Origin of the sequence: Streptomyces sp. NPDC086835, assembly GCF_044745705.1 — a bacterium.
Classification (GTDB): Bacteria; Actinomycetota; Actinomycetes; order Streptomycetales; family Streptomycetaceae; genus Streptomyces.
Map to the genome: position 1 here is coordinate 286,215 of NZ_JBIVAU010000009.1, position 101,278 is coordinate 387,492.

At 71.7% G+C, this 101,278-nt stretch carries 104 protein-coding genes, 6 pseudogenes and 1 riboswitch; of the genes and pseudogenes, 55 read left to right on the forward strand and 55 right to left on the reverse strand.

Annotation, left to right across the window (positions count from 1 at the left end; genetic code table 11):
- The 4 genes and pseudogenes from ACIPJI_RS27360 to ACIPJI_RS27375 form a co-directional block, all read right to left on the reverse strand.
- Positions 1-247: pseudogene (locus ACIPJI_RS27360) on the reverse strand (hypothetical protein); the annotation flags it as partial.
- Between the two features lie 658 nt (positions 248-905).
- Positions 906-1,310, reverse strand: a complete 405-nt coding sequence (locus ACIPJI_RS27365) for a ChaB family protein (protein ID WP_356620353.1) — start codon at positions 1,308-1,310, stop codon at positions 906-908.
- 176 nt (positions 1,311-1,486) lie between these two features.
- Entirely contained in the window at positions 1,487-1,825 is a 339-nt protein-coding gene (locus tag ACIPJI_RS27370; protein WP_356620504.1) for a GNAT family N-acetyltransferase, read from the reverse strand.
- 24 nt (positions 1,826-1,849) lie between these two features.
- A pseudogene (locus ACIPJI_RS27375) lies at positions 1,850-2,818 on the reverse strand (pirin family protein); the annotation flags it as partial.
- Between the two features lie 97 nt (positions 2,819-2,915).
- Here ACIPJI_RS27375 and ACIPJI_RS27380 point away from each other — a divergent pair.
- The 3 genes from ACIPJI_RS27380 to ACIPJI_RS27390 all read left to right on the forward strand — a co-directional run bounded on the left by ACIPJI_RS27380 (position 2,916) and on the right by ACIPJI_RS27390 (position 5,652).
- Positions 2,916-3,407: a carboxymuconolactone decarboxylase family protein gene (locus ACIPJI_RS27380; RefSeq protein WP_356620503.1), complete on the forward strand. Its 492-nt coding sequence runs from the start codon at positions 2,916-2,918 to the stop codon at positions 3,405-3,407.
- 325 nt (positions 3,408-3,732) lie between these two features.
- Positions 3,733-4,470: a 1-acyl-sn-glycerol-3-phosphate acyltransferase gene (locus ACIPJI_RS27385; protein ID WP_307705160.1), complete on the forward strand. Its 738-nt coding sequence runs from the start codon at positions 3,733-3,735 to the stop codon at positions 4,468-4,470.
- A gap of 132 nt (positions 4,471-4,602) precedes the next feature.
- The gene (locus ACIPJI_RS27390) at positions 4,603-5,652 is read left to right on the forward strand and encodes an NAD-dependent epimerase/dehydratase family protein (RefSeq protein WP_402249442.1); all 1,050 of its coding nucleotides are present in this window, start codon (positions 4,603-4,605) and stop codon (positions 5,650-5,652) included.
- Positions 5,653-5,726: 74 nt separating this feature from the next.
- On the opposite strand, the gene ACIPJI_RS27395 is transcribed toward ACIPJI_RS27390, so the two are convergent.
- From ACIPJI_RS27395 to ACIPJI_RS27425, 7 genes are all read right to left on the reverse strand, one after another.
- Entirely contained in the window at positions 5,727-6,470 is a 744-nt protein-coding gene (locus tag ACIPJI_RS27395; protein WP_402249444.1) for an urease accessory protein UreD, read from the reverse strand.
- A gap of 7 nt (positions 6,471-6,477) precedes the next feature.
- Positions 6,478-7,155, reverse strand: coding sequence for an urease accessory protein UreG (ureG, locus tag ACIPJI_RS27400; RefSeq protein ID WP_402249446.1), 678 nt, complete (start codon positions 7,153-7,155; stop codon positions 6,478-6,480).
- Positions 7,156-7,201: 46 nt separating this feature from the next.
- Positions 7,202-8,017, reverse strand: coding sequence for an urease accessory protein UreF (locus ACIPJI_RS27405; protein WP_402249448.1), 816 nt, complete (start codon positions 8,015-8,017; stop codon positions 7,202-7,204).
- Positions 8,017-9,738: an urease subunit alpha gene (locus tag ACIPJI_RS27410; protein ID WP_356620347.1), complete on the reverse strand. Its 1,722-nt coding sequence runs from the start codon at positions 9,736-9,738 to the stop codon at positions 8,017-8,019. The genes ACIPJI_RS27405 and ACIPJI_RS27410 overlap by 1 nt, the downstream gene beginning before the upstream one ends.
- A complete protein-coding gene (locus tag ACIPJI_RS27415) occupies positions 9,731-10,042 on the reverse strand; it encodes an urease subunit beta (RefSeq protein ID WP_307705166.1) in 312 nt (103 codons plus the stop codon). The genes ACIPJI_RS27410 and ACIPJI_RS27415 overlap by 8 nt, the downstream gene beginning before the upstream one ends.
- 12 nt (positions 10,043-10,054) lie before the next feature.
- On the reverse strand, positions 10,055-10,357 hold the full coding sequence (locus ACIPJI_RS27420; protein WP_005320342.1) for an urease subunit gamma: 303 nt from the start codon (positions 10,355-10,357) through the stop codon (positions 10,055-10,057).
- Positions 10,358-10,493: 136 nt separating this feature from the next.
- Positions 10,494-11,114, reverse strand: coding sequence for a TetR/AcrR family transcriptional regulator (locus tag ACIPJI_RS27425; protein ID WP_307705167.1), 621 nt, complete (start codon positions 11,112-11,114; stop codon positions 10,494-10,496).
- 102 nt (positions 11,115-11,216) lie between these two features.
- On the opposite strand from ACIPJI_RS27425, the gene ACIPJI_RS27430 reads away from it, so the two are divergent.
- Complete coding sequence (locus ACIPJI_RS27430; protein WP_402249451.1) at positions 11,217-12,200, forward strand: ABC transporter permease; 984 nt, start codon at positions 11,217-11,219, stop codon at positions 12,198-12,200.
- A gap of 158 nt (positions 12,201-12,358) precedes the next feature.
- Here ACIPJI_RS27430 and ACIPJI_RS27435 read toward each other — a convergent pair whose 3' ends face one another.
- Complete coding sequence (locus ACIPJI_RS27435) at positions 12,359-12,649, reverse strand: type II toxin-antitoxin system Phd/YefM family antitoxin (protein WP_307705169.1); 291 nt, start codon at positions 12,647-12,649, stop codon at positions 12,359-12,361.
- Positions 12,650-12,734: 85 nt separating this feature from the next.
- On the opposite strand from ACIPJI_RS27435, the gene ACIPJI_RS27440 reads away from it, so the two are divergent.
- From ACIPJI_RS27440 to ACIPJI_RS27450, 3 genes are all read left to right on the forward strand, one after another.
- Entirely contained in the window at positions 12,735-13,370 is a 636-nt protein-coding gene (locus ACIPJI_RS27440) for an ATP-dependent Clp protease proteolytic subunit (protein WP_307705170.1), read from the forward strand.
- A gap of 7 nt (positions 13,371-13,377) precedes the next feature.
- On the forward strand, positions 13,378-13,686 hold the full coding sequence (locus ACIPJI_RS27445) for a hypothetical protein (RefSeq protein WP_307705171.1): 309 nt from the start codon (positions 13,378-13,380) through the stop codon (positions 13,684-13,686).
- 316 nt (positions 13,687-14,002) lie between these two features.
- Positions 14,003-14,185, forward strand: a riboswitch (cyclic di-AMP (ydaO/yuaA leader).
- A 3-nt stretch (positions 14,186-14,188) separates the two neighbouring features.
- Positions 14,189-14,665, forward strand: a complete 477-nt coding sequence (locus tag ACIPJI_RS27450) for a C40 family peptidase (protein WP_307705172.1) — start codon at positions 14,189-14,191, stop codon at positions 14,663-14,665.
- Between the two features lie 33 nt (positions 14,666-14,698).
- On the opposite strand, the gene ACIPJI_RS27455 is transcribed toward ACIPJI_RS27450, so the two are convergent.
- The gene (locus ACIPJI_RS27455; protein WP_402249454.1) at positions 14,699-15,328 is read right to left on the reverse strand and encodes a LysE family translocator; all 630 of its coding nucleotides are present in this window, start codon (positions 15,326-15,328) and stop codon (positions 14,699-14,701) included.
- An 83-nt stretch (positions 15,329-15,411) separates the two neighbouring features.
- Between ACIPJI_RS27455 and ACIPJI_RS27460 the strand changes: the two genes are divergently transcribed.
- The gene (locus ACIPJI_RS27460; protein ID WP_402249456.1) at positions 15,412-16,356 is read left to right on the forward strand and encodes a LysR family transcriptional regulator; all 945 of its coding nucleotides are present in this window, start codon (positions 15,412-15,414) and stop codon (positions 16,354-16,356) included.
- A 35-nt stretch (positions 16,357-16,391) separates the two neighbouring features.
- Here the strand turns inward: ACIPJI_RS27460 and ACIPJI_RS27465 are convergent, their stop codons facing one another.
- Positions 16,392-16,823 (reverse strand): ATP-binding protein, encoded by a 432-nt coding sequence (locus ACIPJI_RS27465; RefSeq protein ID WP_307705175.1) that lies wholly within the window; start codon positions 16,821-16,823, stop codon positions 16,392-16,394.
- Positions 16,824-17,045: 222 nt separating this feature from the next.
- A complete protein-coding gene (locus tag ACIPJI_RS27470) occupies positions 17,046-18,191 on the reverse strand; it encodes an 8-amino-7-oxononanoate synthase (RefSeq protein WP_307705176.1) in 1,146 nt (381 codons plus the stop codon).
- 146 nt (positions 18,192-18,337) lie between these two features.
- On the opposite strand from ACIPJI_RS27470, the gene bioB reads away from it, so the two are divergent.
- The 5 genes from bioB to ACIPJI_RS27495 all read left to right on the forward strand — a co-directional run bounded on the left by bioB (position 18,338) and on the right by ACIPJI_RS27495 (position 22,673).
- Positions 18,338-19,516 (forward strand): biotin synthase BioB, encoded by a 1,179-nt coding sequence (gene bioB, locus ACIPJI_RS27475; RefSeq protein ID WP_356620343.1) that lies wholly within the window; start codon positions 18,338-18,340, stop codon positions 19,514-19,516.
- Positions 19,509-20,798, forward strand: a complete 1,290-nt coding sequence (locus ACIPJI_RS27480; RefSeq protein ID WP_402249459.1) for an adenosylmethionine--8-amino-7-oxononanoate transaminase — start codon at positions 19,509-19,511, stop codon at positions 20,796-20,798. Before bioB ends, ACIPJI_RS27480 begins: the two co-directional genes overlap by 8 nt.
- A 61-nt stretch (positions 20,799-20,859) precedes the next feature.
- Positions 20,860-21,573 carry a dethiobiotin synthase gene (gene bioD, locus ACIPJI_RS27485; protein WP_356620341.1) on the forward strand — a complete coding sequence of 238 codons (714 nt, stop codon included), beginning with the start codon at positions 20,860-20,862 and terminating at the stop codon, positions 21,571-21,573.
- A gap of 5 nt (positions 21,574-21,578) precedes the next feature.
- Positions 21,579-21,932 (forward strand): VOC family protein, encoded by a 354-nt coding sequence (locus ACIPJI_RS27490; protein WP_402249461.1) that lies wholly within the window; start codon positions 21,579-21,581, stop codon positions 21,930-21,932.
- A 57-nt stretch (positions 21,933-21,989) separates the two neighbouring features.
- Positions 21,990-22,673: a class I SAM-dependent methyltransferase gene (locus ACIPJI_RS27495; RefSeq protein WP_402249463.1), complete on the forward strand. Its 684-nt coding sequence runs from the start codon at positions 21,990-21,992 to the stop codon at positions 22,671-22,673.
- Between the two features lie 95 nt (positions 22,674-22,768).
- Here the strand turns inward: ACIPJI_RS27495 and ACIPJI_RS27500 are convergent, their stop codons facing one another.
- Both ACIPJI_RS27500 and ACIPJI_RS27505 read right to left on the reverse strand, forming a co-directional pair.
- Entirely contained in the window at positions 22,769-23,140 is a 372-nt protein-coding gene (locus ACIPJI_RS27500) for a fic family toxin-antitoxin system, toxin component (RefSeq protein ID WP_307705182.1), read from the reverse strand.
- The gene (locus tag ACIPJI_RS27505) at positions 23,137-23,352 is read right to left on the reverse strand and encodes a hypothetical protein (RefSeq protein WP_005320324.1); all 216 of its coding nucleotides are present in this window, start codon (positions 23,350-23,352) and stop codon (positions 23,137-23,139) included. Before ACIPJI_RS27505 ends, ACIPJI_RS27500 begins: the two co-directional genes overlap by 4 nt.
- A gap of 220 nt (positions 23,353-23,572) precedes the next feature.
- Between ACIPJI_RS27505 and ACIPJI_RS27510 the strand changes: the two genes are divergently transcribed.
- The 3 genes from ACIPJI_RS27510 (at position 23,573) to ACIPJI_RS27520 (ending at position 26,513) form a co-directional block, all read left to right on the forward strand.
- Positions 23,573-23,995: a GNAT family N-acetyltransferase gene (locus tag ACIPJI_RS27510; RefSeq protein ID WP_356620338.1), complete on the forward strand. Its 423-nt coding sequence runs from the start codon at positions 23,573-23,575 to the stop codon at positions 23,993-23,995.
- Positions 23,996-24,156: 161 nt separating this feature from the next.
- The gene (locus ACIPJI_RS27515; RefSeq protein ID WP_402249465.1) at positions 24,157-25,503 is read left to right on the forward strand and encodes a hemolysin family protein; all 1,347 of its coding nucleotides are present in this window, start codon (positions 24,157-24,159) and stop codon (positions 25,501-25,503) included.
- Entirely contained in the window at positions 25,500-26,513 is a 1,014-nt protein-coding gene (locus ACIPJI_RS27520; RefSeq protein WP_307705185.1) for a hemolysin family protein, read from the forward strand. The genes ACIPJI_RS27515 and ACIPJI_RS27520 overlap by 4 nt, the downstream gene beginning before the upstream one ends.
- A gap of 311 nt (positions 26,514-26,824) precedes the next feature.
- On the opposite strand, the gene ACIPJI_RS27525 is transcribed toward ACIPJI_RS27520, so the two are convergent.
- Positions 26,825-27,829 carry a maleylpyruvate isomerase family mycothiol-dependent enzyme gene (locus ACIPJI_RS27525; RefSeq protein ID WP_402249467.1) on the reverse strand — a complete coding sequence of 335 codons (1,005 nt, stop codon included), beginning with the start codon at positions 27,827-27,829 and terminating at the stop codon, positions 26,825-26,827.
- A 60-nt stretch (positions 27,830-27,889) separates the two neighbouring features.
- Here ACIPJI_RS27525 and ACIPJI_RS27530 point away from each other — a divergent pair, with 60 nt between their 5' ends.
- The 5 genes from ACIPJI_RS27530 to ACIPJI_RS27550 all read left to right on the forward strand — a co-directional run bounded on the left by ACIPJI_RS27530 (position 27,890) and on the right by ACIPJI_RS27550 (position 33,433).
- Complete coding sequence (locus tag ACIPJI_RS27530; protein WP_402249468.1) at positions 27,890-28,684, forward strand: SGNH/GDSL hydrolase family protein; 795 nt, start codon at positions 27,890-27,892, stop codon at positions 28,682-28,684.
- Positions 28,685-28,754: 70 nt separating this feature from the next.
- On the forward strand, positions 28,755-30,197 hold the full coding sequence (gene purB, locus ACIPJI_RS27535; protein WP_356620333.1) for an adenylosuccinate lyase: 1,443 nt from the start codon (positions 28,755-28,757) through the stop codon (positions 30,195-30,197).
- Positions 30,194-30,742 carry a G/U mismatch-specific DNA glycosylase gene (gene mug / locus ACIPJI_RS27540; protein ID WP_402249558.1) on the forward strand — a complete coding sequence of 183 codons (549 nt, stop codon included), beginning with the start codon at positions 30,194-30,196 and terminating at the stop codon, positions 30,740-30,742. The genes purB and mug overlap by 4 nt, the downstream gene beginning before the upstream one ends.
- A gap of 296 nt (positions 30,743-31,038) precedes the next feature.
- Complete coding sequence (locus ACIPJI_RS27545) at positions 31,039-31,704, forward strand: lytic polysaccharide monooxygenase (protein ID WP_402249471.1); 666 nt, start codon at positions 31,039-31,041, stop codon at positions 31,702-31,704.
- Positions 31,705-31,867: 163 nt separating this feature from the next.
- Positions 31,868-33,433, forward strand: a complete 1,566-nt coding sequence (locus ACIPJI_RS27550) for a PQQ-dependent sugar dehydrogenase (RefSeq protein WP_402249473.1) — start codon at positions 31,868-31,870, stop codon at positions 33,431-33,433.
- A 54-nt stretch (positions 33,434-33,487) separates the two neighbouring features.
- Here ACIPJI_RS27550 and ACIPJI_RS27555 read toward each other — a convergent pair whose 3' ends face one another.
- The gene (locus ACIPJI_RS27555) at positions 33,488-33,925 is read right to left on the reverse strand and encodes a hypothetical protein (protein ID WP_356620328.1); all 438 of its coding nucleotides are present in this window, start codon (positions 33,923-33,925) and stop codon (positions 33,488-33,490) included.
- Positions 33,926-34,064: 139 nt separating this feature from the next.
- Between ACIPJI_RS27555 and ACIPJI_RS27560 the strand changes: the two genes are divergently transcribed.
- Positions 34,065-35,222 (forward strand): ROK family transcriptional regulator, encoded by a 1,158-nt coding sequence (locus tag ACIPJI_RS27560; RefSeq protein WP_356620326.1) that lies wholly within the window; start codon positions 34,065-34,067, stop codon positions 35,220-35,222.
- 115 nt (positions 35,223-35,337) lie between these two features.
- On the opposite strand, the gene ACIPJI_RS27565 is transcribed toward ACIPJI_RS27560, so the two are convergent.
- The gene (locus ACIPJI_RS27565) at positions 35,338-36,102 is read right to left on the reverse strand and encodes a GntR family transcriptional regulator (RefSeq protein ID WP_307710272.1); all 765 of its coding nucleotides are present in this window, start codon (positions 36,100-36,102) and stop codon (positions 35,338-35,340) included.
- Positions 36,103-36,351: 249 nt separating this feature from the next.
- Positions 36,352-37,245: an RNA polymerase sigma-70 factor gene (locus ACIPJI_RS27570; protein ID WP_356620323.1), complete on the reverse strand. Its 894-nt coding sequence runs from the start codon at positions 37,243-37,245 to the stop codon at positions 36,352-36,354.
- A gap of 237 nt (positions 37,246-37,482) precedes the next feature.
- Between ACIPJI_RS27570 and ACIPJI_RS27575 the strand changes: the two genes are divergently transcribed.
- From ACIPJI_RS27575 to ACIPJI_RS27590, 4 genes are all read left to right on the forward strand, one after another.
- Positions 37,483-38,313 carry an alpha/beta fold hydrolase gene (locus ACIPJI_RS27575; RefSeq protein WP_307705191.1) on the forward strand — a complete coding sequence of 277 codons (831 nt, stop codon included), beginning with the start codon at positions 37,483-37,485 and terminating at the stop codon, positions 38,311-38,313.
- Positions 38,314-38,533: 220 nt separating this feature from the next.
- Positions 38,534-38,911 (forward strand): hypothetical protein, encoded by a 378-nt coding sequence (locus ACIPJI_RS27580; protein ID WP_402249475.1) that lies wholly within the window; start codon positions 38,534-38,536, stop codon positions 38,909-38,911.
- A gap of 120 nt (positions 38,912-39,031) precedes the next feature.
- Positions 39,032-40,615 carry an alkaline phosphatase D family protein gene (locus ACIPJI_RS27585; RefSeq protein WP_402249477.1) on the forward strand — a complete coding sequence of 528 codons (1,584 nt, stop codon included), beginning with the start codon at positions 39,032-39,034 and terminating at the stop codon, positions 40,613-40,615.
- Between the two features lie 183 nt (positions 40,616-40,798).
- Complete coding sequence (locus ACIPJI_RS27590; RefSeq protein WP_356620318.1) at positions 40,799-42,211, forward strand: GNAT family N-acetyltransferase; 1,413 nt, start codon at positions 40,799-40,801, stop codon at positions 42,209-42,211.
- Here the strand turns inward: ACIPJI_RS27590 and ACIPJI_RS27595 are convergent.
- On the reverse strand, positions 42,120-43,346 hold the full coding sequence (locus ACIPJI_RS27595; protein ID WP_356620316.1) for a PLP-dependent transferase: 1,227 nt from the start codon (positions 43,344-43,346) through the stop codon (positions 42,120-42,122). The genes ACIPJI_RS27590 and ACIPJI_RS27595 overlap by 92 nt on opposite strands.
- Before the next feature lie 59 nt (positions 43,347-43,405).
- Between ACIPJI_RS27595 and ACIPJI_RS27600 the strand changes: the two genes are divergently transcribed.
- Complete coding sequence (locus ACIPJI_RS27600) at positions 43,406-43,894, forward strand: Lrp/AsnC family transcriptional regulator (protein ID WP_307705196.1); 489 nt, start codon at positions 43,406-43,408, stop codon at positions 43,892-43,894.
- Positions 43,895-43,973: 79 nt separating this feature from the next.
- Positions 43,974-45,662 carry a DUF885 domain-containing protein gene (locus ACIPJI_RS27605; protein WP_356620313.1) on the forward strand — a complete coding sequence of 563 codons (1,689 nt, stop codon included), beginning with the start codon at positions 43,974-43,976 and terminating at the stop codon, positions 45,660-45,662.
- A 281-nt stretch (positions 45,663-45,943) separates the two neighbouring features.
- Here the strand turns inward: ACIPJI_RS27605 and ACIPJI_RS27610 are convergent, their stop codons facing one another.
- The gene (locus ACIPJI_RS27610) at positions 45,944-46,795 is read right to left on the reverse strand and encodes an SDR family oxidoreductase (RefSeq protein ID WP_402249480.1); all 852 of its coding nucleotides are present in this window, start codon (positions 46,793-46,795) and stop codon (positions 45,944-45,946) included.
- A 109-nt stretch (positions 46,796-46,904) separates the two neighbouring features.
- Between ACIPJI_RS27610 and ACIPJI_RS27615 the strand changes: the two genes are divergently transcribed.
- On the forward strand, positions 46,905-47,687 hold the full coding sequence (locus ACIPJI_RS27615) for an ATP-grasp domain-containing protein (RefSeq protein ID WP_402249482.1): 783 nt from the start codon (positions 46,905-46,907) through the stop codon (positions 47,685-47,687).
- A 115-nt stretch (positions 47,688-47,802) separates the two neighbouring features.
- Here ACIPJI_RS27615 and ACIPJI_RS27620 read toward each other — a convergent pair whose 3' ends face one another.
- Positions 47,803-48,303, reverse strand: a complete 501-nt coding sequence (locus ACIPJI_RS27620; protein ID WP_356620307.1) for a rhodanese-like domain-containing protein — start codon at positions 48,301-48,303, stop codon at positions 47,803-47,805.
- A 94-nt stretch (positions 48,304-48,397) separates the two neighbouring features.
- Between ACIPJI_RS27620 and ACIPJI_RS27625 the strand changes: the two genes are divergently transcribed.
- Positions 48,398-48,844 (forward strand): Lrp/AsnC family transcriptional regulator, encoded by a 447-nt coding sequence (locus ACIPJI_RS27625; RefSeq protein ID WP_307705199.1) that lies wholly within the window; start codon positions 48,398-48,400, stop codon positions 48,842-48,844.
- On the opposite strand, the gene ACIPJI_RS27630 is transcribed toward ACIPJI_RS27625, so the two are convergent.
- The 3 genes from ACIPJI_RS27630 to ACIPJI_RS27640 are packed head-to-tail and all read right to left on the reverse strand — an operon-like array spanning position 48,834 to position 53,746.
- Entirely contained in the window at positions 48,834-51,914 is a 3,081-nt protein-coding gene (locus ACIPJI_RS27630; RefSeq protein WP_402249483.1) for an AAA family ATPase, read from the reverse strand. The two genes, ACIPJI_RS27625 and ACIPJI_RS27630, sit on opposite strands and share 11 nt — an antisense overlap.
- Positions 51,911-53,077: an exonuclease SbcCD subunit D gene (locus ACIPJI_RS27635; protein ID WP_402249485.1), complete on the reverse strand. Its 1,167-nt coding sequence runs from the start codon at positions 53,075-53,077 to the stop codon at positions 51,911-51,913. Before ACIPJI_RS27635 ends, ACIPJI_RS27630 begins: the two co-directional genes overlap by 4 nt.
- A 42-nt stretch (positions 53,078-53,119) precedes the next feature.
- Entirely contained in the window at positions 53,120-53,746 is a 627-nt protein-coding gene (locus ACIPJI_RS27640; RefSeq protein WP_356620301.1) for a YigZ family protein, read from the reverse strand.
- Positions 53,747-53,822: 76 nt separating this feature from the next.
- Between ACIPJI_RS27640 and ACIPJI_RS27645 the strand changes: the two genes are divergently transcribed.
- On the forward strand, positions 53,823-54,230 hold the full coding sequence (locus ACIPJI_RS27645) for a CoA-binding protein (protein WP_307705203.1): 408 nt from the start codon (positions 53,823-53,825) through the stop codon (positions 54,228-54,230).
- A 46-nt stretch (positions 54,231-54,276) separates the two neighbouring features.
- Here the strand turns inward: ACIPJI_RS27645 and ACIPJI_RS27650 are convergent, their stop codons facing one another.
- Both ACIPJI_RS27650 and ACIPJI_RS27655 read right to left on the reverse strand, forming a co-directional pair.
- The gene (locus tag ACIPJI_RS27650) at positions 54,277-54,831 is read right to left on the reverse strand and encodes a YbaK/EbsC family protein (RefSeq protein WP_402249487.1); all 555 of its coding nucleotides are present in this window, start codon (positions 54,829-54,831) and stop codon (positions 54,277-54,279) included.
- Between the two features lie 44 nt (positions 54,832-54,875).
- Positions 54,876-55,448 carry a helix-turn-helix domain-containing protein gene (locus ACIPJI_RS27655; RefSeq protein ID WP_307705205.1) on the reverse strand — a complete coding sequence of 191 codons (573 nt, stop codon included), beginning with the start codon at positions 55,446-55,448 and terminating at the stop codon, positions 54,876-54,878.
- A 93-nt stretch (positions 55,449-55,541) separates the two neighbouring features.
- On the opposite strand from ACIPJI_RS27655, the gene ACIPJI_RS27660 reads away from it, so the two are divergent.
- Positions 55,542-56,408 (forward strand): DMT family transporter, encoded by an 867-nt coding sequence (locus ACIPJI_RS27660; RefSeq protein ID WP_159694179.1) that lies wholly within the window; start codon positions 55,542-55,544, stop codon positions 56,406-56,408.
- On the opposite strand, the gene ACIPJI_RS27665 is transcribed toward ACIPJI_RS27660, so the two are convergent.
- A complete protein-coding gene (locus ACIPJI_RS27665; RefSeq protein WP_307705207.1) occupies positions 56,409-57,257 on the reverse strand; it encodes an acyltransferase in 849 nt (282 codons plus the stop codon).
- Positions 57,258-57,633: 376 nt separating this feature from the next.
- Between ACIPJI_RS27665 and ACIPJI_RS27670 the strand changes: the two genes are divergently transcribed.
- From ACIPJI_RS27670 to ACIPJI_RS27690, 5 genes are all read left to right on the forward strand, one after another.
- Complete coding sequence (locus ACIPJI_RS27670; protein WP_402249490.1) at positions 57,634-59,559, forward strand: ATP-binding protein; 1,926 nt, start codon at positions 57,634-57,636, stop codon at positions 59,557-59,559.
- A 114-nt stretch (positions 59,560-59,673) separates the two neighbouring features.
- Positions 59,674-60,093: a roadblock/LC7 domain-containing protein gene (locus ACIPJI_RS27675; RefSeq protein WP_307705209.1), complete on the forward strand. Its 420-nt coding sequence runs from the start codon at positions 59,674-59,676 to the stop codon at positions 60,091-60,093.
- Entirely contained in the window at positions 60,090-60,449 is a 360-nt protein-coding gene (locus ACIPJI_RS27680) for a DUF742 domain-containing protein (RefSeq protein ID WP_307705210.1), read from the forward strand. Before ACIPJI_RS27675 ends, ACIPJI_RS27680 begins: the two co-directional genes overlap by 4 nt.
- Positions 60,430-61,047, forward strand: a complete 618-nt coding sequence (locus ACIPJI_RS27685) for a GTP-binding protein (protein ID WP_402249492.1) — start codon at positions 60,430-60,432, stop codon at positions 61,045-61,047. Before ACIPJI_RS27680 ends, ACIPJI_RS27685 begins: the two co-directional genes overlap by 20 nt.
- Positions 61,044-62,339: a cytochrome P450 gene (locus tag ACIPJI_RS27690; protein WP_402249494.1), complete on the forward strand. Its 1,296-nt coding sequence runs from the start codon at positions 61,044-61,046 to the stop codon at positions 62,337-62,339. The genes ACIPJI_RS27685 and ACIPJI_RS27690 overlap by 4 nt, the downstream gene beginning before the upstream one ends.
- Positions 62,340-62,390: 51 nt before the next feature.
- On the opposite strand, the gene ACIPJI_RS27695 is transcribed toward ACIPJI_RS27690, so the two are convergent.
- Both ACIPJI_RS27695 and ACIPJI_RS27700 read right to left on the reverse strand, forming a co-directional pair.
- Positions 62,391-63,377 (reverse strand): SMP-30/gluconolactonase/LRE family protein, encoded by a 987-nt coding sequence (locus ACIPJI_RS27695; RefSeq protein ID WP_402249496.1) that lies wholly within the window; start codon positions 63,375-63,377, stop codon positions 62,391-62,393.
- Positions 63,378-63,533: 156 nt separating this feature from the next.
- Positions 63,534-64,760, reverse strand: a complete 1,227-nt coding sequence (locus ACIPJI_RS27700; RefSeq protein WP_402249498.1) for a cytochrome P450 — start codon at positions 64,758-64,760, stop codon at positions 63,534-63,536.
- A gap of 190 nt (positions 64,761-64,950) precedes the next feature.
- Here ACIPJI_RS27700 and ACIPJI_RS27705 point away from each other — a divergent pair, with 190 nt between their 5' ends.
- Positions 64,951-65,481, forward strand: a complete 531-nt coding sequence (locus ACIPJI_RS27705; RefSeq protein WP_402249500.1) for a gamma carbonic anhydrase family protein — start codon at positions 64,951-64,953, stop codon at positions 65,479-65,481.
- 20 nt (positions 65,482-65,501) lie between these two features.
- Here the strand turns inward: ACIPJI_RS27705 and ACIPJI_RS27710 are convergent.
- Together ACIPJI_RS27710 and ACIPJI_RS27715 are read right to left on the reverse strand one after the other, a co-directional pair.
- Positions 65,502-65,675: pseudogene (locus tag ACIPJI_RS27710) on the reverse strand (DedA family protein); the annotation flags it as partial.
- Positions 65,676-65,779: 104 nt separating this feature from the next.
- On the reverse strand, positions 65,780-66,232 hold the full coding sequence (locus ACIPJI_RS27715) for a DUF4442 domain-containing protein (protein ID WP_189470077.1): 453 nt from the start codon (positions 66,230-66,232) through the stop codon (positions 65,780-65,782).
- Between the two features lie 92 nt (positions 66,233-66,324).
- Between ACIPJI_RS27715 and ACIPJI_RS27720 the strand changes: the two genes are divergently transcribed.
- Together ACIPJI_RS27720 and ACIPJI_RS27725 are read left to right on the forward strand one after the other, a co-directional pair.
- The gene (locus ACIPJI_RS27720) at positions 66,325-67,356 is read left to right on the forward strand and encodes a hypothetical protein (protein ID WP_356620285.1); all 1,032 of its coding nucleotides are present in this window, start codon (positions 66,325-66,327) and stop codon (positions 67,354-67,356) included.
- A 77-nt stretch (positions 67,357-67,433) separates the two neighbouring features.
- Positions 67,434-68,741, forward strand: a complete 1,308-nt coding sequence (locus ACIPJI_RS27725) for an MFS transporter (RefSeq protein WP_402249502.1) — start codon at positions 67,434-67,436, stop codon at positions 68,739-68,741.
- A gap of 285 nt (positions 68,742-69,026) precedes the next feature.
- Here the strand turns inward: ACIPJI_RS27725 and ACIPJI_RS27730 are convergent, their stop codons facing one another.
- The 3 genes from ACIPJI_RS27730 to ACIPJI_RS27740 all read right to left on the reverse strand — a co-directional run bounded on the left by ACIPJI_RS27730 (position 69,027) and on the right by ACIPJI_RS27740 (position 72,114).
- Positions 69,027-69,872 (reverse strand): fused MFS/spermidine synthase, encoded by an 846-nt coding sequence (locus ACIPJI_RS27730; protein WP_356620281.1) that lies wholly within the window; start codon positions 69,870-69,872, stop codon positions 69,027-69,029.
- Positions 69,873-69,902: 30 nt separating this feature from the next.
- On the reverse strand, positions 69,903-71,072 hold the full coding sequence (tuf, locus tag ACIPJI_RS27735; protein WP_356620279.1) for an elongation factor Tu: 1,170 nt from the start codon (positions 71,070-71,072) through the stop codon (positions 69,903-69,905).
- A 343-nt stretch (positions 71,073-71,415) separates the two neighbouring features.
- Positions 71,416-72,114, reverse strand: a complete 699-nt coding sequence (locus tag ACIPJI_RS27740) for a DNA alkylation repair protein (protein WP_402249504.1) — start codon at positions 72,112-72,114, stop codon at positions 71,416-71,418.
- Between the two features lie 49 nt (positions 72,115-72,163).
- On the opposite strand from ACIPJI_RS27740, the gene ACIPJI_RS27745 reads away from it, so the two are divergent.
- The 4 genes from ACIPJI_RS27745 (at position 72,164) to ACIPJI_RS27760 (ending at position 75,548) form a co-directional block, all read left to right on the forward strand.
- The gene (locus tag ACIPJI_RS27745) at positions 72,164-72,934 is read left to right on the forward strand and encodes a TVP38/TMEM64 family protein (RefSeq protein WP_402249506.1); all 771 of its coding nucleotides are present in this window, start codon (positions 72,164-72,166) and stop codon (positions 72,932-72,934) included.
- 240 nt (positions 72,935-73,174) lie between these two features.
- A complete protein-coding gene (locus ACIPJI_RS27750; RefSeq protein WP_356620273.1) occupies positions 73,175-74,050 on the forward strand; it encodes an undecaprenyl-diphosphate phosphatase in 876 nt (291 codons plus the stop codon).
- Between the two features lie 54 nt (positions 74,051-74,104).
- Positions 74,105-74,284, forward strand: a complete 180-nt coding sequence (locus ACIPJI_RS27755; RefSeq protein ID WP_005320253.1) for a hypothetical protein — start codon at positions 74,105-74,107, stop codon at positions 74,282-74,284.
- 100 nt (positions 74,285-74,384) lie between these two features.
- On the forward strand, positions 74,385-75,548 hold the full coding sequence (locus ACIPJI_RS27760; protein WP_402249508.1) for a methyltransferase: 1,164 nt from the start codon (positions 74,385-74,387) through the stop codon (positions 75,546-75,548).
- A 3-nt stretch (positions 75,549-75,551) separates the two neighbouring features.
- Here ACIPJI_RS27760 and ACIPJI_RS27765 read toward each other — a convergent pair whose 3' ends face one another.
- Complete coding sequence (locus tag ACIPJI_RS27765) at positions 75,552-76,175, reverse strand: flavin reductase family protein (RefSeq protein ID WP_402249510.1); 624 nt, start codon at positions 76,173-76,175, stop codon at positions 75,552-75,554.
- An 89-nt stretch (positions 76,176-76,264) separates the two neighbouring features.
- Here ACIPJI_RS27765 and ACIPJI_RS27770 point away from each other — a divergent pair, with 89 nt between their 5' ends.
- Positions 76,265-76,723, forward strand: coding sequence for a nuclear transport factor 2 family protein (locus ACIPJI_RS27770; RefSeq protein ID WP_356620266.1), 459 nt, complete (start codon positions 76,265-76,267; stop codon positions 76,721-76,723).
- A 209-nt stretch (positions 76,724-76,932) separates the two neighbouring features.
- Complete coding sequence (gene lnt, locus ACIPJI_RS27775) at positions 76,933-78,567, forward strand: apolipoprotein N-acyltransferase (protein ID WP_402249512.1); 1,635 nt, start codon at positions 76,933-76,935, stop codon at positions 78,565-78,567.
- On the opposite strand, the gene ACIPJI_RS27780 is transcribed toward lnt, so the two are convergent.
- Both ACIPJI_RS27780 and ACIPJI_RS27785 read right to left on the reverse strand, forming a co-directional pair.
- A complete protein-coding gene (locus ACIPJI_RS27780) occupies positions 78,491-79,396 on the reverse strand; it encodes a Gfo/Idh/MocA family oxidoreductase (RefSeq protein ID WP_356620262.1) in 906 nt (301 codons plus the stop codon). The two genes, lnt and ACIPJI_RS27780, sit on opposite strands and share 77 nt — an antisense overlap.
- Positions 79,397-79,424: 28 nt before the next feature.
- Positions 79,425-80,675: an FAD-dependent monooxygenase gene (locus ACIPJI_RS27785; RefSeq protein WP_402249514.1), complete on the reverse strand. Its 1,251-nt coding sequence runs from the start codon at positions 80,673-80,675 to the stop codon at positions 79,425-79,427.
- Positions 80,676-80,758: 83 nt separating this feature from the next.
- On the opposite strand from ACIPJI_RS27785, the gene ACIPJI_RS27790 reads away from it, so the two are divergent.
- A complete protein-coding gene (locus tag ACIPJI_RS27790; RefSeq protein ID WP_402249516.1) occupies positions 80,759-81,373 on the forward strand; it encodes a TetR/AcrR family transcriptional regulator in 615 nt (204 codons plus the stop codon).
- A gap of 31 nt (positions 81,374-81,404) precedes the next feature.
- The gene (locus tag ACIPJI_RS27795; protein ID WP_373465250.1) at positions 81,405-81,926 is read left to right on the forward strand and encodes a DinB family protein; all 522 of its coding nucleotides are present in this window, start codon (positions 81,405-81,407) and stop codon (positions 81,924-81,926) included.
- 22 nt (positions 81,927-81,948) lie between these two features.
- Here ACIPJI_RS27795 and ACIPJI_RS27800 read toward each other — a convergent pair whose 3' ends face one another.
- The 11 genes from ACIPJI_RS27800 to ACIPJI_RS27850 all read right to left on the reverse strand — a co-directional run bounded on the left by ACIPJI_RS27800 (position 81,949) and on the right by ACIPJI_RS27850 (position 91,947).
- Entirely contained in the window at positions 81,949-82,419 is a 471-nt protein-coding gene (locus ACIPJI_RS27800; RefSeq protein ID WP_307705232.1) for a hypothetical protein, read from the reverse strand.
- 117 nt (positions 82,420-82,536) lie between these two features.
- Positions 82,537-83,220, reverse strand: coding sequence for a uracil-DNA glycosylase (locus tag ACIPJI_RS27805; protein WP_356620256.1), 684 nt, complete (start codon positions 83,218-83,220; stop codon positions 82,537-82,539).
- Positions 83,221-83,299: 79 nt separating this feature from the next.
- Positions 83,300-84,874: an ABC transporter substrate-binding protein gene (locus ACIPJI_RS27810; protein ID WP_356620254.1), complete on the reverse strand. Its 1,575-nt coding sequence runs from the start codon at positions 84,872-84,874 to the stop codon at positions 83,300-83,302.
- A 127-nt stretch (positions 84,875-85,001) separates the two neighbouring features.
- Entirely contained in the window at positions 85,002-85,781 is a 780-nt protein-coding gene (locus tag ACIPJI_RS27815) for an SDR family oxidoreductase (RefSeq protein WP_402249519.1), read from the reverse strand.
- Between the two features lie 17 nt (positions 85,782-85,798).
- Entirely contained in the window at positions 85,799-86,560 is a 762-nt protein-coding gene (gene fabG / locus ACIPJI_RS27820; RefSeq protein ID WP_189470121.1) for a 3-oxoacyl-ACP reductase FabG, read from the reverse strand.
- A 168-nt stretch (positions 86,561-86,728) separates the two neighbouring features.
- A complete protein-coding gene (locus ACIPJI_RS27825) occupies positions 86,729-87,112 on the reverse strand; it encodes a DUF3037 domain-containing protein (RefSeq protein ID WP_356620251.1) in 384 nt (127 codons plus the stop codon).
- The gene (locus tag ACIPJI_RS27830) at positions 87,109-87,975 is read right to left on the reverse strand and encodes a HipA family kinase (RefSeq protein ID WP_402249522.1); all 867 of its coding nucleotides are present in this window, start codon (positions 87,973-87,975) and stop codon (positions 87,109-87,111) included. The genes ACIPJI_RS27825 and ACIPJI_RS27830 overlap by 4 nt, the downstream gene beginning before the upstream one ends.
- A 216-nt stretch (positions 87,976-88,191) precedes the next feature.
- Positions 88,192-89,628 carry an MFS transporter gene (locus ACIPJI_RS27835; RefSeq protein WP_402249524.1) on the reverse strand — a complete coding sequence of 479 codons (1,437 nt, stop codon included), beginning with the start codon at positions 89,626-89,628 and terminating at the stop codon, positions 88,192-88,194.
- Positions 89,629-89,856: 228 nt separating this feature from the next.
- The gene (locus ACIPJI_RS27840; protein ID WP_402249526.1) at positions 89,857-90,339 is read right to left on the reverse strand and encodes an ArsI/CadI family heavy metal resistance metalloenzyme; all 483 of its coding nucleotides are present in this window, start codon (positions 90,337-90,339) and stop codon (positions 89,857-89,859) included.
- Positions 90,340-90,372: 33 nt separating this feature from the next.
- Positions 90,373-91,734: an NAD(P)-binding domain-containing protein gene (locus tag ACIPJI_RS27845; RefSeq protein ID WP_402249527.1), complete on the reverse strand. Its 1,362-nt coding sequence runs from the start codon at positions 91,732-91,734 to the stop codon at positions 90,373-90,375.
- A gap of 42 nt (positions 91,735-91,776) precedes the next feature.
- Positions 91,777-91,947 (reverse strand): hypothetical protein, encoded by a 171-nt coding sequence (locus tag ACIPJI_RS27850; protein WP_402249529.1) that lies wholly within the window; start codon positions 91,945-91,947, stop codon positions 91,777-91,779.
- A 74-nt stretch (positions 91,948-92,021) separates the two neighbouring features.
- On the opposite strand from ACIPJI_RS27850, the gene ACIPJI_RS27855 reads away from it, so the two are divergent.
- Positions 92,022-92,387: an ArsR/SmtB family transcription factor gene (locus ACIPJI_RS27855; RefSeq protein ID WP_402249531.1), complete on the forward strand. Its 366-nt coding sequence runs from the start codon at positions 92,022-92,024 to the stop codon at positions 92,385-92,387.
- 21 nt (positions 92,388-92,408) lie between these two features.
- Here ACIPJI_RS27855 and ACIPJI_RS27860 read toward each other — a convergent pair whose 3' ends face one another.
- Complete coding sequence (locus ACIPJI_RS27860) at positions 92,409-92,726, reverse strand: helix-turn-helix transcriptional regulator (protein ID WP_307705284.1); 318 nt, start codon at positions 92,724-92,726, stop codon at positions 92,409-92,411.
- Between the two features lie 63 nt (positions 92,727-92,789).
- Here ACIPJI_RS27860 and ACIPJI_RS27865 point away from each other — a divergent pair, with 63 nt between their 5' ends.
- The gene (locus ACIPJI_RS27865; protein WP_402249533.1) at positions 92,790-93,956 is read left to right on the forward strand and encodes a flavin-containing monooxygenase; all 1,167 of its coding nucleotides are present in this window, start codon (positions 92,790-92,792) and stop codon (positions 93,954-93,956) included.
- Here ACIPJI_RS27865 and ACIPJI_RS27870 read toward each other — a convergent pair.
- Positions 93,914-94,372, reverse strand: coding sequence for a nuclear transport factor 2 family protein (locus ACIPJI_RS27870; RefSeq protein WP_402249536.1), 459 nt, complete (start codon positions 94,370-94,372; stop codon positions 93,914-93,916). The genes ACIPJI_RS27865 and ACIPJI_RS27870 overlap by 43 nt on opposite strands.
- A gap of 217 nt (positions 94,373-94,589) precedes the next feature.
- Between ACIPJI_RS27870 and ACIPJI_RS27875 the strand changes: the two genes are divergently transcribed.
- The gene (locus ACIPJI_RS27875) at positions 94,590-95,747 is read left to right on the forward strand and encodes a hypothetical protein (RefSeq protein ID WP_402249537.1); all 1,158 of its coding nucleotides are present in this window, start codon (positions 94,590-94,592) and stop codon (positions 95,745-95,747) included.
- 247 nt (positions 95,748-95,994) lie between these two features.
- Here the strand turns inward: ACIPJI_RS27875 and ACIPJI_RS27880 are convergent, their stop codons facing one another.
- On the reverse strand, positions 95,995-96,963 hold the full coding sequence (locus ACIPJI_RS27880) for a Ku protein (protein ID WP_402249539.1): 969 nt from the start codon (positions 96,961-96,963) through the stop codon (positions 95,995-95,997).
- A 194-nt stretch (positions 96,964-97,157) separates the two neighbouring features.
- On the opposite strand from ACIPJI_RS27880, the gene ACIPJI_RS27885 reads away from it, so the two are divergent.
- The 3 genes and pseudogenes from ACIPJI_RS27885 (at position 97,158) to ACIPJI_RS27895 (ending at position 99,808) form a co-directional block, all read left to right on the forward strand.
- A complete protein-coding gene (locus ACIPJI_RS27885) occupies positions 97,158-97,991 on the forward strand; it encodes a hypothetical protein (RefSeq protein WP_356620232.1) in 834 nt (277 codons plus the stop codon).
- A gap of 111 nt (positions 97,992-98,102) precedes the next feature.
- Positions 98,103-98,866 (forward strand): annotated as a pseudogene (locus ACIPJI_RS27890) (IS5 family transposase).
- Positions 98,867-98,932: 66 nt separating this feature from the next.
- Positions 98,933-99,808: pseudogene (locus ACIPJI_RS27895) on the forward strand (IS5 family transposase).
- A 142-nt stretch (positions 99,809-99,950) separates the two neighbouring features.
- Here ACIPJI_RS27895 and ACIPJI_RS27900 read toward each other — a convergent pair.
- Positions 99,951-100,751: an alpha/beta fold hydrolase gene (locus ACIPJI_RS27900; protein ID WP_402249541.1), complete on the reverse strand. Its 801-nt coding sequence runs from the start codon at positions 100,749-100,751 to the stop codon at positions 99,951-99,953.
- A gap of 334 nt (positions 100,752-101,085) precedes the next feature.
- Between ACIPJI_RS27900 and ACIPJI_RS27905 the strand changes: the two are divergent.
- Positions 101,086-101,278: pseudogene (locus ACIPJI_RS27905) on the forward strand (IS701 family transposase); the annotation flags it as partial.

Sequence of the window (101,278 nt, forward strand, 5' to 3'; positions counted from 1 at the left end):
CACCGGTGTGCACGCCACCGTGCGGCTTGTCACCCTTGTCGTGGTCCTTGCCGTAGTCCTTGTCCTTCTCCTCGGACTTGTCCTTGTCCTTGTCCTCGTCCTTGTCGGACTTCCAGTTGTGCTCGCTGCTGTACGACGAGTCGTCCTTGTCCGAGTCGACGAAGGCCAGGGCGTAGGCGCCGGGCGCGGCGATGGCGAGTGCGGCCGTGGCTGTGGCCGAGGCAATGAGAATGCGGGCAGAGCGCATTGCGAGGTCCTTTCGTCGCGGCTGCGTCAGCTGACAGTCCGTCGGCTCGTCGGTCCACAGCGGCGACATGCTCAACCGTCAAGGCGATGCGCCGTCCTCACCACTCGGGTTGGTGCTTGCGTGGACGGGTGTCCCTCATTCAGATCTATGGCGGCCGGGCGCGCGGACGTCTGCGGCGTGCAGCCGTCCGTATCGCGGGTGCGGCGGAGGAGGCCCGCCGACAGCCGGCCGGAACGGCATCAGAGAGGTCCGTGGCGCCCGGGCGGCAGCCGGCCGGCGTTTACTCCCGAGGACGCATAACCGCTGATCAGGGGGCACTCGGCGGTGAGGAAGTGACTGCGGTGCCTGAGCCAGGGAGCAAGAAGTACAACGAGCGGCGTGCCCGCCTGAGGAAGGACGCCGAGAGTCAGGGCGTCTCCGACCAGGAGGCCCGCCGGCCACACAGCCTGTCGCCGAGCCACCCGCCCCGCCGCAGTACGCCGCCTGACCGACGTGCGGGAACCGAAGAACCAGGACCCGGCGCAGCCCCGCTGAGACGCGAGGCCCCGACCGTAGGAGCCCTCGTCCGGTCGGACGAGGGCTCCTACGGTCGGGTGGCGCCTTTGGCCGGTCGGGTGGCGCCTCCGGCACGTGGCGTCGCCGCGTGCGCGGCTCGCGTTCAGCCGGAGCGGGCGCGACGCGTGCTCGAACGGTTCGCCTTCTGAACCGCCTCGATCAGCTCGGACTTCGTCATGTGGGAGCGGCCGCCGATGTCGAGCCGCTTGGCGAGGTCGTACAGGTGCTGCTTCGTGGCCTGCTCGTCGACGCCTTCGGCGCTGGGGGCCGGCTGCTGCCTGGGCGTTGCGGCCCGTGGGTCCGAGGGTCCCTTGCGCCCCTTCTCCTTGCGTTCCCAGTGGTCGGCGACCTTCTCGTACTTGTGCTTCAGGGCGCTGAACGCGACACGGTGTGCCCGCTCCCCTTCGCCGTACTGCTCGACCGCTGAGTCATGTGCCTTGATCCAGGTGCGCTGAGCGTCCTTGGGAGAGCGTTCCAGTGTGGACGGAAGCTCTTCGCGTCCTGGCATGGCCATCACCTCCTGGATGCCGTGCACGACGCGTTCCCACCTCTTACGGGTCGAAACGGCCCGTGCGCCGGCGCGGCAGGGCCCCCACGTGCCTGGTCGACGCACGTACGCGCCGCTGTAGGGGACTTGGGCGCGGCAGGGGGCCGGCCCGTGGACCCCTGCCGGCGGACACGGCTTCAGTGGAGCTCGCCGTCGAGCCACTGAAGCACCTCGGGCGTCACGGGGTCGGAGATGTCCGCGAACCCGTCGTGCTTCTCCAGGTACTTCTTGACGTACGGGCAGACAGGCACGATGCGCTTGTGCGCGGCACGGACGTCCTCCAGGGCGTCGTGCACGAGCCGGGACGCCAGGCCCTGTCCGGAGAACGCCTCGTCGATCTTGGTGTGGTAGAAGACCCGCTGGTCGCCGCGGTCACGGTAGGCCGTGAACCCGGCGATCCTTCCGTCGACCTGGATCTCGTAGCGGTGCTCCGCCGGAACGTGGCGGACGGTGGGCACGGCGGTCTGATCCGTCATGGCGTTTCCTTTGGCCGGCGGGGCGGGGTTCTTCCGTGGGGAGATGATCGCGTTGGGAAGTGCGGGGGCCGGAAGGCGGTGTCCGTCGTAGCCCTCGACCCGGCCGAAGCGGTCCGACTCGTTCTGCCACTCCTCGCGTGCCTTGACGATGTCGTCGTGGGTGCGGCCGATGAAGTTCCACCACATGACGATCTCCTCAGGGAACGGCGGCCCGCCCAGCAGCATCAGCCGTGCTGTGCCGGGTGCCTCGTTCGTGAGGGTGAGCGTGCTCTGGCCAGGGCCGGCGTAGCCGAGCTCGGTGGGCCGCAGAGTCGTCCCCTCCATACGGACGTCGCCGGTGTCGACGAGAACGCCGTGCTCGAAGTCCGGGTCGATGCCGAGGGTCACGGTGGCGCCCGGAGCCACCGACAGTTCGGCCCCGAGCAGGGGCGTGAAGGTGCGCACCGGGGACGTGACGCCGGCGAGCGAACCCAGGAAGACGCGGGCCTCGCCGCCGTCCAGCGGAACGGCGTCCGGTACGTGGTGCTGGAAGTCCCGCTCGGCGTTCCGGTGCTGCTCGGGCAGCGCCACCCACAGCTGGACACCGTGCAACCGCGTGGTCCCGGGCGTCGACACCTCCGAGTGGCTGATCCCGTATCCGCCTGTCATGAGGTTCAGCTCGCCCGGCCGCACCAAGGCGTGACTGCCCAGGCTGTCGCGGTGTTCGATCTCGCCGGTGAAGAGCCAGCTCACCGTCTGGAGACCGGTGTGCGGGTGGGGAGCGACGTCCATGCCGCCGGTCTCGGCGACGTCGTCGGGGCCGTAGTGGTCGGCGAAGCACCATGCGCCGATGAGTGTGCGGGCCCGCTGGGGCAGGGTGCGCCGTACCGTCATGGCGCGTGGGCCGCCGAGCGGGACGCTCCGCGCGGTGAGGACTTCGATGTCGGGTCGGGACGCGCCGTCCGCCCGGGCTCCACAGGCCAACTCGGCAGGGTGCACTTCCGTATTGCTCACCGCGAGTCCTCCCTCGTAAGAAAGTTTCGTTTTCAACATTGATCATGATAGGACGGGCAGCGAGCGATCGCGCGACCAAGGAGTGCACGTGGCAGAAATGTCAGCAGCGGAGACCGGCGGACGGATCTTCATCGACAGACAGAGCCCGGACGCCTACCGCGCGCTGACCGCCACGGCCGAGGCGGTCAAGAACGTCGCGGCCGAGTCGGGGCTCGACCGGATCCTCGTCGAGCTGATCAATATCAGAGTCTCCCAGCTCAACGCCTGCGCGTACTGCCTCAGCCTGCACACCAGGAAGGCCCTGCGCGCCGGCGAGACCACACAGCGGCTGGGCGTGCTGGCGGCCTGGCGCGACACCGCGCTGTTCAGCCCCCGGGAGCGGGCGGCGCTCGCCCTGTCGGAGGCCACCACCCGTCCGGCGGACATCGGCGCGCAGGACGCGGCGTACGCCGAGGCCCGGGCCGCACTGTCGGACGACGAGATCTCCGCCGCGATCTGGGTGGCGATCACCATGAACGCGTTCAACCGCGTCTCCGTGATGAGCAAGCACCCGGTGCGCCGCGATCCGGCTCCATCGCCTCGGGACTGACGCCGGTCAGGGTGGTGACCCCCGCCCCGTCGCCGGGCGGTCCGGCAGGCCACCTGGCGGCCGCGCCGACCGGAAGCGACGCATGTCCATTCTGGGACGCGGGGTATCGGGCTACGATCGATCGCCGGAGAACGCAGGCCGATCCCCATCCAGCGGCCCAGCGGTCTGACGCCCCATCATGCAAGGGAGCAAGGAGTCAGCATGAGTCCGATCAGACCCGATCACGGTCGACCGCGCCCACAGTGCGACTGAGGCCGCGGGTGCGGGCCGTGAGCCGGCAGAACACGGCCTCAGGGCCGAACCGGGGAGAGTTGGGAGAGACGCCGTGTTCTATTACGTACTGAAATACGTGCTCATCGGGCCGCTGCTGCGGTTGCTCTTCCGGCCGCGGATCGAGGGGCTGGAGCACATCCCCGCCGAGGGCGCGGCGATCGTCGCGGGCAATCATCTGTCGTTCTCCGACCACTTTCTGATGCCTGCGATCATCAAGCGGCGCATCACGTTCCTCGCCAAGGCGGAGTACTTCACCGGGCCCGGCCTCAAGGGCCGGCTGACCGCCGCGTTCTTCCGCAGCGCCGGGCAGATCCCGGTCGACCGGTCCGGCAAGGAGGCCGGGCAGGCCGCCATCCGGGAAGGGCTCGGGGTGCTGAACAAAGGCGAGTTGCTGGGCATCTACCCCGAGGGCACGCGCTCGCACGACGGCCGGCTCTACAAGGGCAAGGTCGGGGTCGCCGTCATGGCGCTCAAGGCCGGGGTGCCCGTGGTGCCTTGCGCGATGGTGGGGACGTTCGAGATCCAGCCGCCCGGACAGGTGATCCCGAAGGTCAAGCGGGTCACGGTCCGTTTCGGCGAACCGCTGGACTTCTCGCGGTACGCCGGCATGGAGAACGAGAAGGCGGCGATCCGCGCGGTCACCGACGAGATCATGTACGCGATCCTCGAACTCTCCGGACAGGAGTACGTCGACCGCTACGCCGCCGAGGTCAAGGCCGAACAGCAGGAACAGCAGGAACAGGAGCAGGGCGGCAGCAAGCCGAAGAGGCTTCCCCGGCGCCGCTCCTGACCCACCCCCGCGAACCGTCGGCTGCGAACCTTCGGCTGCTGAACCCCGGCTGCGGGGCGCAGATGCGAACCGCGGATCTGCGCTCCGCTAATTTCCCGGCCGCCACCCCGCCCCGCGCCTAGCGTGCCTGTCATGAGCCGAGGAAACGCGTTCGTGCTGGGCGCTTCAGGACAGATGGGACGGGCGGCGGTGGCCGCCCTGGTCGCGGACGGATGGGAGGTCCGGGCGGCCTCCAGGGGCGGTGTCGTGGACGAGGGCTGGCCCGACACGGTGCGGGCGGTGCGGGTGGACCGGGAGGACGACGCGGCCCTCGCCGAGGCCGTCGGGGAGGGCTGTGACGTCCTCGTCGACATGGTCGCCTTCGGCCGTGGGCACGCCCGCCAGCTGAGGTCGATGTCGGACCGGGTCGGGTCGGCCGTCGTCATCTCGAGCGGCGCGGTCTACGAGGACGACCGAGGACGCAGCTTCGACACCCAGGACCGGCCCGACGGCTTTCCCCGATACCCGGTGCCGATTCCGGAGGCCCAGAGCACCGTGGCCGCCGGGGAGTCGACGTACGGCACGCGGAAGGTGGCGCTGGAGCAGGAGCTGCTGGCCGCCGGTGACGAGCTGCCCGTGACGCTGCTGCGGGCGGGCGCCGTCCACGGGCCGCACTGCCGCACCCCGCGTGAGCTGTACTTCGTCAAGCGGGCACTGGACGGCCGCCAGGTGCGGGTGCTGGCGTACGGCGGTCTCAGCAGGTTCCATCCCGTCCATGTGTCCAACGTGGCGGAACTGGTCCGGCTGTCGGCCCGCCGGCCCGGCTCGCGGGTGCTGAACGCGGGTGACCCGGACGCGCCCACCGTGGCAGAGATCGGCGACGCGATCGACGCGGTGCTCGGCCGGCGGACCGAGACCGTCCTCGTCGACGGGCCGCCGCCGTCGCCGTCGGTGGGCGAGACACCGTGGTCCGGTGCGCATCCGGTCGTGTACGACATGAGTGCCGCGGAGGACGAGTTGGGCTATCGCGCGGTGACCGGCTACGCGCAGTCCCTGCCGGCGACCCTGGAGTGGCTCGCGGCGCGCCTGCACGGCAAGGAGTGGACCGAGGCGTTCCCCAAGATGGCCGCGAACTACGGGAAGGACGCCTTGTTCGACTACGCGGCGGAGGACGCCTGGCTGGCCGAGCACCGGGCCGGCTGACCGCGGGCACCGTGGCGGGCCGAGTCACGCCGGTGCTCCGCTCCCCCGCGCAGCACACCAGCGGGCGGCCTGCGTCACGGGCTGCCGAGCAGGTGCCGCAGAGCGCCGTCGAGCACGCGCCGCAGAGCGAGGGCGTCCACCGCGAGCGCGGTCACCAGTGCGGCCGGTCCGGCGAGCGGGGTGAGCGCCGCGGTGGGACCCAGGGACACCGGCTCCGGCGGCTTGTCCTCGTACGCCGGGTCGACGACGAGGAGTTGGCCGGCCGCCCGGTGGCCGGCGAGCACGGCGGGCCCGTCCCAGCCGCCGGGAGCGCCGGGGCCGCAGGAGAACCCGGTGTCCAGCAGCGGGCGGCCGGCGCGGTGGACGGTGAGCCGGGTCGTGAGGGTGCCCGGCTGCTCACCGTACCGGCCGAGGATCTGTTCCTCCCGCAGCACCAGCCGTGCCGTGGCGGCGAGCCGGACGCGGGTGCGCATCCGCAGGTCGCTCCCGTGCGAGGAGATCAACTGTTGCGGCATCCAGTGCAGTTCGGCGTCTTCTCCGACCTCCAGCGTGGTGTCGTACCGGGCGTGCCGCCGTTCGGCGCCGGGCAGGGCGATGGTCGCTGCGGCCGAGTCGACGGTGAGGCGGGCGCCCTCGCGTACCTCGGCCTCGAGGGCGAGCCGGTCACCGCCGAGGGGTGCGCTCATGGCGCCGACGAGGGTCACCCGCAGACGTGGTCCGGTGGAGCGGGTGCGGCGCAGCGCCAGCGGCCCGTCGCTCGTGAGGACGGGCAGGCCCGTGCGGTCGGCGACGATCCGGGCAGTCGCGTGGACGCTCATCCGGGACTCATCCGGTCCACGCGGCGAGCTGCGCGCGCACCCAGTCGGCGACCGGCGCGATGCCGTCCGGTTCGCGCAGCGAGGTGAAGACGACGGGGAGTTCGCCGCGCTGCGCCTCGGCGTCGCGCGCCATCCGGCCGAGGTCGGAGCCGACGTACGGGGCGAGGTCGGTCTTGTTGACGACGAGGAGGTCGGCCGTGGTCACGCCGGGGCCGCCCTTGCGCGGGATGTCGTCGCCGCCGGCGACGTCGATGACGAAGACCTGCGCGTCCACGAGGCCCTTGGAGAACGTGGCCGTGAGATTGTCGCCGCCCGATTCGACGAGGATCAGGTCGAGGGGGCCGACGCTGTCCTCGAGGTCCTCCACGGCCTCAAGATTGGCGGAGATGTCGTCGCGGATCGCCGTGTGCGGGCAGGCTCCGGTCTCCACGGCCTGGATGCGCTCCGGCGGCAGCACCGCGTTGCGGAGCAGGAACTCGGCGTCCTCACGGGTGTAGATGTCGTTGGTGACGACCGCGATGGACAGCGTGTCGCGGAGCGCGGCGCACAGGGCGGCGACCGTGGCGGTCTTCCCTGAGCCGACCGGCCCGCCGAGGCCGATCCGCAGCGCTCGGCGGCTGCCGTCGGGGCGGGTGGCGTCCGCGCCGACGGCGGTCGGCGACTCGTGCTGGTGACCGATGTGCATGGCTGCGGCTCCTTGGTACGTACGGAAATCCGGAAGGCGGAGTGGGTCAGGAGGCGAAGAGACGGACGGGCCAGGCCGCGTGCTGCTCCGCCCAGATGTCGAGCAGCGGTGCGGAGGCGGCGGGCAGGTCGTCGACGCCCCGGCGGGCCAGGCCGGCGGCGCGGGCGGCGACCTGGTCCATCTCGGGGGCGAGACGGGCGAGGACGGCGGTCGCGCGGAACGGGTCGAGGGACAGCAGCCGTACGGCGGCGGTGGCGGCGCCGCCGACCGCCTCGTACGCGGCGCAGTGCGCGGCGTCCTCGGGTCCGAGGCCCGCCGCGCGGGCGGCGGTGCCGAGGACCACCGGCTGGTGCGCCCCGCGCGGGAACGCCGAGGCCAGCGCGTCGAGTCCGGGAGCCGGCCACGCGGCCCGCGCGGCGCGCATCAGCTGGCGGCCGAGCTTGCGCGAGGTGGCGCGCAGTGCGGGCGACGGCGTGCGGGCGTCCGCCGCCGCGTCGAGCGCGACGGGGTCGTGGCCGAACGCCGCCGCGGCGGCGAGCCCCGCGGCGGTGAGCCCCGCGGTGTGCAGCCGCCCCCGGCAGAACGCGGCGAGATCGTCGGCGTCACGGACCTGTCCCGCCTTCACCGCCGCCTCGACCCCGCCGGAGTGCGCGTGCCCTCCTGCGGGGAACCGCCCGTCACAGAGCACGAGCAGCGCGGCACGGACGGCGGCGGGCGCCTCCTGGCCGGCATCGGCCTCCGCCTGGTGGCAGGCGCCGGTGGCCGGCTCCTGGTGCCGGCCACCGGCGCCGGGCTCCTCGTGGCGGATGTCGACGGCCGGCTCGCCGTGGCCGACGTCCCTGTCGGTGTCCGGGGGGCGCATCAGAAGAGGAAGTACCGCTGTGCCATGGGCAGTTCCGCAGCCGGTGCCGGCTCGACCGCTTCCCCGTCGATCGTCACCGTGAAGGTGTCGGCGTCGACCTCCACCCGCGGCAGGGCGTCGTTCTCGCGCATGTCCGCCTTCGTCACCCGCCGGGTGCTCTTGATCGGCACGAACTTCTTGGCCAGGCCGAGTCGTTCGGGCAGGTCGTCCTCGATCGCCGTCTGTGCGACGAAGTTGAACGATCCCTTGGCCGCCGCGCGCCCGATCGCTCCGAACATCGGCCGTGGCATCACCGGCTGGGGCGTCGGGATCGAGGCGTTCGCGTCTCCCATCTGCGCGTACGCGATCTGGCCGCCCTTGATCACCAGCTGCGGCTTGACCCCGAAGAAGGCGGGGTCCCACAGCACGAGGTCGGCCAGTTTGCCGGTCTCGACCGAGCCGATCTCCCCGTCGAGGCCCTGGGCGACCGCGGGGTTGATCGTGTATTTGGCGACATAGCGACGTGCCCGGTGGTTGTCCGCGCGGCCGTCGCCGGGGAGCGCGCCGCGGCGCTTCTTCATGACGTGCGCGGTCTGCCACGTCCGCATCACCACTTCCCCGATGCGCCCCATCGCCTGCGAGTCGGAGGAGATGATCGAGATCGCTCCGAGGTCGTGCAGGATGTCCTCTGCCGCGATGGTGGACGGCCGGATCCGGGACTCGGCGAAGGCCAGATCCTCCGGGACGGCGGGGTTGAGATGGTGGCAGACCATCAGCATGTCGAGGTGCTCGTCGATGGTGTTGACGGTGTGCGGCCGGGTCGGGTTGGTCGAGCTGGGCAGCACATGGGGCTCGGAGACGACGGTGATGATGTCCGGGGCGTGCCCGCCGCCCGCGCCCTCTGTGTGGTACGCGTGGACGGTGCGGCCCGCGATGGCGGCGAGGGTGTCCCCGACGAACCCCGCCTCGTTCAAGGTGTCGGTGTGGAGGGCCAGTTGCACGCCGGTCTCGTCGCAGACCCGCAGGCACGCGTCGATGACCGACGGGGTGGCGCCCCAGTCCTCGTGGATCTTGAATCCGAGCGCGCCGCCACGCAGCTGGGAGTACATGGCGTCGCGGGAGACGGTGTTGCCCTTGCCGAGCAGGCCGATGTTGACCGGGAAGGCTTCCAGCGCCTCGAACATCCGGCCGAGGTGCCAAGGGCCGGGTGTGACCGTGGTGGCCTTGGTCCCCTCCGCCGGCCCGGTGCCGCCGCCGACGAGGGTGGTCACGCCGGTGGCGAGCGCCTGCTCGACGACGGTCGGCGAGATGAAGTGGACATGCGCGTCGATGGCTCCGGCGGTGACGATCTTCCCGTTGCCCGCGATGATCTCCGTCTCGGGACCGATGACGAGGTCGGGGTGGACGCCGTCCATGGTGTCGGGGTTACCGGCCTTGCCGACGCCGCTGATCCGGCCGTCCCGGATCCCGATGTCGGCCTTGACGACGCCCCAGTGGTCGAGGATGACCGCTCCGGTGATCACGGTGTCGGGCGCGCCGTCGGCGCGTGTCGTACGGGCCTGACCCATGGACTCGCGGATGACCTTGCCGCCGCCGAACACCGCCTCGTCACCGGCACGGCCGGGGCCGCCGCAGCGGTCGTCCTCGATCTCGACGAGCAGGTCCGTGTCGGCGAGCCGGACACGGTCGCCGGTGGTGGGGCCGAACAGGTCGGCGTACACGGCGCGGTGGAGTTCAGCCATCGAGAGGTCCTCCGGTCTCCCCGCGCAGCCCGGCGACGATCCGGCGACCGGTGATCGGCACGAGCTCGACATCGACCGGGATGCCGGGCTCGAAACGCACGGCGGTGCCCGCGGCGACGTCCAGCCGCTTGCCACGGGCGGCGGCGCGGTCGAACTCGAGGCCGGGGTTGGCCTCGGCGAAGTGGTAGTGGGAGCCGACCTGGACCGGACGGTCCGCGGCGTTGACGACGGTGAGGCGGCTGACCTCACGCCCCTCGTTGAGGAGGATCGGGCCGTCGCCGTGGAGGATCTCTCCGGGAATCATCGCCGCCGCCCCTCAGACGATCGGGTCGTGGACGGTGACGAGCTTGGTCCCGTCGGGGAAGGTGGCCTCCACCTGGACGTCGTGGATCATCTCGGGGATGCCGTCCATGACGTCGTCACGGGTGAGCACCTTGCGCCCGGACGCCATGAGTTCCGCGACGCTGCGGCCGTCGCGGGCGCCTTCGAGGATGTGCGAGGTGATGAGGGCGACGGATTCGGGGTGGTTGAGCTTCACCCCGCGCGCCCTGCGCTTCTCCGCCACGTCGGCGGCCACATGGATGAGAAGCCGTTCCTGCTCGTGCGGGGAGAGTTGCACGCGTCCACCTCACTGTCGTCCGGCCCTGTAGGTCCCTGGGCGTGAGGACCGTAACGCGCTGCGACACCCTGTTGACCTGTCCGCGGGCATCTCACGACCAGAGGTTGAACGTTAGGACGCGGATTTTTCCGGCGCGTTAACTGATCTTGGGATCCCGCATGGACATCAAAGCCCGCAGGCCCTCCTCGAGGACCTCGACACGCACGTCACCGAACAGCGCCTGCTGCGCGATGAACCCCTGGGCGGTGGCGATGAGGGTCCGCGCCACATGGTCGGCGTCGACGTCCGCCTCCATCTGCCCGTTCGCCCGATAGGCGTGCACGAGCTCCGCCCACGCCTGGCGCATGCCGTTGTAACCGGTGGCGAGGATCGCGGCGAGGCGCTCGTCGCGCAGGGTCTCGGTCCACGTCTGGACGACCAGCCGGGCGAAGGCCTGACGGTCGCCGCCGGGCACCTCCTCGACGAGCATGCGGCGCAGCACCCGCCCGAGGAGCACATCGGGTGTGGGCGGTGGCGTGGTCGCCGCGGCCTCCTGGAAGGCGGCGCGGATACTGCTGAACGCCTCGTCGGCGATGGCCGCGATCAGCTCGTCCTTGCCACGGAAGTAGCGGTACACCGCGCCGGCCGACAGGCCGCACTCGCGCAGGATGTCCTGCATCGATGTGGCGTGGAAACCGTTGCGGGAGACGCAGCGGGCAGCGCCGTCGAGGATCTGGCGGCGGCGGGCGTCGAGGTGCTGCTGGGATACACGTGCCATGGCCCAAAAGTAGAACGAACATTCCTTCTTGACAAGGATCGAAGGCGGCAGGACAGTGACCAAGAGATAAAACGAACGATCCTTCTCTATAAGGAGCTCCTCATGTCCGCTCTGCCGGCCCGCCGCATGATCGCGGTGATGGTCCTGGTCCCCGTCGTGGTGGCGCTGGCCCTGTGGGCCTTCGCCTGGCCGGCCGCCAGGACCGCCCCGCGCGAGCTGCCCGTCGGCGTCGCGGGGCCCGCTGCGGCGGTCACCCAGCTGGAGCGGGGTTTCGAGCAGCGCGAAGGCGCTTTCGACGTCCACCGCTACGACGACGAGGCCTCGGCCAGGGCCGCGGTCGAGGACCGGGTCGTATACGGAGCCGTCGTCGCGGGACCGGAAGGCACGAGACTGCTGACCGCTTCCGGAGCCGGCCCTGTCGTCGCCCAGCTCCTCCAGGAGGCCGTCACCGCTCAGGCCCCCGCCGGCACCCAGGTGCAGGTGACGGACGTGGCCCCGCTGCCCTCCGGGGACCCGCGGGGCACCGCGCCGGCGGCGAGCGCCCTGCCGCTGACCCTCGCGGGAGTCGCCGCGGGAGCGCTGGTGACGATGTCCGGGCTGCGCGGGACGCGGGCCGCCGCCACGCTCGTCGGCGCATCCGCGCTGGTGGGCGTCACCGCGACGGCGATCACCCACAGCTGGCTCGGCGTGCTCCAGGGCGACTGGTGGGCGGAGGCGGCCGCGCTGAGCCTGACGGTCGCCGCCCCCGGAGCGACCGTGGCCGGTTTCGCCGCGCTGCTGGGAACGCCCGGCATCGGCCTCGGCGCACTGCTGATGGTGCTGCTCGGCAATCCGTTCTCCGGCGCCGCTTCCGCGCCGGAGCTGCTTCCGGAGCCGGTGGGTGCGATCGGCCAGTGGCTGCCGCCGGGCGCCGGGGCGACACTGCTGCGCTCGGTCGCCTACTTCGACGGGCGCGGCGCCTCGGCACCGCTGCTGACGCTGTCGGTGTGGGCGGTGCTGGGCCTGGTCGCCGTGTTCGTGGGCGGCAGGCGCCGTGCCCCGGTCCTTACGGAAGAGGAGCGGCCCGCCCCCGTACCGGTCACCTGAGGCTGACGAACCGGCCGCGTGTCCCCGCAGTAGCGGACGGGGGCGCGCGGCCTTCGCATGTCCGGACGCGCCGGAGCGCCGGGCCGGCCGTCGGGCGTACGCGACCGGACCGGCCCTCGTGGCGGACCGGCGTCCCGGCGCCTCGGCCGGGCCTGCCGTTAAGGGCGGTCCCTCGGAGGGCGGTGCTCGGCCGCCAGTCCGAAGCGGCCGCGGTCGGGGGAAACGGAGGACGCCGTCCCGAAGGAGGACACGGAGCTGATGATCTGCTCCTCCGCCGCCTCCGGCGCCTCCGCCTCCTGCTCCAGCCGCTCCAGGTCCGCGGCGGAGACCAGCGCGACGAGCGGCTTCCCGTGCCGGGTCACCACCACTCGCTCGCCGCCGTAGACGACACGGTTGATCAGATCGGCGAGCTCGGCGCGAGCTTGCGTCACCGGAATTTCGTAGGCCATGCTCCCATTCTAACGGTCTGTACATCCTGTACATTCTTTACAGGGCCTGGAGCATCTCCACGGCCGCGACGACGAGAGGTGTGCCATGAACCGTCCGTCCGCCCGCTATGTCCTGCCGGAGCTCACGGAGCGCACGTCCTTCGGGACGCGCACGCTCGACCCGTACTCGAAGCTGATGGCCGAGCGGATCGTCTTCCTGGGGACCGCCGTCGACGACACGGCGGCGAACGACGTCATCGCACAGTTCCTGCACCTCGAGTACGAGGCTCCCGACCAGGACATCTGCCTGTACATCAACTCCCCCGGCGGATCGCTGAGCGCCATGTCCGCCATCTACGACACGATGCAGGTCGTCATGTGCGACGTGCAGACCACCTGCCTCGGCCAGGCCGCCTCCACGGCGGTCACCCTGCTCGCCGCGGGCACTCCCGGCAAGCGCATGGCACTGCCCGGCGCGCGGATCGTGATGCAGCAGCCCGCGTACGAGGAGCCGTTGCGCGGCCAGCCGTCCGATCTGGAGATCCACGCCGCCGAGTTGCTGCGACTGCGCGAGCAACTCGCCTCGATGCTGGTGCGCCACACGGGCAACGACCCGGACCGCATCGCGGCCGACCTGGAGCGGGACAAGATCTTCGACGCCACCGCGGCGAAGGAGTACGGCCTGATCGACCATGTCGTCACGAGCCGCAAGCTCTCGGCCGTGCCACCCACGGCGAGGTGAGCGCGGGATGCTGCCGCCCGAACTTCCGCCACTGCCGGCACTGACCCGCGCCGAGGCCGAGTTCGTCGACGCCTACCTCGAAGTCGTCGACCTGCTCGGCAGGATCAACCCCACCCGCACCACCCACACCTACGGAGCCCTGCGCGCCGCGCAGGCACTCGTCGGGCGGGCCGCCGCGCTCAAGGACGCCCTGACGCTCATGCACATCCGGGGCGAGAGCGAGGTGTACACGCACACCCTGACGGAGGCACTGCGCGTCCTGGACGGCGAGCGCAGGACCAATCGGCTGACCATCCCGCCCGTTTCCACGAGTTGACGGACGTTCCGGTGCCGCCCGCCGACACGGCGCGGCGGCGCCCGTACCCCGTTCGGTGGAGCTTTGCCCAAGTTGTCGCACGGCCTCGGACTTGCGTCGGCGGGACCACCGGTCTGGCGCAATCGGACGCTTCAACTGCTGGTACGAGACGGGTCCGGAGCGAGCGGGAAGGGGTCCGCCAGGCCTGCCCACCCGAAAGGTCCAGTCGTGATCAGCTTCACAAAAGCCGTTTCGGCTCGGAAATCGGACATCGGTGGGTAACGATCCGTGGGACGACAAGCCCCCGCCACCTCGACGGGGCGGTCCGGGCGGACGCTGAATCCTGCCGCCGCACCGGATGTCTGGTCGACGGAATTGCATCGGCAGGAGTGGAGGACCCAGCAGTACGGCGTGACCGGCGATCCCGGCCACGCCTTGGGGTGAAGCCGCTTCGGCGGCCGGGCGTCTTCGCCGTCCGAACCCGACAGGTCACCCTTCACAGGCGGCTGACGAAGGGTCGCGCATGACTGCGCAGATGCATCTCCCCCTCCTGCTCTCACGGGCGGGCACCGTATCGGCACTCACGATCGCCGCCGTCGGCGGCACACTCCTGGCCCCCGGCAGCGCTGTTGAAGCGCGGGCGATCAGTAGCCACGCGAGCAAGGCACTCAAGGTGGCCGCGTCGAAGAAGGGCTCGCCGTACCGGTTCGGCGCCACGGGCCCGTCCCGCTTCGACTGTTCAGGGCTGACGCTCTATTCGTACAAGAAAGCGGGCAAGAAGCTGCCCCGGACCGCACAGCAGCAGTACAACCGGACCCGCCACATCTCCGCCTCCCATCGACAACGCGGTGACCTGGTGTTCTTCCATGCCGGCGGTGCCGTCTACCACGTGGGGATCTACGCCGGGAACGGGAAGATCTGGCACTCCCCCAAGACGGGTGACGTGGTCCGGCTGGTCAAGATCTGGACGAAGAGCGTCAAGTACGGCCGCGTGCGCTGACGCGCCGCCAGGTCCTGCGGGACCTGGGTGGTGTCAGTGCGCCGTCGACCGGATCAGCAGTGCCGCGCCGAGCGTGGTCAGCGCGCCTCCAGAGACGCCTTCGACGGCGCGGGCGGTCCGCGGCCGGCGCAGCCACCGGCCGAGGCGGTCGACCAGCAGCGCCACCGCCGGGAACCAGAGCAGCGCCAGCAGCACGACCGTGCCGGCGAGCAGCAGCGTGCGCGGCAGTACGGCCGCGCCGTCGGGAACGAACTGCGGGAGCAGGCTCAGGAACAGCACCGGCGCCTTCGGGTTGAGGACGTTGGTGAGGAAACCCTGCCGCAGGCCGCGTCCGACGCCGTGCGAGGCGGCGTTCCGCGGATCTGCCGGCTCCGCCCGCGGGCGCAGTGCGGCGTGCAGCGAGCGGACCCCGAGATACAGCACATAGGCACCACCCGCTATCTGCAGTGTCCGGTAGAGGAGGGGGACCGTGGCGAGGACGGCGGCGAGTCCTCCCACGGCCAGCGCCGTATGGACGAGCAGCCCGCCGGCTACTCCCACCGCGCAGGCGACACCTGCCCGGCGTGAGACGACCGCGTTGCGTACGACGACGGTGAAATCCGCGCCGGGCACGGCGACCATGCCTGCGGCGACCCCGATGAAGGCGATGAGCTGTCCGTCCATGCGTCCCAGCGTGGACGCATGCAGGCCTTAACGTGTACTTGCGGTTTCTGCACGGCGGCCTGAAGCAACTCTTAAGGGGTGGCATGTACGACCCGACCCGGCTGGCGGCTCTCGTCGCCGTGGCGGACGCCGGTTCCATCACCCGTGCCGCCGCCAGGCTCGGATACACGGCCCCGGCGCTCTCGCAGCAGATCGCCAAGCTGGAGCGGGAGGCCGGGGCCGTCCTCCTCGTGCGCTCGCACCGCGGCGCACGGCTGACGGCGGCCGGCGAACTGCTCGCGGAGCATGCCCGCCGGGTGCTGGACGAGATGGACCGGGCGCGCCGTGAGCTGGCGGGGCTCACCGGCCTGGCCGGCGGCCGGCTGCGGGTCGGCACGTTCACGACGGTCGGGATCCATCTGCTGCCACCCGTGCTGAGCGCCTTCCGCCGCGCGCATCCGGACGTGGAACTCACCGTCGCCGAGTACGAGCCGCCCGGCGGGGTGGCGGCCGTGGCCACGGGCGAGGTCGACGTGGCGCTGACCCATGCCTATGAACCGGCCGAGCCGGCCGCCACGCCGCAGGGGGTGGTGGTGGAGGCCCTCCTGGTGGAGGAGTTGGTGCTCGTGACCGATCCGGGGCATGTACTCGCGGGCGGTTCCGGCCGGCTGCCCGTGGGCGAGCTGGCGGGCCGGCCACTGATCAGCAGCGCGCCGTCGCATCCGCCACGCAAGGGGGTGGAGCGCGCACTCGCGAGCGCCGGCGCCACACCCGCCGTGGTCTGCGAGTCGCCGGGGTACGCACTGGTGTGCGCGCTCGTCAGCGCGGGACTGGGGGTGGCCGTCGTGCCGGAGATGGTCGCCACGATGTCCTCGACGCCTTTGCGGGTACGGCAGTTGGAACCTGCGGCGTTCCGCAGGACGATCTCGGTGGCGCACCGGGGCGAGGAGTCGGGTCCGGCCGTGCGGTCGCTGCGGGCGCTGATGCGTGGCGCGTTCGCAAGGGCGGGCAGCCGGGCCGGGTCGGTCCGCGAAGCAGGGACTCTGTGAGCCGGGGGCCCTTCGAGCCAGGTTCCGCGGGAAGGTCAGCTCTGCACGGGAACGGACCAGGGCAGCGCGATCCAGACGGTCTTTCCGCCCTCCTGCGTGGGCGTGACGGACAGTCGGCCGCCGTACTCCGCGGTGAGCGTACGGATGATGACCATGCCGCGCCCGTTGTCCTGCCGGACGGCGGCGGGCAGCCGCTGCGGCCAGCGCGGATGGCTGTCGGTGACGCCGATGCACAACTGCTCGTCACGTTCGAGGCGCAGATCCACCGTGAACGTCGGGGACTGGCCGAAGGTGTGCTGGACGGAGTTGGTGGCGAGCTCGGAGACGATCAGTTTGACGGTGTCGACGGTCTCTGCGTCCGGCTCCAGCCCCCATTCGCACAGGACGTCCGTGACGTATCTCCGGGCGGCGGATACCGACGCCGGATCGCTCGGCAGAGTGGCGGATGCTTCTTGGTGGTCTGCCATGGCGGCGCTGTCCCTTTCCCACCGCGGCCGGGCTCCGACTCGTAGCGGATGAAAAGCGGGAACGGCCACGGATTACGCTTCTGCGTCAGACTGCCACTTATCGCCCGTCAGCGGCGCCGATCCACCGAGATACGTACATTTCTGTCGCTCGATGCGGTGAACTCTGCTACGACAGACCGTATTTACGGCCACCGCCGGGGCCCAGGAGGCGCCCCGGGCGGCTCAACTGGCGGGCGCGGTCCGGATGATCGTGGAGAGCGCCGTGTCGATCTGCCGGTCCGTGAGATCCGCCCTGGCGGTCAGCCGGATCCTGGAGATCCCGTCGGGTACGGACGGGGGCCGGAAGCAGCCGACGACGAGTCCGGCGGCCCGGCAGTCCGCCGCCCAGCGCAGCGCCGCGTCCGGGGACGGGGCCTGCACGGAGACCACCGCCGCGTCCGGGCGTGCCGAGGTCAGTCCGGCGTCGGTCAGCCCGCGGTGCAGCGTCGCCGCGACCTCGCGTGCCCGACCGGCGAGCCCGGGTTCGCCGCGCAGCACCCGCACGCTCGCGAGTGCCGCTCCGGCCGCCGCCGGGGCCAGGCCGGTGTCGAAGATGAACGTGCGCGCGGTGTTGATCAGGTGGTCGATGACGCGGGCGGGTCCGAGGACCGCACCGCCCTGGCTGCCCAGCGACTTGGAGAGCGTCAGCGAGGCGACGGTCCCGGCCTCGCCCGCGAGGCCGGCGGCGGCCAGGGCGCCGCGGCCGCCGTCGCCGAGGACGCCGAGCCCGTGCGCGTCGTCGACGAGGAGCCCGGCGCCGTGCTCACGGCAGACGTCGGCGAGGTCCCGCAGGGGTGCGGCGTCGCCGTCGACGGAGAAGACCGAGTCGGTGACCGCGAGGGCGCGCCGGCCCGGGTGGGCCTCGAGCGTCTTGCGTACGGCCTCGACGTCGCGGTGCGGGACGACCGCCGTCTCCGCACGGGAGAGCCGGCAGCCGTCGACGATGGAGGCGTGGTTGCCCGCGTCGGAGACGACAAGGGCGTCACGGCCGCTGAGCGCGGTGACCGCGGCGAGGTTCGCCGCGTAGCCGGAGGACAGGACGAGGGCGGCCTCGAAGCCGCAGAAGTCGGCGAGCTCACGCTCCAGTTCGGCGTGCAGTTCGGTGCTGCCGGTGACGAGCCGGGAACCGGTGGCCCCGGCGCCCCACCGGCGGGCGGCCCGCACGGCGCCTTCGGTGACCTCGGCGCGGCGGGTGAGGCCGAGATAGTCGTTGCTCGCCAGGTCGAGGAGGGCACTGTCGGCGGGGCGCGGCCAAAGGGTGCGGACCAGACCCGCCCGCTCACGGCGGCGCGACTCCTCGTCGATCCAGTCGAAAGGATTCCTCGGCATGGCGGTCCGGTCCTTTTTGTAGGCAGCGGACAGACCCTAGCGGGGCGGGCCCGGGTATCGGGTGTGGCCATGCACACACCTCAAATCGCGGGTGTTGTGGGCTTCCTCCTTGGCCGGGGCGTGTGCGGTAGGCCAGGATCGGCGCCATGGACCTGCTGAACACACTGGTGGAGAAGGGGCTGCGGCGCGAGCTGCCGACCCGCGAAGAGGCGCTCGCCGTGCTGGCGACCTCCGACGACGATGTGCTCGATGTGGTGGCCGCTGCCGGCAAGGTGCGCCGTCAGTGGTTCGGGCGGCGGGTGAAGCTCAACTATCTGGTCAACCTGAAATCCGGCCTGTGCCCGGAGGACTGCTCGTACTGCTCCCAGCGGCTCGGGTCGAAGGCGGAGATCCTCAAGTACACCTGGCTGAAGCCCGAGGAGGCCTCGGAGGCCGCGGCGGCCGGTGTGGCCGGCGGCGCCAAGCGGGTGTGCCTGGTCGCGAGCGGGCGCGGCCCGACCGACCGGGACGTGGACCGGGTGTCCAGGACCATCGAGGCGATCAAGGAGCAGAACGAGGGCGTCGAGGTGTGCGCGTGCCTCGGCCTGCTCTCCGACGGCCAGGCCGAGCGGCTGCGTGACGCGGGCGCCGACGCGTACAACCACAACCTGAACACGTCCGAGGGGACGTACGGGGACATCACGACCACGCACACCTACGCCGACCGCGTCGACACGGTGAACAAGGCGCACGCCGCCGGCCTGTCGGCCTGCTCCGGCCTGATCGCCGGCATGGGTGAGAGCGACGAGGACCTGGTGGACGTCGTCTTCGCGCTGCGGGAACTCGACCCCGACTCGGTGCCGGTGAACTTCCTGATCCCCTTCGAGGGGACGCCGCTCGCCAAGGAGTGGCACCTCACCCCGCAGCGGTGTCTGCGCATCCTCGCGATGACCCGGTTCGTCTGCCCGGACGTCGAGGTGCGACTGGCCGGCGGGCGCGAGGTGCATCTGCGTTCGATGCAGCCGCTCGCGCTGCACCTGGTCAACTCGATCTTCCTCGGCGACTACCTCACCAGTGAGGGCCAGGCGGGCAAGACCGACCTCGAGATGATCGCGGACGCCGGTTTCGAGGTGGAGGGCACGGACACCACGACGCTGCCCGAGCACCGTGCGGCCGGCGGCGGCTGTGGCTCGGTGTGCGGCGACGGCGACTCGGGAGGGTGCGCCTCGGAGGCGGCGGAGGCGGAGGCGACCGTGGCCCCGTCGGGTGAGCCGTCCGCGGCGCGTACGGATCTGGTGGCGGTGCGCCGCCGGGGAGCCGGGACGGACCTCGCGCCCAATGCCTGAGTTCGGCCCCGAAGAGCTCCGCGCGCTGGACCGTGCGCATGTCTGGCACCCGTACGGTCCGATGCCGGGCCGCAGCGACCCGCTGGTCGTCGAGTCCGCCTCCGGCGTGCGGCTGCGGCTCGCCGAAGAGGTGCACGGGCAGCGCGAGTTGGTCGACGGCATGTCCTCGTGGTGGTCGGCCGTCCACGGGTACAACCACCCGGTGCTGAACGAGGCGGCGACCGCCCAGCTGGGCCGGATGAGCCATGTGATGTTCGGCGGGCTCACCCATGAGCCCGCCGTGCGGCTCGCCGCCCGGCTGGTGGAGATCACCCCGGAGCCGCTGCGGCACGTCTTCCTCTGCGACTCGGGCTCCGTGTCCGTGGAGGTCGCGGTGAAGATGTGCCTCCAGTACTGGCGTTCGCTGGGGCACCCCGCCAAGCAGCGGCTGCTGACCTGGCGCGGCGGCTACCACGGCGACACGTGGCAGCCGATGTCGGTGTGCGACCCCAAGGGCGGGATGCACGAGCTGTGGCAGGGGGTGCTGCCCCGGCAGCTCTTCGCCGACGCGCCTCCCGCCGACTACGACGAGTCGTACGCGCGCGGTCTGCGGGAGCTGATCGCCCGGCACGCGGACGAACTGGCGGCCGTGATCGTCGAACCGGTCGTGCAGGGCGCGGGCGGCATGCGGTTCCACTCCCCCGAGTATCTGCGGGTGCTGCGACAGGCCTGCGACGACTACGGCGTACTGCTCGTGTTCGACGAGATCGCGACCGGGTTCGGGCGTACGGGCACGCTGTTCGCGGCCGGGCACGCGGACGTCGCACCGGACGTGATGTGCCTGGGCAAGGCGCTGACCGGCGGCTATCTGACGATGGCCGCGACGCTGTGCACCTCGAAGGTGGCCGAGGGCATCTCGCAGGGCGAGGTTCCGGTGCTCGCCCACGGACCCACGTTCATGGGCAACCCGCTGGCCTCCGCCGTCGCCTGCGCCTCGATCGACCTGCTGCTCGGGCAGGACTGGCAGCGGGAGGTCCGACGCCTGGAGACGGGTCTGCGCGACGGTCTCGCGGAGGCCGCGGACCTGCCCGGGGTGAAGGACGTCCGGGTGCTCGGCGGCATCGGCGTCGTACAGCTGGACCACGACGTCGACATGGCCGCGGCCACGGCGGCGGCCGTCCGGGAAGGGGTCTGGCTGAGGCCCTTCCGCGACCTCGTCTACACGATGCCGCCCTACGTGACGGACGACGAGGACCTCGCCCGCGTGTGCCGCGCGGTGCGTGCGGCGGCAGCGGCGGGCTGAGGCCGCCCCGGCCCGCCAGGGTCACGGCGGACATCGGAACGAACGAAGGACACACAAGCACATGGCAGTGATCGTGGTGACCGGCACCGGCACCGAGATCGGCAAGACCGTCGTCACGGCGGCGGTCGCCGCGGCGGCTCTGGCCCGGGGGCGGTCCGTGGCCGTCCTGAAGCCCGCGCAGACGGGGCTGGCGGCGGGCGAGGACGGCGACGTCGAGGTGGTGCGGCGGCTCGCCGGCGAGGTGACCTGTGCCGAACTCGCCCGTTTTCCCGAGCCGTTGGCGCCGGCCACCGCCGCCCGGCGGGCGGGGCTCGCACCCGTGCGGCCCAAGGACGTGGCGGAGGCCGCCGAGAAGCTGGCGGCCGAACACGACCTGGTGCTGGTGGAGGGCGCGGGCGGCCTGCTCGTACGGCTCGACGACGACGGGGCCACGCTGGCGGACGCGGCCGCCGAGCTGGGCGCGCCCGTGCTCGTGGTCACCCCGGCCGGCCTGGGCACGCTGAACATGACGGCGCTCACGGCGGAGGCTTTGCGCGCACGCGGCCTGGAGCAGTTGGGCGTGGTGGTCGGGAGCTGGCCCAAGACGCCCGACCTGGCGGCGCGCTGCAATCTGGCGGACCTTCCGGAAGCCGCGGGCGCACCGCTGCTCGGGGCCGTACCGGAGGGCGCCGGTGCGCTCGCTCCCGCCGACTTCAGGGCGCGGGCGGCGACGTGGCTGACACCGGCCCTCGGTGGCCGGTGGGATGCGGGGGCGTTCACCGCCGCCGTAGGCTGACGCTCATGCGCGCAAAGATCGACGAGCTCGTCTTCGACTGCCATGACCCCGCCCGGCTGGTGCGCTTCTGGGCCGCGCTCCTCGGCGGCGATCCGGTGGACCGCTCCGACGACTGGTCGTACATCGATCCGCCGGAGTTCGTGCGCGTCGCCTTCCAGCGGGTGCCGGAGGGCAAGACGGCCAAGAACCGCCTTCACCTGGACCTGGACGCCGGTGAGATCGACGCGGCCGCGGACGAGGCGGTCCGGCTGGGGGCGGAGCGGCTCGGGGCGATCGTGACCGACGACCACGGCCGTTTCGTCGTCATGCGTGACCCGGAGGGCAACGAATTCTGCTTCGTGGCGGGCACGGACGGCTGAGCCGCGCGCAGCGGGGGGAGAATGACGGAGACCGGCCCGTCTCCGAAGGAGGCCCTTATGGTCCCGCTTCCGCGCGGTACGAACGTCCCTCGGGACGCCGTCCACCATCCTCTCTTCGCCCGCTTCTACGCGAAGATGAGCGTGACGGCCGACCTGAAGGGCGGCATCGCCGCCTACCGGGCGGAGCTGCTGCGAGGGCTGTCCGGCCGGGTGATCGAGATCGGCGCGGGCAACGGTCTGAACTTCGCCCACTATCCGGCCACCGTCTCCGAAGTGGTGGCCATCGAACCGGAGCGCTCACTGCGGAAGCTGGCCACCGAGGCCGCCCTGCGCGCCGAGGTCCCGGTTGACGTGGCGCCCGGCGCGGCCGAGGCCTTGCCGGTCAAGAGCGAGGGCTTCGACGCGGCGGTCGCGTCGCTGGTGCTGCGCACCGTACGGGACCTGCCGAGGGCGCTGGCGGAGATCAGGAGGGTCCTGCGGCCCGGCGCCGAGCTGCGGTTCTTCGAGCACGGGCGGGCTGAGGGCCGCGGCATGGCCACCACCCAGCGGGTCCTGGACCGCACGGTGTGGCCGCTGCTGTTCGGCGGGTGCCACACGGCGCGGGACACGATCGCCGCGATCGAGGAGGCGGGCTTCGAGGTCGGGCCCTACCGGCGGTTCCGGGTGCCGGACCACGGACCGCAGCTGCCGACGTCGCCGTGCGTGCTGGGGGTCGCCCGTCGCCCGGTCACGGACGGGTAGCCGCCACGACGGCGCCTGGGCCTCGCCCCGGGAGCCCTCGGTCGCGCCGCCCCGGTCAGGGACGGGTCGCCACCCCGGTCAGGGAGCGGCACCGCTCACTCGCTCCAGCTCCGCAGTTCCTCCGCGATGCGCCCGATGTCCGCGCTGCCGTCCTTCACCAGGCGGGCCAGGTCACGTACCTGCGCGGGCGAGGTGACGACCTTCAGCCCGCAGGCGACGAGATAGCCGTAGGCGACGGCCGAGGCGAACATGGCGTTGGAACGCTCCAGCGCCGGAACGTGCAGCAGCAGTTGCAGCAGCGCGGCGGCGCGGGAGGCCGGGTCGCTGTAGACGGGGACGCCGAATATCTCCGCCTCGTGACGGCTGACGGCGGCGACGAGCGCGCCCCAGTCGGTGACCTGCGGGTCGCCGGGCATCTTGTGCTCGGCGACCATGAGCAGCCAGGCGAGGTCGATCCGCAGGCTCAACGCTTGTCGCCGAACTCCTCGGCGAAGACCGACTCGTACTGCTTCATGAAGTCGGCCGCCGCGTCGACGAAGGTGCGTCCCGCTTCGCCGGCGTCCTGTTTGACGAGCTCCTCGATGTAGCGGTTCACGCTCACGCCGCGTTGCATCGCCCGCTGCCGGGCGGTCTCCGCGGTGGACTCGTCCACGCGTACGTTCAACTGTGTCTTCGCCACACCTTGAAGCTAGCGCGAAGCTGCTAGCAGCGGCAAGGGCTGCCCGGCAAGCGTCGGCGGAAGTGCCGCGCCGCGAAGAACCACCGGCCCCGTCAGGACCAGGAGCCACCGGACCGTCGCGAACATGCGGCGCCACGACCGGGCCGCCCGCGCCTCCCGCCGTCTCACAGCGCGGAAAGACGGTGGCGGGGCCGGTGGCGGGCGTGCTTGGCTCGCAGCCATGACCGACCTGCGCATACGCAACGCCGCTCCCGACGAGGCCGAGGCCGTGCTGGCCTTCTGGAAGGAGGCCGCGGAGGGCACCAGCATCACGGACGACGTGGACGGCGTCACGCGGCTCATCGACAGGGACCCCGAGGCGCTCATCCTCGCCGAGTGGGACGGCGTGCTCGTGGGCTCCGTGATCGCCGGCTACGACGGCTGGCGCTGCTCCCTGTACCGGCTGGCCGTGCTGCCCTCCCACCGCCGGCGCGGCATCTCGACGGCCCTGCTCGCCGCGGCGGAGAAGCGGTTCGCCGCGGTGGGCGGCCGCCGCGGGGACGCGATGGTCCTCGAGGCCAACGAGCAGGCTCACCGGGCGTGGACGTCCGCCGGATACGTGCGCGAGGACCACTGGCGCCGCTGGGTCAAACCGTTCGCCTGACCTCCACCGCCCACCCCCGCCCCTTTGCCCGTCCTTTACCATGGGTGCACTGTCCACTTCCCGTACGAAAGGTGTGAGCGTCCGCCCATGGGCGAGCCTCCTAGTAGCCGACATCGCGCAAACCTTCTCCCCCTGCCGGATCATGGGATGGAGGTGAACCGATGACCGAAGTGCTTCTGCTCGCCGTGGCGGTACTGCTCTCCGTCGCGTGCGGAGCCTTCGTCGCGGCCGAGTTCTCGCTCACGACGGTCGAGCGCAGCGATCTCGAACGAGCAGCGGAGCGTGGTGAACGAGGCGCTGCCGGCGCGCTCAAGGCCGTACGCAGCCTCACGTTCCAGCTCTCCGGCGCACAGCTCGGCATCACCGTCACCAACCTGGTCGTCGGCATGCTCGCCGAGCCGTCGATCGCCGCGCTCATCCGCGGACCCGCCGAGGACCTCGGCCTCTCCCCTTCCGTGGCGTCGTCCGCCGCGCTGGTCATCGGCACGGCCCTGTCGACCGTCGTCCTGATGGTCGTCGGCGAGCTCGTCCCGAAGAACTGGGCCATCTCCTCCCCGCTCGCCGTCGCCAAGGTGGTCGCCACGCCGCAGCGGATCTTCACGGCCGCGTTCCGGCCCCTGATCTCCCATCTCAACAACACCGCCAACCGCATGGTGATGCGGCTGGGCATGGAGCCGACGGAGGAGCTCGCCTCCGCCCGCAGCCCCAAGGAGCTCGTCGCACTGGCCCGCCACTCGGCCAAGGAGGGCGCGCTCGAAGCGGACACCGCGGAACTGTTCGTCCGCACCCTCGGCCTCGGCGAACTCACCGCGGAGAACGTGATGACCCCCCGGGTCCAGGTCACGGCCCTCGAGGTGCAGGCCACGGCCGAGGACGTCGCCAACGCGACCCGCGCCACGGGCCTGTCCCGCTTCCCCGTCTACCGGGGCAACCTGGACACCGTCGTCGGCATCGCCCACATCAAGGACGTCCTGGCCGTGCCCGCGGAACACCGCCGGCGCCTGCGCGTCTCCGAACTGCTGCGGGAACCGGTCCTCGTGCCCGAGTCACTGACGGTCGACCGGCTGCTCGACCGGATCCAGGGCAGGTCCACCATGGCCGTCGTCATCGACGAGTACGGCGGCACGGCCGGTGTCGTGACGATGGAGGACATCGTGGAGGAGGTCGTCGGCGAGGTCCGCGACGAGCACGACCCGCACGAGACACCCGACCTGGCGCCCGCGGGCGAGGACGCCGACGGACGGCTCCTGTGGTCCGCCGACGGCGCCGCGCGCACCGACCAGCTGGCGGCCATCGGCCTCCGGGTGCCCGACGGTCCGTACGAGACGCTCGCCGGAGTCGTCGCCACCGAGCTGGGACGCATCCCGGCCGAAGGCGACCGCATCGACATGGACGGTTGGCGGCTCGACGTCGTCGACGCCTCCGGGCGGCGGGCGGCGCGAGTGCTGATGCACGCGCCACCTGCGACCGCGGAAACGGCCGACGAGATCCAGGAGGCGGGACGATGATCGCGATCCAGCTCTTCATCGGCTTCCTGACCCTGGTCGTCAACGCCTTCTTCGTCGGCGCGGAGTTCGCGCTGATCTCCGTCCGCCGCAGTCAGATCGAACCGGAGGCCCAGGCAGGCAACCGCCGGGCCCGCAGCGTCCTGTGGGGTCTGCAGCACGTCTCTGACCTGATGGCCGCCGCCCAGCTGGGCATCACGCTGTGCACGCTGGTCCTCGGCATCGTCGCCGAGCCGGCCATCGCGCACCTGCTCGAGCCTGTCTTCGACGCGATGGGCGTGCCGCACGGTGCGGTCCACCCGATCTCGTTCGTCATCGCCCTCTCGCTCGCGACGTACCTCCACATGCTGCTCGGCGAGATGGTGCCGAAGAACATCGCGCTGGCTGAACCGCTGCGCAGCGCGCTGTGGCTCGGCCCGCCGCTGGTGACGTTCGCACGTGCCCTCCGGCCGGTCATCTTCATGGTCAACGCCTTCGCCAACGGCCTGCTGAGGCTGTTGCGGGTCGAGACGAAGAACGAGGTCACCGCCACGTTCTCCGACGACGAACTGGCGAACCTGGTGCAGGACGCCGGCGAGGCCGGCCTGCTCGACGACCGCTCCGCGGAACGACTGCGGGACGCGCTCGAACTCGGCCGCCGGCCCGTGCGCGACGTGGTGATGCCCATCGAGCGCGTGGTGTACGCCCAGGCCGGTACGACGCCGGAACAGCTGGAGCGGCTCTCCGCGGAGTCGGGCTTCTCCCGCTTCCCGGTCGTGGACACGGGACGGCGCATCCTCGGCTACCTCCATGTGAAGGACGCCCTGGACGCGGCGCCCAGGAACGTGCCGTTCCCCGTGTCGGCGATGCGGCCGATCGCCCGGGTCCGGGCGACGACCCCGCTCGACGACGTCCTCACGGCGATGCGCCGGAGCCGTACGCACCTGGCGGCCGTCCTCGACGAGAACGGCCGGCCGGAGGGCCTGGTCACGATGGAGGACATCCTGCGGGAGCTGGTGGGCAAGCCGGGCTGACGGGCGGGGGCGGTCGCGCCGAGCGGTCGCGCCTGCGGCGGGCCGTTCCCCACCCCGCCCCTTCCCGCTGTACCCATATGCGGCTCCGCCACGTGGCGGGCAAGCCCCGGAGCCGTACCGCGCTCCGCGCGGTGCCCTCAATCGCCGGGCGCTCGCTCCGCGAAACCAGCCCGCCGGCAACTCCGGCCTCGCCGGAGGCACCTCCCACGGCCGCCAGGCCGGACGGGAGATTGACGGGCGGGGGCCCGGGGGCGGAGCCGCACGTCGATACAGCGGGAAGGCGCGGGCCGCAAAAGACGCCCGCGCGGCGGTTACATCGCCGTGGAGCCCAGCCACGCGTCCAGCACCGCGCCCCCACCCCGGACCGTGAAGCGGTCCTCGTCCGGCCGGCGGCGGCCGTAGACGAGGAGCAGGAGGTCGGCCACGTCCGCGGTCACCGTGACGTCGGCCGCCTCCGCGGTCGTTGTCCATGAGAAGCCCGCAGCGCCGAAGGTGATCGTCCAGGCCGCGCCGGTGTCCCGGGCGAGCAGTTGGACGGAGCCGCCGACCTGCGGCGCCAACTGCTCGATCATCCACGTGTAGCAGGGCAGGTTCTCGAGGAACTCCGCGATACCGTCCGCCGCCGTGCCCGGCTCGACGCGGGGTTCCTGCCCGAGGGCCAGTTGCGCGTCGGCGCAATGGATCACCGCCTCGAAGAGCAGCCGCCGTGGGTAGAAGGCGACCCGCTGGTCCGCGCCGTAGGACCACATGGGAAGGTCCGGGTCCACCGCGCGCAGGGTGCGCAGGGAGGACTCGGCGCCGCGGGCCATCCACTGCGGGTACGCCGACGGCTCGTCCGGCAGGTCGAGGGGCACTTCACGCGCCCAGACGCGCTCGGTGGCCCGGGTCCGCACGACGTGCTCCGCCCAGCGGTGCGTCGTGCCGTGGTGCTTGACCAGATCGGCCAGGGTCCATCCGGGGCAGGTGGGAACGGGCGTCGCCAGGTCTGCGTCACGTACCGCCGCTGTGAACTCGGCCACGACGTGCGCGATGGACTCGCAGTACCGCTCGTGCTGGTCGTCGTCGAGGCCGAAGCTGTCGGGAACCCGGAGCAGGCCGTCACGCCAGCCGCCCTCCGGGTGGCGTCCGGCCGCCGCGCGGACGCGTTCCGCGAGCTCGCGGCGGTCCGCGGGAGGAAGCCTGTCCAGCAGGAACGCGGTGGATTCGAGCCACTTCACCGCGGTGTCCGGGTCGAGCACGTCGTCGTCGCAGGTGTCGATCAGGGTCACCACTTCGGCCAGCGCCTCGGCCAGTGCGTTGAGCAGCGCGTCACTCACGAAAGCTCCCCTCCGGGTACGGAACCGACGGACCCTACCGCACGGTAGGATCGCTGCGCCATGGAGATCAGTGCCAACTACACCAGCTTTGTCGCGGTCGGCGACTCGTTCACGGAGGGCATGTCGGATCTGCTCCCCGACGGCTCCTACCGCGGCTGGGCGGACGTCCTCGCGGGCCGCATGGCGGCCCGCACCCCCGGCTTCCGCTACGCCAATCTCGCGGTGCGCGGCAAGCTGATCGGACAGATCGTCGCCGAGCAGGTCGATGTCGCCGCCTCGATGAACGCCGATGTGATCACCCTCGTCGGCGGACTCAACGACACCCTGCGGCCCAAGTGCGACATGGTGCGGGTGCGCGATCTTCTTGAGGAGGCGGTGGAGAAGCTCGCGCCGTCGTGCAGGCAGCTGGTGCTGATGCGCAGCCCCGGCCGCCAGGGCCCGGTGATGGAACGGTTCCGCCCGCGGATGGAGGAGCTGTTCGCCCATGTCGACTCGCTCGCCGCACGGCACGGCGCGCTCGTCGTCGACCTCTACGGCTCCCCGGCTCTCGGCGATCAGCGGATGTGGGACGTGGACCGGCTGCATCTGACGGCCGAGGGGCACCGCCGGGTCGCGGAGGCGGTCTGGCAGACGCTCGGCCTGGAGGCCGAGGACGACTGGCAGGCACCGCTGCCGCCGGCGCTCCGGTCGAGCTGGGCGGCACGGCGGGTCGCCGACGCGCAGTTCGCCCGCCGGCACCTGGGGCCGTGGATCGGACGGCGGCTGACCGGGCGGTCCTCCGGCGACGGCAGGCCCGCGAAGCGGCCCGACCTGCTGCCTTACGAGCCCTACCGGCCGCCGTCGGCCGGCGCCTGAGGCCCTCGTAGCAAGCTACAACCACGGGCGGGGCGCTGAGCTGCGCAAACCCACAGTAGAATCTGCACACGTGACTGCTGTGTCTGCGAAGCCTCGCATCCCCAATGTTCTTGCCGGCCGCTACGCCTCCGCGCAGCTCGCCGTGCTCTGGTCCCCCGAGCAGAAGGTGAAGCTGGAGCGTCAGCTCTGGCTGGCCGTGCTGCGCGCGCAGAAGGACCTCGGGATCGAGGTACCGGACGCCGCGCTGGCCGACTACGAGCGGGTGCTCGACCAGGTCGACCTGGCGTCGATCGCCGAGCGCGAGAAGGTGACCCGCCACGACGTGAAGGCCCGGATCGAGGAGTTCAACGCCCTCGCCGGCCACGAGCACGTCCACAAGGGCATGACCTCCCGTGACCTCACGGAGAACGTCGAGCAGCTGCAGGTCCGGCTGTCGCTGGAGCTGATGCGTGACCGTACGGTCGCGGTGCTCGCGCGCCTGGGCAAGCTCTCCGGCGAGTACGCGGAGCTGGTCATGGCCGGCCGCTCCCACAATGTCGCCGCCCAGGCCACCACGCTCGGCAAGCGGTTCGCGACGGCCGCCGACGAGCTGCTCGTCGCCTACGGGCGTCTCGAGGACCTGCTGGGCCGCTACCCGCTGCGCGGCATCAAGGGCCCCGTCGGCACCGCGCAGGACATGCTCGACCTGCTGGGCGGCGACGCCGCGAAGCTGGCCGAGCTGGAGCAGCGCATCGCCGCCCACCTGGGCTTCGGCCACGCGTTCACCTCGGTGGGCCAGGTCTACCCCCGTTCGCTGGACTACGACGTCGTGTCCGCTCTGGTGCAGCTGGCGGCGGCGCCTTCGTCGGTGGCCAAGACGATCCGCCTGATGGCCGGCCACGAGCTGGTCACCGAAGGTTTCAAGCCGGGCCAGGTCGGCTCGTCCGCGATGCCGCACAAGATGAACACCCGCTCCTGCGAGCGCGTCAACGGCCTGATGGTCATCCTGCGGGGCTACGCCTCGATGACCGGCGAGCTCGCCGGCGACCAGTGGAACGAGGGCGACGTGTCCTGCTCCGTGGTCCGCAGGGTGGCGCTGCCCGACGCGTTCTTCGCGCTCGACGGGCTGCTGGAGACGTTCCTGACGGTGCTCGACGAGTTCGGCGCGTTCCCGGCGGTCGTCGCCCGTGAGCTGGACCGCTACCTCCCCTTCCTCGCCACCACGAAGGTCCTCATGGGCGCGGTCCGTGCCGGTGTCGGCCGCGAGGTGGCGCACGAGGCGATCAAGGAGAACGCGGTCGCGTCCGCGCTCGCCATGCGGGAGCAGGGTGCGGAGCGCAACGAGTTGCTGGACAAGCTCGCCGCCGACGAGCGGATCCCGCTGGACCGCGCGCAGCTGGACGAACTGATGGCGGACAAGCTGTCGTTCACCGGTGCCGCCGGTGACCAGGTGACTGCCGTGGTCTCAAGGGTCGAGGAGATCGCCAAGCAGCACCCGGAGGCCGCCGCCTACACCCCGGGCGCGATCCTCTGACCCGCCCCACCCCGGAAGAGCTGGAGGCCGCCCGCGACCGCGTCGTCGAGGACGTGGTCGCGGACGGCCTTTCCGTGCTGTTCTGCGGCATCAACCCGGGCCTGATGTCCGGTGCCACCGGACATCACTTCGCCCGCCCCGGCAACCGGTTCTGGCCGGTGCTGCACCTGTCGGGGTTCACGCCGCGACGGCTGCTGCCGTCGGAGCAGCGTGAGCTCCTCACGTACGGGCTCGGTATCACCAACGTGGTGGCACGCACGACCGCCCGGGCCGACGAGGTCAGCGACGAGGAGTTCCGCGAGGGCGGCCGGCTGCTGGCCGCGAAGGTGGAGCGGCTGGAGCCGCGGTGGCTGGCCGTGGTGGGCGTGACCGCGTACCGCACGGCGTTCGGGGAGCGGGCCGCCAGGATCGGGCCGCAGCCGCGGACGATCGGCGGCGCACGGGTGTGGGTGCTGCCCAACCCCAGCGGGCTCAATGCCCATTGGACGCTCCAGAAGATGACCGAGGAGTTCGCCCGGCTGCGGAAGGCCGCCGGCCGGCCCTGAGCGTCGTCTTCGCACCGGAGGACACCGCCCGGCGCCGCAGCCGGTCCCCCCGGCACGGCCCGCCCGGGCGGGATACCGCTGTCCGTGCCCGCCGCGCCATCGGCCCCGGGCACGGCACCGCCCGGCGATCGCCACTTTCGCGCCACGCGGCGCGAGAGTGGCGCAATCAGACGTTGCCGCTCCGTTTCCTGAGGCGCAGCCTGGGAAATGTGGGAGCGCTCCCACACCTTCACGGGAGCGCCCGCACCGTCGGAACCCCCAAGAATCCGGCATTCCCCCACGGAAAGAAGGCGATCATGGATTGTCATGACCACCACAAGCGACGCCGGCTGACGCTCGTCCTGACGACCCTCGGCGCGGCGCTGCTCAGCCTGATCCCCTGGAGCGGCACCGCCGTCGCCCACGGATCGGTCGTCGACCCGGCATCGCGCAACTACGGCTGCTGGCTGCGCTGGGGCAGCGACTTCCAGAATCCGGCCATGGCACAGGAGGACCCCATGTGCTGGCAGGCCTGGCAGGCCGACCCGAACGCCATGTGGAACTGGAACGGCCTCTACCGCAACGGCTCCGGCGGCAACTTCCAGGCGGTCGTGCCGGACGGGCAGCTGTGCAGCGGCGGCCGGACCGAAGGCGGTCGCTACAACTCGCTGGACACCGTGGGCGCGTGGAAGACCACGGACGTCGGCCCGAACTTCACCGTCAAGCTGTACGACCAGGCCAGCCATGGTGCGGACTACTTCCTGGTGTACGTCACACGGCAGGGTTTCGACCCCACCACCCAGCCGCTGCGCTGGAGCGACCTCCAGCTGGTCGCCCGCACCGGCAAGTACGCACCCAGCCAGAACTACTCGATCCCCGTCAGCACGTCCGGCCACAGCGGTCGCCATGTCGTCTACACGGTCTGGCAGGCCTCGCACATGGACCAGACCTACTTCCTGTGCAGTGACGTGAACTTCCGCTGATCCACCGGCCACCGAGCCGTCCCGCCGGACGGCGAGCGCCGTCCGGCGGAACCCGCCCGTGCCTCGTACCGCAGCGGCGGCCCCGAAGCCGGGGGCCGCCGCCCGCCGCTGCATCGCGACCCGCCCACCGACCGGACCACGCATCCTCGTCACCGGAGCCGACATGCCAAGACGCCGCTGGGCAGGGCCCTTTCTGCTCGCCCTCCTGTCGACCGCTCTCATCCTGCTGCCCGCCGCCACGCCCCCGTCCGCCGCGGCGGCCCCCTCCACGACAGCGGACACCGCGCCGCCCCGGCCGGGAGCGGCGGCGGACACCGCGCCCGTGCCTCTGCCGTCGCTGAGCACGACCACCACCCAAGTGGCATCCGGGCTGAGACGGCCCACCGCCCTCGCCGCACCCGACGACGGCACGGGCCGGCTGTTCATCACCGAGAAGCCCGGAACCGTCCGCGTCTACCACCCGGACACCGGCCTGGACCGGACACCGCTCGTCGACATCACGTCGGCCGTGGATCAATCGGGCAACGAGCGCGGCCTGCTCGGCATCGCCCTCCCGAACGACTTGGCCGAAAGCCAGGACCTGTACCTGGCGTACACGGCCCTGCCCGACGGCGCGGTCACGCTCGCCCGCTACCGGCTCGACGAGTCCCGCCTGGAGGTCCTGCTGTCCCAGGAACACGCCGAGTACAGCAACCACAACGGCGGACAGTTGGCGTTCGGCCCCGACGGCAACCTGTACTGGAGCATCGGCGACGGCGGAGGCTCCGCGGACCCCCTCCGCGCCGGGCAGCGGCTGGACACCCTGCTGGGCAAGATCCTGCGCATCGACGTGAGCCGCGGGTGCGGCCAGCTCCCCTACTGCGCCCCCGGCGACAACCCCTTCGCCGGCACCCCCGGCGCCCGCGAGGAGATCTGGCTGTACGGGCTACGCAACCCGTGGCGGTTCTCATTCGACGGTGCCGACGGCTCGATGTGGATCGGCGACGTCGGCCAGGGTCGATGGGAGGAGATCGACCACCTCCCGCCCGGGCAGGGAGGGCTGAACCTCGGCTGGTCCTGCTACGAGGGTCTGGAGAGGTTCGAAGGAGGCCACTGCGCGCCCGGCGAGACATACACCGGACCGGTCTTCACCTACTCCCCCTACACCGGCGGCTGCTCGGTCATCGGCGGCCACGTCTACCGGGGCCGGCAGTACGCCGACCTGGTCGGCGGCACCTACATCGCCACCGACTACTGCTCGTCCACGGTCTGGGCACTGCGCCCCGACGGCAACGGCGGCTACGAACAGGCCGAGATCGGGGAGATGCCGACCCAGGTGACGTCGATCGGCACGACCGTGGATGGGGAGTTCTACGTGGTCAACGACCTGCCCGGCGGACTGCACCGCGTGTCGTTCCAGCGGGAGGAACCCACCTGCCGTGTGGACCGCACCGTGAAGACCTGGGGCACCGGAACGACGGTCGACCTCACCGTCACCAACACCGGCAGCACGGCGGTGAGCGGCTGGACGCTCGCGTTCCCGCTGGCCCTCGGGCAGAGAGTCGTCTCCGACTGGAACACCGACCTGACCCAGGGAAGCAACACGATCGCGGCGGCCAATGCCCCGTACAACGCCGACATCGCTCCGGGCGCGAGCATCACCCTGGGGTACCTCGCCGACCACACCGGCGACGCGTCGCCGCCACCTCGGTTCACGCTGAACGGGGACGCCTGCACCGTCGGCCGCTGAGCTGCCGTCACCCTCGTCCCGCTCCGATGCGGGCTGGGCATGTGCAGACAACGCCTAGGGCGGGTCGACGTCGGTGACGACGGCGATCAGCCGGTGCTCGTCCTCGCCTTCGGCGCGTGAGACGCCCACCGCTATCCAATGGCCCTCGACCCGCCAGAGGTGCAGGTCCTCGACGCGGTGGCTCAGCTCGCCCCACGGCTGAGGGATCGTCTCTCCGCAGATCGTCCCGATGAACACCGACCACAGAGCGAACCACTGCCCCTCCCCCCAGCGGTTGCTCAACGCGACCACCAGCGCCTCGCACTCCGCCTCGTACGGCTCGCGCGACCTGCCGTCCGCACGCTCGGCCGCGTCCAGGCCGTCCGCCGGCGTGCGCAGCTCCGCCAGGTGGTAGCCGGGCCCGCTGTCGCCGAACTCCGACCTGCCGCGCTGTGCCGGGAACGCCCGGCCGCGCAACCGGTCGATCGCAGCCAGGTGCTGTGCCGTGGTCATGTCTCCATTGAACCTGCCACCACTGACAGTTGGCACACCGTCACCCGCCCTGCGGCGGCCCGTCCCGGTCCCGTGGCGCGAGGTGCGCCCGCAGCGAGTACGATCCGGCCAACACGGGGCACGAACTGGGAGGACACACGTGGGGCGGCTGACCGGCGGGGATCCGTCGCTGCTGCGGCGCATCAACTCCGCGGTGGTACTTCATTCCCTGCGGGGGGCCGACGCCCCCACGCTCACCGACCTGACCAGGATCACCGGGCTGTCGCGGCCGACGGTCGAGGGTGTGGTGGAAGGGCTGATCGAGACGGGGCTGGTCGTCGAGTTCGTCCCCGAGGAGGGGGAGGCGCGTAAGCAGGGGCGGCCCGCGCGGCGGTTCAGGTTCCGGGCGGAGGCCGGGCATCTGCTGGGCATCGAGATCGGGGCGCACCGGGTGGCCGCACTGCTGTCGGGGCTCGACGGGCGCATCATCGGGGCCGGTTCGCGTGACGTCTCCGAGCGGGCAGGCGCCGACGACCGGCTGGAGCGGGTCCGGGCGGTCGTCGCCGACCTGCTACGGCGGACCGGTGTGGCACGGAGCGGTCTGCGTGCGGTGGGCGTCGGCTCACCGGGGATCGTGGAGGCGGACGGGACCGTACGGCTCTCCACCGCGCTGCCCGGCTGGACGGGCCTTCCGCTGGGCGAGCGGCTGCGCAGGTCGTTCCGGTGCCCGGTGCTGGTGGAGAACGACGCCAACGCGGCGGCGGTCGCCGAGCACTGGAAGGGCGCGGCGACGGACTCCGACGACATCGTCTTCGTGCTCGCCGGCCTCAGCCCCGGCGCGGGATCGCTCATCGGCGGGCGGCTGCACCGCGGTTACGGCGGGGCGGCGGGCGAGATCGGCGCGCTGCATCTGCTGGGCCGCGACGAGACGCCCGAGAAACTGCTGTCGACGACCGGGGAGCCGCTGCACCCGCTGGACGAGCAGGCGGTGGCGGACGTCTTCGCCCTGGCCAGGAGCGGTGACGAGGGCGCGCTGGCGGCCGTCGAGCGGTTCAACAAGCGCCTGGTGCACGATGTGGCGGCGCTGGTGCTGGCCCTCGATCCGGAACTGGTCGTGATCGGCGGCTGGGCCGCCGGCCTGGACGGGGTGCTGCCTCCGCTGCGCGACGAGCTGGCGCGCTACTGTCTCCGGCCGCCCAGGGTGGCGCTGTCCATGCTGGGCGAGGCAGCGGTGGCGACCGGCGCGCTGCGGCTGGCGCTGGACCACGTGGAGGAGCAGCTCTTCGCCGTCGAGGGCACGGTGACGGCCCGCCGCTGAATGACGCGACGGGCCGGGTCGGATCGAGGGCGCCTCTGCGCGATGCGCGGGACGTGTGCCCGCCCAGGCCGCCGCCGAGTGTTGCGGCGGGCCGGGGTGGACCGGGTCCGGTGGGTCAGGACGCGCGGCGCTGCTGACCGTCGTGGCTGATCTCGACGTCCCCGGTGTCGCCGAAGGTGAGGCGGCAGGTGTCGGCGCGGTACGTCGCGACGGACACCGCGGCGGTGCGTCCCCCGGAGAAGTACCGGGTGGTGACGACGAGGACGGGCGCGCCGGGCAGCCGGTCCAGTTCCCTGGCGTCGACGGCGCCCGCGGAGCCGAGCTCGACGGCGCGGTCCTGGCCCTCGAGGTCGAGGCGCTGCAGTTCGCGCAGGACGCTGCGGGCGAGGGCCGGGCCGGACGGCGCCTCGATGGCGGGGAGGTCCGGCACCGACGAGGACGGCACGTAGAGCAGTTCGGCGGCGACGGGCTGGCCGTGGTTCACCCTCAGGCGGCGCACGGTGTGCACCTCTTCGTCGGCCTCGGTGTCGAGCAGCCGGGCCACGGCCGCCGACGGCACGGCCACGGTGCACTCGGCCGCCTGCCAGGCGTCGTGTCCGGTGCCGGGCCAGTCCTGGCGCGAGGTGGTCACGTCGACGCCCACGCGCGGCGGGGCGACGGTCGTGCCGACACCGCGGCGGCGCTGGAGTCGGCCTTCGAGCTCGAGCTGCTCGAGCGCCTGCCTGAGGGTGGCGCGGGCGACGCCGAAGCGGGCGGCGAGGTCGCGTTCGTTCGGCAGGATCTCGCCGACGGTGAAGTCGGTGTCGAGTGCTTCGGCAAGCACGGTCTTCAGGTGCCAGTACTTGGGCTCCTGCACCGGTTCCAGCTGCGTGGTCCCCACCCTGATCCTCCGCAATCGCCGTGTCAGCGGCGGCTTTTCCGCGCCCTTGTTTATTAAAGGTTCCTGCACTATCCCTGCGACCATAGGACGGGCCTCCCCCTTGGTCAAGACCAATCCTGCGGCTGTCACGCTGCGCAGCGGAACGGATTCGCACAGCGTTCACGCGGCCTTCGTACTCAGTGCCGCCGGGCAGCACAAGACCCCGCGACCGGATAACGGCCACGGGGTCCGACGCGCGAAGAAGGGCTCTCAGTCCGAGTCGAGCCCGGAGAAGGCGGCGAGTTTGTCCGGGTTCCTGACGATGTAGACGCATTGGATGCGTCCGTCCAGCACCTCCATCTGCATGACGCTGTCCGGCTTGCCCCCGGAAAGGACGAGGATCGCGGGTGCCCCGTTCGCCTCGACGAAGCGGATCTCGGGGTCCGGAACCGGCTGTTGCGAGATCGCGACGAGGAAGCGTCCGACCTTGTCGGCGCTCTGCATGACGCGAAGGGGCGCCTTGGTCTTGCCGCCGCTGTCGCCGACCAGCCGTACGTCCGGGGCGAGGATGGAGAGCAGTCCCTCCAGATCGCCGCCCGAGGCGGCGGACAGGAACCGCTCCGTGAGGTCACGGCATTCGGCCGGATCCACGTCGTACCGGTGCTTGCGCTCCTCCACGTGCTTGCGCGCACGCCCGGCGAGTTGGCGTACGGCCGCCTCCGACTTCTCCAGGGTGGTGGCGATCTCGGTGTAGGGGAAGCCGAACGCCTCGCGGAGCACGAACACCGCGCGCTCCAGCGGCGAGAGGGACTCGAGGACCACGAGCACGGCGAGCGACACGGATTCGGCGAGCACCGCCCGTTCTGCCGTGTCGGGGACCGAGGGGCCGAAGTCGGTGACGATGGGCTCGGGCAGCCACGGCCCGACGTACGACTCGCGGCGGGACTTGACGTGCCGCAGCCGGTCGATCGCGAGGCGGGTGGTGATCCTGACAAGGTAGCCGCGAGGCTCCTTCACGTCGTCGCGCCGGTCGGACGACCAGCGCAGCCAGGCCTCCTGCACCACGTCCTCCGCGTCGGCGATGCGGCCGAGCATGCGGTAGGCCACGCCGGTCAGCACGGGCCGGTGTTCTTCGAAGAGGTCGGTCACGGTGTCTGTTGCCACCCGTCAATCCCAGCCGACGGCGGGCCCGCTGTCCAGCAGGTTCCTGTGCGGCGCGCGCTACATCGGTGAGCGGCGGACCGCTCCCGTGCCGACCCGCGGCTCGCGGCAGGACCCGGTCATGAGGCGGGGCGGCACCACCGATGCCCCCTCGACCCGAGACTGCCCCTTGAACTCCAAGCTACTGAGCGGTAATTGTTACTGACAGTCTGTCTATCCCAGCGCAGGGAGCGTGCAGTCATGGCCGCAGAGATCTCGTTCTCCGTCGAGACCGCCCGGGGCAGCCGCACGCTGTCCGTCACCTACGAGCGCAGGGGCACCGGCGAGCCGCTGCTGCTGCTCCACGGCATCGGTCACCACTGGCAGGCCTGGGAGCCGGTGATGGGGATACTCGCCGCCGACCGCGACGTGATCGCGGTCGACCTGCCGGGCTTCGGCGCCTCGCCCGCGCTGCCGGACGGCCTCCCCTACGACCTGGCGACGGTCTCGACGGTGCTCGGCGCGTTCTGCCGGGCGCTCGGTGTCGAGCGGCCCCACGTCGCCGGCAATTCCCTCGGAGGGCTGCTCGCCCTCGAGTTGGGCCGCGAGAAGCTGGTCCGCTCGGTGACCGCGCTCTCCCCGGCCGGGTTCTGGTCGGAGGCGGAGCGGCGTTACGCCTTCACCACCCTGCGGGCCATGCGGGTGGGTGCACGGTCCCTGCCGCTGCCGGTGATCGAGCGGCTTTCCCGGTCGGCGGTGGGGCGTACGGCACTGGTGAGCACCATCTACGCGCGGCCGGGCCGCCGTTCGCCCGAGGCCGCCGTCGCCGAGACGCGCGCCCTGCGCGGGGCCACCGGCTTCCACGAGACGCTCGCGGCCGGCGGCGGTGTGCTGTTCCGCGACGACATCCGCGACGTTCCCGTCACCATCGGCTGGGGCACCAAGGACCGGCTGCTGCTGCGCCGCCAGGGCGTGCGCGCCAAGTACGTGATCCCAGGTGCACGCCTCGTCAGGCTGCCCGGCTGCGGGCACGTCCCGATGAGCGACGATCCGGCGCTGGTGGCGCGGGTGCTGCTCGACGGCAGCGCCTGAATCCGCCTGGCGGCACCGGCCACCGGTACGCCGCATCCGCTCCCTGCGGCAGGCATTCTCGGCGACCAGAGCGGCGGCCGACAGCCGGCGGTGAACGGGCGCTCCCCGCGGCATGGAGAATGACCTTGCCCCGCGGCGGCACGAGACAGAGGCGGCCTGCGCGGGAGACGAGCGAACGACCCCGCTCGCCCGACGGCGGTGGGACGGAAACGGAGCCGTGATGGATCAGCAGCACTTCTCGGAGATCACCTCGTTCCTCGAGGACCGGCTCCGCCCCCTCTTCGACCCGGAGAACGGCAGTGACCACGGCTTCGGCATGGACGACACCTCGCGTGCCCTGCGTGCGCTGAGCGGTGCCGTCAAGAGTGCGGCGGCCGTGAAGGGCATCTGTGAGCAACGCGCCACGGCCGATGCGGAGTTGCGGCGCGTCATCGACCAGACGCTGGCGCACAACTGGGACCAGTTGGTGGGCCTCGCCCGGCACTGGGAGGACCACCCCGACTTCCGGCCCCTGTTCAAGCGCGGTTCCTGGGACTTCGAGCCCGAGCCGGCCACGGCGGGCGAGGGCCAGGACCGGGATCCGGCGCTGCGGGCCTGACCGGGCCCAGGCGGCTGCGAAGGGGGCACGGCACGCCGTTCACCCGGCGTTCGCCCAACGGACTCGGCCTGCCGCTAGGCATGGCTCGGCACACCGGCCGAACCGCCTGGAGGCACAGCAATGTCACAGACCCCGCAGAGTTCTCCCCCCGCCCGCCGCCGCGTCCTGCGCGGCGCGGTGGCCGCCTCCGCGGCGCTGGCGCTGCCCGCCGTGGGCGCGGCTCCGGCGCTGGCGCTGTCCGGACGGCCGCGCGCGGCCTGGGGCGTGCAGACCGGTGACGTCACGGCCACGTCCGGGCTGGTGTGGGTGCGTTCCGACCGGCCCGCGCGGATGATCGTGGAGACGTCCGCGACCGGATCGTTCCGGCGTGCCCGCAGGTGGCACGGACCGCTGCTCGGACCGGGGACGGACTTCACGGGGACGACGGCCTTGCGCGGCCTGCCCGCCGGCGAGCAGGTGCACTACCGGGTCACGCTCGCCGACCCGGACGACCACCGGCGCACCGGCGAGGCCGTGTACGGGACGTTCCGTACCGCGCCGGCGAACCGCCGGCGCGGCGTGCGGTTCCTGTGGTCGGGCGACATCGCCGGGCAGGGCTGGGGCATCAACCCCGACATCGGCGGCTACCGGGCGTACGAGGAGATGCGGCGTCTGGATCCGGACTTCTTCCTGTGCAGCGGGGACACCGTGTACGCGGACGGCCCGCTCGTACCGAGCGTGACCCTGCCGGACGGACGGTTGTGGCGCAACGTGGTCACGGAGGAGAAGTCGAAGGTCGCAGAGACGCTCGACGAGTACCGGGGCAACTTCCGTTACAACCTGCTCGACGAGAACGTCCGCCGGTTCAACGCCCAGGTGCCGACGATCGTGCAATGGGACGACCACGAGGTGCGCAACAACTGGTACCCGGGGCAGATCCTCGACGACGCCCGGTACACCGAGAAGGACGTGGACGTCCTCGCACGGCGTTCGATGCGGGCGTTCGCCGAGTACTTCCCCGTCAGCACGCTCTCCGCCACCGGGCACGGCGGCGAGGGCCGCGTCCACCGGGTGGTCCACCACGGTCCGCTGCTGGACGTGTTCGTGCTCGACATGCGCACCTACCGCGACGCCAACTCGCCGAACCGGCAGGCGGACGAGGGCGAGGGCATCCTCGGCGCCGGGCAGCTCGCGTGGCTGAAGCGGGAACTGGACCGGTCGAACGCGGTGTGGAAGGTGATCGCCGCCGACATGCCGCTCGGGCTCGTGGTGCCGGACGGCTCCACGAACTTCGAGGCCGTGGCGCAGGGCGACCCGGGCGCGCCGCTGGGGCGTGAGCTGCAGATCGCCGAACTGCTGCGGCACATCAAACACCGCCGGATCACGGGCACCGTGTGGCTGACCGCCGATGTGCACTACACGTCGGCCCAGCACTACGCGCCCGAGCGCGCGGCCTTCAAGGATTTCGCGCCGTTCTGGGAGTTCGTCTCGGGGCCGCTGGCCGCCGGCGGTTTTCCGGCGAACGCGCTGGACGGGACGTTCGGTCCCGAGCGGGTCTTCGTGCGGGCGCCGCGGCGGGCGAACGTGTCGCCGATGGAGTCTCCGCAGTATTTCGGGGAGGTCGACATCGACGGCGACAGCGGCGAGCTGACGGTGCGGCTGCGCGCGGAGGGCGGAACTGTGCTCTTCGCCACGACACTTCAGCCTGGGCGTGTCGGCCAGTGACGGGGGCCGGCGCGGGCCCGGCGGGCGCGCGCCGGAGCGGAAACCTGTACGTGTTGCCCCATGGAAGCGAACACCGCACGCCAGAATCGGCCAAAAGGGGCCGATAGCGCTCCAGATCGGCGCTTAACCCATCAGTCACAAAGCGTTCGTGATCACGCAACACCGGTCGGTCACAGTGAAGCCATGACAGATGTGACTTCCGCGAAGAGCGCCCGCCGTCCGCACCACTGGCGGCGGGACCTCGTCGAACTGGCCGCCATGTTCACCGCCGTCGCGGTCGCCGACACCATCGCCAAACTGATCGGGCACACTCCCGACGGGCCGTTCCTGCTCATCGCCTCCGCGGTGACGCTGGCCGCGACGGCCACGTTCCACACATGGTGGGCACGGCGCCACAGTCATGCGCCGCCTCCGGAGGCGGCGGCCGCCGAGGCCTCCGCCGCGTCCCCGGAGACAGCCGGGGAGCAGAGTCCCCGCGAGACCGCCCTGTGGCGGATGCGCACCACCGTCCAGGACACCCCCGGCAGTCTCGCCGCCCTGTGCAACGCCCTGGCCCGGCTCGACGTGGACATCCTGACGCTGCAGACCCATCCGCTGGCCGAGGGGACGGTCGACGAGTTCCTGCTGCGGGCGCCCGCGTCCCTCCAGGCACCGCAGCTCACCCGCGAGGTGGCCGCGGCCGGCGGCAGCGGCACCTGGACGGAGCGCGCCGACGCGCACGACCTCGTCGACACGCCCACCCGGGTGCTCGGCCTCGCCACCCGTACCGCCCTGGACGCCGCCGAACTGCCGCTGGCACTGAGGCAGTTGCTCGGCCGATGCACCATCCGCTCCCGCCCGGCCGTGTCCCCCACGGGCCGCCCCACCGGCGAGATGCCCCCGGTCGAGGGGGTCCTCGAGGACACGGTGATGCATCTGCGTGACCCGAACGGCGGCGCGATCATCGTCGAACGCGCCTATCTGCCCTTCACCCCGACCGAATTCGCCCGAGCCCGCGCACTCGTCGAGCTCGACGCGCGCCTCGGTCCCCGTATCCCCCGCAGCCAGGACATCCTCACGCTCCCCGAGGGCAACGAGATCTCCGTGCGCCGCGCCGACCTGGACGATGTGGACGCCGCTCTCGCCATGCACGCACGGTGCTCGGCCCGGACGCTCGAGATGCGCTACCACGGCCCCGTCCGGGACGCGGACCGCTACCTCAACCATCTGCTGAGTCCGCGTTTCGGCCGGACGCTGGCGGTGGAGACGGCGTCCGGCCGGCTCGTCGCCCTCGGCCACCTGCTGTGGGACGGCGACGAGACCGAGGTGGCGCTGCTCGTCGAGGACGACTGGCAGCGCCGCGGCATCGGCTCGCAGCTGCTGGAGCGTCTGGCCGGCATGGCGGCCGAGGCCGGATGCGACAGCGTGTACGCCGTCACCCGGTCGTCGAACACCGCGATGGTCGCCGCCATGCGCGGCCTCGGACTGCCGCTCGACTACCAGATCGAGGAGGGGACCTTGGTGGTCACCGCCCGACTGGCTGCGGCTCCCGGTCGTCGGCGCTCCCGTTACGAGCAGACGGAGCGGACGGAACGGACCGGGCAGGGCGAGCGCTGAGCGCCTCCGTCAGGTCCCGCCACAGGTCCTCGACGTCCTCGAGCCCGACCGACATCCTCAGCAGCCGGTCGCTGACGCCGGCCGAGCGCCGGTCGTCCACATCGACGATGCGGTGGCTGATGGAAGCCGGGTGCTGGATCAAGGTGTCGACGCTGCCGAGGCTCACCGCCGGCGTGATCAGCCGTACCCCGGCGATCACGTCGTGCGGGTTCCCGTAGACCTCGAAGGAGACCATCGCCCCGCCGATGCTCGGGTAGTGGACCCGGGCGACCCGCGGGTCGGTGGTGAGCCTGCGGGCGAGGTCGGCGGCCGTGGTGGACGCGGCCCGCACCCGCACCGGCAGCGTCGACAGCCCGCGCAGCAGCATGTATCCGGCCATCGGGTGCAGCACGCCGCCGGTCGCGAATCGGACCTGGCGCAGCTTGCAGGCGAGCTCCTCGTCGCAGGCGACCACACCGCCCATCACGTCGCCGTGGCCCCCGAGGTACTTGGTGGCGCTGTGCAGGACCAGCCGGGCGCCCTCTTCGGCGGGACGCTGGAGCACGGGGGTGGCAAAGGTGTTGTCGACGAGCAACGGCACCGAACCGCAGGCGTGCCGAACGGCCCGCAGGTCCACCTCGGCGAGCGTCGGGTTGGCCGGGGTCTCGACCATGACCAGTCCGGTGTCGGGCCGCAGGGCGTCGGCGATGCCGGCCGGGTCGGTCCAGGTGACCTCGGTGCCGAGAAGTCCGGCGTTCAGCAGATGGTCGCTGCAGCCGTACAACGGCCGGACGGCGACGACGTGGCGCAGGCCCATGCTCGCCCGCACCAGCAGCACGGCGGTCAGGGCCGCCATGCCGCTGGCGAACGCGACGGCGCTCTCCGTGCCCTCGAGCTTGGCGAGCGCCGTCTCGAACCGGGCGGTGGTGGGGTTGTCCAGCCGTGCGTAGACGGGCGGCCCCTCCGGCCGGGCTCCGGTCGTGGCGAACGCGTCGATCCGCGCGGCCTCGCCGGCGGCGTCGTACGACGGGTAGGTGGTCGACAGGTCGAGCGGCGGGGCGTGCAGTCCGAGCTCCGCGAGATCCTCGCGTCCGGCGTGCACGGCATCGGTGGCCAGGGCCCGGGTCACGGGCGCGGCCGAGGCTGCGTTCTCCATGGCGGCACTGTGAACAGTTACCGGGAGGTAGCGATTCTCCTCCGTGCTACGTTCGGCAAATGGCTGATTCCGTCGCACTGGACCCGATCGATCTCCAGATTCTCCGCCTGCTTCAGAACGACGCACGGACCACGTACCGGGACCTCGCGGCGGAGATCGGTGTGGCCGCCTCGACCTGCCTGGACCGGGTCACCAGACTGCGCCGCTCCGGCGTCATCCTCGGACACCGCCTCGCCCTCGACCCGGCACGGCTGGGCCGGGGGCTCCAGGCGCTGCTGTCGGTCCAGGTACGGCCGCACCGGCGCGAACTGATCGGTCCGTTCGTCGAACGCATCCGCGCACTTCCCGAGTCGCTGGCGCTGTTCCATCTCACCGGCCCCGACGACTACCTCGTCCACGTCGCGGTGACCGACATGGCGGACCTCCAGCGCCTGGTGATCGACGAGTTCACCTCGCAACGCGAGGTGGCCAGGGTCGAGACCCGTTTGATCTTCCAGCAGTGGGAGTGCGGGCCGCTGCTGCCCCCGGCGGCGTCCGCCGGCGGATGATCCACTTCTAGCCGGATGTCAGGTGCCCGGGAGCCAATGGTGGTGACGAGGGGCACGTCTTCGTACAAGGATGTGCCCCATGCCAGACACTTCCAGCAGCCCGCTGCCCCGTCAGGTCGCCGACGCTTACGTCGACGCACTCATCGAACTCGATCCGGCCCTCGGTACCTACCTGGGAATCAAGGAAAGTTCAGGGCTCCTCCCCGACTTCTCGCCCGCGGGGACCGAAGCGCTCGCCGATCTCGCCCGCGAGACCCTGGCCCGGCTCGACGACGCGGAGAAGCTGCCGGGCGCCGACAGTGACGTCGAGCGCCGCTGCGGGCGGCTGCTGCGCGAGCGCCTCACCGCCGAACTCGCCGTCCACGAGGCGGAGGAGAGCCTGCGCGCCGTCAGCAACATCCACTCCCCCGCCCACACGGTCCGCGAGACGTTCACCGTCACTCCGGCGGAGACCGAAGAGGACTGGGCGGCGATCGCCGAGCGGCTGCGCGCCGTCCCCCGGGCCCTGGAGGGCTACCGGGAGTCCCTCGCCCTCGGCCTCGAGAAGAAGCTCTACGGCGGCCCGCGGGCCACGGCCACCTTCATCGAGCAGCTGACGGAATGGAGCGGCGGCGGCACCGGCCGCGGCTGGTTCGAGGAGTTCGCGTCCGCCGGCCCCGCCGCACTCCGCGTCGAACTCGACGTCGCGGCCGGCGCGGCGACCCGGTCCGTGGCCGAGCTGCGTGACTGGATGCGCGACGTGTACGCCCCCGCCGTGGCGGACGCCCCGGACACCGTCGGCCGTGAGCGATACGCCCGCTGGTCGCGCTACTTCAACGGCACCGACCTCGACCTCGACGAGGCCTACGCGTACGGCTGGTCCGAATACCACCGGCTGCTCGGCGAGATGAAGAAGGAAGCGGAGAAGATCCTTCCCGGCGCGGGCCCCTGGGAGGCGCTGGCCCACCTCGATGTGCACGGCGAGCACATCGAGGGCGAGGAGGAGGTGCGGGTCTGGCTCCAGAAGCTGATGGACGAGGCGATCGAGGCGCTCGACGGCACCCACTTCGAACTCGCCGAGCGGGTGAGGAGGGTGGAGTCCCGTATCGCCCCGCCCGGAGGAGCCGCCGCGCCGTACTACACGGCACCGTCGGAGGACTTCTCCCGGCCGGGCCAGACCTGGCTGCCCACCATGGGAGCGACCCGGTTCCCCGTCTACGACCTGGTGTCGACCTGGTACCACGAAGGCGTCCCCGGCCACCACCTCCAGCTTGCCCAGTGGGCCCATGTCGCCGACCGGCTCTCCCGCTACCAGTCCTCCGTCGGACAGGTGAGCGCCAACGCCGAGGGCTGGGCGCTGTACGCGGAACGCCTGATGGACGAGCTGGGCTTCCTCAAGGACGCGGAGCGCCGCCTCGGCTACCTGGACGCCCAGATGATGCGGGCGTGCCGGGTCATCGTCGACATCGGCATGCACCTCGAGCTGGAGATCCCGGCCGACTCGCCGTTCCACCCGGGCGAGCGCTGGACTCCGGAGCTGGCGCAGGAGTTCTTCGGCATGCACAGCGGCCGGCCGGCGGACTTCGTGGAGAGCGAACTCACCCGCTACCTGTCGATGCCGGCCCAGGCCATCGGTTACAAGCTCGGCGAACGGGCCTGGCTGCTGGGCCGCGAGAACGCGCGCCGGGCGCACGGGGAGGCGTTCGACGCGAAGGCGTGGCACATGGCGGCGCTCTCGCAGGGGTCGCTGGGGCTGGACGACCTGGTGGAGGAGCTGTCCCGTCTGTGACGGTGGGGGCGGGGCGGGTCTGCCGCTGCGCGGCGCCTTTCCCACCCCGCCCCTTCCCGCTGCATCGATGTGCGGCTCCGCCGCGTGGGGCTCCGCCCGGACCCGTACCGCGCGTCGCGCGGTGTCCTCACACTCCCGTACGGCCCGGCGGCCGGGGGAGGTGCCCCCAGGCGGACTCGAGTTGGCGGGCAACTCAAGCCTCTCCGGTGATTGAGGCGCGGGGGTCCGGTGGGGGTCCCCCCAGGCCGCCAGGCGTAGGGGGCGGAGCCGCCGGTCACGTGTCAGCGGCGGAAGCCGCCCTCCGAGTCGATGACCTGCCCCGTGATCCACTCCGCCTCGTCCGTCGCCAGCCACGCGATCAGGCGGGCCGGATCGTCCGGCATGCCCCACCGGCCGGCCGGGAACATCGCCGCGACGGCCTCGTACGCCTCGCCGTCCAGGTAATCCGTGTCGACGGGGCCAGGATTGACACAGTTGACGGTCACGGCCAGGTCGGCGAGCGAGGTGGCCAAGGAGCGGGTAGCGGAGGCCAGCGCGCCCTTCGCGAGGGCGTAGGCGATCTCGCCGGGCATGCCACCCGCGATGTCCTGGCCCGAGGTCATCATCAGGATCCGGCCGCCCGGCGTCCGCGCGGGCAGCCTGGCACGCAACCGCGCGTATGCCTGGACCAGCAGGATCACGGAGCGGGCGTCGACCGCCCAGTGCGCGTCGAGCATGGCGGCGTCGATCCCGTCCAGCGGACCGTCGAAGCCGCTCAGGGCGTGGTTGGCGACGAGGATGTCGAGACGGCCGCCGAGCGCGTGGGCGGCCGTGGCCATCAGCGCGGCGGGGGCGTCGGCGTCGGACAGGTCGGCGGGACCGTGGCAGACGAGCGCCTCGGGGTCCCCGAGGGCTTCACGCACGCCCGCGGCGACCGCTTCGGGCCCGCCGGGCTCCGCGCCCCACGGCTGGGCGGTGTCGTGCGGAACGTGGTGGTGGAGGTAGACGCTCGCGCCGTACGCGGCGAGGCGCCGGGCGACCGCGTAGCCGATCCCGCCCGTGCGGCCGGCCCCGGTGACCAGGGCGGTGCGGCCGCGCAGCGGGAGGAGGTCGCGGCGCAGCAACTCGGCGGAAGGATGCGGCATCCTGGGCATGACCATGCATCATGATCGATGCGCCGGGTGTTGTCATGCGGTTTCCGGCACCGGCGCTCTGGGCGAATTCGGTACCGCGGCGCAGTCCCCGTACGGCACCCTTCGGAGCATGCGCACTCTCTTCCTCTCCCCCCGGATCACCGCCACGGGCAAGGCACTTGCTGCTGCCGCTGTCCGGCGGGGCATGCGTACGAGGACGCTGCACGACTGGCGCGTGCCGGAGGAGTTCCGGGACGTGCCGGGCGGCTCCCTCTACGCCGGGCCGCTGTTCGCGGACGCGGTGGCCGGCGAGCTCGGACTCGGCCTGTTGGAGGCGCCGCAGGCGTGGCTGGCCGCACTTCCCCGCGAACTGACTGCTCGGCAGATCGAGTTGACGACGGTCGCGGAGGCCCGGGCGCTGCGCAGGCCGGCGTTCGTCAAACCGCCCAACGACAAGAGCTTCCCTGCCAGGGTGTACCCGGACGGCAGCGGGCTGCCCGGACCGGACGCCGTCGACGACGACACTCAGGTGCTGGTCAGCGACATCGTGACGTTCACGGCCGAGTACCGGCTGTTCCTGCTCGACGGCGCGGTGGTGACGGGCAGCCGGTATGCCGTGCGCGGCGAGCTGGACGTCGCTCCGCTGGAGAGGGACCCGTGCCGGGAGCAGGTCCTCGCCTTCGCCGCCCGGCTGGACCCTGCCGGCCTGCCGAGCGCGATCGTGGTCGACGTGGGGTCGGTCGACGGCGGCTGGGCCGTCGTCGAGGCCAACGCCGCCTGGGCGAGCGGCCATTACGCGTGCGACGAGGACGCCGTCCTCGATGTCGTCCTGCGGGCGGCCCGGCCGCGCGGACAGGTCCTGGCGAGGGATGCCGGGTTCCTGCGGCACTCCCCCTCCGTCGTGCGCCGGTGAGCGGTTGACGACGGGATCCTCGGTCGGTGGTGGCCTTTTGCCCCGCCCGCGAGTCCGACCCGAGGCCGGCGGTTGCCTGTGAGCCGGCGGCGGGGTGCGCGGCCCCGGGTCCGGTTCAGCAGCCGCAGTCCTCCGCGCCGACGGGTGCGGTCAGCGGGTCGGCTTCGCGGACGGTACGGCCCTCCCAGGTCTCGTACTCGAAGCCCTCCCTGGCCCAGTACTCGAAGCCGCCGAGCATCTCCTTGACCTGGAAGCCCAGTCGGGCGAGGGCGAGTGCCGCGCGGGTGGCTCCGTTGCAGCCGGGGCCCCAGCAGTAGGTGACGACCGGCACGGACCTGTCGAGGAGTTGCCCGGCCTGCTCCGGGATGAGGGCGGTCGGCAGGTGCACCGCGCCCGGAACGTGTCCCTGGTCCCAGGCCTCGGTGGAGCGGGAGTCCAGGACCACGAATCCGGGGTCACCGCCGGCCGAGAGCGCGGCCGCGACGTCGGAGACATCGGCGTGGAAGGCCAGGCTCGCGCCGAAGTAGGCCGCCGCGGCGGCCGGGTCGGCGGGCGGCACCCGAAGGACGGGGTTGGCCGGCCGCGTCACGGGGGTGTTGCTCTGCGTCGTGGTCATGTCCAGAAATCTACGGTCGGTGATCGTCTCCAGGAAGTGGGATTCCCCGGCGCTCGTCTTGATCGGCCGGGGAATCCCCTGTTGTGTGTCGGCCATGACGGGATATTCACCGGACGCCACCGACTGGCGCATACTCGAGGCCCTCCAGACCCGGGGCAGGGCCAGCTTCGCGGAGTTGGCGCGGGCCGTCTCCATGTCCCCGAGCGCCGTCACCGAGCGGGTGCGGAGGCTGGAGGAGGCGGGCGTCATCGAGGGGTATTCGGCGGTCGTGGACCAGGAGCGGATCGGGCTGCCGATCCTCGCCTTCGTGCGGCTGCGCTATCCGAACGGCAACTACAAGCCGTTCCACGATCTGCTGGACGCGACGCCCGAGATCCTCGAGGCCCACCATGTCACCGGCGACGACTGCTTCGTGCTGAAGGTCGCCGCCCGCTCGATGAGCCACCTCGAGCAGGTCTCCGGGAAGATCGGCGCGCTGGGCTCCGTGACGACGAGCGTCGTCTACTCCTCGCCGCTGCGCCGCCGCCCGATCAGTCGCTGAGGGCCGCCTCCGTCCGCAGCCGCACGGCCGACCCGCCGCGGTCCTTGACGACCTCCAGTTGCGCGGGGATGCGTCGGCGCAGATCGCCGACATGGCTGACGATGCCGACGCTGCGGTCCCGTTCGCGGAGCGAGTCGAGGACGTCGAGCACCTCGTCGAGGGTCTGGTCGTCGAGGCTGCCGAAGCCCTCGTCGATGAACAGGGTGTCGAGCCGCATGCCGCCGGCCTCGTCGGTGACCACGTCGGCGAGGCCGAGCGCGAGGGCGAGCGAGGCGAAGAACGTCTCGCCGCCGGACAGGGTCGCCGTGTCGCGTTCCCTGCCGGTCCAGGCGTCGACCACGCGCAGTCCGAGGCCTGCGCGTTTCCCGCCGGTGCGGGCGTCGGAGTGGATGAGGGTGTACCGGCCGGAGGACATCCGCTGAAGCCGTACGGTGGCGGCTGCCGCGACCTGTTCCAGGCGGGCGGCGAGTACATACGACTCGAGGCGCATCTTACGTTCGTTGTCGGCGGAGGTTCCCGCGGTGAGGGAGGCCAGGCCGGCCACCAGGTCGTACTCCTCGCGCAGCGGGCGCAGCGCGAGGGTCTCCGAGGTGGCCTGCCGGGACAGCCGGTCGAGTTCGGCGCACCTGTCGCGTGCGGCGTCGAGCGCCGATGCGGCGTCGCGCAGTGCGCGCTCCGCGGCCTCGTGGACGGCGTGGGCCGTCCCGGGCGCCGCGGGGGGCCGGGCCGCCGCGGCACGGGCGTCCTCCTCCGCGAGCCGGTCGGCGACGGCGGCGGCCTCCGCCTGCCAGGCGTCGACACGGTGCTGGATGTCGCGCTGTTCGGCGTCGGTCAAAAGGCGCGCCGCCGCGTCCGCGGGTGTGTCGAAGCCGGCGCGGAAGGCGGCGTCGGCGAGCCGGTCGTCGGCCTGCTTCAGCCGCAGGGCGGTGCTGTCGACCGCGCGGACGGCGTCCGCCGCGGCGGTCAGCAGACCGGCCCGGCTCTCCAACTGCGCGGCGCGCTCGGCGACGCTGCGGGCGCCGTCTCGCGCTCTGGACAGGTCGTCCTGGAGCAGGGCCAGTTCCTGGTCGAGGGTCTCCCGCCGGGAGGTGCGGGCGGCGCTGCGCCGCTCCGCCTCCTGCCGGGCGGTGACCCGCTTCTCGTACTCCCGCTCCGCGCGTTCAAGTGCCTCGCGGGCGCCGTGTGTTCCGGCCGCAAGATCACGCGCGCCGGCGTACTCCCGCTCCAGTTCCTCCACAGCTCCGCGCAGGTCCGCCACCGCCGGGTCCTCGCCGGACCGGGGGGCGGGGACGGTCGTTCCCTGCCGCGAGTGCGCGGCGGACGACGGCTCCGGGCCGCGGGCCCTGGCCGCTGACGAAGCTCGGGACTCGCCGAGCACGGCCAGCTCCCGCTCCGCGTCCTCCTTGGCCTTCTGGGCGCGTACGTACCGGTCGTAGGCCGTGTCCTCCGCGGCACGGTCCACGTGCCCGGCGCCCGCGCGGGCCGGCGCCGGGTGGTCCACGGAGCCGCAGACGGCGCAGGCTTCGCCCGGGACGAGCGCCGAGGCCAGTTCCGTGGCGATGCCCTGGAGCCGGCGCTCCTTGAGGTCGAGCCAGGCCGCCTTGGCCTCGTTGGCGCGCTCGTGCAGGGTGCGCAGCCGTTCGGCGGCCTTGTCCGCGCGGGCGGCGAGGTCGTCGCGCTCCTGGGCTGCGCGCAGTCGTTCGCGAGCCGGTTCGAGCCGGCCCGCGAGGTGTTCGGCCCGGGTGGCGGCCTCCTGCGCGGCCGTGATCCGTTCCTGGTGGCCACGGCGGACGCCGTCCCATTCGGCGAGCCAGTCCGCCGCCTCGGCGAGGATGTCGTCGTCGGCCCGGGCCTGCCGGTCGAGCTCAGCCAGCTCGCGGGTGATGTCCGAGGCGCGGGCCTCCGCCCTGCGGGCGGCGTCCAGGCCGCCGAGCTCCTGGCGCAGCGCGCGTTCGGCGCCGGTGAGCCGGTCCGCGCCCGCGTCGGTGAGTTCGGCGGGCAGTGCGGCCCTGGTGCGTTCGCGTTCGGCCTCCGCCGTGCGGTGCTCGCGCTCCGCGGCGTCGCGCATCCGCAGCGCCGGCTCGACGAGCGCGGCCTTGCGGGCCCGTTCCAGCCGGGCGCACCGGCTCTCGTGCTCCGCGCGCCGCGTCTCGAGGACCTCGGAGCGCTCCAGCGCCTCCGTGTACCGCCGCTGGAGCCGGTCCAGTTCCTGTTCGGCCTCGAGGGCCCGGCGGGCGGCCGCCTGCCGGCTCTCGGCGGCGGCGAGGGCGTACTCGGCGATGTCGAGCCGCTCACGGGCGCCGGTGCGGGCCACCGCCGCCCATTGCAGGACGGCGTCCGCGAGGCCGGGGTCGCCGGGCTGCTGCTCGGGCCGGGTCCACTCCGCGGCCGCCGGGCCGGCGGCCTGCTCGATCCGGTGGGCGACGGCGAGCAGCCGTTCGTCGCCGGCCTTCACCTGGTGCTCGGCGGCGCGCCGCAGCTCGGCGAGGTGGTCCTCGACGGCGGCGAACCGGCGTGTGTCGAAGAGCCGTCCGAGGAGCTTGCCGCGGGCCTCCGCGTCCGCCCGGAGGAATCGGGCGAAATCTCCCTGCGGCAACAGGACGACCTGGCAGAACTGCTCGCGGCTCATCCCGAGGAGCTGGGTGATCTCCTCACCGATCTCCTGGTGCGACTTGCTGAGCGGCCGCCATTCCCCGTTCGCCGTGTCGTACTCGCGCAGCGTGCTGTGCGCCCGCTCGGTGACGAAACCCTTGCCGCGTGCCTTGGGGCGCGGCTGTGCCGGGCGGCGGGTGATCTCCAGCCGCCGCCCGGCGACGGTCAGTTCGAGGCTGACCTCGGTCGGCGTGCCGGCCGGCGCGTGGTCGCTGCGCAGCGACGTCCCGGGGCTCTGGCGCGCGCCGGGGACCGCGCCGTAGAGCGCGAAGCAGACGGCGTCGAGCACGGAGGTCTTGCCGGCGCCTGTCGGCCCGTGCAGCAGGAAGATGCCGGAGCTCGCGAGGGCGTCGAAATCGACTTCCTGGGTGGCTCCGAACGGCCCGAACGCCGTGACGGCGAGTCTGTGCAGTCTCACCCGGCCACCTCGCGCACACCGGCGTCGACCCGTACGTCCTCGAAGGCGGCGCGCAGCACGGTGCGCTCGCCGTCGTCGGGGCCGTTGCCGCCGCGGACGTGGGCCACGAAGTCCTCCGCGATCTGCTGGTCGCTGCGCCCGCGCAGCCGTTGGGCGTAGGAGGCGGACGTGTCCTGCGGAGCGCGGTCCGGCTCGAACACCAGGCTGAGGATGTGCGGGAAGCGCCGGGTGAGCCGCGCCATCGGATCCGCCGGGCGCACGGCGTCGGTGAGGGTCGCCTCCACGAACGACTCCTCGTGCCGGTCCAGCTCCGGGCTCTCCAGCAGCTCCTCCATGGTGCCGCGCAGCCGGGCGAGGGGGCGTGGCACCGGGCAGTCGATCCGCTCGGCGGTGACGGCTCCCGAGGCGTCGAGGTCGACGAGCCACATCGTCTTGCGGTGGTCGGCCTCGGAGAAGGAGTAGGCGAGCGGGGAGCCCGAGTAGCGGATCCGCTCGGTGATGGTCTGGCAGCCGTGCAGGTGCCCGAGGGCGACGTAGTCCACGCCGCGGAAGACACCGGAGGGGACGGCGCAGACACCGCCGACGGTGATGTCCCGCTCGCTGTCGCTCTCCTCGCCGCCCATGACGAAGGCGTGGGCGAGCACCACGGACCGGGTGCCTTCCTCGCGGGCGGCGAGGTCGTCCCGTATCCGCTCCATCGCCGCGGCGAGCACCGTCTCGTGGGCGGCCTTCTCCGTCCCGAACTCGTTCCTGACCAGGGACGGTTCGAGATAGGGCAGGCCGTAGCAGGCGACCTGGCCGTGATCGTCGGCGAGCAGCACGGGGGTGCCGCAGCCCGCCGGGTCGGTGCGCAGATGTATGCCGGCCCGGTCGATGAGTCCTGCTCCGACGCCGAGGCGGCGCGCCGAGTCGTGGTTCCCGGAGATCATCACCGTCGGCACGCCGGCGTCCGCGAGCCGGTGCAGCGCCTCGTCGAACAGCGCCACGGCGGCGAGCGGCGGGACGGCCCGGTCGTACACGTCTCCCGCCACCAGCACCGCGTCGACCTCGCGCTCGCGCACCGTCGCCACCAGGTGGTCGAGGAACGCGGCTTGGGCGTCGAGCATGCTCACCCGGTGGAACGACCGGCCCAGGTGCCAGTCCGACGTGTGCAGGAGTCTCATGATCCGTGAGCGTATCGGTGGGGTCGGACAATGCGGGCGGCTTCACGCATCTCCGTACGCCTCGCCCCCGAGTTCCAGCCCGGCCGTGCCCGCCGTGACGTCCGCCAACCAGGCGCGGAAGGCGTCGACGTCGGCGTCGGGCAGCCCGATCCCGATGCGGACGGTGTCCGTGTATGTGACGTCGCGCACCTGACGGCCGGTCGCCCGGAGGTCGTTCTCCAGCTTTCCGGCTCGCTGGTGGTCGACGGTGACGGTGGCGAGCCGGAACCGCTTGCGGGTGACGGTGCCGAGCGCGTCCAGGGCCTCGCCGACGACGCCGCCGTACGCCCTGATCAGCCCGCCCGCGCCGAGCTTGACGCCGCCGTAGTACCGGGTGACGACGGCGGCGACGTAGCGGATCTCCCGGCGCATCAGCATCTGCAGCATGGGCACCCCGGCCGTGCCGCCGGGCTCACCGTCGTCGCTCGCCTTCTGCACGGCCGCGTCGGCGCCGACGACATAGGCGAAGCAGTTGTGCGTGGCGGTCGGATGCTCCCTGCGGATGCGCGCGACGAAGGCCTGGGCCTCCTCCTCCGTGGCGGCCGGGGCGAGCGCGCAGATGAAGCGCGATCGGTTGATCTCGGTCTCGTGGACACCCTCGCGGGCGACCGTCCGGTACTGCTCCTGCATCCGGCCACCCTATGCGCCGTCCGGGGCGGGTTCGGCCACCGGGGAATCGCGGGGACCTCCCGCCCGTTCTCGTGGCATGTACGCAGACGCAGAGACGATCCGCAGAATCCTGACGGCCACCGGTGACACCTGGGCGGTGGTCGGCCTGTCCCACAACGAGGAGCGGGCGGCATACGGCGTGGCCGATGTGCTCCAGCGCTACGGCAAGCGCATCGTGCCGGTGCACCCGAAGGCAGAGACGGTGCACGGTGAGAAGGGGTACGCGAGTCTCTCCGAGATCCCGTTCCCGGTCGACGTCGTCGACGTGTTCGTGAACTCGGGTCTGGCCGGCGCGGTGGCCGACGAGGCCGTCGGTATCGGCGCGAAGGCCGTCTGGTTCCAGCTCGGCGTGATCGACGAGGAGGCGTACGCGCGCACCAGGGCGGCCGGCGTGGACATGGTGATGGACCGGTGCCCCGCGATCGAGATCCCGCGGCTGGGCTGAGCCGCCGGTCGCTCCCGGCGGGGCGGGCGTCCCGGCCGGCCCGTTGTCAGATGCCGAGGCCTTCGACGACCACGGCGCCGGGCAGGGCGGCGAACGCCTTGCCCGGCAGGATCAGCTTGCCGCGTCGGCGGCCGCTGCCGACGAGGACCCATTCGGTGTCGACGACGGCCGGGTCCACCAGCAGCGGCCAGTCGGCGGGCAGCCCGACCGGGGTGATCCCGCCGTACTCCATGCCGCTCTCGCCGGTCGCGGTCTCCATCGGCGCGAACGACGCCTTGCGGGCGCCCAGTTGTCTGCGCACGGCACCGTTGACGTCGACACGGGTGTGGGACAGCACCAGGCAGCCGGCGAGCGAGGTGACGCCGCCCCGCTTCCCGGCGACGACGACGCAGTTCGCCGACTGCTCGAGCAGTTCGCGGCCGTAGTGCTCGACGAAGACGGCGGTGTCGGCGATCTCCGGGTCCGTGTCGACGTAGAGGATCTGCTCGGCCGGCACGTCGCCGTGCCAGGCACGCACGGCCGCCGCGACAGGTGCGACGAGGAGGTCGAGGCAGTCGGGTGCGGGGGTGGCATCGTCGAAATTCCCGATGGGTGCGCGCATGTGCGGCACGTTAACACCACGCCGCACGGCGGCGATCGGGCGTCTCAGCGGACGGGCGGGACGGAGACGGCCATCATCACTTCGACGACCACCTCGCCCTCGTTGCGGTAGGCGTGCGGGACGTTCGCCTCGAAGGTGGCCGAGGTGCCGGCGGGGACGGCGTGGGCCTGCCCGTCGACGACGAGGGTCAGTTCACCGGCGGTGACGTGCAGCAGTTCCGTCGTCCCGTCGGGGTGCGGGTCGGAGGCGCTCTCGTCACCGGGCATCAGCCGCCATGACCACAGCTCCAGCGGCCCGCCGCGCTCGTTGCCGACGAGGAGCGTGGTGGAGCTGCCGGTCGAGGTGGACCACATACGGACGGCCTGCTCCGGGGGGACGATGCGGACCTGGGCGCCCTGCTCGTAGTCGAGCAGCGTGGTGATGCTGACGCCGAGGGCGTCGGCGAGTTTCACCGTGGTGCCGACGCTGGGGTTGGTGCGCGCCTGCTCGATCTGGATGATCATTCCCCGGCTGACCCCGGAACGGGCGGCGAGAGCGTCCAGGGTGAAGCCCCGTTCGCCGCGCCAGTGCTTGAGGTTGCGGGCGAGCGACTGGGTGAGCTGGTCGAGGTCCGACACATTCCGTCCAATATCTTGGATGACAGAGTTCAATACATTGCACTACCGTGTGGTGCACCGAATCGTTCACCGCACTGTACTGCGAGGCATCGCATGACCGCACTCTTCGCCCTGGCCACCAGCCTCCTATGGGGACTGGCCGACTTCGGCGGCGGCCTGCTCACGCGACGCACGCCCGCGCTCACCGTGGTCGTCGCCTCCCAGTCCGTCGCGGTGGTGGTCCTGGGCGCGATCGTCGTCGCGACCGGCGGCTTCGCAGAGGCCGGACCGCGGCTCTGGTACGCCGTGGCGGCCGGCGCGGTGGGCCCGGTGGCGATGCTCTGCTTCTACAAGGCCCTCGCGCTCGGCCCGATGGGCGTGGTCTCACCACTCGGTTCACTCGGCGTCGCCGTCCCCGTCGGCATCGGGCTCCTGCTGGGCGAGCGGCCCGGAGTGCTCCAGTTCGCGGGGATCGCGGTGGCGGTGGCCGGCATCGTCCTCGCGGGCGGCCCCGAACTGCGCGGCGCACCGGTACAGCGCCAGGCGGTCCTGATGACGCTCGTCGCGGCATTCGGGTTCGGCGCCGTACTGGCCCTGATCGCGGAGGCGTCGACCACGCTCACCGGACTGTTCCTGGCGCTGTTCGTCCAGCGCGTGACCAATGTCGCCGTCGGCGGGGCCGCCCTGTGGGTGTCGGTCAGGCGCGGCGGCCGGGCGCTGCCGGAGGACGGGGGCCTGCGGACCGTCCTGCGCTCGCTGCCCGCGCTCGCCTTCGTCGGGCTCGCGGACGTGGCGGCCAACGGCACGTACTCGATCGCCGCGCAGACCGGGCCGGTCACGGTGGCCGCGGTCCTCGCCAACCTGTATCCGGTCGTGACGGTCTTCGCGGCGCTGGTGATCCTCAAGGAACGGCTGCGCACGGTGCAGGCCGCCGGCGCCGGACTGGCGCTGGTGGGCACGGTCCTGCTGGCGAGCGGCTGATCAGCGCCCTTCGACCTCGGAGCCGGCCCGGCCGGGAGCAGCCACCTCCGGCAGCTTCCCGCTCTCGACACCCGCCTGCGGCAGAGCGACGCCGTCGACGCCCGTCCGCGGCAGTTGCTTCTCGAGCTCGGCGAGCGCCCGCAGTTGCTCCGGGGTGACGCCCTCCGGGATGGGCACCGGCGCGGGCGTGCGCAACGGCGGCTGCCAGCCGCCTGCCTCGTCCCACCGGCGTACGACGCGGGCGGGGGCTCCCGCCACCACGGAGTGGTCGGGCACCTCGCCCCGTACGACCGCGCCCGCCGCCACCACCACGTTGCGGCCCAGCCGGGCGCCGGGGAGGATCACCGCGCCCGTCCCCAGCCAGCAGCCGGGGCCGATCGAGACGGGGTCGGTGCGGGGCCACTGCTTTCCGACCGGCTCGTGCGGGTCGTCGTAGCTGTGGTTCGTCGAGGTGATGTAGACGTACGGACCGCAGTACGTGTCGGAGCCGATGGTCACGCGGGTGTCGGCGATGACATGACTGCCGCGTCCCAGGACCACCCCGTCCCCCAGGGTCAGGATGGGATCGGGGCCGAGATCCAGGCCGGGCATCATCCCGGCGGTCAGGGTCACCTGCTCGGCGATGATGCAGTGCGCGCCCAGCTCGATCCACGGTTCACCGAAGACGGTCCCCTGCGGGAAGGCGAGCCGGGTGCCGGTCCCGATCCGTCGGAAGTCGAGCCGCCCCGGACGGTCGGCCGTGACGGCGCCCGCCTCCTGCATCCACTGCCAGCCGCGGTGGACGGCGCGTGCGAGTCCGCGCCGCCACCAGGCGGCGGGCGATGAGAACGTGTTTCTGTTCTTCGGCACCCGCCCACGGTAGTCGGCCCGGCCCCGCACGCCGGGCGTGACGTGCTGTGATGTTCGCCCCAAGGGCCACCCGCGGCCCGCCGTTTACCACGAGAAGCGGCTCTCGCAGGCCACTTCGCGCGCAACTCCACCGTTCTGTGGACAGTGCGCGCACTCCGGAGTCCGCGGCCTCACGCCTGGCTAGCATGACACCGCACGCTTCCGGAGGATCACCGTCAGTGATCGGCGTCAACACGTCGCCCGTGGCAGGCGATACGGGCCGATGCGCCGGCCGGCCGCCTGTTCCCACAGCTCCTCCCGCACTCGAGCAGCGAGGGATCGCGGAATGTCAGTGGCTCCCACACCACACCGGACACGTACGTCACGGCGTTCCCCCGTGCCCCTGCCGCTGACCGCGCTGCTGGCGGCCGCCCTGGCCGGCGGAGCGGTGGTCGCGGCCGCTCCCGCATCCGCCCGCGCATGGGTGGCCGCGACGGTCTGCGTCGCCTGGCTGGGCGTCGCGTCCACCGCCGGCGCCGCGTCGGCGACGCTGCGCCGACGCCGGGGCGCGGGTGCCGCCGCGAGCGGCGAACTGCGCACGCTCCAGGCCCGGTCGGCGCAGCTCGCCGCCGAAGCTGCGCACCTGCTCAACGTCACCGTCCCCGCCGTCGTCAAACGGCTGCGTGACGGCGCCACCGTCGAGGACACCCTGACCGGCACGCCGGGTCCCAACGACGCCCAACTGCGGCGCATGCTGGAGGCCTTCGCCACCGAGGTCGGCGCGGCGGAACACCGCGCCCGGGCCTCCGCGGCGAACTGTGCGGCCGCCGTGCGGCAGTTGGCGCTGGCCGCGGACGGCGTCGACCGGATCACGACGGTCGCCCTGCCGGCCGCGGTGGCCCATCTGCGCACCGGCGCGTCGGCCGAGACGGTGATGGCGGGCCTGGACCGGCCCGCCGACTCCCGGCTGCGGGTGCTGCTCGAGGCGACGGTGCGGGAGCTGGCGCTCAGCGAGCGACGCGCGGCGGCCGCCCAGGGCGCGAGCGCGAAGGCCCTCAGCCGGGTCCAGGCGAAGGCCGTGACCATGCTGGCCGATCTGCGCGAGATGCAGGACCGGCACGGCGAGGAGGTCTTCGGCGATCTGCTGAAGCTCGACCACGACGCCTCCCAGCTCGGTCTGATGACCGACCGGCTGGCGCTCCTCATGGGCGGCCGGGCCAGCCGCGCCTGGAACAAGCCGATCCCCGTGGAATCCGTCCTGCGCGGCGCGGTCGGGCGCATCGCCGCGTACCAGCGGGTGCGGCTGCACTCCTCCAGCACGGCCGCCGTCGCCGGTTTCGCCGCCGAGGGCGTGATGCACCTGCTGGCCGAACTGATGGACAACGCGGCGAACTTCTCCCCGCCGGTCGAGGAGGTCCATGTCTACGTCGAGGAACGGACGGCCGGCCTGGTCGTCACCATCGAGGACAGCGGCCTGAGAATGTCCGACGCTGCGATGCGCCGGGCGGAGGAGGCGGTGTCCGGCGGAATCACCGACCTCGCCACCCTTCAGGGCACCCGGCTCGGGCTGGCCGTGGTCGGCAGGCTGGCCGTGAAGTACCGCATGAGCGTCAGCTTCCGGCCGTCGTCGCGCGGCGGTACGGGAGTGGTGGTGCTGCTGCCGCCGCAGCTGCTCGCTCAGCCGCGTAACGGCCTGCCGGAGCAGGCGGCGACCGGGCATGTGACCCCGGCCCACGGCATCACCGTCCCACTGCCCGACGCCCCGACGACTTCCGGGGCGGGCACGGCGGGGACGCCCTCGTGGGAGAGCACGACAGCGACAGCAGGAGCCGAGGCCGGCACGGTCGGAGCCTGGGAGGCCACGGCAACCACCACCGCGACCGGGGACGGCCCCGTCGCGACGACCTCCTGGGAGAGCACACCGGCAACCGCAACAGCCGGGCCGGACACGGCAGGAGGGACGCCGTGGGCGGGCGGGGCCGGGATCACGGCGGCTGGCGGCACGGCCGGCGACAGCGTGCCCGTCCCGGCGCAGGGTGTGCGCCGGGTGGCGACGCCCGGCGGCCTGCCGGTGCGGCCGGCGGGCCGCACGATGGCGGCGGCGGACCGCGGCCGCGACCTTGGGGCGGGCCTGTCGGAGGGCTACGCCGGGACCGGCCGGGACGCGGGCACGCAGTTCGGCGCGTTCCACCGCTCCCGCCGTCCCGGGAACTCCGGCTCCCCCGCCGCGGGGTCGGGCCCGTCCTTCCCGTCCGAGGCGCCGGCGCACACGGATCCGCACGGCGGTCCCTCGGAAGAGGCGTCCGGGACGGCCGGGCCGTGACCGGGCCCGGCGCGCCGCCGCCGTCCGTCCCCATCCCGTACACCGGAACACCGGAACCGACAGGAGGCACAGGCCGACACCCGGTCCTCACCGGACGCGCGGCCCACCCCGATCATGCAGACCACCGACACCAGCCTCACCTGGCTCCTGGAAGGCCTGCTGGAGCGCACCCCCGGCACCCGGCACGCCCTCGTACTCTCGCGCGACGGGCTGAAGCTGTGCTGGACCAGGCATCTCACCCGTGACCAGGCCGATCAGCTGGCCGCCATCTGCTCTGGCATCCAGGCCCTCGCCCAAGGGGCGTCGATCGAGTTCGGCAGCGGCACCGGCGGTGTCCGGCACTCGATGACCGAGTTCCACGGCGGGCTGCTGTTCATCGTCGAGGCAGGCGCCGGCGCACATCTCGCGGTCGTCGCGGCGGACGGCGCCGACCCCGGCCTGGTCGGCCACCGGATGACCGAGCTGGTCGACCAGATCGGCGACCGTCTGCGGGCAGCGCCTCGGCTCCCGGCCCAGGACAGTCCGCGCTCATGACCCGGCGTCCCGTCGACATCGGTGACCCGGAACGGCTCTACACCGTCACCGGCGGACGCAGCCGTGCCGACGACGACTCGTTCGACCTGGTCACGCTGATCGTCAGCGAATGCGAACCGTCGCACGGCTTGCAGTCGGAGCACGTCCGGATCCTCGAGCTGTGCCACGCCCCCACGGCGGTCGTGGAGATCTCGGCCGCGCTGCGGCTGCCCGTGACGGTGGTCCGGATCCTCCTCTGCGACCTGCTGGCCACGGGCCGCGTCACCGCCCGCCATCCGCCGGTCGCCCGTTTCCGGGGCTCGCTGCCCGACTCCGACCTCTTGAAGGAGGTGCTCGATGGACTCCGCAACCTCTGAGCTTCCCGGCTTCACGCCGTTGGGCAGGGATTCGGAGAACGGCCTCAAGATCGTGATCGTGGGCGGCTTCGGTGTCGGCAAGACGACGCTCGTCCGGTCCGTGAGCGAGATCCGCCCGCTGAACACGGAGGAGGTGATGACGCAGGCCGGCGTCGGCATCGACGAGACCGCAGGGGTGGCGACGACGAAAACGACCACTACCGTGGCCTTCGACTTCGGCCGGATCAGCCTCAACGACCGCATGGTCCTCTATCTGTTCGGCGCACCCGGGCAGGAACGCTTCTGGTTCCTGTGGGACAGGCTGTTCGCCGGCACGCTCGGCGCGGTCGTCCTCGTCGACACCCGGCGCATGAGCGACTCCTGGTACGCCATCGACCGACTCGAGCACCGCGGGACTCCGTTCGTCGTCGCCGTCAACCGGTTCGACGACGACCCGTGTGTCTACTCCCTGACCGAGATCCGTCAGGCCCTGGCGCTCGACCCGCACGTCCCGCTGGTCGAGTGCGACGCGCGGATCCGCTCCTCCGGCAAGCACGTCCTGCTCAGCCTCGCCGACCACCTCCATGTACTGGCAACGGCCCGGGAGACGACACCATGAACGACCCCATCGGCACCGCCGCACACGCGCCGCACCCGCCCGGCTGTCCCGCCCACGAGGAGGCGGTACGGCTCAGTGGCCCCGCGTTCCAGCAGGGCCCGTCGGAGCTGTACCGCTTGCTGCGCGGCCGGTACGGCTCCGTCGCGCCGGTCCTGTTGGAAGGTGACGTTCCGGTGTGGCTGGTCCTCGGCTACACCGAGGTCACGTACGTCACCGCGCACGACGAGCTCTTCGCCCGTGACTCGCGGCGCTGGAACCAGTGGGGGGCCGTTCCGGCCGACTGGCCGCTGCTGCCGTTCGTCGGGCATCAGCCGTCCGTGCTCTTCACCGAGGGAACGGAGCACCAGCGGCGCGCCGGGGTGGTCACGGAGGCGCTGGAGGCCGTCGACCAGTTCGAACTCGCCCATTGGTGCCGCGAGATCGCGGAACTGCTGATCAACGCGTTCGCCGGCAGTGGGCAGGCGGAGCTGATGACGGCCTACGCGCATGCCCTTCCGATGCGCGCCGCCGTGCGGATGTGCGGGATGCCGGCCCACGGGGCGGACACCGAGGGCCTTGTGCGGGACCTGCGGATCTCGCTGGACGCCGCGGAGAACGACGACCCGGTCGCCGCGTACGTCCGTGTCCAGGAGCGCATCCGGCGGCTGGTGGAGGACAAGCGCCGCGCGCCCGGGCCCGATGTCACCACCCGGATGCTGGCGCACCCGGCCGGCCTGACGGACGAGGAGGCCGTACAGGACCTGATCGTGGTCATGGCCGCGGCCCAGCAGCCGACGGCCAACTGGATCTGCAACACGCTGCGGCTGCTGCTGACCGACGACCGCTTCGCGCTGAACGTGTCGGGTGGCCGGCTCAGTGTGGGCCAGGCGCTCAACGAGGTGCTGTGGCTGGACACCCCGACCCAGAACGTCATCGGCCGCTGGGCGGTGCGCGACACCACGCTCGGCGGCCGCCGGATCCGTGCCGGCGACTGTCTGGTGCTGGGTCTCGCGGCCGCCAACACCGATCCACGGATCTGGCCGGAGGGGCACATCGGCGCCGAGAACTCGGCACACCTGTCCTTCGGCAACGGCGAGCACCGGTGCCCGTATCCGGCACCGATGCTCGCCGATGTGATCGCCCGTACCGCGGTGGAGACGCTGCTGGAGCGGCTGCCGGACGTCGTCCTCGCCGTGGAGCCGGACGAACTGACCTGGCGGCCGTCGGTCTGGATGCGGGGACTGGACTCGCTGCCGGTGAGCTTCACACCGGTCGTGGCCCTCGCGGAGTACCGGACCGGGAGTCAGCGGTAGAGGGGCGGTCCCCGCCGGGCGACCGCGGTGACGGCCTGCTTCCCGGCCGGCTCACCGCGCGCTTGGCGGAGCGGCGCTGTCGCGGGACTCAGGATCCAGCCACGGCCTGCGCCCCGGTCCGGTCGGGTGCGTGCCCGTGACGCCCATGACCACCGAGTAGAGGCTGGTCTCCGCGGCGATGAAGAGACGGTTGCGCTTGACTCCGCCCCAGGCGATGTTGGCGACCGCCTCGGGGACGTCGAGCCGCCCGATCAGCGTGCCGTCGGGGTCGTAGCAGTGCACTCCGTCGTCCATCGCCGCGGCCCAGAGCCGGCCGGCGTCGTCGAAGCGGAGGTTGTCGAAGCGGGCCTGCCGCCGGGCCCCGGCCTCGGCGAAGATCTCGCCGTCCGACAGCGTGCCGTCATCGCGTACGTCGAAGACCCGGATGCAGCCTGCTTTGGTGTCGGAGACGAACAACTGCCGCTCGTCCGCCGAGAAGACGAGACCGTTCGGGGCGCCGAAGCAGTCGGCGACCAGCCGCACTTCGCCGGAATCGGGATCGACGCGGTAGACGTTGTTGGAGCCGATCTCGCTCTCGGCACGATGGCCCTCGTAATCGCTGGTGATACCGAAGTCCGGGTCGGAGAACCAGATGGAGCCGTCGGACTTCACCGCCGCGTCGTTCGGGCTGTTCAGGCGCTTTCCCTGCCAGCGGTCGGCAAGCACCGTGAGCGTGCCGTCGTGCTCGGTCCGGGTCACCCGGCGGTTGCCCTGCTCACAGGTGACCAGCCTCGCCTGCCGGTCGAGGGTGTTGCCGTTGGTGTGCCCGGCGCTGCGGCGGAAGACGCTGACGGCGCCCGTCTCCTCGTCCCAGCGCAGCATCCGGTCGTTGGGGATGTCGCTCCAGACCACCTGCCGCCAGGCGGGCAGGTAGATCGGCCCCTCGGCCCAGCGGCAGCCTGTGTACAGGACCTCCAGGCGGTCATCACCGTTCATGCAACGACCGGTTCGGAACCGGTCGTCGAACATCTCGTACAGCGCGGGGCGCTCACTGGCCATTCGAATCTTCCCCCTCCGGTACTGAATTCCATTCAGCCTACGAGGAAGATTGCATGATGAGATACGGACACCGCAAGGTTCACTCGAATGGAGAGCTGTGGATCACACCTCCTCCACAGGAGCCAGGCCGGGCGGTGCCCTTCTGTGAGCCGGGGTTCAGCCGGCCGCCGGGGTGAAGCACACGGGCAGGGACCTCGGCCCGCGGGTGAACACGCCCTGCTCACGGGGGACGAAGCCGTCGGCGAGACGCATGTCCGGCATGGCGTCCAGCAGTTGGCCGACCCCGGTCCTGACCTCGGCCCTGGCGAGCAGCGCGCCCACGCAGAAGTGCCGGCCGAGCGCGAAGGCCAGATGGTCGGCGGCCGCGGAGAACGCGGTCGTCGCGGTGAGGTCGTCGCGGAAGATGTCGAAGCGGTCGGGGTCGCGGTACCGCTCGCCGTCGCGGTTGGCCGCGCCGATCAGGCAGGTCACCGTGGCACCGGCCGGGATGGTGCCGCCGCTGACGGTGACCTCCGCAGCGGTCTGCCGCATGATCATATGGACGGGGGGTGTGAAGCGCAGTGTCTCGGCGAGGGCGCGGTCGATGAGGCTCCGGTCCTCGCGCACCGCGGCCAACTGGTCAGGATGGGCCAGCAGGTTGGCGAACATGCCGGCGATGGCCTTGTCGGTGGTCTCGCCGCCTGCCGCGAGCAGCAGGCTGCAGAACGCCTTGATGTCCTCGTCGCTCATCCGTACGCCGTCCACCTCCGCCGCGCAGAGGGTGGAGAGCAGGTCCTCGCCCAGGTTCTCGCGGCGCTCCTGGATGATCGGGATCATGTACTCGGCGAACTCGACGCGGGTCCGCTCGCCGGCCGCGGCGACGTCGGGATCCCTGGCGAGATTTCCGAAGTAGGCGACGACGGAGGTGTACCAGCCGTGGAAGCGGTCGTGGTCCGCCTTGTCCAGCCCCAGCATGTCGGCGATGACGTTGACGGGGAACCGGGTGGCGAAGGAGTCGACGAGATCCACCTCGCCCTTGTGCCGGAAGGCGTCGATCAGCTCACGGGCGTTGCTCTCGATCACCGGCAGGAACTTGTCCCTGAGGTCGCTGCCCCGGAAGGCGGGAGCGACGAGCGCCCTGCGCACGGCGTGCTCACGTCCGCTGAGCTGCACGATCGTCTTTCCGTGGACAGGCTCGAGCTGCCAGTCGTAGTTCTCGGTGGTGAAGACCGACTCCTTGTCCTTGAAGGCGCGCTCCACGTCCTCGTAGCGGGATACCAGATAACTCTCGGTGGGTTCGTGCCAGATCAGCGGGGCGTGCTCGCGCATCAACCGGTAGGCCGGGTACGGGTCGGCGGCGAACTCGGGCGACAGGATGTCCGGGATGTGCTGTGCGGTGGCCATGGGGCTCCCTCGTCAGCAACGGGCAATGCCCGCAAGGCTATTGAGACGCCGACGAGGACGACAGACGGCAAGGCGGCGCGCACGGGTGCGCCCCGTGCGAGTAACCGCGCCCCCTGCCGCATGCCACGGGAGCGGGGGGCTTACGGTGCAGGGAGGCGCGGGACGACCGGTGAGGCACGAGGGAGCAGGCATGACGGAGCGGGCATTGGTTGCGGGCGTGGGCGGCAAGGAGCCCGACGTCGACCCGGAGGCGTTCGCAGCGCCGACGTCGGTCGTCATGGGTGACGTGACCGTCGCCGCGGGGGCGAGTGTCTGGTACCAGACGGTGCTGCGCGGCGACTGCGGGCCGATCGTGATCGGCGCGGGGAGCAACATCCAGGACAACTGCACCGTCCACAGCGACCCCGGCTTTCCCGTCACCGTGGGCGAACGCGTCTCGGTCGGCCACAACGCGATCCTGCACGGCTGCACGGTGGAGGACGACGTCCTCGTCGGCATGGGGGCCACGGTCCTCAACGGAGCGCACATCGGTTCCGGTTCACTGATCGCCGCACAGGCCCTCGTTCCGCAGGGCATGCAGGTGCCGCCCGGCTCCCTGGTGGCCGGGGTGCCCGCGAAGGTGCGGCGTGAGCTGACGCGGGAGGAGCAGGACGGCATCAAGCTCAACGCGGCGGTCTATGTGGACCTGGCCGCCCAGCACCGGGACGCGCACAAGGACTGAGGTCCGGGCCGGGTGGCGGGTCAGTCGGTGACGGGGACGGGCTCCGGCCGGGGCGACGCGGCCGCCGGCTGCTCCGCCGCCGCCTTCTTCGCCCGGCTCGTGAGCACCAGCATCGACGTGACGCCGACCGCCACCGCGAGGACGAGCCCGAGTCACGAGAAGCGCTTGAACCATGCCTCCGCCACGACACCGACCCGCCGGGCAGCCTACCTGGTCACACGGGTGCGTCACGGCGCGCGAAAGGCCGCCCGGTCACCTCAGGGGTGCCGGGCGGCCCGATGTCGGTGCGTGACCGCGCTCAGCTGTTCGGGCGCAGGGTCCAGACGATGTGCATCTCGCCGGTCACGGCGCCGTCGGCGCGCTGGATGGCGACCGTGACGGGGAACTCGGGGCGCTCCCCGGCGTCCAGTTCCTTGACGACGTCGGCGACGGGGCGGCCGAGCGTCGCGGTGGCCGTGAGGACGCCCTTGGCGAGCTTCTTGTAGCTGGTCTCCGCCTTCACCGGGAGCGGCACCGAGCGGCTCAGCTGATCGCCGAACGCGGCCAGGACGACGGCGCCGCTCGCCGACTCGGCGAGGGTGAACATCGCGCCGGCGTGCGGCCCGCCGACGTGGTTGTGGTACTCGGGCTGGTCCGGCAGCCGCAGCACCGCTCGCTCTGCCGTCGTCTCCAGGTACTCGAGGTTGAGGGTCTTGACCATGGGGACGGTGGCGGCGAGCAGTTCGCCGATGGACATCTGGTCTGCGCTCATGCCCGGATGTTACCCACGAGTAGGCCCACTTGGCCATCCCCGTGGGGCCCGGACGTAGAAGAGCCACGGCCGCACCTCTATGGTTACTGGCCATGTGGCCAGGACAGCAGCCGCCCGGGGGCGAGCAGAACCCGCAGGACCAGAACCCGTACCAGCAGCCGGGGTACCAGCAGCCGAATCCGTATCAGCAGCCGGGATACCAGCAACCGGGGTACCAGCAGCCCAACCCGTACCAGCAGCCGACCGTGCCGCAGTACGCCGTGCCCGGCCAGACGCCGGGAGCGCCGCAGCCGGCCGGTGACCAGAAGAAGAAGACGACGATCATCGCGATCGTGGCGGCCACCGCAGTCGTCGCGACCGCCGTCGTGACCGGCATCGTCGTACTGCCGGACGACGGCAAGTCGTCGGGCAAGGGCGGTGACGTCGCCGCCTCGAAGCCGGCCGACCCGAACGCCTCGGACAAGCCGAAGGGCTCCGAAGAGCCCGCCCCGGCGCCGACGGGCAACCCGCGCGGCGGTGAGGCCAAGCCCACGATCGCCGGCTGGAAGGTCGTCACCAACCCCAAGCACGGCACCCAGTTCGACGTGCCGGCGGAGTGGGAGGTCGCGAGCTCCGGCATGGCCACCGGCTTCGAGGACGAGAAGAAGGGCGACGGCTCGGCCGTCGTCATGATGTCCGCGCCCGCCCACTTCAAGAGCAAGTGGTGCCTCTTCGACTCCGACAAGGACGGCAGCGAGGAGGACTACGGGCTGGCCAGCACCGGCACCAAGGGCGGCAAGGGCGCCAAGAGCACCGCGGAGGCCGCCTACAACGAGGCCGGCAACTGGGCCTGGGCCGCCTACGCCCAGACCGAGCCCAAGGGAACCGTCAAGGTGACCAAGGCCGTGGACTACACGACGAAGTCGGGCCTCAAGGGCAGCCTCTCCACCGCCACGGCCAAGGGTGTGAAGAAGGACAACAAGTGCGAGACCGACGGTAAGTCGATCGCGTTCAGCTTCAAGAACACCGAGGGCGACTTCGCGAGCTGGGTGCTGTACTCCAACACCGGCGTGCCGGACGAGGTGCCCGACGCCACGATCCAGCAGATCCTCAGCACCGTACGACTGGCCGGCAGCTCGGGCTGAACCGCTGACCGCCTGCCACCGGCAGAGGCGCGACAAGTCGTTTGGCAAGTCCGGGCGGCACCAGGGATAGTCCTCCGGTGACATCTCCCGCTGCCGCACCACGCCGCACCTCGCGCCGCCCCGAATGGGCGGGCCGCAACTACACACTGCTGACCGCCGCCGCGATCATCACCAACCTGGGAAGCCATGGTGCGCTGATCGCGGCGGCGTTCGCGGTGCTGCAGGCGGGCGGCGACGGCGGGGACGTCGGTCTGGTGGCCGCCGCCCGCACACTCCCGCTGGTGCTGTTCCTGCTCATCGGCGGCGCGATCGCCGACCGGCTGCCGAGGCACCGGGTGATGGTCGCCGCCAACGCCCTCAACTGCGTCTCGCAGGCACTGTTCGCCTTCGTCGTACTGTCCGGCGAACCGCAGCTGTGGCAGATGATGCTGCTGACCGCGCTCTGCGGCACCGGCCAGGCGTTCTTCAACCCCGCCGCAGAGGGCATGCTGATGTCCAGCGTCAGCGGCGACCAGGCGAGCCGGGCCTTCGCCCTGTTCCGGATGGCCATGCACGGCGCGGCCATCGGCGGGGCCGCACTCGGCGGCGCGATGATCGCCGCGATCGGACCGGGCTGGGTCCTCGCCGTGGACGCGGCGGCCTTCGCGGTCGCGGGCGCGCTGCGGGCGTTCCTGGACGTGAGCCACATCAGGCCCCGGGAAGCGGGCGGCGGGCTGCTCGCCGATCTGCGCGACGGCTGGAAGGAGTTCGTCGCCAGGCCGTGGCTGTGGGCGATCGTGGCCCAGTTCTCGGTGGTCGTCGCCGTCGTGGGAGCGGCCGAATCCGTCTACGGCCCCCTGGTCGCCAGGGACGAACTCGGCGGCGCGGCGCCCTGGGGTGTGGCGCTCGCGGCGTTCGGTGTGGGCACGCTCGGCGGGGCGCTGCTGATGATGCGGTGGAAACCGCGGCGGCTGCTGCTCGCCGGGACGCTGTGCGTCTTCCCGCTCGCGGCGCCGTCCGCGGCCCTCGCGGTGCCCCTCCAGGTGGAGGGCCTCGCGGTGGTGATGTTCGTCAGCGGCGTGGCGATCGAGGTGTTCGGTGTGGCCTGGATGACGGCGCTGCACCAGGAGATCCCCGAGGACATGCTCTCCCGGGTCTCCGCCTACGACTGGTTCGGCTCGGTCGCGATGCTGCCGCTCGCCACGGCGCTCGCCGGCCCGGCGGAATCCCTGTTCGGGCGGCGGGCGTCCCTGCTGGGGTGCGCGGCGCTGGTGGTGGTCGTGACGGCGGCGGTGCTGTTCGTGCCGGACGTACGGAACCTGAGGCGGCGCGGGGCGACGGTCGCGGGGGGCGGGCCTTCGGCGCCGCTGCCGGCGGCGCCGAAGGAAGCGGCGGGGCAGGCGTAGGGGCGGGCGCGTGACGCCTGCGGCGGGCTTGTCCCCTACCCGCCCCTTCCCGTGACCGGGGGCTCCTCCCCCGGACCCCGCGCCTCAATCTCCCCCTACGGCCTGGCGGCCGTGGGAGGTGCCTCCAGCGAGGCTGATTTCGCGGAGCGAAATCCAGCCCGCCCGGCGCTTGAGGGCACGGCCGAAGGCCGTACGGGGTCCGGGGCTTGCCCGCCACGCGGCGGAGCCGCACATCGGTACAGCGGGAAGGGGCAGGGTGGGGAACACGCCCCGCGCAGCGGCCCGTCACCCCACCGTGAACGCTCCGTCCGGCGGCTCCGGCGACCGTACCGCCGTCGCGTCGCCCACCGGCCCCGCGCCACCCCGCAGCCGCACCAGCGCCGCCCCCTGCTCGACCCGCGCCGGGAACGCGTCGGACGCCGTCCGCCGCGCCAGCGGCCCCGTGTCGATCGGCGACTGCGAGGCGAGCAGCACCGCGTTGCCGAAGCGGCGCCCCCGCAGCACGGACGGTTCCGCGATCAGGGCGAGCTCGGCGAAGACCTCCCCGAAGGTGGCCAGTTGGGAGCGGAGGAAGGTGAACGGCGCGCCGTCGGCGAGGTTGGCGGCGTAAACGCCACCCGGCCGGAGCACCCTCTCCGCGGCCCTCGCGTACTCGACCGTGGTCAGGTGCGCCGGGACCCGTGAGCCGCCGAAGACGTCCGCGACCACCATGTCCACGGAGTCCGCCGCCGCGTCCTCGACCCACTGCCGCGCGTCGTCCCGGTGGACGGTGATGCCCGACCCGTCGGGCAGCGGCAGATGCTCGGCGACGAGGGCGACGAGCCCGGCGTCGTACTCGATCACGTCCTGACGGGAGCCGGGCCGTGTCGCGGCGATGTAGCGCGGCAGCGTCAGGGCACCGCCGCCGAGGTGCAGCACGGAGAGCGGCGTGCCCTCGTCGGCCGCGCAGTCGACGACGTGGGCGAGCCGGCGCACGTACTCGAACTCGAGGTGCGTGGGGTCGTCCAGGTCGACGTACGACTGCGGGGCGCCGTCGACGGTCAGCAGCCAGGCCCGCTCATGGTCCACGTCGGGCATGAGCTTGGCGGTGCCGCCGTCGACGGCGCGCAGGACGGGGATCGGCTCGTTCACCGGGCCATTGTCCCCGTCCCGCCCCCCGTCTCAGAGCACGGTCGTCACCGTGCCCGCGCCGACCGTGCGGCCGCCCTCGCGGATCGCGAAGCCGAGCCCCGGCTCGAGCGGGACGTCCCGGCCGAGCTCGACGGTCAGCGCGACCGTCTCGCCGGGCCGTGCCACGCCCGTCCCGCCGAGGTCGATGTCGCCGACGACGTCCGCGGTGCGGATGTAGAACTGCGGCCGGTAGCCGGTGGAGACCGGTGTGCTCCGGCCGCCCTCACGGGCGGACAGCACGTACACCTGCGCGGTGAAGCGCCGGCTCGGCACGACGCTGCCGGGCGCGGCGACGACGTGGCCCCGCCGGACCCGGTCACGCTGGAGGCCGCGCAGCAGCAGTGCCACGTTGTCCCCCGCCTCCGCCGACTCCATCGGCTTGCCGAAGGTCTCCAGTCCTGTCACCACGCTCTCGGTGTCCGCGCCGAGCACCTGCACGCGGTCGCCGACCCGTACGGTGCCCCGCTCGACGGCCCCGGTGACGACGGTTCCGCGCCCCGTGATGGTGAGCACGTTCTCCACGGGCAGCAGGAACGGCGCGTCGGTGTACCTGACGGGCATCGGCACATAGGTGTCGACGGCGTCGAGCAGTGCCTCCACGGCGGCCGTCCAGCGCGGGTCGCCCTCGAGCGCCCGCAGCCCCGAGACGCGCACCACCGGCGCCGCGTCACCGCCGTACCCGTGGGCGGTCAGCAGCTCCCGGACCTCCAGCTCGACGAGGTCGGTGAGCTCGTCGTCGCCCGCGTCGGCCTTGTTGATGGCGACGACGATGTGGTCGACGCCCACCTGGCGGGCGAGCAGGACGTGCTCCGCGGTCTGCGGCATGACGCCGTCGAGCGCGGAGACGACGAGGATCGCCCCGTCCAGCTGGGCGGCGCCGGTGACCATGTTCTTGACGTAGTCGGCGTGGCCCGGCATGTCCACGTGGGCGTAGTGGCGGGTGTCGGTCTCGTACTCGACGTGCGCGATGTTGATCGTGATGCCGCGCGCGGCCTCCTCGGGCGCCCGGTCGATCCTGTCGAACGGCACGAACGTGCCGCTCCCCCGCTCGCTGAGGACTTTGGTGATGGCGGCGGTCAGGGTGGTCTTGCCGTGGTCGACGTGGCCCATGGTGCCGATGTTGAGGTGCGGCTTGGTCCGCACGTATGCCGTCTTGGGCATGGCGCGATGGTTCCTTCCCGGAACTCGAAGTGTGGGACCCCTGGGCCTGGCCGACCCTCCCCCTGCGGGGTCCGCCGGACGATCCGGGAAGGGTCAGCTTCGGGCGCCGTCGAGGGGCGCTGCGGCAGCATCGGCCGCGGGGAGAACGGCAGCCTTCGGCGCGTCCGCGTCTGCGGACGGCGCTGCGAGGAAGGCGTACCGGAACATGAGTGAATGATCGCCCGGTGCGGGTGCGACCGTCGAACGGTTTTCCCGGCACGGCGGTTCGCGCGCGACGGCCCGGCGGGAGGACCGGTCAGAGCGCCCGCCACGAGCGGTCAAGCGCGCCTGTCACCGGCGCCCGTCACAGGTGCTTGAGCGCCTCTCGGACGGACAGCGGCGACAGGCGGTCCCCGGCGCCGTCGACGAACTGCCGTACGGCGTCGGGGTCGGTCCGGGCGTACTCGCGCAGTGCCCAGCCGATCGCCTTGCGGACGAAGAAGTCCGGGTGGCCGGCGCGGCGGTGGCAGTGGTCGAACAGCCTGCCGCTGTCCGTCGCGGCCCGGTAGCGCAGTTGGTGCAGGAGCGCCGTGCGCACCACCCACATGTCCTCGTCGTCGATCCATTCGTCCATCACTGCCCCGAGCGCCGGATCGGCGGCCACCAGGGGCCCGACGACATGGGCGGCGAGCGCGTCGACGGTGTCCCACCAGGGCACGGTGGTGACGAGCCGGCGTGCCACGGGCAGGAAGCCGGAGGAGCAGCGGTCGGCGTGGCGGCGGAGATAGTCGGCGGCGAAGTAGTGGTACTCCCGCTCCGGCAGGGACCAGCAGCGCAGCGCGACAGCCGTGCAGTCCGCCTCGTCCGGGCGGGGCGTGCCGGCGAGCACCGTGCGGGACAGGTTCCTTCGTTCCGGGGCGGGGATGCCGAGGAACGGAGCGACGCCCTTCATGTACGCGGCGGCCTTGGCGGCGCGGTCGGCGTCCCCCGCGGCCGGGTACGCGACGACGAGCCGGGCCATGACGGTGTCGGCGAGATCGCTGCGCGGTACGACGTGCGTCATACGGCACACAATAAGGCGATCACGGGCGGCTGTCGGTTAGTCTCCCCGGATGTTCGACCCCGTCCCCCGGCCGGCATCCGGTCTCGCCTTCCGCTGTTCCAGGGCCCTGTTCTCGCCCTGGTCGCGGCTGTCCCTCCTCGCGGTGGTGCTGGCCTCCGCGGCGGTGACGGTCCTGCTCTACGAGCCGCAGCGGCTGCTCTCGGCCGGCTGGCCGCCGCAGGTGGGTGGGCCGGCGGCCGTGGTGCTGTTCGGCGTCGGGTACGGGGTGTGCACGGCGGCGTTCGTGCCGCGGCCGATCCTCAACCTGGCGGCGGGGGCGCTGTTCGGCTCGCAGGCCGGGCTCCCGGCTGCGCTCGCAGGCACGGTGCTGGGGGCCGGAATCGCCTTCACGCTCGGCCGGTTGCTCGGTCAGGAGGCGCTCCGGCCGCTGCTGCGTGGCCGCTGGCTGAAGGCCGCCGACGGTCAGCTCAGCCGGCACGGTTTCCGTTCGATGCTGGCGATCCGGTTGTTCCCGGGTGTGCCGTTCGCCGCCGCCAACTACTGCGCTGCCGTGTCCCGCATGGGCTATCTGCCCTTCCTTCTCGCGACCGGTCTGGGCTCGATCCCCAACACGGCGGCGTACGTCGTCGCCGGCAGCCGGGCGGGCTCGCCGACATCTCCCGCCTTCCTGATCGCGATGGGCTTCATCGTGGTGACGGGCGTGGCCGCGGCCGCGGTCGCCTGGACCAAGCGCCACCGCCTGCGCGGCAGCGAAGGCCGAGGCTCCGAAGTCCGCGGCACCGAAGGCCGAGTCGCCGAAGGCCGAGTCGCCGGCCGCTGAGGCACGCGCGCCGGGACCACCGTCCGCCGGCCCGCCGCCGGCGTCTTCGGACCCGCGTATGAGGCGCGGGCGTGTGCGTCTCCCGCCTCCGCGGCGGGGGCTGCGGCAAGCGCTTCATTTTGGGGCGCTACGCTGCCACCCGGCGCCGGCCCGATGACGTACGTGAGTCGTGTCTCACGGGTCATGTGCCTTCGCGCGCGCCTGACAGACCGTGATCAGCTCTTGGGTGGCATAGCTTTCATGTCTTGGTTCGAATCATTCATCCTCGGGCTCGTCCAGGGGCTGACGGAGTTTCTTCCCATCTCCTCCAGCGCGCATCTCCGGCTCACCGCCGCGTTCGCCGGCTGGCACGACCCGGGGGCCGCGTTCACCGCGATCACCCAGATCGGCACGGAGACGGCCGTCCTCATCTACTTCCGCAAGGACATCGCGAGGATCGTGTCCGCGTGGTTCCGCTCGCTCACCGACAAGGCGATGCGCAGCGACCACGACGCGCAGATGGGCTGGCTCGTGATCGTCGGCTCCATCCCGATCGGTGTGCTCGGCGTCACGCTGAAGGACCAGATCGAGGGCCCGTTCCGTGATCTGCGGCTCATCGCCACGACCCTCATCGTGATGGGCATCGTCCTCGGCTTCGCGGACCGGCTCGCCGCCCGCGACGAGGCGGGTGGCCGGCACCGGGTGGTCAAGGAGCGCAAGACGCTGAAGGATTTGAGCGTCCGTGACGGTCTGATCTACGGCGTCTGCCAGGCGATGGCGCTGATCCCGGGCGTCTCCCGCTCCGGCGCCACCATCAGCGGCGGTCTGCTGATGGGCTACACCCGTGAGGCAGCGGCCCGTTACTCGTTCCTGCTGGCGATCCCCGCCGTGCTCGCGTCCGGGCTGTTCGAGCTGAAGGACGCGGGCGAGGGCGGCCATGTGTCGTGGGGGCCGACCGTCTTCGCGACGATCATCGCCTTCGGTGTGGGCTACGCGGTGATCGCCTGGTTCATGAAATTCATCACTACGAAGAGCTTCATGCCGTTCGTGATCTACCGGATTCTGCTCGGAATCCTGCTGTACATCCTGGTGGGGACGGATGTGCTGAGCCCGCACGCGGGTGAGTCGGGGGGCTGAGCGAGCCGTCAGTGGGGGAGACGGGTGCGGGGCCGAGGCCGTAACCTGGCAAACATGTCCGCCTTTCCCCGCGAGTCCGAATCCGAAACCTTGTTGTCCGCATCCGAGCTGAACGCACGGATCCGAGAGCTGTGGGCCGACGGCGCACTCCCCGAGGACCGGCGTCCGGAGTACGAGGCACTGGTGGTGGAGTGGGCCGCTGCGGCACGCGAGGACGTACAGCGCGCCGCCTAGCGAACAGCGGGCGGCAGCGGCGGCCCGTGAGGCCGCTGCCCGGTCACGCCGCCCGAGGCCGGGCAGCGCCCCTCCCCCGCTCGGCTAGCCTGAGTGCACGATGAACCGTCTGACCACGCCATGGGGCGCGTACGAGCTCGCCCGCTTCCCCGAGGACCCGCGCGACACGCTCCGCGCCTGGGACGCCGCCGACGAGTACCTGCTGCGCCATCTGCACGGCATCGACGACGCCGCACCGACGGACCTGTCCGGCACGGTGGCCGTCGTCGGCGACCGGTGGGGCGCCCTGGTCACCTCCCTCGCGGCCCACGGGACCGGGGAGATCGTCCAGATCACCGATTCGTTCCTGGGCCAGGAGGCGACCCGCGGCAATCTGCGCCGAGCCGGCGTCGAGCCGGGCACGGTGAGGCTCCTCACCGCGCGGGACGAACCGCCGGAGCACATCGACGTGCTCCTGATCCGCGTGCCGAAGAGCCTCGCGCTGCTCGAGGACCAGCTGCACCGGCTGGCCCCGTCCGTGGACGCGGACACCGTCGTCGTCGGCACCGGCATGGTCACGGAGATCCACACGTCCACGCTGAAGCTGTTCGAGCGCGTCCTCGGGCCGACCAGGACGTCACTCGCGGCGAAGAAGGCCCGGCTGATCTTCTGCAGCCCCGACCCGGCCCTCCCCCGGCTCCCGAGCCCGTGGCCGCTGCGGTACGCCCTGCCGTCCGACACCGGCGTCCTCGCCGGCCTCACCGTCACCAACCACGCGGGCATCTTCTGCGCGGAACGCCTCGACATCGGCACCCGCTTCTTCCTGCGCCACCTGCCGCGGGGCCATGGCCTGGCGCGGGTCGTGGACCTGGGCTGCGGCAACGGCGTGGTCGGCACGGCGGCCGCGCTGGCCGACCCCGACGCGGAGGTGACGTTCGTCGACGAGTCGTACTCCGCGGTGGCCTCCGCGGAGGCCACCTTCCACGACAACGTGCCGTCCGGCAAAGCGGAGTTCCTGGTCGGCGACGGGCTGTCCGCCTTCGCGGACGCGTCGGTGGACCTGGTCCTGAACAATCCGCCGTTCCACTCGCACCGGGCGACGACCGACACGGCGGCACGGCGGATGTTCGCCGACGCGCGCCGGGCGCTGCGTCCCGGTGGTGAGCTCTGGGTCGTCGGCAACCGGCACCTCGGCTACCACGTGCGGCTGCGGCGGCTGTTCGGCAACTGCGAAGTGGTCGCCGGCGACCCCAAGTTCGTCGTGCTCAAGGCAGTACGGCGCTGATCCTCAGCGGGCCGCTCCGGCCTGTGCCTCCTGCCAACGGCTGTACGGGACACGGGAGATCTCGCGCACACCGCCGAGCGTGCCCCACTCGTCCTTGCCGAGCCGGGTCAGCGGCGCGAGCCTGGTCACCTCCGGGTGCCCCTCCGCCATGACCTCCTCGCTGACCGCGGCGTGCACCACCCTGCCGAAGACGACGGTCGAGTCGCCGAGCCGCAGCGTGCTGTGGAGTTCGCACTCGAGAGCCACGGGAGACGCAGCGACCCGCGGCGGCTTCACCCGCAGGCCGGGCTCCCTGGCGACGCCGACGGCGTCGAACTCGCTGATCCCGCGGGGGAAGTCCGTCGCCGTGGCGTTGATCTGCTCGAACATGGCCTCCGGCGCGAAGTTGACCACGAACTCCCCGGTCTCCTCGATGTTGCGCAACGAGTCCTTGCGTCCGACCGAGGTGAACTGGACGACCGGCGGTGCCACGCACGAGATCGTGAAGAACGAGTGCGGGGCGAGATTGTCGGTGCCCTCCGCGGAGGTGGTGGACACCCAGGCGATGGGGCGCGGCACGACGGTTGCCGTCATCAGCCGGTAGAAGGCGTCGCGGTCGCAGCGGGCGGGATCGAAGTCGATGCGCATGGGTGGAGTATGGCCGGTCGCCGACGCCGTGCGGGTGACGGGTGTGCACACCTCTTGGCCTGGCAGGCCGCCTGGCCGACACTGACCCGATGACACAGCGCGTGGATCTCGCGACCGTGATGGACAGGCTTGCCGTCGACGATGTCGTCACGGACTACGCGGTGGCCGTCGACGACGGCGACTGGGAGGCCTACCGTGCGCTGTTCACGGGCGACGGGCGGGCGGACTACCGCGGTTCCGGCGGTATCGAGGGGCCGGCGGCCGAGGTCGCCGAGTGGCTGGCGCGTGCGATGCGGCTCTTTCCCGTCCGCCAGCACCTCATCGTGAACCGGCGGGTGACTGTCCAGGACCTGGGCGGGTATCCGGGTGACCGGGCCGAGGTGCACGCCGACTACCTCAATCCGATGCGGACGGAATCGGGTGACGAGTTCGTGTCGGGCGGTCGCTACGGGTTCGTTCTGACCCGCGAGGAAGCCGGCTGGCGGCTGCGGTCCGTGGTGATCGAGGAGAAGTGGCGGCGCGGCGGCGGGCAGCCCGGCGACGCCTGACGCTACAAAGGACGCGCGCCCGGCGGCACAGGGCGGGGAAACCCGGCGGGCTGACGCGACGGAGACGCGGAGCCGGCCGAAGCCGCGCCACGGCGCGTCCTCGGTGGCGCCTGGGGCGGGTGAGGCGCACTGTTCGCCGGCGCCGATCTTCGCGCACACTGGTGGTGGAACGGCTCGTGGCCCCTCGAGGCCGGACGAGGAGGCGCTGCATGCGGATTCCGGTCGGCAGGCGGGACAGGACGCGGCACGACGGGCGGCACGAGCGGTTTCTTCGTTCGCGGGGGTCGCGCGGCGGCGTCGCGTTCGTGACCGGTGCACTGCCCGCGCTCGCCTTTCCGGAACCGTCGCTGTGGTGGCTCGCCTATATCGCCCTGGTCCCGTGGATGCTGCTGCTGCGCACCGCGCCCACCGCCCGCCGTGCGGCGTTCGAGGGCTGGCTCGGCGGTGCCGGTTTCATGATCGCCATGCATCACTGGCTGCTGCCGAGCCTGCATGTCTTCCTGCTGGTGCTGGCCGCGCTGCTGGGGCTGTTGTGTGCGCCGTGGGGGGTGCTCGTGCGGGTCATGCTCGGCGGGACGCCCTCGACGGCCCGTGCGGCGGTGGCCGTCGGCGCCGTCCCCGCGGGCTGGCTCATGATCGAACTGGTCCGTTCCTGGGAGGGGCTCGGCGGCCCGTGGGGCCTGCTGGGCGCGAGTCAGTGGGAGGTGACGCCGGCTCTGCGGCTCGCCTCGGTCGGCGGTGTCTGGCTGGTGAGCCTGCTGGTGCTGGCCGTCAACACGGTGGTCGTGCTCCTCGTGGCGGTCGAGAGCGCCCGGAGGGCCGCTGTGGCGGCGGTCGTCCTCTGCGCGACCGGCGTGACCCTGGTGTGGGCGTGGGCGCCCCAGCCGCGTGAATCGGGCCGGGTGCGGATCGCGGTGGTCCAGCCGGGCGTCGTCGGCGGCATGCTCAGCGCAGAGCGGCGTTTCGACCGCGGCGAGGAGCTGACGCGCGAACTGAAGGGCCGCGATCCCGATCTGGTGGTCTGGGGCGAGAGCAGCGTCGGCGCGGACCTGCGGGCGCGGCCCGACCTGGCGGAGCGCCTGGCCGCCCTGTCCGCCGAGGTCGGCGCGCCGGTGCTGGTCAATGTGGACGCACGGAGCGAGGACGCCTCGGGTGCGCCGGGGATCTACAAGAGTTCGGTGCTCGTCGGCCCGGACGGCCCGACCGGGGACCGGTACGACAAGATGCGGCTCGTCCCGTTCGGCGAGTACATCCCGGCCAGGTCGGTGCTCGGCTGGGCCACGTCGGTGGGCCGGGCGGCGGGCGAGGACCGGCTGCGCGGGCGCGCCCCGGTGGTGATGACGCTGCCGGGTGACGGCACTCGGGCGCCCGGTCTGCGGCTCGGGCCGCTGGTCTGCTTCGAGTCGGCGTTCCCGGACATGAGCCGACGGCTGACACGGGACGGCGCACAGGTGCTGGTGGCCCAGTCGGCGACGTCGTCGTTCCAGGAGAGCTGGGCCCCGGAGCAGCACGCGTCGCTGGCGGCGCTGCGCGCGGCGGAGAGCGGCCGGCCGATGGTGCACGCCACGCTCACCGGCGTGAGCGCGGTGTACGCGGCGGGCGGCGACCGCGTCGGAGCACCGCTCTCGACGGAGAGCACCACCGCGGCGGTCTACGAGGTGCCGTTGGCCTCCGGCAGCACGCTGTACGTCAGGTTCGGCGACTGGCCGGTGTACGCGTCGGTGGCGCTGCTCGCCGTGCTGGGCGCCGTCGGCGGTGTGCGTGCCCTCAGGCGGCCTGCTCCAGTGCCAGGCGGACCACACGCTCGCACAGCTCGTGAGTCCTCAGCGCGTCCTGTGCGCTGAGGACCTTCCCCGCGCGTACGGAGTCGAGGAAGGCGTGCACGACCTGCTCGATGCCGCGCTGGCGGGCCACCGGCACCCAGTCGCCCCGCCGCCGGACGCTGGGCTGGCCCTTGTGGTCGACGATCTCGGCGAGGTTGCGGACCTCGCGCTTGGAGTCCTGCCCCGAGACCTCGAGGATCTCCTCCGTCGAGCCGCTCATCCGGTTCATGACGCCGATGGCGGTGAATCCGTCCCCGGACAGCTGGAGCACGACGTGGTGCATCAGCCCGTCGACGATCCGTGCGCGTACGTCGGTGTGCTCGACGGTTCCCGGAAGGAGGAAGCGCAGGGTGTCGACGACATGGATGAAGTCGTCGAGGACGAGGGTGCGCGGGTCCTCCGGGAGGCCTACGCGGTTCTTCTGCATCAGGATCAGTTCGCGCGGGTGCTCGAGGCACTGCGCGTAGCCGGGGGCGAACCTGCGGTTGAAGCCGACGGCGAGGCTCGTGCCGCGCTCCTCCGCCAGCGCCACCAGTCGCTCGGAGTCGGCCAGTTCGTAGGCGAGCGGCTTGTCGACGTAGGTCGCCACGCCGGCCTCGAGCAGCTGGGTGACGATCTCGGCGTGGGCGGAGGTCGACGCGTGGACGAAGGCCGCGTCCAGTCCCTGTGAGAGGAGGGAGTCCAGGTCGGTGTGGCACCGCTCGGCGGGGATGTGGTGGGTCTCCGCGGTCCGGGTCAGGGTGGCCGGCGTGCGGGTCTGCAGGTGCAGTTCGACCCCGGGCAGGGTCGTGAGCACCGGCAGGTACGCCTTCCGCGCGATGTCGCCGAGCCCGATGCAGCCGACCTTCACGGGGTTCCCCCTCACATGCCCGGCCGGCTCACGGCCGTTCCGGTTGTTCTTCGTGCGCGCCTGGCTCTCGATGCGCGTCCTGTGCTCCGGCAGCATACGTGCGCCCTGGTGGCTGCCAGTCGGCGATCCCGTCGAAGGTCCGCAGCACCAGGCCGGGGCCGAGGCGGGACACCGTGGACATGAGGGCGTCGCGGACGGCGACCGCGGGTGCGCTGCTCAGCGACATCAGCCGGGCGACCTGTGCCGACTTGCGGACGATCGCCGCGGTGCGCGGCAGGCGCTCCGCGCTGTAGGCGGCGAGCCCGGCGCCGAGGTCGAGGCCGGTGGCCGTGTTGTGGGCGAGGACGATCGCGTCCTCGATGGCCTGGTTGCCGCCCTGACCGAGCGTCGGGGCCATGGCGTGCGCGGCGTCGCCGAGGAGCACGGTGCGGCCGCGGTGGTAGGCCGGCAGCGGCCGGATCATGTGGTGGACGTCGTTGCGGAGCACGCTCTGTGGTGCGGCGGCGGCGATGACGCCGGGGACGGGGTCGTGCCAGTCGCCGAACCTGCGCAGCAGTTCGGCCTTCTCGCCGTCGGCCGCCTTGCCTCCCCGCGGGGCGATGGCGGCCGCGTAGGCGTAGATCCGGCCGTCCTTGAGGGGCTGGGTGCCCCACAGGGAGCCGGGGCCCCAGGTCTCGTGCGGCTCGAAGGGCTGCTCCGGCGCGGGTACGACCACGCGCCAGGTGGTCATCCCGGAGAAGGCGGGCCCCGGATGGGCGGGGAAGAGGGCGCGGCGCACGCCGGAGTGGATGCCGTCGGCGCCGATGACGAGGTCCGCCTCGATGTCGCCGTCGGGGGTCCTCACCCGGGCCGGGCGGCCGCCGGCAATCCCCGCGTCGGCCAGGTCGCCGGGGCAGCCGGTGCGGACGGTGCCCTCGGGCAGTCTGCGGGCGATCCGGTCGATCAGGGTGGCGCGGTGGACGAGCACGAGGGGTCCGCCGAACCGTTCCGCGGCGGCGGCGCTGTCGATGCGGGACAGCCAGCGGCCGGCGGGGGTCCGCATGCCGCCGGAGCCCTGCCAGGCGGCCAGGCCACGGATCTCGTCACCGAGTCCGATGACGTCCAGTGCGCGCTGGGAGTTGGGGGCGAGTCCGATGCCCGCGCCGACGGGCTCGAGGGACGCGGCCCTTTCCAGGACGGTGACCTGCCAGCCGTGCTGCCGCAGGGCGACGGCCGCGGTGAGGCCGCCGATCCCGCTGCCGACGACGACTGCGTGAGCGGCTTTACGCGGTACGGGCATGGCTGCTCCTCCACTCGATTACTACACCTGTAGTGACGTGGCCAACGCTACTACATCTGTAGTTCCAGCGGTAGATTGATCGCATGGCCGCACGCACCGCCCCGCCCGGCGCCCCTCGGGCAGAACTCATCGCCGACACCGCGCTCGCCCTCCTCGCCGAGCGCGGGATGCGCGGGCTCACCCACCGTGCCGTGGACGAGGCGGCGGGCCTGCCGCAGGGCTCGACCTCCAACCACGCCCGCACCCGCCAGGCCCTGCTCGAGGCGGCGGTACGCAGGCTGGCGGACCGCGAGGCGGCCGTCCTCACCGTGGCGGAGATGCCGCCCGCACGGGGCGGCAGGGGCGACCTGCTGGACGCCATGGCGCTCGCCCTGCACCGCTATCTGACCGACCACCCCGAACTGCTCGTCGCCCGCTACGAACTGGCCCTGGAGGCCACCCGGCGCCCGGAGCTGCGCGAGTTCTACGACCGGACGGGCAGCCGCTTCCGCGCCCCGCTCAACGCACTGATGGCCGAGGCGGGTTCGCCCGAGCCCGAACGTCACGCACTGTCCCTCGTCGCATGGTGCGAGGGGCTGATGTTCGCCTGCGCCGTCGGCTCCTACCACGCGGCGGTACCGAGCCTGGAAGAACTGCGAAAGGGTTTCCAGGAGCTGTTGCGCGGCCTGCTCGGCACACAAGCCGGACAAAGCGAATAACTCCTGGCACCACGGCGGGTGGTGACGCAGGATGATCGCCATGACCACTGATACACGTACCGAGCCGTCCACCACCGCCGGCGAACGCGCCATGCTGGAAGGCTTCTTGGACTACCATCGCGAGACCCTGATCATGAAGTGCGCCGGTCTTGACGACGCACAGCTGCGAACGGCCTCACTGGCGCCCTCGGAGCTCACCCTGCTGGGGCTCGTACGCCACCTCGCCGAGGTCGAGCGCTACTGGTTCCGCGAGATCATGGACGACGAGGACCTGCCCGACCTGTACTCCACGGAGGAGGACCGGGACGGGGACTTCCATGTCACCGAAGAGGACACCTGGGCCGAGGCGCACACGACCTGGCTCACCCAGGTCGCCGACGCCCGCAAGGTCACCGAAGCGCATGAACTCGACGACCTGTCCGTGTCCCGCAGCCGCGGCGGCGAGGCGTTCAGCCTGCGCTGGATCCTCACCCACATGATCGAGGAGTACGCGCGCCACAACGGCCACGCCGATCTGCTGCGCGAGCACATCGACGGCGCCACGGGCGAGTGACCGGGCGGGGACGGCAGGCGGCTCAGCCGGCCCCCAGGGTGCGCTCCAGGCGCTCGATGGCCGCGCGCACCCCGCGACCGTAACCGTCGTCGCTCAGGGCGTCCGTGGACGCGCGTGCCCGGTCCAGATGGGCGCGCGCCTCCTCGGGGCGGTGCAGCTTGACGTAGTCCGCCGCCAGATTCAGATGGAGCGAGGGATACAGCGCCCGCACCGCGAGGGTCTGGTGCCGGGCGAGCCGTTCGTCGCTCAGCCCGTCGGCCGCCGACAGGGCGCGCAGATCCCAGGCCAGTTCGTCCGCCGGGTCGTCCTGGACGTCCGCCATGCAGTGGGCGAGGGTGCAGCGGTGCAGGGCGTCCCCCTCCTCGCCGATCTCCGACCACAGCAGCGCGAAGCGATTACGCGCCTCCTCGCGGTCGCCCCCGTGCAACAGCATCATCGCCTGCCCGATCCGGGTCATGACGATGTCCTGCGACGCCTCCTGCTGCTCCATCACTGTGGCCTCCTCGTCCGCGGCGAAGTGCTGCTTGAGGACACCGACGCTAACCGCCGCCGGGGCCGATCCCGCACAGGCTCGGGCTGCGGCCCGAGCCTGTCAGCCGGGTGCGCCGATTCAGCCGAGGTCGGGGATGCGCCAGTCGATGGGGTCGTGACCCTGCGCCGCGACGGCCTCGTTGATCTGGCTGAACGGCCGGGAACCGAAGAACTTCTTCGCGGACAGCGGTGAGGGATGCGCCCCCTTCACCACGGCATGCCGCTCCTCGTCGATGAGCGGCAGCTTCTTCTGCGCGTAGTTGCCCCACAGGACGAAGACGGCCGGGTCCGGCCGGGAGGCCACCGCGCGGATCACCGCGTCGGTCACCTTCTCCCAGCCCTTGCCCTTGTGGGAATTGGCCTCGCCGGCCCGGACGGTCAGCACCGCGTTGAGCAGCAGCACGCCCTGGCGCGCCCACGGCATCAAATAGCCGTTGTCCGGGACCGGATGGCCGAGCTCGCTCTGCATCTCCTTGTAGATGTTGCGCAAGGACGGCGGGGTCTTGACACCCGGCCGCACGGAGAAGCAGAGGCCGTGCCCCTGGCCCTCGCCGTGGTACGGGTCCTGGCCGAGGATGAGCACCTTCACCTGCTCGTACGGCGTGGCCTCCAGTGCGGCGAACACCTCCGCGCTCGGCGGATACACCGGCCCGTTGGCCCGCTCCTTCTCGACGAACTCGGTGAGCTCCCTGAAGTACGGCTTCTGCAGCTCTTCGCCGAGGACGCCGCGCCAGGACTCGGGCAGCATGTCGGTGTCGGTCACGTCAACAACCTCCGTCGATGGGCCGGTTCCGAGATCCCGGAACCGGGATCTCAGAACCTACCCGGGGGCACTGACAGTGCTACCAGCTGGCCTTGCGGTACAGCTCCCACACCTGCATGACGGTCTGCGGGTCGAGGGCACGCTCGCCACCGCCGATCTCCTCGCTGGCCGCCACGTACAGTTTGCCCTGCCACAGCGGCAGCAGGCGAACGTCGTCGACGAGGATCTCCTGCGCCTTCTCGAACTGCTTGGTGACCGCTCCGCGGTCGCTCTCACGCCGCGACTGCACGAGCTGCTCGGAGATCTCGGGTGCGTCGTACGGGGTGCCGAGGACGTTGTTCGGGCCGACGAACGGTGCGATGAAGTTGTCCGGGTCCGGGAAGTCCGGGAACCAGCCACGGCCGAAGACGGGGTACTGGCCCGCCTGGTAGCCCTTCTGGAACTCCTCCCACGGCTTGCCCTGGATCGTGATCTTGAACAGGCCGGTGGCTTCGAGCTGCCGCTTGATCTCGGCGAACTCGGGGGCCGTGGCGGAGCCGTACCGGTCGGTGGTGTACCAGAAGCTCAGCGGCACCGGCTCGGTGATGCCCGCGTCCTCGAGGATCTCCTCCGCCTTCTTGACGTCCGGCTCGCCGTACCGGTCGAAGAACTCGGTGGTGTGCCCGGCGATGCCCTTGGGGACCATCGAGTACAGCGGCTCGGCAGTGCCCTTGTAGACCTTCTCCACAAGCGCGCCACGGTCGACGATCTGCGCGATCGCGCGGCGCACGGCCAGCTTGCCGGCGTTGGGGTCGGACGGGTTGAAGACGAGGTAGCGGATGTCGGCGCCGACCGTCTCGACCAGCTGGAGGTGGTCGTTCTCCGGCTTCTTCTCCTGGAGTTCGACGACCTGCTCCGCGGTCAGACCACGGTTGATCGCGTCGATCTCCTGCTTCTTCAGGGCCGTCATCATCAGAGCGGAGTCCTGGAAGTAGCGGATCGTCACCGCGTCGTTCTTGATCTTGGCGAAGCCCTTGTACTTGGCGAAGCGGGTCAGCTCCGCCCGGTCGCCCTTCTCGTACGAGGCCAGGGCGTACGGACCGGAGCCGGTGAGCTTGCCGTCCTCACGGAGCTTGTCGGCCGGGTACTCGGAGGGCGGCACGATCGACATGGCCGGGGTGGCGAGGATGAACGGGAACGTGGCGTCGGACGTCTTGAGCCGGAAGGTCACAATGCGGTCACCGGTCGTCTCCACCTTGTCGAGCGACCCCAGCAGCCCCTTCGGACCACCCTGCACGGCGATGGTCCGGATGCGGTCGATGGAGTGCTTGACCGCGGCGGCGTCGAGCTTGTCGCCGTTGGTGAAAGTGAGGCCCTCCTTGAGCTCGCACTCGAAGACCTTGTTGCCGGAGTCGGCGAAGCGGCACTCGGCGGCGTCGGACTGCGGCACGGCGCTCCCCGTCGGGAAGCTCACCAGGGTCTGGAAGACGTTCCGGTACAACTCCCACGAACCGTCCCAGGCGGCAGCCGGGTCGAGAGTGCTCGGCTCGCTGGTGGTACCGACGGAGATCTTCTGTTCACGGTCGGCGTCCTCGTCCGAGAACAGGCCGCACCCCGCCAGCAGAGATATGGACGCTAGGGCTGCAGCGGCCTGCAGACAGGTCCGGTAGAACACGTGCACGCTCCTCGTTCAGCCATGGGTCGGCGAACCATACCGCAGCGCCCCGCCGGGTCAACCTGACGGCCCGGCGGGGCACTTGGATCATTCAGGAACAAACCGCCTCAGGGCGGTCCGCCCGGCGTCAGTGGACGCCCGCGTTGAGGAAGATACCGCCGTCCACGACGAGAGTCTGCCCCGTGATCCAGTCCGACTGCTCGGAGGTCAGGAACGCGGCCGCGCCGCCGATGTCCGCCGGCACCCCGAGCCGCCCCAGCGGGTAGGCGGCGGCCGCCTCGGCCTCCCTGCCCTCGTAGAGCGCCTCCGCGAACTTGGTCTTGATCACCGCGGGAGCGATGGCGTTGACGCGCACGGACGGCGCGAGCTCGTGCGCCAGCTGAAGCGTCAGGTTGACCATGGCCGCCTTGCTCATGCCGTACGCGCCGATGAAGGGCGACGCGGAGACACCGGCGACCGAGGCGATGTTCACGATCGCACCGCCGTTCTCCTTCTGCCACGCCTTCCACGTCTGCTGCGCGAAGCCGAGGGCGGAGATCACGTTGGTCTCGTAGACCTTGCGCGCCACGTTCAGGTCGAGCTCGGCGATCGGGCCGAAGACCGGATTCGTGCCGGCGTTGTTGACCAGGAAGTCGACGCGGCCGAAGGCCTCCATGGTGCGCTCGACCGCCGCCGCCTGGTGGGCCTCGTCGTGGGCCTTGCCCGCCACCGCGATGACCCGGTCGGCGCCGAGGCGCTCCACGGCCTCCTTCAGGGCCTCCTCGCCGCGGCCGGTGATGCACACCCGGTCGCCACGGGCGACGAGCGCCTCGGCGATGCCGTACCCGATGCCCCGGCTCGCGCCGGTGACCAGCGCGACCTTGCCGCTGTCCACGACCTGTCCCGCCCCTGCTGTCTGTGCTGCCATGTCGTTCGAACCCCGATTCAGTTGAGCGGGCCGCCGGCCACGTACATGACCTGGCCGGAGACGAATCCGGCGTCCTCACCGGCGAAGAAGGCGATCGCGTTCGCGACGTCCTCGGGCCGGCCGACACGCTGGACGGGGATCTGGGTCGCGGCGGCGGCCTGGAACTCCTCGAAGCCCATACCCACGCGGGCCGCCGTCTGCGCCGTCATCTCGGTGACGATGAAGCCCGGGGCGACGGCATTGGCCGTGATGCCGAACTTGCCGAGCTCCTTGGCCAGGGTCTTGGTGAAGCCCTGGAGGCCGGCCTTGACCGCCGCGTAGTTCGCCTGGCCGCGGTTGCCGAGCGCCGAGGACGAGGAGAGGGAGACGATCCGGCCGAAGCCGGCGTCGACCATGTGCTTCTGGCAGGCCTTGGCCATCAGGAACGCGCCCTTGAGGTGCACGTTGACGACGGTGTCCCAGTCGGACTCGCTCATCTTGAAGAGCAGGTTGTCGCGGAGCACACCGGCGTTGTTCACCAGGATCGTCGGCGCGCCGAGCTCGGCCGCGACGCGCGCCACGGCGGCCTCCACCTGGGCGGCGTCCGAGACGTCGCAGCCCACCGCGAGCGCCTTGCCGCCGGCTGCGGTGATCTTCTCGACCGTGTCCTTGCAGGCCGCCTCGTCGAGGTCGAGTACGGCTACGGCCCGGCCGTCGGCCGCGAGCCGGACGGCGGTGGCGGCGCCGATGCCGCGCGCGCCCCCGGTAACGACAGCCACACGCTGCTCGGTGGTGGACATTCTGGTTCTCCTCGCCCTTGAAGCCCGTCAATCCCTGTGCCGACGTTCACGGCCCTTCACTGAGCAACCGCTTAGTACCTTCGGCAGACAGGACGCTAGAAGCCCTGGCACGCGGTGTCAACGGCACCAGGGGTCCACGGCGCATGTCACATCGATCAGCCGCGTCCGTCAGCGCACCAGCAGGTCGAGCAGCCGCTCCACCTCCGCCTGCGGATCGGTGGTGAGCCCGGTGTGCACCGGTCCCGGCTGGACGACGGTGGACCGGGGCGCGATCAGCCACCGGAAGCGCCGGCCCGCGTCGTCACGGGAGGCCTGCCCCGCGGCCTCGCCGCCCCGGCAGACGCCCTCCACGGCGTGGAGCGCCGCCCGTACCCCGGTCACGTCGGCCTCCGGGTCGAGCGCCAGCAGCTTCGCCTCGTCCAGGTGGGTGCGGGCGGCCACGAAGGTCCTGGCGCGGCAGTAGACCACCACGCCCGCGTTGAAGCACTCCCCGCGCTCGACCCGCGGCACCACGCGCAGCAGCGCGTACTCGAAAACATCGCGGTCGTTCACCGGTGTGCGTCCTTCTCGTCCGTGTGCGCGTGCTTCTTCGCGGCGTGCGGCCACGGCGTCGCATGGTCGGTCAGCCAGCCGGGCGCCTGGGACGGCCGGGACTTCGTCGGGGCGTTCAGCGTGATCCGCTCGTGGATCGTCGCGGCACGTGGCAGCAGGGCCTCGACGTAGGAACGGCGCAGCGCGTCGGTGGAGTCGAAGCCCGGCTCGTCGACCAGCCACTCGTCGGGCACGTCCGCCGCGACCTCGGTGAGCAGTTCCTCCGTGACCAGTGGCGCGAGCTCGGCTGCGGCCGCCTCGACGTCCGGGCCGAAGGGGGCGAGGGCGTGGTCGGACGCGTCGTACGGCTTGGCGGCGGAGGTGGCGGCGCCGGGCCAGTTGTGGTGCCAGATCATGGTGGCGCCGTGGTCGATGAGCCAGAGGTCCCCGTGCCACACCAGCATGTTGGGGTTGCGCCAGGACCGGTCCACGTTGTTGATGAGCGCGTCGAACCAGACCACCTTGCCGGCCTCGGCCGCGCCGACCTCGTAGGCGAGCGGATCGAATCCGAGCGACCCCGGCAGGAAGTCCATTCCGAGGTTCAGCCCGCCGCTGGCCTTGAGGAGCTCCTGCACCTCCTGGTCCGGCTCCGAGAGACCGATGACCGGATCGAGCTGGATCGTGACGAGGTCGGGCACCCGCAGCCCGAGCCGCCGCCCGAGCTCCCCGCAGATGACCTCGGCGACGAGGGTCTTGCGCCCCTGCCCGGCACCGGTGAACTTCATGACGTACGTGCCGAGATCGTCGGCCTCGACGATCCCGGGGAGCGAACCGCCCTCGCGCAGGGGCGTGACGTAACGGGTCGCGGTGACCTCTGTAAGCATTTTCCAAGGCTATCCGGTTGCTGTACTTCAGGATCAACGCCGTGGCCGGAACCATCACTTCCGCGCCTCTGCCCTCCGCCGACTCCGCGGATTCGTTTCCGGTCGGGTCGGGCTGTGCCCCGCACGGAAAGGGACCGTCCGATGTCTGCCTGAGACATCGGGCGGTCCCTCGGTGTCGGACGTGTGCACTCCCCCGACCGCGTGGCAGCCCATCGGCTAGACGCCGACCTGCTCACCGTGCGACGCGGGCGCTGCCTGGGCCTGCGCGGCGGCCTTGTCCCCGCGCATGAGCAGCAGGGTGATGACGCCCCCGACCGCGGCGATCACAGCGGCGCCGACGAACGCGGACGAGAAGCCGTCGGTGAGTGCGGGCAGGTCGGCCGGCTCGCCGGCTCCCTGCGACATGGCGACCGCCGTCAGCGCGGCCAGACCGAGGGCCGAACCGACGTTGTAGGTCGTGTTGACGATGCCGGACGCGAGACCGGCCTGCTCCTGCGGGGCACCGGACATCGCGGCCATCATGGCCGGGATGTAGGCGAGCGACATACCGAGTGCGGCCACGAGCGACGCGGGCAGAACGTCGACGAGGAACGTACCGGTCGGCTCCACGGCGGACAGCCACAGCAGACCGGCGGCGAGGAGCAGCAGACCGCCGGCGATCAGCGGCTTGGCCCCGAACCTGCCCATCAGTCGGGCCGTGATGGCCGTCATGAAGATCATGAGGAGCACGGTCATGGGCAGCAGCGCGGCGCCGGAGGCGAAGGCTCCGTAGCCGAGCACCTGTTGCAGGTAGAGGTTGAGGAAGTACCACATCGGAATCCACGCGGCGCCGAGCAGCGTCATGGCCAGGTTGGCCGGACCGAGCCGCGGCACACGCCAGATGCCGAGCGGCATGAGCGGCTCGCGCACCGACTTCTGGATCAAGAAGAACAGGATCAGCAACGCGGCCGCTCCGGTCAGCTGCAGCACGGTGCCGGTCGAGCCCCAGCCCACCTCCGGCGCCCGGACGACGGCGAAGACCGTGAGCGCCAGGCCGGCGGTGACGGCGACCGCGCCCATGACGTCGACCGAACCGCGACGGCTCTCCACGGACGGCAGCAGCTTGGTGGCGGCGAGCGTCGCCAGGCCGATCGGGACGTAGATGATGAACACCCACGGCCAGCTCAGCCACTCGGTGAACACGCCGCCGAGGAACACACCGGCGGTTCCGCCCGCGGGCGCGGCGGCGCCGTAGAGGGCCATCGCCTTGCCGAGCTCCTTCGGGTTGTGCCCGAAGAGCATCATCAGCAGCGTCATCGCGGCCGGCGCGATGAGGGCGCCGCCGACACCCTGGACCGCCCGGCCGAGGACCTCGACCCAGGCGGTCTGGGCCGCCGCGGCGACGACGGAGCCGGCGATCATGACGACCCAACCGGCGTTGAACACCTTGCGTGCGCCGAGCAGGTCGGAGAGACGTCCGCCGAGGAGCAGCAGGCCGCCGAAGGCGATGACGTACGCGTTGAAGACCCACTGGAGCTCGCCCTGCGAGAAGCCGAGGTCCTTCTGCATCTCGGGGAGCGCGACCCCGATGATCGACGTGTCCATGATGACCATGAACTGGGCGGCTGCGAGCACGGCGAGTGCCCACCACCGCCAGGGATTGACCGTTGGCATGACCGAATCTCCCTTGAGCTTGTACCCCCGGGGGGTACCGCAGTTTCTTTTGAAAGATACCCCCTAGGGGTATGTGAAGGCAAGAATTCGTCGCCGATTCCGGCCGGCAGACAGGCGGCACGGGAGGCAGGGGCCGTGAGGGGCGAAGTGATGAGCGCGGAGACAGCGCGAGGCCGCGACCGGTCCCCGTCCGGTCGCGGCCTCACAGGTGTGAAGGTCGGTGCAGGGTCAGCAGCAGCCGCCGGCGGCGACGGAGTCGCGGGCGTCGGCGGCGACGGAGTCGCGGGCGTCGGCGGTGGCCTCGCCTGAGCAACACGGACTGCCCTGCTGCTTGGCCAGGGTGTCGGCGTCGGCCTTGACGACATACACCTCCCACGGCTCCTGGCCTGGGCCGTGGACCCAGACCTTGTCCTGGAGGGCGTAGCAGCACTTGGTGTCGTTCTCCTCCGCCGTCGCGAGCCCTGCCTCGCTCAGGCGGGTGGTGGCGGCGTGAACGGCCTCGGTGCTGTCGACTTCCACGCCGAGGTGGTCCATGCGGGTGTCCTCTCCCTCCGAGCCTTCGATGAGGACGAGCTTGAGCGGGGGCTCGGCGACGGCGAAGTTGGCATAGCCGTCACGGAGCTTGGCCGGCTCGGTGCCGAAGAGCTTCGTGTAGAAGGCGACGGATGCGGTCAGGTCGGGGACGCGCAGGGCGAGTTGTATGCGGGACATGACGGTCCTCCTGTTCGGGTGGGTGGCCCAGCGTCAGCAGCCGCCGGAGCCGGCCGGGGCGCCGACGCCGATCTGGAGTGTGGCGGGGGCCGCGCAGCAGCCACCGCCGTCGGCCTGCGCGGTCTCGGGCTCGTCGAACAGCCCCGCTCCGCCGCACACGCCCGTCTCGGGGAGTGTCAGCTCCACGCGTTCGGCGGCCTCCTGGTCGCCGGCCAGGGACGCGGCGACGGAGCGGACCTGCTCGTAGCCGGTCATGGCGAGGAAGGTGGGGGCGCGGCCGTAGGACTTCATGCCGACCAGGTAGACGTCCTTCTCCGGGTGGGAGAGCTCGTTGACGCCGTGCGGGTAGACGGTGCCGCAGGAGTGCTGGTTGGGGTCGATCAGCGGGGCGAGTGCGACCGGGGCCTGAAGGCGCTCGTCCAGGCCCAGCCGGAGCTCGTCGAGGAAGGTGAGGTCGGGGCGCAGGCCGGTGAGCACGATGACCTCGTCGACGGGGTCGAGGCGGCGGCCGTCGTCGCCGACGAGGACCAGCCGGCCGTCGTCGTCGCGTTCGATCGCCTCCGTGCGGAAGCCGGTGACGGCGTCGGCGTAGCCGCCGTCGACGGCGGACTTCGCGGCGAGGCCGAGGGCGCCGCGAGCGGGGAGCTGGTCGGCTTCGCCGCCGCCGAAGGTGGAGCCGGAGATGCCGCGGCGCAGGATCCACACGCCGTGCGTGCCGGCGCCGTCGTCGGACTTCGCCAGGTCGGCCAGGCCGGCGAGAGCGGTGAAGGCGGAGGCGCCTGAGCCGATGACCGCGGTGCGCCGACCCGCGTAACGGGCCCGTACCGCCGGGTCCTTGAGGTCGGGGACGCGGTAGGTGATGCGGTCGGCCGCCGCCTTCTCGCCGAGGGCGGGCAGGCCGCTGCCGCCTGCCGGACCGGGGGTGGTCCAGGTGCCGGAGGCGTCGATCACGGCGCGGGCGGTCAGACGCTCCTCGCGGCCGTCGGCGTACTCGACATGGACGACGAAGGGCCGGCTCTCACGGTCGGCGTCGACCACGCGGTCACGGCCGGCGCGGGCGACGCCGGTGACGGTGACACCCGGACGCACCCGCTCACCGAGGACGGCGGCGAGCGGGCGGAGATACTGCTCGACCCAGTCCCCACCGGACGGGTACGTCGCCGGGTCGGGCCGCACCCAGCCGGTCGGTGCCAGCAGCTTCTCCGCAGCCGGGTCGACGACTTCGCCCCAGGTGGAGAACAGCCGCACGTGGCTCCACTCGCGCACCGCGGCGCCGGCAGCATCGCCTGCTTCCAGGACGAGGGGCTCGATGCCGCGCTCCAGCAGGTGGGCGGCTGCGGCGAGTCCGATGGGGCCGGCTCCGACGACGATGACGGGGAGCTGCTGGGTGCTCATGGCGGTGGGTCTCCTCGGTGCGAAGGGTGGTCGGCGGACAGGTCAGCGGGCGTGGATGAGCGCGGTCAGCTGAGCGTGCGCCCGGATTTCCGCTGCTCGGCCGGCGCTGTCGCTGACCTGGGCGCAGCTGTCACAGAAGCTGACGCCGGCCAGGTCGCGGGCGGTGCGGCGCGCCTTGGCGGCGCTGAGCGCGGTGCGGATCGCTGTCGTCATGACAACCCCCTGTTTCGATGTCTGTCGATACACCGGAGCTTGCCACCCGTATCGACGGGTGTCAACATAGACACATGTCGAAATCAGAAGTGGTGGAGCTGCCCGTCCTCGAAAGTGAGAGCGCCGTGCCCTGCTGCCCTCCGATCACCGCCGGGGAGCTCTCGCAGGCGGACGCGGAGAGGATGGCCGGCATGTTCAAGGCACTGTCGGACCCGGTGCGCCTGCGCCTGTTCTCCAAGGTGGCTTCGCACCCGGGCGGCGAGGCGTGCGTGTGCGACATCGCCGATGTCGGCGTCTCGCAGCCGACCGTCTCCCACCACCTGAAGAAGCTGCGCGAGGCCGGCCTGCTGACCTGCGAGCGGCGTGGCACCTGGGTGTACTACCAGGTCGCCCCGTCCGTGGTGGCGGCGATGTCCGCCATGCTCGACCTGCGCGTCTGACCCGTCCCGTACGGGCCGTCGTCAGCCGGGCGGGCAACAGCGCAGCAGGTACTCCTTGAGCGCGTCCAGACGGTTCGCCATGGTCGTGCCGTCCGCGCGGTAGAAGACCTGCTTGCCCTCCTTGCGGGAGAGGACCAGGCCGCCGCGGCGCAGCAGGCTCAAGTGCTCCGAGGCGGTCGACGGCTTCAGTCCGCAGCGTTCGGCGATCTCACCGACACTGAGCTCCCTCCCGCCGGCGAACTGCCGCATGACCAACTGGCGGGTCTCGCTCGCCAGCGCCTTGAGGAAGTCGGCCGTCGCCCGGTCGACCGCCGTCCCCGCATCGCTTCCAGTCGCCACAGTCCCGTCCCAACATTTCGGCAGTTCCCGAAACAACGATGTATTGGAAGGGTCCACGATCTCATGGAGCACGCCGGCCTCATCGTCATCGGAGCAGGCCAGTCCGGCCTGGCCACCGCCGCCCTCGCGCCCCGTCACGGCTTCGCCCGCCCTCTGGTGCTGGAAGCCACCGACCAGGTCGGCGGGGCCTGGCCGCGCTACTACGACAGCCTCACCCTCTTCTCCCCCGCCCGGTACTCGTCCCTCCCCGGGATGCACTTCCCCGGCGACCCGGACCGCTACCCGACGCGGGACGAGGTGGTCGACTACCTGCGGGACTACGCCCGCCGCATTCCCGCCGACATCCGCACCTCGATCGGTGTCACCTCCGTGACGCGCCGGGACGGCACATGGCTGGTGAGCTCGGAAGACGGCAGGCAGTTCACGGCACGGGCGATCGTCGCGGCGACCGGCGACCACACGAGCCCGTACGTGCCCGACGTGCCCGGGCGGGACGAGTTCGCAGGGCAGGAACTGCATGCCGCCGACTACCGCAGGCCCGAACCTCTCGCCGGCCGGCGGGTCGTGGTCGTGGGCGGCGGCAACTCCGCTGTGCAGATCGCCGCCGAGCTCGGCGTGGTCGCCGACACCACGCTCGCCACCCGCCGCCCCATCGGCTGGACGGCCCAGCGCCCGCTGGGCCGGGACGTGCATTGGTGGTTCGAGCACACCCGCTTCGACACCGCGCCCCTGCGTCGGCTGCTGGGGAAGCTGCCGGTCTCCGTCCTCGACGACGGGCACTACCGCACCGCCCTGGAGGAGTACGGCGTGGACCGGCGGGAGATGTTCACCCGCCTCACCCAGGACGGCGTGCTGTGGGCCGACGGCACCAAGGAAACGATCGACGCGGTCGTCTGGGCCACCGGCTACCGCGTCGCCTTCCCCTACCTGGCCGGCAGCGGCGCCCTGGATGCCGACGGCCTGCCCCGGCACCGCGGCGGCATCGCCACCGGCGTGCCGGCGCTCGGGTTCGTCGGCATGGAGTTCCAGCGAAGCTTCTCCTCCAAGACGCTGCGCGGCGTGGGCCGCGACGCGGCGCACGTGCTGTCCCGGCTCGTCCGGAAGCGCGGCGCGCCCCCGGCTGCCGTCACGGCCGATCGACGGTCAGCTGCGGATCCCCGAGGGCCGGGGGCACGGCCGCCCCGCGCTCACGGGGTGCAGGCCTCGGCGATCGACAGGCTGTTCTCGTAGAGGTGGTGCCGGGTGATCCGGCCGTCCTGGACGGTGAGGTGCAGCGCGAACGGGCCCTCGAAGGACTTTCCCGTCGCGCGTACGGTCCCCGACAAGTGCCCCATCAGGACGGCGTCGGCGCCGTCGATGAGGAAGGTGTCGACGGAGGCACGCGCGTCCTCGGGCACGGTGTACTCCATCAGCTCCGTGTCCTGAGCGGCGCATTCGGCGGCGGTGGACCGCGGGCGGATCCAGGGGACGGCTGGGTTCTCGGCGAGCAGCCAGCCGACCTCGGCGGCGAAGAGCGGGACGAGCCGCGCGGTGTCCCCGGCCACCCGCGCGGCGAGGAACTCCTGCACCACGGCCCGAGTGGCGTCGGCGACGGAACTCTCGGTGGCGGCGGCACTCGCCGTAGTGGCAGTGGACCTGACGGACATGGCGCTCTCCTCGCGGCTGCGGCCGGATCCCGGCGGGGGTTCCCGTCGATGCCCTCGATCCTGCCCGGGGAGGGGAGAGCGGTCGATTACACCAGGGGTAATGACCCCTGGATCACGGCTGCCACACGCTGATGCCCCACCGACCGTGACGGACGAAAACACGTTGGCGGACTGCCGGCGAGCTGCGACGATGCCTCAGTTCCCAGGCGGAGGATCTTTGTTCGTTTTCGTGTGTGCGGGGTGCGGCGCCGAGTTGACCGCCCCGTTGTCCCAGGTCTCCCTTCCGGCCCACGCCCATCAGAGCTACGGGAACGGGACCCAGCTCCCGGTGCTCATGGAGTCGGGGACCTTCGCCGTCGACCCGGAGCCTTGGGGGCCGCCGTGGCGCAAGTGGGAGCGGATCGATCCGGACGAGGCAGCCGTCCGCGGGGTCTACGCGCCGGTCCACGCCCTGTCCGACGGCGCGCCCGGCGCGTTCGTCATCGCGCCCGGAGACATCCGCGGCGTTCTGCTGCTCCGCGAGAAGCAGGGTGGCGCCTGCTGCGGCGTTGCAGGGGCCGACGGCCCCAACATGGTCTGTGAGGCGTGCGGCCTGCTCGTGGCGACCAGGATCGACGACTGCTCCCTCTGGCAGGCGGTGTGGCTCGCCCCGAACGCCGTCCGCCGCCTCCTCGTCGACGGCGCCGACGCCGAGCCACTCTCCTGGGAGGAGCTGACGGAGGAGGGGAAGAGCACACCCCCGTTCGAGCCGATCGCCCCATGGGGGTCACCGCTCGGGGCGAGCCACCACTGGTCATGGAGCCCGCAATGGGAGGCGGCAGCAGGCCGGGCGCTCGCCCACCTGCTGGCGGCCTCCGAAGGACAGCCGGTGACCGTCGCGGACGGCATGACCGAGGAGGTGTTCCAAAGCTCCCTCGACGCCCTGCTGCCCGCAGGTCCTCAGGAGCGGCGGGCCGTCCTGGCCGGACCGGGACGGCCCGCCCCCGACGCGGGCGCCGACATCCTGCTCGTGCCGGTCCAGCCGCAGACGGGTCGGACCTGGACCCCCACCGGCCCGGCTGCATCGGCATACCCGGTGCCGCTGCCGTTCGGGGTGTGGCTGTGGCTGGTCTCCCCCCAGCCGCGTCTACCGGTTCCCCCGTCGGGCCGCGTACCCGACGACGTCCTCCGCGAGCCGGTCGGCCGCCGCCTGAGCGGCGGCAGCGGCTGGCGGCGGGACTTCGACGACTTGCTCCCGCCGCGCCCTCATTACCCGTTCCGGGCCGACTGGGCAACGTTCCACCACACCCTGGCCCGGCTGCCGGCCGTCCGCAGCCCATGGCTGCGGGAGATCTTCGACGACCTGACGCAGCCCATGCGCACCGGCCTCTTCTAGCCGACTCGCAGAAGGCGCCGATGCCGACCTGTCCGGCCCGGGGGGTGATGAGCGGCCGAGTCACGGGGACGGGCATCGTCGCAGGCTAGGGTCTTTCGTTTGGATCAGGCCGGATCAGGGAGCGGGGTCTGGTGCGTGCGATCGCAAGGCGGAGGAGGGAGGCATGGCGGAGCCATGCCGACCGACGACAACGCGGCGAGCGTGCGTGCCAGGGCTCGCGAGCCCGGCATGATCCAAACGAGAGGCCCTAGGAGGCCCGCGGCTTCCGCCGTTCGGTGGCCTTCTTCGCAGTGGCCTTCTTGGCGGCGGTCTTGGCCGTGGTCCCGGCGGTCATCTTCTTGGCCGTGGTCTTCTTCGCGGGCGTCTTCTTGGCCGTCTTCTTGGCCGCGGCCTTCTTCGGCTCGGGCATCTCGTGCACGGTGGCATGCCCGCCCTCGCCCCGGGACTCGCGTGCCCGCGTGACGGAGGCGTTGAGGGCGGCCATCAGGTCGACGACCTGGCCGCCCGGCTCTGCCGCCTCCGCGGAGGGGGCGGGCTGCTTGCCTTCGGCCTTGGCGGCGATGAGCTCCTCGAGGGCCTCGCGGTAGTGGTCGGTGTAGCGGGAGATGTCCTCCTCCCCCATCGCGTCCATGAGCGCGATCGCCCCGTCGACCTCAGAATCGTCGATCTCCACGGCCGGCGGCGCCAGCGACTCCGGGGACCTGATCTCGTCCGGCCAGTGCATCGAATGCAGGACCAGGGCGTCGTCCTTGACCCGCAGCAGTCCGAGGCGCTCACGGCCGCGGAGCGCGAACTTGGCCACGGCGACCTTCGACGACCGCTGCAGTGCCTGCCGCAGCAGCTTGTACGGCTTGGCCGCGACCTGACCGTCACCCTCCAGGTAGTACGAGTCGCCGATCCGTACCGGGTCGATCGACCCCGCCGGCACGAACGCAACGATCTCGATCGCCTTCGCCGTCGGCAGCGGAATCTCCGCCAGGTCCTCGTCCGTCACGGCGACCAACTGGTCCTTGGAGACCTCGTAGCCTTTGACGATCTCGTTGTCGGACAGCTGCTTCCCGTCCAGCTCGCAGACCTTGCGGTAGCGCACCCGGCCCATGTCCTCCAGGTGGACCTGCCGGAATGAGATGTTGTGGTTCTCCGTGGCGGGCACGACCTTGATCGGAATCGTGACCAGCCCGAAGCTGATGGCGCCGGACCAGATGGGACGGGGCATGAGCAACCTCCCGTACGGCCCCGAGCACTGTCATGCAGGTACTCAATTCTCGCGTCATATTCTCCATCACGCTGTCATGAGGACGGCCGACCTGCCACGAGGATTGCTCCGCCTGCCTGTGCGGCGCCGGCCCGCTGGTCGCGGCCGCACCGAGGGGCTGAAGGCTCCGGACCGCCCGCTCTACGATCATGCTCATGTCGATCACTCCATCCTCTCTCCCCGTCCTGAAGGGCCGCGGCGGCGCCGTCCTCACCGCCGACCGGGACGCGCTTGTCCTGGACCGCCCGCGCGAGCAGGTCACCTTCGTGCCGTCTGCCGTCGCGCGGGTACGCGCCGAGGGCAGGACGGTGACGATCGAACTGCGGGCCCCGCGCGGGACCGCCCCGACCGTCTACCAGGTGGAGGACGTGAGCGAGGCCGCCGCCGCCGTCTTCGCCGACGGAGTGAACGCGATGCTCCCGGAACGGGAGGACGACGAAACCGACGGCACCGCCCTGACCGTCGTCCGCACCCTCACCCCGACCTGGCACCAGAGGTTCGTGCGCCGGCTTCTGTGGGGCATGTTCGGGTTCCTCGTGGCGCTCGTCGCCTTCACCGTGGTCGCAGGTCTGGCAGGCACCGCGGCGTCGGTCATCGTCATGCTCCCGATCGGCGGTATCACCTGGGTGTGTCTCGGGATCGGCATGTACACGGTTCGTCGGTGGCTGCGCGAGCGGTGGCTGCGCCGGCACGGCATCACCGTGACCGCCAAGGCAGCGGCGACGCCGGGCGCGTACGTGTACATGGACGGCACCGGCACGTACCGGGGCTTCGTGCACGGCGACGACGGCCCGTACGTCACCGTCAGCTACGACCCGCGCGATCCTGCGGACGTGCTGGTGCCGCAGGCCCCACACCTGCGCCTCCTGAACTCGGTGCTCGGCTCGTTCCTGCTCCTCTGCTCGCTCGGCGGCGTGGCCCTGCTGGTCCTGGTGGTGGTGGACGCGCTCACTGGCGGCGATCTCAGCCGCAGCGCGGACGGCGTCTAGGGTCTGTCGTCAATGTGATCTTGGTTGGTGGATCATGGTCGGGTGATACGTCGCCATGAACTGACCGATGCCGAGTGGGACTTCGTGCGGCCGTTGCTGCCCCGGACGTCGATGGGGCGGCCTCGGCTGGACGACCGGACGATGCTCAACGGGATCGTGTGGAAGTTCCGGGCCGGGGTGGCCTGGCGCGATGTGCCCGAGCGGTACGGATCCTGGGCCAGCCTGCACACCCGCTTCCGCCGCTGGGCGGCGGACGGCACGTTCGACCGGATGCTGCAGACCGCGCAGGCCCGGGCGGACGCGGCGGGGGACGTCGACTGGCTGGTGTCGGTCGACTCCAGCATCGTCCGGGCCCACCAGCACGCGGCCGGCGCCCGAAAAGGGGGCGCCGCAGCCCGGCGCTCGGACGCTCCAGAGGCGGGCTGACCAGCAAGATTCATCTGGCCTGCGACGGCCTGGGCCGCCCCCTGGCTTTCGTGGTCACGGGCGGCAACACCAATGACTGCACCCAGTTCACCGCCGTGATGGAGGCGATACGGGTACCCCGCCTGGGGCCGGGGCGGCCGCGGGTACGGCCCGGCCATGTCATCGGCGACAAGGGCTACAGCTCCAAGGCGATCCGCACCTGGCTGCGGCGCCGGAACATCCCGCACACCATTCCGGAGAGGGTCGACCAGGTCGGCAACCGGGCCCGGCGCGGCAGCCGGGGCGGCCGCCCGCCGGCCTTCGACAAGCAGGTCTACAAGCGGCGCAACGTCGTGGAACGGTGCTTCAATCGCCTGAAGCAGTGGCGCGGGATCGCCACCCGGTACGACAAGACCGCCGAGTCCTACCAAGCAGCCGTCACCCTCGCCTCACTCCTGATGTGGGCGTGACACTTTGACGACAACTCCTAGGCCGTGTGTCGAAAGTGGATCTTGAGCGTTGGGTAATCACGGTTCATGGGGCGGGGAGATCTCACGGATGAACAGTGGGCGGTGTTGGAGCCGTTGTTGCCGAAGGGGAGGAGGACGGGGCGGCCGCCCGTCTGGCCTCGGCGGCGGCTGATCGACGGCATACGATTTCGGGTCCGTACCGTGTTCCATGGCGGGACGTGCCCGTTGAGTACAGACCGTGGGGCCGGATCTGTGACCTGTTCCGCCGGTGGCAGCGGGACGGCATCTGGCACAGAATCTTCACGCGGCTCCAGTCTCTGGCCGACGCGAAGGGTGTGATCACGTGGGACCTGAGCGTTGACTCCACGGTGTGCCGCGACGCTCATCAGCACGCGGCCGGGGCCCGCAAGCAAGGTGACCTGCAGAAGGAACCACCAGGCGGGGTCTTCGCCGAGCCTGGTGATCACGCCCTTGAACGCTCGCGTGGCGGGTTCACCACCAAGCTGCACCTGGCCGTCGAACAGGGCCAGAAGCCCATGTCGGTCGTGCTCACGGCGGGACAGCGCGGCGACTCGCCGCAATTCGAACCCGTGCTGGAGAAGGTCCGCGTGCCTCGCATCGGGTCGGGCCGACCCCGCGTGCGCCTCAACCGAGTCCGGGCGGACAAGGCATACGCCTCTCGGAAGAACCGCGCCTACCTGAGCCGCCGGGGTATCCGCATCACCATCCCGGACAAGACGGACCAAGCGCGTAATCGCCAGAAGCTCGGCTCGCGTGGCGGCCGGCCGCCACGTTTGACGCGGTCGACTACCGCGAGCGCCACGCGGTCGAGGCGGAATCAACCGACTCAAGCGTCATCGGGCCGTGGCCACCCGCTACGACAAGCTCGCGGTCCGCTATGAAGCCACTGTCCTCGTAGCAGCCATCAAGGAGTGGCTGTAATCAGCACGTGGCGATACACCGGCGAGGCAGGGACAGGCCGGCGGGGTGAAGCTGTAGCAGTCTTCCTCAAAGACGACGACCGTGCTGTGATCACGCTGCGTCGTACGGGCGCACTCAGCGGTATATTCCGTATCGCGACTGCTCACCCGGTGACGCCTGTTGACACTCGCTCAACGCTGCGGCAGTACGGCAGTCCGTGTAGCGGCTCCCCGGCAAGGAACCGGGTGATCAAGTCGGCGACTTCCGCTGTCCGTTCCAGGATGACCATGTGATCGGCGTCGCGGACCTCCGCGTGCCAACTGTCGGCACACGCCGCCGCCATCTGGCGGCACAGCTCCGGCGTGGTGAACGAGTCGTACTCGCCGGCCACGGTCAGAACCGGCGCACGAGGCGGCTGGCGGGTATCGAGAGCCTGATGGGTGAGCAGGCGCAGGGTGTTGGCACGCATCTGGTGCGCCTCCGCCTCGGAGATGTTAGTGATGCGGCGCAGCAGCAGTCTGCGGATGCGGGCGCCGTTGGGGATGTCTGCGAGGCGTTCGGGCGTCATGAGCAGGTCGAGCGTGACGTGCGCGTAAGTCTCCATGTCTCCGGCGGCCAGGTGTTCCAGAGTGCGGCGCATCGCGGCCCGTGCGTGGTCCGGGATGGCGATCATCGTGCCGACCAGGACCATGCGCCCCACCCGGTCCGGGTACCTGCGGGCGATCTCGTAGGCGATGGCGCTTCCGTAGGAGCCGGCGAGCACGTTGACCTGACCGGCATCACACTCATCGAGCATGTGGCAGACCGCGTCGGCGAGGAAGTCGACGCCGTAGGTTTCGGGCAGCAAGTCGGCTGCCCCCCAGCCCGGGGGGTCGACGGTGAACACGTCCATGCTCCCGAGGAACACCTCTTCACAGCGCCCCCAGGACTCCTTGCGCTGGAACGCACCGCCGATGATCAGCACGGGCGGGAATCGAGGGGCGGATGCGCGGATCACACGTGATTCGCAGGAGAAGCCCTGCCAACGATGTGCTCGCACAAGTGGCTCGCCCGCTGGCGGAGCAGTCTCGGCGGGGAGATGCGGCGTCTTGAGCGGCGTGCCGGAGTAGATCACGCACGGTAAACGATCTTCGAGGTCCGGCGTCACGGTGGCACCCCGGACCGTGCTGATTAACCGTCAGGTCTCTCCACGCCACAGAACGAGCTCAACCTCCCATCGAGATCCACTTTCGATACAGGGCCTAGTACTGCAACGGTCTTTGCCGTGACGGTTGGGCAGGTGGGTCGTTGGGTTGTCCATGGGTGGGGATGTTGTTGAGGCCCGTTCGCGGGCGGGTGAGTTGAAGGCTTTGCATGATCGGTTCGTGCACCGCTTTGCCAGGTCGGAGCCGCGTGGGTCGGCGCTTGCGTATATGCAGGGGCTGGTAGCTCCGTTGGAGCGGAAGAACGGCTGGACGCTGGCGGAGGAGGCCGGGCATGCGGGTCCGGACC

What these genes read in the sequence shown, in the direction of transcription:
- ACIPJI_RS27365 (WP_356620353.1), bottom strand. Translation starts at nt 1,310, where the DNA reads ATGCCAGGACGCGAAGAGCTTCCGTCCACACTGGAACGCTCTCCCAAG.
- ACIPJI_RS27370 (WP_356620504.1), bottom strand. Translation starts at nt 1,825, where the DNA reads ATGACGGATCAGACCGCCGTGCCCACCGTCCGCCACGTTCCGGCGGAG.
- ACIPJI_RS27380 (WP_356620503.1), top strand. Translation starts at nt 2,916, where the DNA reads ATGTCAGCAGCGGAGACCGGCGGACGGATCTTCATCGACAGACAGAGC.
- ACIPJI_RS27390 (WP_402249442.1), top strand. Translation starts at nt 4,603, where the DNA reads ATGAGCCGAGGAAACGCGTTCGTGCTGGGCGCTTCAGGACAGATGGGA.
- ACIPJI_RS27395 (WP_402249444.1), bottom strand. Translation starts at nt 6,470, where the DNA reads ATGAGCGTCCACGCGACTGCCCGGATCGTCGCCGACCGCACGGGCCTG.
- ureG (WP_402249446.1), bottom strand. Translation starts at nt 7,155, where the DNA reads ATGCACATCGGTCACCAGCACGAGTCGCCGACCGCCGTCGGCGCGGAC.
- ACIPJI_RS27405 (WP_402249448.1), bottom strand. Translation starts at nt 8,017, where the DNA reads ATGCGCCCCCCGGACACCGACAGGGACGTCGGCCACGGCGAGCCGGCC.
- ACIPJI_RS27410 (WP_356620347.1), bottom strand. Translation starts at nt 9,738, where the DNA reads ATGGCTGAACTCCACCGCGCCGTGTACGCCGACCTGTTCGGCCCCACC.
- ACIPJI_RS27415 (WP_307705166.1), bottom strand. Translation starts at nt 10,042, where the DNA reads ATGATTCCCGGAGAGATCCTCCACGGCGACGGCCCGATCCTCCTCAAC.
- ACIPJI_RS27425 (WP_307705167.1), bottom strand. Translation starts at nt 11,114, where the DNA reads ATGGCACGTGTATCCCAGCAGCACCTCGACGCCCGCCGCCGCCAGATC.
- ACIPJI_RS27430 (WP_402249451.1), top strand. Translation starts at nt 11,217, where the DNA reads ATGTCCGCTCTGCCGGCCCGCCGCATGATCGCGGTGATGGTCCTGGTC.
- ACIPJI_RS27435 (WP_307705169.1), bottom strand. Translation starts at nt 12,649, where the DNA reads ATGGCCTACGAAATTCCGGTGACGCAAGCTCGCGCCGAGCTCGCCGAT.
- ACIPJI_RS27440 (WP_307705170.1), top strand. Translation starts at nt 12,735, where the DNA reads ATGAACCGTCCGTCCGCCCGCTATGTCCTGCCGGAGCTCACGGAGCGC.
- ACIPJI_RS27445 (WP_307705171.1), top strand. Translation starts at nt 13,378, where the DNA reads ATGCTGCCGCCCGAACTTCCGCCACTGCCGGCACTGACCCGCGCCGAG.
- ACIPJI_RS27450 (WP_307705172.1), top strand. Translation starts at nt 14,189, where the DNA reads ATGACTGCGCAGATGCATCTCCCCCTCCTGCTCTCACGGGCGGGCACC.
- ACIPJI_RS27455 (WP_402249454.1), bottom strand. Translation starts at nt 15,328, where the DNA reads ATGGACGGACAGCTCATCGCCTTCATCGGGGTCGCCGCAGGCATGGTC.
- ACIPJI_RS27460 (WP_402249456.1), top strand. Translation starts at nt 15,412, where the DNA reads ATGTACGACCCGACCCGGCTGGCGGCTCTCGTCGCCGTGGCGGACGCC.
- ACIPJI_RS27465 (WP_307705175.1), bottom strand. Translation starts at nt 16,823, where the DNA reads ATGGCAGACCACCAAGAAGCATCCGCCACTCTGCCGAGCGATCCGGCG.
- ACIPJI_RS27470 (WP_307705176.1), bottom strand. Translation starts at nt 18,191, where the DNA reads ATGCCGAGGAATCCTTTCGACTGGATCGACGAGGAGTCGCGCCGCCGT.
- bioB (WP_356620343.1), top strand. Translation starts at nt 18,338, where the DNA reads ATGGACCTGCTGAACACACTGGTGGAGAAGGGGCTGCGGCGCGAGCTG.
- ACIPJI_RS27480 (WP_402249459.1), top strand. Translation starts at nt 19,509, where the DNA reads ATGCCTGAGTTCGGCCCCGAAGAGCTCCGCGCGCTGGACCGTGCGCAT.
- bioD (WP_356620341.1), top strand. Translation starts at nt 20,860, where the DNA reads ATGGCAGTGATCGTGGTGACCGGCACCGGCACCGAGATCGGCAAGACC.
- ACIPJI_RS27490 (WP_402249461.1), top strand. Translation starts at nt 21,579, where the DNA reads ATGCGCGCAAAGATCGACGAGCTCGTCTTCGACTGCCATGACCCCGCC.
- ACIPJI_RS27495 (WP_402249463.1), top strand. Translation starts at nt 21,990, where the DNA reads ATGGTCCCGCTTCCGCGCGGTACGAACGTCCCTCGGGACGCCGTCCAC.
- ACIPJI_RS27510 (WP_356620338.1), top strand. Translation starts at nt 23,573, where the DNA reads ATGACCGACCTGCGCATACGCAACGCCGCTCCCGACGAGGCCGAGGCC.
- ACIPJI_RS27515 (WP_402249465.1), top strand. Translation starts at nt 24,157, where the DNA reads ATGACCGAAGTGCTTCTGCTCGCCGTGGCGGTACTGCTCTCCGTCGCG.
- ACIPJI_RS27520 (WP_307705185.1), top strand. Translation starts at nt 25,500, where the DNA reads ATGATCGCGATCCAGCTCTTCATCGGCTTCCTGACCCTGGTCGTCAAC.
- ACIPJI_RS27530 (WP_402249468.1), top strand. Translation starts at nt 27,890, where the DNA reads ATGGAGATCAGTGCCAACTACACCAGCTTTGTCGCGGTCGGCGACTCG.
- ACIPJI_RS27545 (WP_402249471.1), top strand. Translation starts at nt 31,039, where the DNA reads ATGGATTGTCATGACCACCACAAGCGACGCCGGCTGACGCTCGTCCTG.
- ACIPJI_RS27550 (WP_402249473.1), top strand. Translation starts at nt 31,868, where the DNA reads ATGCCAAGACGCCGCTGGGCAGGGCCCTTTCTGCTCGCCCTCCTGTCG.
- ACIPJI_RS27555 (WP_356620328.1), bottom strand. Translation starts at nt 33,925, where the DNA reads ATGACCACGGCACAGCACCTGGCTGCGATCGACCGGTTGCGCGGCCGG.
- ACIPJI_RS27575 (WP_307705191.1), top strand. Translation starts at nt 37,483, where the DNA reads ATGGCCGCAGAGATCTCGTTCTCCGTCGAGACCGCCCGGGGCAGCCGC.
- ACIPJI_RS27580 (WP_402249475.1), top strand. Translation starts at nt 38,534, where the DNA reads ATGGATCAGCAGCACTTCTCGGAGATCACCTCGTTCCTCGAGGACCGG.
- ACIPJI_RS27585 (WP_402249477.1), top strand. Translation starts at nt 39,032, where the DNA reads ATGTCACAGACCCCGCAGAGTTCTCCCCCCGCCCGCCGCCGCGTCCTG.
- ACIPJI_RS27590 (WP_356620318.1), top strand. Translation starts at nt 40,799, where the DNA reads ATGACAGATGTGACTTCCGCGAAGAGCGCCCGCCGTCCGCACCACTGG.
- ACIPJI_RS27595 (WP_356620316.1), bottom strand. Translation starts at nt 43,346, where the DNA reads ATGGAGAACGCAGCCTCGGCCGCGCCCGTGACCCGGGCCCTGGCCACC.
- ACIPJI_RS27600 (WP_307705196.1), top strand. Translation starts at nt 43,406, where the DNA reads ATGGCTGATTCCGTCGCACTGGACCCGATCGATCTCCAGATTCTCCGC.
- ACIPJI_RS27605 (WP_356620313.1), top strand. Translation starts at nt 43,974, where the DNA reads ATGCCAGACACTTCCAGCAGCCCGCTGCCCCGTCAGGTCGCCGACGCT.
- ACIPJI_RS27610 (WP_402249480.1), bottom strand. Translation starts at nt 46,795, where the DNA reads ATGCCCAGGATGCCGCATCCTTCCGCCGAGTTGCTGCGCCGCGACCTC.
- ACIPJI_RS27615 (WP_402249482.1), top strand. Translation starts at nt 46,905, where the DNA reads ATGCGCACTCTCTTCCTCTCCCCCCGGATCACCGCCACGGGCAAGGCA.
- ACIPJI_RS27620 (WP_356620307.1), bottom strand. Translation starts at nt 48,303, where the DNA reads ATGACCACGACGCAGAGCAACACCCCCGTGACGCGGCCGGCCAACCCC.
- ACIPJI_RS27625 (WP_307705199.1), top strand. Translation starts at nt 48,398, where the DNA reads ATGACGGGATATTCACCGGACGCCACCGACTGGCGCATACTCGAGGCC.
- ACIPJI_RS27635 (WP_402249485.1), bottom strand. Translation starts at nt 53,077, where the DNA reads ATGAGACTCCTGCACACGTCGGACTGGCACCTGGGCCGGTCGTTCCAC.
- ACIPJI_RS27640 (WP_356620301.1), bottom strand. Translation starts at nt 53,746, where the DNA reads ATGCAGGAGCAGTACCGGACGGTCGCCCGCGAGGGTGTCCACGAGACC.
- ACIPJI_RS27645 (WP_307705203.1), top strand. Translation starts at nt 53,823, where the DNA reads ATGTACGCAGACGCAGAGACGATCCGCAGAATCCTGACGGCCACCGGT.
- ACIPJI_RS27650 (WP_402249487.1), bottom strand. Translation starts at nt 54,831, where the DNA reads ATGCGCGCACCCATCGGGAATTTCGACGATGCCACCCCCGCACCCGAC.
- ACIPJI_RS27660 (WP_159694179.1), top strand. Translation starts at nt 55,542, where the DNA reads ATGACCGCACTCTTCGCCCTGGCCACCAGCCTCCTATGGGGACTGGCC.
- ACIPJI_RS27675 (WP_307705209.1), top strand. Translation starts at nt 59,674, where the DNA reads ATGCAGACCACCGACACCAGCCTCACCTGGCTCCTGGAAGGCCTGCTG.
- ACIPJI_RS27680 (WP_307705210.1), top strand. Translation starts at nt 60,090, where the DNA reads ATGACCCGGCGTCCCGTCGACATCGGTGACCCGGAACGGCTCTACACC.
- ACIPJI_RS27685 (WP_402249492.1), top strand. Translation starts at nt 60,430, where the DNA reads ATGGACTCCGCAACCTCTGAGCTTCCCGGCTTCACGCCGTTGGGCAGG.
- ACIPJI_RS27690 (WP_402249494.1), top strand. Translation starts at nt 61,044, where the DNA reads ATGAACGACCCCATCGGCACCGCCGCACACGCGCCGCACCCGCCCGGC.
- ACIPJI_RS27695 (WP_402249496.1), bottom strand. Translation starts at nt 63,377, where the DNA reads ATGGCCAGTGAGCGCCCCGCGCTGTACGAGATGTTCGACGACCGGTTC.
- ACIPJI_RS27700 (WP_402249498.1), bottom strand. Translation starts at nt 64,760, where the DNA reads ATGGCCACCGCACAGCACATCCCGGACATCCTGTCGCCCGAGTTCGCC.
- ACIPJI_RS27705 (WP_402249500.1), top strand. Translation starts at nt 64,951, where the DNA reads ATGACGGAGCGGGCATTGGTTGCGGGCGTGGGCGGCAAGGAGCCCGAC.
- ACIPJI_RS27715 (WP_189470077.1), bottom strand. Translation starts at nt 66,232, where the DNA reads ATGAGCGCAGACCAGATGTCCATCGGCGAACTGCTCGCCGCCACCGTC.
- ACIPJI_RS27720 (WP_356620285.1), top strand. Translation starts at nt 66,325, where the DNA reads ATGTGGCCAGGACAGCAGCCGCCCGGGGGCGAGCAGAACCCGCAGGAC.
- tuf (WP_356620279.1), bottom strand. Translation starts at nt 71,072, where the DNA reads ATGCCCAAGACGGCATACGTGCGGACCAAGCCGCACCTCAACATCGGC.
- ACIPJI_RS27740 (WP_402249504.1), bottom strand. Translation starts at nt 72,114, where the DNA reads ATGACGCACGTCGTACCGCGCAGCGATCTCGCCGACACCGTCATGGCC.
- ACIPJI_RS27745 (WP_402249506.1), top strand. Translation starts at nt 72,164, where the DNA reads ATGTTCGACCCCGTCCCCCGGCCGGCATCCGGTCTCGCCTTCCGCTGT.
- ACIPJI_RS27750 (WP_356620273.1), top strand. Translation starts at nt 73,175, where the DNA reads ATGTCTTGGTTCGAATCATTCATCCTCGGGCTCGTCCAGGGGCTGACG.
- ACIPJI_RS27755 (WP_005320253.1), top strand. Translation starts at nt 74,105, where the DNA reads ATGTCCGCCTTTCCCCGCGAGTCCGAATCCGAAACCTTGTTGTCCGCA.
- ACIPJI_RS27760 (WP_402249508.1), top strand. Translation starts at nt 74,385, where the DNA reads ATGAACCGTCTGACCACGCCATGGGGCGCGTACGAGCTCGCCCGCTTC.
- ACIPJI_RS27765 (WP_402249510.1), bottom strand. Translation starts at nt 76,175, where the DNA reads ATGCGCATCGACTTCGATCCCGCCCGCTGCGACCGCGACGCCTTCTAC.
- ACIPJI_RS27770 (WP_356620266.1), top strand. Translation starts at nt 76,265, where the DNA reads ATGACACAGCGCGTGGATCTCGCGACCGTGATGGACAGGCTTGCCGTC.
- lnt (WP_402249512.1), top strand. Translation starts at nt 76,933, where the DNA reads ATGCGGATTCCGGTCGGCAGGCGGGACAGGACGCGGCACGACGGGCGG.
- ACIPJI_RS27785 (WP_402249514.1), bottom strand. Translation starts at nt 80,675, where the DNA reads ATGCCCGTACCGCGTAAAGCCGCTCACGCAGTCGTCGTCGGCAGCGGG.
- ACIPJI_RS27790 (WP_402249516.1), top strand. Translation starts at nt 80,759, where the DNA reads ATGGCCGCACGCACCGCCCCGCCCGGCGCCCCTCGGGCAGAACTCATC.
- ACIPJI_RS27795 (WP_373465250.1), top strand. Translation starts at nt 81,405, where the DNA reads ATGATCGCCATGACCACTGATACACGTACCGAGCCGTCCACCACCGCC.
- ACIPJI_RS27815 (WP_402249519.1), bottom strand. Translation starts at nt 85,781, where the DNA reads ATGGCAGCACAGACAGCAGGGGCGGGACAGGTCGTGGACAGCGGCAAG.
- fabG (WP_189470121.1), bottom strand. Translation starts at nt 86,560, where the DNA reads ATGTCCACCACCGAGCAGCGTGTGGCTGTCGTTACCGGGGGCGCGCGC.
- ACIPJI_RS27830 (WP_402249522.1), bottom strand. Translation starts at nt 87,975, where the DNA reads ATGCTTACAGAGGTCACCGCGACCCGTTACGTCACGCCCCTGCGCGAG.
- ACIPJI_RS27835 (WP_402249524.1), bottom strand. Translation starts at nt 89,628, where the DNA reads ATGCCAACGGTCAATCCCTGGCGGTGGTGGGCACTCGCCGTGCTCGCA.
- ACIPJI_RS27840 (WP_402249526.1), bottom strand. Translation starts at nt 90,339, where the DNA reads ATGTCCCGCATACAACTCGCCCTGCGCGTCCCCGACCTGACCGCATCC.
- ACIPJI_RS27845 (WP_402249527.1), bottom strand. Translation starts at nt 91,734, where the DNA reads ATGAGCACCCAGCAGCTCCCCGTCATCGTCGTCGGAGCCGGCCCCATC.
- ACIPJI_RS27850 (WP_402249529.1), bottom strand. Translation starts at nt 91,947, where the DNA reads ATGACGACAGCGATCCGCACCGCGCTCAGCGCCGCCAAGGCGCGCCGC.
- ACIPJI_RS27855 (WP_402249531.1), top strand. Translation starts at nt 92,022, where the DNA reads ATGTCGAAATCAGAAGTGGTGGAGCTGCCCGTCCTCGAAAGTGAGAGC.
- ACIPJI_RS27865 (WP_402249533.1), top strand. Translation starts at nt 92,790, where the DNA reads ATGGAGCACGCCGGCCTCATCGTCATCGGAGCAGGCCAGTCCGGCCTG.
- ACIPJI_RS27870 (WP_402249536.1), bottom strand. Translation starts at nt 94,372, where the DNA reads ATGTCCGTCAGGTCCACTGCCACTACGGCGAGTGCCGCCGCCACCGAG.
- ACIPJI_RS27880 (WP_402249539.1), bottom strand. Translation starts at nt 96,963, where the DNA reads ATGCCCCGTCCCATCTGGTCCGGCGCCATCAGCTTCGGGCTGGTCACG.
- ACIPJI_RS27885 (WP_356620232.1), top strand. Translation starts at nt 97,158, where the DNA reads ATGTCGATCACTCCATCCTCTCTCCCCGTCCTGAAGGGCCGCGGCGGC.